Here is a 108792-nt window from a genome sequence, read left to right as displayed (position 1 = left end):
GTATCTCCGGAACCTTCAACTTCATGATCGTGTTCCAAGCAGAACACAACATCTTGATGCACCCCTTCCACCAATTAGGTGTAGCAGGTGTATTCGGCGGAAGCTTGTTCTCTGCAATGCACGGTTCTCTTGTAACAAGTTCACTAGTTCGTGAAACCACCGAAACCGAGTCACAAAACTACGGTTACAAATTCGGTCAAGAAGAAGAAACCTACAACATCGTTGCGGCTCACGGCTACTTCGGTCGTCTAATCTTCCAATACGCTTCTTTCAACAACAGCCGTTCACTGCACTTCTTCTTAGCAGCATGGCCTGTAATCGGCATCTGGTTCACCGCCTTGGGTGTAAGCACAATGGCGTTCAACTTGAACGGTTTCAACTTCAACCAATCAATTATTGATTCAAGCGGTCGCGTCATCAGCACTTGGGCTGATGTAATCAACCGGGCTAACCTGGGTATGGAAGTAATGCACGAGCGTAACGCTCACAACTTCCCCTTAGATTTAGCTGCTGGTGATGTTGCTCCTGTGGCGATGACCGCTCCTGCTATCAACGGTTAATTCTTAAGTTTAGCTAAATCAAAAAGCGCCCTCCCAATTTGGGAGAGCGCTTTTTAGTGTTAACAACAATATTACTAACAATCAAATGGTGATGATAACGGCTTTAAATCATCACTGCTCATGTCATGGCATAGGATGAAAAAGAAGATCAGGTAAAAAATAATTAAAAATCGCCCAGGTAGAGAAGGCAACTGATACAGAAACAACGGCAAGAACAGGAGCAAGGGAAAGGTACTTAACGAAATAGTCTTTCTGGTCGTTTGGTTTTTGCATATAGCACTCTCTAAAGAATTAATTAAAGAATTAAGTTGAACTAGCACGGCTAAACGATAACTTATTTGTATGTAGTATACAAATTGCCACAAAAACAGCTTTGTTAGCGTTGCCTTTGGGAACTCGTAGATAGAATTCTAAGTTCAAGTTATTCTTTCAATTTCAATAATAATCAGTGAGATTTCACTATACCTCTAACCAAAGACTGGATAAATATTAAATTAATTAGTAATATGAAATACAAAAAATATTTGTTGTTATTTCAATAATTTTTACTACATCAATTTACTATAAATAATTCATACACGCAAATATAGAAGCAATATTCTTATTACAAGGCTTATTACAGAAAAGCGATCGCCTTAGAAATTAAGCGGACAAATATAGGACTTACCCATGAGTTACGGAATAACGTAGACGCTTCGGCTTGCCGCAGGCTACCGCAAAGGCACAGAGGGCACGGAGAAATCAGAGTTTGAGGCATATTTTGCGTAAGTCCTAAAATATTTTTAGCAATCAATATCAATCTTCTGCCTGCAATAACCAAAAGCCGCTATAAGTCATCCCGGAATCATCGGGTTGAACTAATAAAAAATGCAATCCTCGGCAATGCTTTTTTCGTTGTTCAAATGCTTGGGCTGCTGTTGTAACTTCTGGATCTTCAAATGTGGCAACAATCCATCTGTCCACCAAGCCAGCTTCTAATATTAAGCCGTCTGGTGCGCCAGATATGTAATTCAAGCCTACCGGACGGGCTTGCTGTAACCACCGCGCTAGCCGCATCGATTGCCGTCCACCATAAATTACTACACCAGGGACGGGTACTGTTGATGCCAAACCCAAATTGATGGGTTTGAGATGTTCTGGGATGTGCAAAATGGGAATGGGGCGATCGCTAAATATCGTTTCCACATCACTAGCAGCTAAACTTGCAAAACGCCATTGTTCGCCCCAGAGGTTTTCTGGTAATGGTGCTGGAGGTGGTTTATCTAGCGTTGAGGGATACTGCTTTTCTTGTAACCACTGCTTCAGTGCCAAAGTGTGGCGGGTAGGTTCGACATTTATACTTAAATTGCGTCCCGCCGCCTCAATTAAACTTAGTGACTGAGGACGAAATACCTGGATCACATCTGGCAATTTTTCACCTGCGGCTAGCTCAAGTTGAGTAGTAACCCAACTCGAATTTGCTGCTGACTGGAGACAGCTAGCTTCATACTCAAAGCTACGAGTTGCGTCACAAATCAACAATTCCCATAAAATTTGTCCAGATGCATCTGGTAATGGACGACGATAAAAATCAACTTGCCAAGTTTTCATTATGTGGGGAGTGGGGATGAGGGAGCAGGGGAGGCAGGGGAGGCAGAGGAGGCAGGAGAGTGGAGTTCAAAGACTTGTTCACGAGTATCAAAGACTCATTCCTTATTCCCCATGCTCCATACTTAATTTAAAAAGCCTGAATCCATTCTTTAACAGAATACTCAGTCCAGATGCCATTTTTCCAATAGGGGTCATTTTCAATTAACTGGCGTACAGTGGCTTCGTCTTCGGCTTCGTAAATTCCAAAAACTTTTGTCACATCCTTGGTAGGGCCAATAGTAATTAGCACACCGGATTCTTTCTGTTTTGCTAATCCGTCTAAATGAGCTTGACGGTGGGGGGCGCGTTTTTCAAGAACGTCTTCGCAGTAAGTTCCCCAGAGTACATATTTAGGCATAGCTAATTAATTCCAAATAAAAAATGAATGGGGAGTGGGGAGATGAGGGAGAGGAATAAACAATGCCCTATACCCTATGCCCCATGCCCAATAACTAACTTCTTAGGTTTACGCCGAATTTTTCCACCAAAGCTTCACGCACTTTATTGTGTACTGGTTCGACTTCTGCCTCAGTAAGAGTACGATCGCTAGCGCGATAAATTAAGCGGAATGCTAAACTCCGTTGTCCTTCGGGGACATTTTCGCCGCGATATTCATCAAATAATTCCACAGATTCGAGCAAATCTTTACCCGCTTTGGTAATTACTTTTTCAATTTCGGAAACTGAGATTTTCACGGGTGCGAAAAAGGCGATGTCGCGATCGCTAGCTGGATAGGTAGAATAAGGACGGAATGTTGGAACCACAACTTCATCTTCTCCCAGAGAATCTAAAAGCACATCTAGATCCAATTGGAAAACATAAACGGAGTCTGGTAAACCTTTTTCTCGCCGCAATTGGGGATGGAGTTGTCCAAAAATACCCAGTCTGTTACCCCGAATCCACAGGGAAGCGGTGCGTCCTGGATGTAAGCGATTATCTCGGCAATCGGGTTGAAATTCTACCTGCAAGGCAAGTTGCCGAAATACACTTTCTAAAATGCCTTTGGCTTCAAACCAGGAGATGGGTTCTTCGCGTCCACTTTTTGACCATTTGCCAACAGAAATATCCCCTCCCACAATTCCAGCTAGGGTTTCTGTTTCTTGCAAACCGTCTTCTTCTTGCCAAAAAATTTGCCCGATTTCAAAGCCGTTCAAGGCACCATTACCCTGCTCTAAATTGTATTGAAAGGCATCAATTAACCCAGATATCAAATCGGTTCGCAGCGCTGAATATTCGACAAATAAGGGGTTTGACAGTACTATATTTCTGTCTTCTCCTGGTTTGACTAAAGAATAATGAATTAATTCTGTCAACCCTTCAGCCCGGAGGAAAGCTCGTAATTTGCGAATCAATTCCTCATCTAAAGGCAGATAGCCAGCTTCCGCTTTTTCTGGTAAGGTATCACAGAATTTGTTGTAGCCATAGAGCCGCGCGATTTCTTCAATTAAGTCAATTTCTCGCTCTAAGTCGCGGTAACGATAGGGTGGAACAGAAACTGACCATGTAGGTTGATGATTAGTATCTTTTTCTGAAGGAGTTAATCGACATCCCAATGCAGTCAGGATACGCTCAACATCTTGTTCTTGGAGTTCACCTGTATCCTCTCCCAAATCTATCGGCCCCAATATTTGATTAACGCGGTCTAAACGCAAGGCGATAGAGCGACTCCAGGTAGACGGGTCGGGGCGGGTGTCGGCAATTTCCTGCTGGACAAGAACTCCGCTAGCTAATTCGCTAATTAAGGATAAGGCGCGGCGATTAGCTATTTCCAACTCAGCTCGGTTAACTCCCCGTTCATATCTGCCAGAAGCCTCACTTCTTAACCCAACACTGCGGGAAGAACGGCGAATTGCTACGGAATCAAATAAAGCTGCTTCTAAAACTAGGCTTTGAGTCCCTTGATGGACTTCTGTTTCTTCCCCACCCATGACTCCCGCCAGTGCAACGGGTCTGTCGTTTGCGGTAATTAACAAATTTTGGGTTGATAGGGTACGAGTTTGACCATCGAGGGTTTTGAAGGATTCTCCAGTATTGGCGAAGCGAACGCCGATGGTTAAATTTCCGCTACTTGCAACTGATTGTAGGCGATCGCAATCAAAGGCATGTAGAGGTTGTCCCCATTCCAACAAAACGTAGTTAGTAATATCCACTACATTACTTATGGGACGTACCCCAGCAGCCCGCAAACGCTGTTGTAACCATTCGGGAGATGGAGCAATTGTTACCTGTTCAATTACCGTACCAATGTATGCAGGACAAGCTTGGGTATCGGCAATTTTTAAAGCTAAATTTCCGGCACTTTTGGTAATAGAGACTTCACCGGGTTCAGGAATGCTCAACTTTCCACCAGTTAAAGCTGCTACTTCCCGTGCTACGCCTACCATGCTCAGAGCATCAGCGCGATTGGCAGTTGCAGTTAAGTCTAAAATTACATCATCTAGACCCAACAAAGGACGCACATCGCTACCCAATGGTAAATTTTCCTGGGTAAAAATATGAATTCCGTCTACATCGGTGGGTAAACCGAGTTCCTTTAAAGAACAAATCATGCCCTGAGATGGGACACCACGCAATTTTGCAGGTTTAATTTTTAAATCAATGTTGGGTAAGTAAGTACCCGTAGTTGCTACAGGCACATAGATATCTGCCTTCACATTTGCAGCGCCACAGACAATATTTAAAGTCTCACCTGCACCAATATCCACTTGGCAAACACTTAATTTATCGGCGTTGGGATGGGGTTGACGCTCAAGCACTTTCCCTATAACCACGCCATTTGCCCAAGTGCGGCGGTCTTCAATCTCTTCAACCTCAAACCCCGCCATTGTCAGGGTTTCGGCTAACTCTTCTGGACTAAGTTTTATCTCTACTAGTTCGCGCAGCCAATTTAGAGAAATACGCATGGAGTGTGCTTGTTTTAGGAATCGTCTTTTGCTCTTATTTTAGGGTGCCTACTAGCGATCGATGGCTATTCGTCCCGCAAGGCGTACCCTTTCACTTGAACAATCCTACTACGTTAGACTGACAGAACAATCTTTGATGCTAATCTTTTCTTGGCGTTTTGGCTTGTGTAAATCTGAGAGATATGTTTGAGATTCGCTCTGTACCCAGCAATTAATTAAGGCGACATCATGACCAAAAGGCGATCGCCTTAATGATTTAGGCAATGATTCAGGCTGGACGATATGCAACCATTACATAAGCCTTGGTTGGCTCAGGCTAGCCGCATTATGTCAACCAAGGCTTTTATTCTCAATAAGCTTAAAAATAGCCACATTAACTAATAGCTGCTTATTGATATAGATTTAGCGTAGGCGTAGCCATCGCATTGAGAGTTGGAAAATAAATCAAACGAGAAATGCTGATTTTTTCGTTGGTTTTTAACACTGGTTGCGAACAAGAGTAATTTAGATGCCTTTGGACTAGCGATCGCAGAACTTGAATCTTTCAAACTCGATAAAACCTCACAATAATATTTTCTCACTCAATAGACTACAAAAATCAAACTTTGTTCTTTTTTTTAGTGTAATTGCATTGCATTTTATTGTAGAACTCCAAAAAGGTAAATTTGCCCTGTTTGAGCCGAAAAATAACTGCAAATACTTCTTACAAAGCCTTCACAGTAAGGATTACCGGGCAATTTTCTGAAATCTACCTGAACAATATCGAAAGAATAGACAATCGAATCTAAAGAATCGGCAATCTAATCTAAATTTTATTCATTTGAAATCTAAATCTGATTTTGTATAGTTTTGCTAAAGGTAGTAATTGCTGTTTTTATTAGTATTTCTTTATTGAAGATGAAAGTCAAAAAATACTTTCATTCACGTCGTTGATATTCCTTTTGATAGAGGAATTTCAGTTTAAGTAATAGGAGCTTAATTCTAATGGCAACTTCTGACAATAGCAATCAAACTGTTGGGTCACAAGGTACTAGCAACATATCTGGTAACGGAAATTTTTCTTTCAGTGATGGCAAATGGCAGTCCACCGATGGCAGCGGTGGTTCCGGTGGCAGTGGCTTCGGTGGCGGTGGCTTCGGTGGCGGTGGCTCCGGTGGCAGTGGCTTCGGTGGCGGTGGCTCCGGTGGCGCTGCTAGTGGTAGTAATACTTTCGCTTCCTTCATCGGTGGTGGCAACTCATCCACAACCAGTGAAGATGGAAAGTACAAGTATAATTACGAGCGACCACTTGACGAGCGGGCTTTAACTGATACCAATAATCCGTTCAATCAACTCGTCGGAGTCCTTGGCGGTGATCTTAGTGCATTAGGTGGTGGTAGCAACCCCTTTGCTGGTGGCGCATCTAGCGGTAACGCATCTGGCGGCGGTAGCAACCCCTATGCTGGTGGCGCATCTAGCGGTAACGCATCTGGCGGCGGTAGCAACCCCTATGCTGGTGGCGCATCTGGTGGTAACGCATCTGGCGGCGGTAACAACCCCTTTGCTGGTGGCGCATCTGGTGGTAACGCATCTGGCGGCGGTAGCAACCCCTTTGCTGGTGGCGCATCTAGCGGTAACGCATCTGGTGGCGGTAGCAACCCCTTTGCTGGTGGCGCATCTAGCGGTAACGCATCTGGTGGCGGTAGCAACCCCTTTGCTGGTGGCGCATCTGGTGGTAACGCATCTGGTGGTGGCGGTAACCTCCCTGGTAACTTACCATTTGGCAGCACTCCCCCCTCCAAGGAAAGTGGTAGCAACCTACCTGAAACTGGCAACGGTCAACCTGTACCTTATAAGAGTGACAACTGGATATCTGATATTCAAAAATTAGATGGTGCAAATGCTACCGGCAACAGTGGCCAAGGTAACGGTAACTGGCTATATGGTAGTAACAACACAAGCGACGGTAATGGTAACTGGAATTTTGGTAGTGATAACACAACCAAGGGTAACGGTAACTGGAACTACGGTGACGGCGGCAAAACCGAAGGTAATGGCAACTGGGGCTTTGGCAGCGATAACGCAACCAACGGTAACGGTAACTGGAACTTAGGCAATAACAACGACATCCTTGGTAATGCCAATACACTCCCTGGTAGTAACAATGACATCCTTGGTACTGGCAACACTGGCAGTGTAAATAACAGCAATCTCCTTGGAAACCGGATTGAAGCCAGTGGTGATAACAAAACACTCGTTGGTAATGAAGGCTGGAATTTCTCTGTTGGTGGCGAACTGATGTCGCTAGGTAGCACTACACCCAGCCAAGGTATAGGAACTGATGTCAGGAGTTTACTCAGCAGTTCTGACCTTGTAACATCCGCCATGTCAAATCCAGGCTACAACAACCCAAATTATGAGTTCTCTTCTACCACACCCTAAAACTTTGTAATAGACAGGAGCCATTTTTTGCATCGGTAAGCCTGTCTATTGTGGTATTGGCTTTTTTGCCAACTTAAGTTGATTACATTTTGAATACGATACTTCTTGGTTAAGCTTTGCAGTTGACATTGCTCTCATTGAGCGGCGCAAGAATCAACCTTCTAGCACTCCAAAAATTTCAATCTGTAATTAACCCACAAGTATTACTCTTTGAAATGTAGCACGTAAGGAAAAAATAATTAGCCGGAGATGAACACAGATACTCGTAGGGACACGGCAATGCCGTGTCTTTAATAATAGTTGGATGACTAGCAAGTTCAAGTAGCTCTTTTTAATTAAGTTTTCGTCAATTTTCAGATTAGTATTAATTTCCTCACTAGTTCAAAATTTTTAGGTTTTTTGGCTAATTTAAGTCAAATGCATAAAAATTATTTTCAGTAATTCGGCGCGAGTAAACGGTTTAATCAGATAGCCAGATGCCCCAACTAGTTTGGCTTTTACTTTGTCTACAATCCCTTTATTCCCAGTGACAAAGATGATAGGAGTCTTTTGAAATATGGAATTATTTCGTATAATCCGGCACAACTCATAACCGTCGATTCCTAGCATGTTTAAATCCAACAAAATTAAATCAGGTTTGTGTCTTATAATTGACAAAACGGCTTTTACTGGATCGTTAATAGTCACTACAGAAAAATTTTCATTTTCTAAAAAACGGCTAATTTCTTTGAGAATTGTGGGGCTATCATCTACAGAAACGATTTTATAAGCTTTTTGTGCCGTTACAGTAGCAGCCGCTACTATTTGGGAAGAAGGAATTATGCTATTTGATATTGTTGGTTCCTGAAAGTTTTCTTTTGGAGAAGGAGAAATCTGAGGTAATCGTTGGACAGGAACTATATTCTCTTCAGAAATATCTAGGTAAGGGTTGACGGTGGTATTTAGTTCTTTTTTGGTATCAACTAACTTGGGAATGAATTTAGAGATAAGCGATTGCTCTTCAAATATCTTTGGTAATTTATCATAAGGTGGATCAGCTTCATGCAAGATAATCGCACCCTTAAGTATGTAAGAGTATAAAGTGTGAGCCAGTTGTATTTCATCTTGATTCAAAATTACGGCTAGATGACACAGGCTAAAACCTTTCATCCAATTAGTTAAATCTGGCTGGAGTTTTGGTAAATCTTTTTCCTCAATTTTGCTGTTAATAAACAGATATGGACGTTGATATGGAGAAGAAATTTGAGGAACAAAAGCTTGCCATTTTTTTAATCTTACTTGGCAATGTTCTAGAATTTTTTCTACATCTAACCAGCAAAATATTGGCATTATATCAAGTGGTTCTGCTAATTCATAAGTACCTTCTTTGATTAGTAAAAATGATTCAATCACCTCTTGAACCAATTCTTGAATCAGCACTGCTGCTTGTGTAGAATGTAAATGTTGTTGACTAACAAGCCAGGATATAGCCTGATACTCAGGAGGGTGGCTTCTTAAATTACTGTCATCTTCAATTAACTGAGTGTGTGAATCAGGTTCAAACATTAGACGTAATTGAACACGAATCTCACTGGTAAGCAGTGGAATTTGGTGGCTGAGGCGACGCAAATGACGTTCTAGCCGGTCAAAGGGTTCCACTGAATGGGTAGCGTAGGTTATTCTTCCCTGTTCTAGGTAAATCGACCAACAAACTGAGTTACTCAATGCTTGTAAACAAGTACTGTCAGAGCAATTGGATAACTGTCTTAACAAACTTATTGGACGTAGTTTGGTGAATGCACCAGAATTATTCATATTTTTCAAGTTTTTTGCGGAATCAACAACCGAACATTTGTAAATTGAAAATATCAGCTATGAAATACTTTCTTCTTTGTAATATTTCTCTCCGTACAAAATATTCCTTTTAAAATATGTATATATGTTAAAACTAGTAAATTTTAGACATTTTTTGTTATATTTAGCACACTCTACTTCTTTTATCTATCTCAAAAAAAAGTAGGTGGGTATGAATAAACGTAAATATCTATCCTAGCTAGACTATCAGTAGATGTTAGTTACTTCTGGATTTTACTTACTACCAACAACTCTTGACTGAAGATCTTAATAATGATGTTTATTTATGCCCACTTACTGAAAGAGTTAAATTTAATTCCATGTTTCCGCAGCTACACTGCTATACTTCTAGAGCTAATGAGCTTAATTATGGTTAATTATCTTTATGTAAAAGAACGATTCTTCTACATAAAATCTTTAAAAAGTTATATAGGAAAGTTTACGTATTTATTGTACTGTAGGGTTAATGGATATAATTTTTGGGTAGATACATTACAACAGGGAATGCTGCGTTTTGATAAACTCTTTTTTGCTAAACTAAGCTGTTCTCAAGTTCTTCTTAAATATGTAGAGAACTTCATGAAAAAAATTTGTTTAATAAAAATTAGAGCATCTACCACTAGCTACTATATTCTGTAAGTCGCTTCGGCGATGGTAATTATATACTCTGAGAAAAGGGAAATAAAGCTTTGAACTTTAACATAACACAAAAAGTTATGGATGATACATTAAGACTTGATGAAGTAGTAGAATTTGCTGAGAACCCAGAACCACGTTGTCCTTGTGTACTGTTACTAGACACATCTGGCTCGATGCAAGGAGACCCGATTGAGGCTTTAAATCAGGGTTTACTAAGTTTAAAGGATGAATTAGTCAAAAATTCCTTAGCCGCAAGACGGGTGGAAGTGGCGATCGTAACATTTGATAGTAATATCAATGTAGTACAAGACTTTGTGACTGCGGATCAATTCAATCCACCGATTTTGACAGCTCAGGGATTGACTACGATGGGTGCAGGAATTCATAAAGCTTTAGACATAATTCAAGAGCGAAAATCTCAGTATCGTGCCAATGGGATTGCTTACTATCGTCCTTGGGTATTCATGATTACCGATGGAGAACCACAAGGCGAGTTAGAAAATGTCGTAGAGCAAGCATCCCAGCGCCTACAGGGAGATGAGGCTAATAAGCGGGTAGCATTTTTTACAGTAGGTGTAGAAAATGCGAATATGACTCGTTTAAATCAAATAGCTGTGCGTACCCCCCTGAAGCTTAAAGGATTAAATTTTATCGAGATGTTTGTTTGGCTGTCAACTAGTATGTCAGCTGTTTCTCATTCGCAGGTGGACGAACAGGTAGCATTACCGCCGATTGGTTGGGGGACTGTTTAATAAAAAAAATCGCAGCTTGATGTTTACACAGCTAGCTGCTGGAAAAAAAATCTATGAACATATCAAAACAGATTGCTCAATGGCGGATTGTGGCTGCGTCTGTATGTGGTACAAGTCACTTAAAAAACAATCAGTTATGCCAAGATGCTCATCACTGGCAGGTATTATCAGATAACGTTTTAGTGGCGGCCGCAGCAGATGGGGCGGGTTCTGCTAGCCTTGGGAAAGTGGGAGCGATGATTGCTGTAGAGACAGCAATAGAAAACATTTCAACCATTGGACTCACTCGGAAAAGTTTGACTGATGATGCATTGGTACGATCGCTCTTAAATGATGCCATATTAGCCGCCAAAAAAGCTGTGGATGATGAGGCAGCTAGTTGTGACAAACAGCCTCAAGATTTAGCCACTACCTTAATTGTGATGCTTGCCACACCAGAAGTTGTGGCTGTAATGCAAATAGGTGATGGTTTGGCAGTGGCAAAAGATAGCATGGGCAACCTCCTGGCACTTACCATACCTGATAGCGGCGAATACATCAACGAAACAACTTTTTTAACTTCTCCTACTGCCTTAGATACAGCGCAGATAAAAGTCTGGCGCACAGACATAGTAAATGTTGGCATCATCACCGACGGACTACAAATGCTGGCTTTGAATATGGTTGTTGGCGAACCTCACAAACCCTTCTTTTTTCCCCTGTTTGAATTTGTAGCTAATGCGGAGGATAAGACAGAAGCGAAGGAGCAGTTGGTAAAGTTTTTACGCTCAGAACGGATTACGCAACGCACTGATGATGATTTGACACTCATTATAGCTGCATTCAACAACTCATAAGCAAAAAATTTACAGGTTTCACATCTTACAATAACTCCGTTAGCGGTAATTTCATTATGCAGGTACTACGTTGTTCCCCTAGAAAAGAAATCCTCAGTCTCAATGTCAGTTTGGGACGTGGCGGTGAAGCTTGTGTTTATGCAGTGCCATCCGATAACAACTTGGTGGCAAAGATTTACCACAAGCCAACGACTGCTCATGCTGATAAACTCCAGGCGATGCTTGCTAACCCGCCAGAAAACCCTACGGCGAGTTTAGGGCATATCTCTATCGCTTGGCCAGAGGATTTATTACGGGCGGCAGATGGCAAAAATATCATCCTTGGCTTTTTGATGCCACGCATTCAGGGGATGCGTCCAATCATCGACTTTTACAACCCCAGAACCCGTCGCCAACACTGCCCCCTATTCAACTATCAGTACCTGCTCCGCACGGCTCGTAACTTGGCGGCAGCTTTTGCCGCTTTACACGCTAGTGGATATTGTATTGGTGATGTGAATGAGTCAAATATCCTCGTCAGTGACACAGCACTGGTGACTTTGATAGATACAGACTCCTTCCAAGTACTTGACCCAAGCAGCAATCTTCTTTATCGCTGCCCAGTTGGGAAACCAGAGTTTACCCCACCAGAACTACAGAATAAAACTTTTGCCCAGCACGATCGCGAAATTTCTCACGATTTATTTGGGTTAGCGGTGCTGGTATTTCAACTCTTAATGGAAGGCACGCACCCATTTTCGGGGATTTTTCAAGGCGCTATTGAGCCACCGCCTTACGAAGCCCGCATTGCATCGGGTCATTTTACTTACAGCCAAAAGCGCTACGTACCCTACCTTCCTACACCCATTGCACCCGCTTGGGAAATTCTTCATCCCAGCCTACAAGAACTATTTGTCCGTTGTTTTGAAGACGGTCACAACAACCCACAGCTGCGCCCCAGTGCCCAGGCTTGGCTATCGGCTATTGCTGAAGCCGAAGATTCCCTGATTACCTGCACGACAAATCCTCAGCATCGCTACAACAACCACATGCGTAGCTGTCCCTGGTGTGAACGTACTGTGCGATTAGGCGGACGCGACCCCTTCCCATCACATCGGGCTATAGAAGCTAGAGAACATCTCCAACCGCGAATCAAACGGAAAAAGCACTACACCCAGACACCGCATTTTCCACAGCGAACCATGTCACCGCACTCAGCTAATTATTGGCAACCAGTAATTACCCCAAGCGGTGCATCTTATAAACCTTCCAAGAAGTCAAAGTTGTACCCGATTATTTGTTGCTTGCTGGGTTTTGGTTTATTGGGATATGCGGATGTAATGATTAAATTTACTCAGCCGTTAGTTACCCAAAATGCTTACACTCAACAAACACTGAAGTCTCGCCAGACAAATAACAAACTCAGCTTCGCTGATTACTATCAGCAAGGTTATACTGCTTACAAAGACCGGGATTATGAAAAAGCAATTGCCAGCTTTACCGGAGCAATTGAACAAGAACCGACACATGCCAGAGCTATTGTAAATCGTGGCAATGCTCGCTATAACATGAAAGACTACGAAGGAGCAGTTGTAGATTATAGCCAAGCTCTCAAAATCAATCCCAATCAAACCAAAGCTCTTGTGAATCGGGGTAATGCCCGCTATATGCTCGCCGAATATAGCAACGATCCCGATCTAGAGTATAACCTAGCGATCGCAGACTATAATCGCGCCATTGGTCTCGATAGTAATGAAATTGAAGCTTATATCAGACGCGGGATTGTCCGCACCCAAATGGCTAAATATAGCGGTGAATCTCAACAAGCTTACAAAAGAGCGATCACAGATTTTACTCATGCCATAAAACTTAATGTATCCAAAGCAGAAGCTTACTTTCAACGCGGTGTTGTCTATTATCAAATTGCTCAATATAGCAGCAATTATGAGCAAGAATATAATCAAGCGATCGCTGACTTTAACCAAGCATTAGCTATCAGCCCCAAACTAGCAAAAGTGTATCTCAAACGAGGCATGGTTCGCTATGAACTAGCACAGTATGGCGGTAGTGAATCTAACAAAAATCAGGCGAAAGCTGTCGAGGATATACAGGCATCTGCCAAATTCTTCCTTGAGCAAGATGATATGGATAATTATCAGCAAGCACTCAGTAACATGTGTGTAGTCATAGAAAACAAATGTGACCCTTTATTCAACACTTCAAGTAATGTGGAAAAAACTAACTAAAAACAAGTAAGTTTTTTTACTGGCATATTATTGGTTTGAATTTCAGAAATCAAGCCTGATTAGGGTTAGCGTCCGCTAACCCTAGTTATTTATTGGGTAACATTTTTATTTAAAAGAGTAATTTATTTTCCTATTTCTAGATATTCATAGAGCTTTTATATAGAAAAGATTTTAATTTATATTTCCTTCATGATTTCACCGAAAATAACAGTTAGATTATTGACGTAGAAAAAGAAAAAAGAAAACAATTTTTCTCTATCTAAGTGCATCCTCTTCATGTCGATAAAGTCAAACAATTTTGGATTTTAGATTTTGGATTTTCGATTAAAAGAGTTTCTTGATACATGCCCCGCTATGAAAATAGGCAGAGCAAATCTACTCATAGGCTCGTGACATTCGAGCATTAATCCCAAATTGCAAATCCAGAATCTAAAATTGGCACGGTCAAATAATTATATCCCTACAAATCTCCGAGGTAATTGCATGAAAGCGGTGATTTTGGCTGGAGGACTTGGTACACGCCTCAGTGAAGAAACTAGTATCAGACCCAAGCCGATGGTTGAAATTGGTGGTAAGCCAATTCTCTGGCACATAATGAAAACTTACTCTGCTCACGGCATTAATGACTTCATTATTTGTTGCGGTTACAAAGGTTACATAATTAAGGAGTATTTTGCTAACTACTTCTTACACATGTCAGATGTTACCTTTGACATGCGATTTAACCAGATGAACGTGCATTCTGGTTATGCTGAACCCTGGCGTGTCACCTTAGTAAATACGGGTGATAATACAATGACAGGCGGACGCTTAAAGCGAATCAGTGAACATCTTGGTAATGAGACTTTTTGCTTTACTTATGGTGATGGTGTAAGTAATATTAATATCACTGAGCTAGTTAAATTTCATAAAGAACAAAAGACATTAGGAACACTTACAGCCGTTCAACCAGCCGGACGTTTCGGGGCTATTTCTTTAGGATATGAGCAAACTAAAATCACCAGCTTTCGAGAGAAACCTGAAGGTGATGGAGCTTGGATTAATGGCGGTTATTTTGTGTTAGAACCAGAAGTAATCAATTTGATTGCTGATGACTCTACCGTGTGGGAGCAAGAGCCATTAGAAAAGCTAGCTGATATGGAACAACTATCGGCTTTCAAACATGATGGTTTTTGGCAACCTATGGATACTTTACGCGATAAAAACTACCTAGAGGGGCTATGGAAAAGCACTCAAGCCCCTTGGAAGGTATGGTAGAAAGAGAGTTAGGAGTTAGGAGTTAGGAGTTATAAATTTTAACTCCCCATTCCCCACTCCCCACTCCCAATTTTATAAATTTACTGTAATTTGAAGTACAATAATCCAAATGTATGATTTTGCAATTATAGGTGGGGGAATAGTTGGGCTTTCTACAGCGCTGGCTTTAGGAGAACGCTATCCCAATGCTCGTATTTTAGTAGTAGAAAAAGAGAGTCAATGGGCATTTCACCAAACCGGCAATAATAGCGGTGTAATTCATTCTGGTATTTACTACAAGCCAGGGAGTTTCAAAGCTAAATTTTGTCGTGACGGTTCTCGCTCTATGGTAGAGTTTTGTCAAGAGCATGGAATTGAGCATGAAGTTTGTGGTAAGGTCATTGTTGCAACTGAAGAACAAGAGCTACCACGCTTAGAAAATCTCTACAAACGCGGCTTAGACAATGGCATAGAAGTTAAGAGAATTAGTCCCGAAGAAGTCAGGGAAGTTGAACCTCATGTAAAATGTGTAGGTGGACTTCGGGTATTCTCAACTGGTATTGTTAATTACAAGCAAGTTTGTTTGAAATATGCCCAGCTAATTCAACAGCAGGGCGGGGATTTACACCTGAATACAAAAGTTTTGAAAATCTCCCCAAGTGGAAAAAATCAGGTATTACAAACAAACAAGGGTAGCTTTGAAACCCGCTTTGTAATTAATTGTACTGGATTGCATAGCGATCGCACCGCCAAATTAGGTCAAGTTGAACCCCAAGCAAAAATTGTTCCATTCCGGGGAGAATATTACGAACTCACTCCAGAAAAACGTTATCTGGTCAAAACACTAATTTACCCAGTTCCCAATCCAGATTTTCCCTTCTTGGGTGTTCACTTTACCCGGATGATTGATGGTAGCGTCCATGCAGGGCCAAACGCGGTGCTGTCACTCAAGCGCGAAGGTTACAAAAAAACCGACTTTGACTTACGGGATTTTCTTGAAGTCATTACCTATCCTGGTTTTTGGAAATTGGCAGCAAAACACGCTGATGAAGGGATTCAAGAAATTATTCGTTCCTTTAGTAAAGCAGCCTTCACCAGAAGTTTGCAAAAACTAATTCCCGAAGTCCAAGCAGAAGATTTAGTTCCCACCCATGCAGGAGTTCGCGCTCAAGCCTTAATGAACGATGGCAAGCTTGTAGACGACTTTTTGATTGTTTCCGGTCAAAACTCCATTCATGTTTGCAATGCTCCTTCTCCTGCGGCCACATCTTCTCTAGAAATCGGTAAAGCGCTTGTGGCAGAAATTCCCCAACTTTCGCATCTAGATATTGCACTAACTGCATAGATAACATAGTTATTACTTCCGGGCTGCTGAATAAAAGGATGAATCTTGTATAGTGGGCATCTTTTCCAGCCTGGAAATACAAGAGACGGGTAAGATACCCATCCCACAAGAAAAAAGTGTAGTGCATCAATTAAGAACCGCTATAGAGTGCTGCTACCCAATGGGTTAGTCGGCAAACTATGTAATGACTGTTAGCCGATATATATAGCACTTCTGGGTTGAGTCCAATGACCTAACCCCCAACCCCTTCCCTACTGGCGTTGGGGAGCAAGATTCAAAGCCTCTCTCTTCTTATGAGAGGAGGTTTGGAGAGAGGTCAAATTGCATACAAACGAAAAATATAGCGGTTCTCTCTTGAATGCAACACCCTTTAGGGCAAATATTTGTGCGCCCCTAATTTAACTCATCAATACAAAGGCATTAACCACAATGAAAATATTAGTAACTGGAACAGAAGGCTATCTTGGTTCGTTATTACCCCCTCTGTTAATTGAACGAGGACATGAAGTTATCGGTCTAGATACCGGTTTCTATAAAGTTGGTTGGTTGTACAACGCTAATGGGGTGACACCCAAAACCCTCAACAAAGATATTCGCAACATCACCCCTGATGATTTGGAAGGTGTTGAAGCCATAGTCCACATGGCAGAACTATCCAACGACCCAGCCGGACAATTAGCACCTAATATTACCTACGAAATTAATCATATAGGTTCAGTTCGTCTAGCTAGCCTAGCTAAAGCTATGGGTGTGCGCCGTTTTGTATACATGTCTTCATGCAGCGTCTACGGTGTTGCTACCGCAGGTGATGTTACAGAAGAATCCTCAGTTAATCCCCAAACAGCCTACGCAGAATGCAAAACTCTCGTAGAAAGAGATGTCACACCACTGGCTGACGATGACTTCTCTCCCACCTTTATGCGGAATGCAACTGCCTTTGGTGCTTCTCCCAGAATGCGCTTTGATATTGTTTTAAACAACCTAGCAGGGTTGGCATGGACTAGCAAACAAATCAAAATGACCAGTGATGGCACACCCTGGCGACCATTAGTCCATGCACTGGATATTTGCAAAGCAATAGTCTGCGCTTTGGAAGCACCACGAGACATTGTACATAACCAAATCTTCAACGTGGGAGATACAGCAAATAATTATCGCGTCAAAGAAATCGCAGAAATTGTTGCTGATATTTTCCCAGATTGTAAATTGTCCTTTGGTAACAACGGTTCAGATAACCGCAGCTATCGAGTATCCTTCGAGAAAATCAACACAATCCTACCTGGATTTAAGTGTGATTGGAATGCTCGACTTGGCGCCCAGCAGTTATTTGATTTATTCAGTCAAATACACATGGCTGAAGATACTTTCTTGTTTAGAGGATTTACCCGCTTAAGGCAACTAGAGTATCTGATTCGTACTGAGCAAATTGACAAAGATTTTTTCTGGAATAAAAAGTAGTTAGATTAGCCTAGCAGTAGCGAACAAATAAACTAAGTTTCCGAATCAAATAGCATTGATTCGGACTTATCCCATCTATCAAATTATTTGCAATTAGTGAGTTAAATTTATGGCGATCGCAAAATGTCGTTTTAGTGGTCAACCCCTGTACCAAACCTTTATTGATCTGGGAATGTCACCTTTAGCCAATGCTTATTTGACAACAGAACAGCTAAATAATGCAGAGAAGTTTTATCCTCTCCACGCTTATGTTTCTGAAGACACTCTCTTAGTTCAATTAGAACAGTTTGAAACACCAGATCACATTTTCAGCGATTATGCTTATTTTTCTTCTTACTCTGTAAGTTGGCTAAAACATGCCAAGGCTTACACGGAGATGATGGTAGAAAAGTTTGGCTTTAATCGTCATAATCAAGTTATTGAAATTGCCAGTAACGACGGCTACCTCCTGCAATATTTTCGAGAAAAGGGAATCCCTGTTTTAGGAATAGAACCAGCAGCAAATATAGCTAAAGTTGCTGAAGACAAAGGCATTCCTAGTCTTAACAAGTTTTTTGGAGTTGAAACTGCCAAAGAACTAGTGATACAAGGAAAACTGGCTGACCTTTTGATAGGTAATAATGTTTTAGCTCATGTACCAGATTTAAATGATTTCATAGCTGGAATGAAACTCATCCTCAAACCCAATGGCATTTTGACGATGGAGTTTCCTCACATTTTGCAGCTTATTGAACAAAATCAGTTTGATACTATTTATCACGAGCATTTTTCTTATTTTTCATTCCTGACTATCGAAAAAATTTTTGCAGCGCACAACTTGCAACTTTTTGATGTAGAGGAATTACCAACTCATGGCGGTTCACTAAGAATTTATGCCAAACAGGACTACGCTGTTCATCTCAGCATTAGTCAACGAGTTAAAGATTTGAAAGCTAAAGAAATTGCCGCCGGGCTGCATCGCATGGAGACTTACATTACATTTGGAGAAAAAGTTAAAGAAACAAAGCACAAACTATTAAATTTTCTCTTGACAGCTAAAGCAGAAGGTAAATCAATCGCTGGTTATGGCGCACCAGCCAAAGGCAATACATTGTTCAATTACTGTGGGATTGGAAAAGATTTTATCGATTACACAGTAGATTGCAATCCTTACAAGCAGGGCTTATTTTTACCTGGAACTCATATTTCCATCTTTGCACCAGATAAAATCCGCGAAACCAAACCAGATTATCTCCTAATATTGCCTTGGAATCTCAAGGAAGAAATTATGGAACAAATGGCATTTATTGGCGAGTGGGGTGGACAGTTTGTAGTGCCAATTCCTGAAGTTAAAATTTATCAATCTCCTATTCGGGATAGGGTTTTAATAGGGTCTTAATGCCTGTTATTACTATATTTATCTGGCATCGCGATCATGGGCAATATTTAAGTGATTTCCAAGAGATAAATGCTTTGATGTATTTTGGAAATCGCTAAAGAGTAATTACAAGGTGTATCTACTATAAATTTTGCCGCCGAACCACAAAAAATTAGATTGGGAAGCAGCTTAATACCTTCTTAACTACAGATTAAACCTTAATATGAATAAACTGCTGACTATTGCCATTCCTACATTTAATCGTGCCCAGCTTCTAGATAAGCAACTTACTTGGTTAGCTCAAGCTATTAAAGGTTTTGAAGACGACTGTGAAATTTTAGTTTCTGATAATTGTTCAACAGACAATACTCAGGAAGTGATCGAAAAATGGCAAACAACACTTAGTAATATTACATTTAAATCGAATAAAAATTTCAAGAATTTAGGCGTAGTCAAAAATATTATGTATTGCCTAAATTCTACAACAACTAAATATGTTTGGACAATTGGTGATGATGACCCAATTCAAGATAGAGCTATTGTTTATGTGATTAGCAAACTCAAACAGCATGAAGATTTATCATTATTGTTTCTCAATTTTTCTGGACGGAACCAAATTACTGGTGAACCAGTTCACCCACCAACAATTGTTGGTAATCGCTGGTTTGATATAGATAGTGAAGATGGTGATGGTGATGGTAAAGCTATATTTGAACATTGTTTCTCAAAAAGTGTTGGCGCAGTAATTTTTCTGACTGCTACAGTCTACCGCACTGACCTAGTAAAACGCGCTCTCCAAAAATGGCAAGATGCTGAGAATAACTGGATATCTTTAGCATATCTAGCCGGATATTGTGCTGCTAATGGCAGAGTAATCGTCACTCAAGATACTTATTTAGAATGTATTGTTGGTGTGAGTTATTGGCAAAAGGAACCAAAATCTGCACTGCTAATGCAATACAAACACATACCCGAAGTGATTTTGAAATTAGAGAAAAGTGGATATTCTAAGCAGTTTTGTAGGCGGATGCTTTTGCAGAACGGTAAAGAAGTCAATTTGAAAGTTTTCTTGGGTGCTTTAAGAAGATGGCCGATGTCCGCTATCAAAATAGTAATTCCATTTTTGGCTTTAGTCAGCTTGTGTGCTTTTGATGTGATGGTTTCTAAAGAACTCGGTTTAGCAGAATCAAGTGAAATACCTACTCAACAAGTGCGGACTTATAAGCCGTAAGCTATTAAATTTCTAAGAAATATGTATCAAAAAAAGGAGAATTTACGCAATGTTTAGTGCTATAAAATGCAAAATAGCTACACTATCTTCTGACTTTGAATATTATCTAGCCCGTTGGAAGCATAGCAGAAATTTGCCAGCCTTAGAAGGAAGCGATCGCAATATTCTTAATGCTCTCAAAAAAGATGGCGTTTACGTCACAACACTGGCAGATTTAGGGCTAAACTCTAGCTCAGAACTGCTCAAAGCTGCTTACCATCAATTGTCTCAGATGGAAAATGCCAACAATGACCATCTAGAGCAAAAGTTACCACAAATTTCCACAGTTACAGGTTTACCAGAATTTTATGCTTGGGGAATCGAGAAAAGACTTCTCAATATTATCGAAAATTATATTGGTCTTCCTGTTGCTTTTCATGGTGTACATTTACGCAAAGATTTCCCTAGCAAACATCAGTTTGGGACACTGCTATGGCATAGCGATGCCGAAGACCGTCGCATTATCAAAATATTCATTTACTTAAATAATGTAGAAGAAAAAACTGGGCCTTTTGAATACATCCCCCGCTCTTTAACTTCTTTATTTAGTTGGAGTTATGTTCAACTTTACTACAAACTTTGGAAGTCAGGCTATATGGGTATCGATGATGAAGAAGTAAAATCAGTCATCCCGAAATCAGCTTGGAAATCCTGCCCAGGCCCAGCAGGTACTGTGATTATTGTAGATACGAAAAATGCTTTGCATCACGGCACAGTCCGCACAGAAGAACGGTCAGCGCTATTCTTTTGTTACACGGCCAACCCTCCTGAAAAGCCAGACCTCTGCACTCAATACTGGGATGATACTTATCCTAGAGCAGAATTACCTTCTGCATCTGATCTAGTTAAAGTATCAACTTAAAAACGTTCTCGCCAGAAGAATATCTAATTTAATTAACCAACATTCATCTCAAAGCAATCAAATGATTTTTACCGAAACTGCACTCAAAGACGCATTCATTATTGACTTAGAAGAAAAACCAGACCACCGTGGTTTTTTTGCTCGGTCTTTCTGCGCTCAAGAATTTGAAGCACACGGATTAAAGCCAACAGTTGCCCAATGTAACCTGTCTTTTAACTATAAAAAAGGCACTATCCGGGGAATGCATTATCAAATTCTGCCAGCAGCAGAAACGAAATTAATTCGCTGTACTAAAGGCGCTATCTATGACGTAATTATTGATATGCGTCCAGAATCTCCTAGCTTTTTATCACACATTGGTGTAGAGCTAACTCCAGAAAACCGCCGTGCTTTGTATGTTCCAGAAATGTTTGCTCATGGCTATCAAGCACTCACAAATGAGACTGAAGTTATATATCAAGTGGGCGAATTTTACACGCCAGGGTATGAAAGAGGTTTACGCTATGACGACCCATTCTTTGCCATTGATTGGCCTCTAGATGTGACTGAAATATCTGAGAAAGATTTAAATTGGCCTTTGTTGAGAATGATGACTGTTGGCGGTACAGCTTCCAGATAACTATAGATTTCTCTACGCCAGATGTTTTTTGTAGAACATACTGGCTGCTTTCTATAAGGTAATACAATAATTAATTAGGGTAGAAATAAATGCCAAATAATCTTCTATCTCGTGTCGGTAATACTATTTCTTTTGTGTCTAAAAAAGTCCAAGCTCGCATCAATTACGCTAAGACTTTACAGGTTGTTTCTCTAAACCCTAAACAGCCTTCCAAAGGAAATGTACTACTTTCTTATCGGATTGAACCATTTCTCTTAAAAGCTGGTCAGCCAATGCCTAATGACCATACTTGGTACTGGGAAGTTTGGCAAATAGCCCAAACTTTTCTAACTTTAGGCTATAACGTTGATGTTATCCAATTCCACAATGATAAATTCGTTCCTCAAAAAGACTACGCGTTTTTCATTGATATCCGTCATCGAATGGAAGCGCTTGCACCAAAACTCAATAAAGATTGCATCAAGATTTTCCACGTTGACATTGCGAATATGGTGTTTCGCAATGCAGCAGAATGCAACAGGCTTCTAGAACTACAACGGCGCAAAGGTATCACCTTAAAACCACAGCGATTTGAAGTTCCTAATTTAGGAATTGAATATGCTGATTGCGCGATTGTGTTGGGTAATGATTTCACAACTGATACATTCAAGTATGCCAACAAACCGATGTATCGTATCCCAATTTCTTCGCCTAGCGTTTATCCTTATCCCGACAAGAAAGATTTTGAAGCGGTAAGAAAACGTTTTCTGTGGTTTGGTGGTAGTGCTTTAGTCCTCAAAGGATTAGATTTAGTTTTAGATGCCTTTGCCCAAATGCCGGAATACCATTTAACAGTTTGTGGCCCGGTAAGTAATGACAAAGAATTTGAGCAAGCTTTCTATAAAGAACTGTACGAAACGCCTAACATCCATACTTATGGGTGGATTGATGTTAGTAGCTCTGAGTTTATAGAGGTGACAAATAACTGTTTAGGGCTTGTTTATCCTTCCGTTTCTGAAGGGCAGTCAGGAGCCGTAATCAGTTGCTTGCAAGCCGGGTTGATTCCGATTTTGAGCTACGAATCTGGTGTAGATGTTCACGATTTTGGCGTGATTTTTGATAATCTTTCCGTTGACGAAATTAAGGCGAAAGTTAGAAGTATTTCCAATTTGCCTGTAGAAGACCTAAAGCTGATGTCTCGTCAGGCTTGGGAATATGCAAGAGCAAATCATACCAAAGAAAAGTTTGCCCAAGTTTACAGAAATGTCGTGGAGCAAATTATCGAAAATCACAGCCAGAAAAAACAGACTGCTTCTATAGCATCTAGCAAAGAACCAGTTATTAGCCATAGCTAATCTTAATCCCCATGAAAGTGTACTTAATATTTAGCTTTAAAAAATTATTAAGTGCAAGTTTATAGAGAATTTGTATCACAACCAACAGTTCCAAAAAGGAGTTTAGTTCATGATTATTATCGATCGCGCCTTACAAACCCGTGCAGCAGCAGGAAATCCTATCAAGGTGGGAATGATTGGTGCTGGTTTTATGGGTCGAGGAATTGCCAACCAAATTGTCAATTCAGTGCCAGGAATGGAGTTAGTTGCTATCTCCAATCGCCAGATTGATGCAGCTAAACAAGCTTATTCGGAAGCAGGAATTGAAGATATTCAAGTTGTTGCAACTGTCAGCGAATTAGAAGATGCGATCGCAAACGGTAAATATGCAGTCACAGAAGACGCTAAGTTACTGTGTCGGGCCGAGGGCATCGATGCATTAATCGAAGTCACAGGTGCAGTGGAATTTGGCGCTCACATCGTTATGGAAGCGATCGCCTATTGCAAGCATGTGATTATGATGAATGCCGAACTCGACGGCACCATTGGCCCCATCCTCAAAGTCTATGCTGACAAAGCAGGTGTGATTCTCAGCGCCTGTGATGGCGATCAGCCAGGGGTGCAAATGAACCTCTACCGCTTTGTAAAAAGCATTGGTCTAACTCCGTTATTGTGCGGTAACATTAAAGGACTCCAAGACCCCTATCGCAATCCCACCACCCAGGAAGGATTTGCTAAACGTTGGGGTCAAAAGCCCCACATGGTGGCTAGCTTTGCCGATGGAACCAAAATTTCCTTTGAGCAAGCGATCGTTGCCAATGCCACAGGTATGAAAGTCGCCAAACGGGGAATGCTAGGATATGACTTCAACGGTTATGTCGATGAAATGGCCCATATATATGATGTTGAACAACTCAAAGAACTGGGCGGCATTGTCGATTATGTAGTTGGAGCAAAACCTGGCCCAGGCGTATATGTATTTGCCACTCACGACGACCCCAAGCAACAGCACTATCTCAACTTATATAAATTAGGCGAAGGCCCACTTTACAGCTTCTATACTCCTTACCACCTCTGTCATTTTGAAGTTCCCTTGTCTGTAGCGCGTGCTGTCCTATTTGGTGATGCGGTTATGTCTCCACTAGCAGGCCCGCTAGTAGATGTTGTCACCACTGCCAAAATCGACCTGAAAGCAGGAGAAACCTTAGATGGCATTGGTTACTACATGACCTACGGACAATGTGAAAATTCCCCCATCGTCCAACAGCAAAATCTCCTACCAATTGGTTTAGCTGAAGGATGTCGCCTCAAACGAGATATTTCTAAGGATCAAGTCCTCACTTATGAGGATGTAGAATTACCTGAAGGCAGACTCTGCGACCAACTAAGAACTGAGCAAAACACTTATTTCGCCTCAGAAAAAATCTTAGTAGCAGTTGGGTAATAGCTACAAATGAATCGGCTGTAGGGGCGTACAGCTAGTTGTACGCCCCTATATATTTATCGCCAGAATTTCGTGAAGAGGATAGGAGCTATACTGCGGGACACTAAAGTTGTTGATAATAACTTGCTAGGGAGCGTTGAAATAAACCTGATCGAAACTTTAGGTCAAATTCATGAAAATTGCTCTAGTCCATGATTATTTAACCCAGCGAGGTGGGGCAGAGCGTGTGTTTGAACTGCTTTGTAAGCGCTATCCCGAAGCAGATATTTTCACATCTCTGTACGATCCAGAAAAAACTATTGATCTAGGCGATCGCATAGTCAACACAACCTTTTTGCAAAAGATTCCTGGTGCAGTAAAATATTTTAGGTCAATGGCTCCTCTATATTTTCCTGCCTTTCGTGCCTTGGATCTGCAAGATTATGATTTAATTATTAGCAGTAGCACCAGCTTCGCCAAAGCAGTGCGAAAAAATCCCAATGCTCGCCACATTTGTTTTTGCCATAATGTCACCCGTTTCTTATGGGATACAGCAACCTATTTAAGAGAGTACGGAGACTATAGATATTTTGCTCCTTTAATCGAACAAATATTTCAAGTAATGAGAAAGGTAGACCTGAAATATGCACAGGAACCTGATCTTTACATTGCTAATTCTAGTGTTGTTGCCCGCCGTATTGAAAGTATTTATGGCAAAAAGGCAATGATGGTAAACTATCCAATTGATACTAGTAAATTTCTTTTTTCCGATATAAAAGAAGAATATTATCTGGCCTCAGCCCGGATGATCAGCTATAAGCGCCTTGATATAATAGTTGAAGCTTTTAATTGGCTGGGATGGCGCTTATTAATCTCAGGTGATGGGCCAGAACAAGCACGGTTAAAATCCAAAGCATTAAAAAATATTGAATTCTTGGGACACGTAAGCGATAAAACCCGCAAAGACTTGTTTTCCAAAGCCAAGTCTATTATTGTCGCAGCCTTAGAAGACTACGGATTAGTTCCAGTAGAGGCTAATGCTAGCGGCACACCAGTCATCGCTTATGGTGCAGGTGGAGTATTAGATACTCAAATACCAGGTGAAACAGGAGTCTTTTTCAAAAGGCAAACACCCGAATCTCTACAAATTGCATTGCTAGAAGCCAATGGCATTTCTTGGGATTACGATCGCATCCGTAATCATGCCGTTGCAAACTTTTCAGAGAATGCCTTCTTTGGGAAAGTTGAGCAAATTATTAACCAAGCTTGTGGCGTGGATCAAATATTCATTGGTCATTAGTTATTGTTTTTTGGTACATACCTGACTTTAAGAGTGGGCAAAAAAACTTTCTGATATCAGACTAATAATTCAAACCATGTTCTTTGTAGGCGTGGTATCTCAAGGAATAATGGCTCTAGCGTTGCGGTTTTATTTCGTAATCCTTTCCCACTATAAGATTACCTATTTATTTTTCTATCTGCTCCTGGGTAGTTTGTTAAACAAATAGGTATTCTTCGGAGAATCTCTTAGCGTAAGTCTTGAAGACAAGGATAATAAAAGTGGTTCAAACTAGTCTAAATCCTCATATAGCTCCAGCTTCGGAAACTGAACCAAGCTACGGACAATTGTTTGCCGTATTTGTGCGAAGATTTCCTTGGTTCCTAGCAGTATTAATTACTTCTATTGCTATTGCAGGCATGGTAACTTTTAAAACCAAGCCAACTTATAAAAGTTCTATGCAACTGCTAGTAGAACCTAACTATCAAGGTAAAAAAGAAGGTGCGGGGATAGACAATCAGTTTACTGACTCTGATGTTGTGATAGATACTGCGACTCAGCTTAACTTGATGCAGAGTTCGGGACTTATCCAAAAAGCAGTTGATAAACTTCAGTCTGATTATCCAGATATAAGTGCAGGTGAAATTAAAACTTCTTTGGTCTTAACTCAATTAAGGAGCAAAGAAGATAATGTCGCTACTAAAATATTTCAAGTTGAATACACTGCTGGAGATCCAGAAAAAACACAAAAAGTTCTGGATGCAATTCGACAAGTTTATGTGGAATATAACAAACAACAACAGAATTCGCGGTTACAAAAAGGTCTGCAAATTATCAGGGAACAGTTAAGTAAAGCCAGTGAAGAAGTAAACGCGGCTGAGACAAATTTACAAAGGTTCCGCAGAAATCAGAACTTAATTGATCCAGAGTCACAGGCTAAAGCGATTGAGACAGCTTTAAATAATATTGCCCAAGAAAGACAGACAACTCGTGCCCAGTATGGCGAAGCATTAGCACGCCAAAAATCTTTAGAAGAACAACTTAACCGTTCTCCTCAAAATGCTCTAGTTGCTTCTCGTCTGAGTCAATCTACTCGCTATCAAGGCTTACTAAACGAAATCCAAAAAAGCGAACTGGCACTAGCACAAGAACGCTTACGTTTTACAGATAAAACTCCGAGTGTGCAGAAGCTCAAAGAACAGCTTCAGAGTCAGAAGGAATTATTGCAACAAGAAGTAGGAAGAACTTTAGGCGGAAAATCTGCTGGTGCATTCACGAATGGAGACTCTCTTCTCGAAAAAGGGCAACTCGGTCAAATTGATCTCAGCCTTGCTGGTCAGCTAGTGGAAACACAGACAAATATAGTTGCTTTAACTGCTCGCGATCAAACTTTGGCCCAGAAAGAAAACGAGCTACGTTTTGAAATCAAACGCTTCCCGCCTCTTTTAGCTTATTACAATCGGATGCTACCGCAGTTGCAATTTAGCCGTGAAAGGTTAGAGCAGCTTTTAAGAGCAGAACAGCAATTGCGGCAAGAACTTTCCAAGGGTGGATTTAATTGGGAAGTTGTGGAAGAACCTCAAAAAGGCGGACAATTAGGCCCCAATCTTCAACAGAACTTGCTGTTAGGTGCTGTGGTTGGGTTTATGTTAGGTGGCATTACTGCCTTTATTCGAGAATCGGCTGATGATGCAGTTCACACCACTGCTGAGTTAGAGAAGCAAATGGCCATGCCGTTGTTGGGAACAACTCCCAAATTACCGCCAGCCAAACCCAGAGAATCAATGATCAAGTTACCCTTTGGTAAGCCAGAAGTTCTCGCCCCCTGGACAATTCAGGTACTGCAATCTCCACCGCGTTGGGAATCGCTGGATCTGATTTACAAAAACATTGAACTTTTAAATACTGTTGCTAACTTAAAATCTTTGATGATTACCTCAGCTTTACCTGATGAGGGTAAATCAGCTTTGGCGTTAGGTTTGGCGATGAGTGCTGCCCGTTTACACAAAAGGGTACTGCTGATTGATGCCAATTTACGCGATCCCAGTCTGCATGAACAGTTGAATCTTCCTAATGAACAGGGGCTTTCAACTCTATTGGCTAGTGATGCAACCCTACCCAACCAGATTAGTCTTCAATACTCAGGTTCCGCCTACATCGATATTTTGACAGCTGGCCCCAGACCTGCTGACCCAGCTAATCTGTTGAGTTCCCCTCGGATGATGGAATTAATGGCAGCATTTGAGGAAAACTATGACTTGGTACTCATAGATGCTTCCCCAGTTCTCGGTTTAGTGGATGCTATGCTCACCGCATCATCTTGTCGTAGCGTGGTCATGGTGGCAAGTATTGGGATTGTGACGCGAAGTCAGCTTAATCAAGCTACAGCGATGCTGAGTAAGTTAAATCTGATTGGGGTTGTAGCTAATGGGGTATCAAACTCTAGTAGTAATTACGTACCTTATATCAAACAACAGCAATTAGCTCTGCGTCAAGCTGTAGAAAAATAGCTAGTACGGCGACGAAAGATCCCCGACTTTTCTAAGAGGTTGTTTGGAAAGTCGTTAAGTATACTAAAAACCCCGCTTCCATTCCTCTCCCCGAAAGGTCGAGAGGCTTTGAATTCCCCCTTCCCGCATCGGGAAGGGGGTCAGGGGGTTAGGTCTTTAATGATTTTGATGTTTCGCATAATACTTTTCAAGCATCCTCTAAGAAGTTAGGGATCTATTCATATTAAATGCAACACGTAGGATAGCACAGCTGTGCTATCCTACATTTTTTTGAACAAAATTTAATTTTATTGCAATCAGGAAAAAATCAGTATATTTATGCTAACTTTATGGGTTATCAAAGAAATCACTGGCTCTTTAAAGAGTAAATAAAGAATTTATTTAAGCGATCGCTATTTCTACATACTCTTATATTCTAGAGATTAAAGCACCTTCATAAAGGCTAGAAGACAACAGGGGACTGGTTTTGTTAAATATATCGATACAATCAACACCTCAGTGCAATTAAACGTCGATATAGATTCATGGGTAATTTACCTCTACACTTTTCTACTGTCAGTAGTTACCGGAAAATACTGATTCCTCATGAATATTGATAGTAACGTTGATTTGTTCACCTCTACACCAGCAGAATTCTGCACAATGTGTGCTTGGCTGAGTGGCAAATAGCGATAACATATTTTGCCCTCAATTATCTCCAACTTTTTGGAGTGACAACAATTCGGATTTGGGTCTTTGGCATTGATAGCCTTTGATAACGCCTCAGCAATTCACTCCTGTATAAACCCAAAGACATTATGACAACTTCAATAATTCCAACTCTAGAGAATTTATATGATGTAACCCAGGAACACCAAGATAATCGTGGGTACTGCACACTCCAGTGGCGACGGGGTAAGCTGTTGGTGAAGCCGCTTGGACAAGTGAAACAACCATATCTGCCTTCATTAAATAGTAAGCGATCGCTAGTAGAATGCTTACAACATTCTCCTGTAAGTTTGGTAAGCATAGATCCCAAACTGGGTGAGGCTTTGCTCAGGTTTTGGGCAGATGCATGTGAAGAAGCTCAAAAGCCAATATTCGTAGGCATATCTGCTAGCAATAAACTGCCTAAGCAACCCTTGAGACAAGTACAGCGACTAATTGATTGGATTGCTGCTTTGGTGTTGCTGCTATTAGTAAGTCCAGTCATGTTGGGATTGCTTGTGTTAATGCAGGTTTACTCGCCAGGGTCACTTTTTTGCCGTGAGTGGCGGGTTGGAGAACGGGGTAAGCTGTTTCGGGCAATGAGGTTTCGCACGCAAAACACCACAGCGCTAGGGCGTTGGATGGGTAAATACAGCCTTGATAATCTGCCCCAGTTATTTAACGTGCTACGGGGTGACATGAGTTTGACCGGATCTCGTTGTTGGACTTTAGAAGATGCAGTACAGCTAAATAAATTACCAGAAATTAAAGCTTCGTGGGAAGTAGAAGCACAGTCTCACCTGTTACATCTAGATAGCCAAACACTGTAATTTATCTGTGCGGTAACTGATGGTTTCATCTACCGCACTGAGGCTAAAGCACTATAGCGGTCTATCTACCTTGCCAAACTATTATTATAAAATCCATGCATTCCCAACTTCCTCAAAAACTTCGTAGTTTGCTTAAAGCTTCTAGCTTTTGGCAAGACAACTATTTGCTATTGCGAGAATTTAAACACTTTCGCAAGATTGTAATTTTAGCTTTGATATTCTCAATTCTGGCGGCAACTTTTGAAGGTGTAAGTATTGGTTTTTTACTTTCCTTTTTACAAAGCTTAACTAGTCCCAACGCTCAACCTGTCCAAACAGGAATAGAATGGTTTGATAATTTAGTATTGGGAGCTAATTCATCGGCAATTAATCGTCTGTACCGAGTATCTTTGCTGATTTTATTCAGTACTTGGTTACGTGTTGCCTTCAATTACTTTGGACAAGTTTATACTGAATTATCTCAACTGCATTTTGGCGATCGCTTACGTAAGCAAATTTTTGAACAGTTACAATCCTTATCGTTAAGTTACTTTGCCAAAACTCGTTCTGGTGAACTAATTAACACAATAACCACAGAAATTGAAAGGATAAGACAGGGTTTCAGTGGCGCAGCCTTTTTAATAACTAGGGGAATCACAACTCTTGTCTACTTAATATCAATGTTTTTGATATCATGGCAACTGACTGTGATTTCAGCATTACTATTTACACTTTTAGGTGTAGGTTTATCTAATCTGAATGCCAGAGTCAGAGAATCAAGTTTTGGCATGACAACTGCTAATGCTAATTTTACATCAACAGCCATAGAATTTATTAATGGCATTCGCACGGTTCATTCCTGTGGTACTCAAGAATTTGAGCGCCAACGTTATTACAAAGCTAGCGACAAGGTAGTAAGTACTACAACTAAAGTTGTATTCACTTGGACACTTGTAAAACCAATTGCCGAAGGGGTAGCTACTACGGTGTTGGTGGGAATGATTATTTTGGCATTCACTAGCCTGGTTAGTAATGGAACGCTACAAGTTGCTTCTTTGCTAACATTTTTCTTTGTGCTATTTCGCTTCATCCCCTTTGTTCAAGATATTAATGGCACGAGAGCATTTCTCAGTACTTTACATGGCTCGGCAGACAACATTAAAAATCTGCTAAAAAGTGATGATAAAAATTATTTTCAGGATGGAACACTTAAGTTTAAGGCTTTAGAAAGGGCAATAAATTTAGTATCTGTGGATTTTGGCTACGATGACAAAAATATAGTGTTGCATAATGTTACCCTAACCATTGAAAAGGGGAAAATGACTGCATTAGTTGGAGCCTCTGGCGCTGGTAAAACAACTCTTGCTGATTTAATTCCTCGCTTTTACACTGCTACCGAGGGAAATATCTATATCGATGAAATTGATATTCGGCTGTTTGAAATTAACTCTCTACGTCGTCAAATAGCTGTTGTCAGTCAAGATACTTTTATCTTCAATACTGATGTTTGGCAAAATATTGCTTACGGTACTCCCCAAGCCACTAATGAGCAAATTCAAGAAGCCGCTAAACTAGCGAATGCGCTGGAATTTATTTTAGAAATGCCCGAAGGTTTTAATACCCAATTGGGAGATCGGGGTGTTAGATTATCTGGAGGACAAAGACAGCGAATTGCTATCGCACGGGCGCTACTAAGGAACCCAGAAATTTTGATTTTGGATGAAGCAACTAGTGCTTTAGATTCTGTATCAGAGCGTTTGATTCAAGATTCATTAGAAAAGCTATCTGTGGGTAGAACAGTAATTGCGATCGCTCACCGTCTTTCTACTATTGCTAAAGCCGATAAAGTCGTAGTCTTGGAAGCAGGGCGGATAGTAGAACAGGGCAAATATCAAGAATTACTCGGACGTAAAGGCAAGCTTTGGGAATATCACCAGATGCAATACTATAACTCGTAATTCGTAATACTCGCCTCTGGGGAGAAGCAAGCTACGCAATTCGTAATTTGTAATTCACAAGCAAATTACGAATTCATTCTCCTAGCCAATTATTTATAATTTTAACCAGGAAAAATAAATGGTAAATCTAGGCTACCACACTGCTAAGATGCAGGGTAAATTTAATCGCTCCCTATATAAAGCAGCCCTTTCTCAGATTGTCAGCATTCCGATAAAACAAACTCGACAAGTTCCGGTAAGTGTCTATGCTTTTTCATGTGAACGTGATTTACCAGAACAAGTAGCAAGTATTCGCTCATTCATTCGTCATGTCGGCATTCCAGATATATTCGCTGTAGTTTCTGATGGCAGTTACACTGAGTCTAGTTGTAATTTACTCCACCGTGTCCATCCCTGCGTTAAGGTAATACCTTTACAAAACTTCCTGAGAACCGATTTACCTCAATGTGTTCATGATTATGCCCAACTGCATCCACTTGGCAAAAAGTTGTCGGCGTTAATGTCAATTCCGGTTAATGGAGCTACGATTTACACTGATTCAGATATTTTATTTTTCCCCGGCGGGATTGACTTAATTAATTTGAGTAAATCGGACGATAAATATTCTCTCTATCTACCTGATTGTTCTATATCGCTAGATGAGCGAATTATTTATAATGATTCTGAAAAGTCAAATCCAGTAAATGGTGGATTTATGTTCTTTAGGCATGAATTTGACTGGAGTTTTGCTATCGAACGTTTAGCAAATCTCCAAGAACCTCCTACTTATTTTACGGAACAAACAATTGTTCATTTGACAATGCATCACAATCATGGTAAGCCTATATGCTCAAAAAAATATGTTCTTAATGTAGAAGATCAGTTCATTTATCCAGATAAATCTGCAAGTAAAAAAATTGTTCTTAGACATTATGTGAGTGATATCAGACACAAGTTTTGGTTTAACGCTGGCATATAAGTTGATGAATTTAAGCCTCTATTTAGATGAGGAATACAAATTAGTAATAACGTAAAAAATGGTGGTTAATGCTTAACTCAATCAATAATGCCAAGCAAAATGATCAACTATTACACAGGGATATTTTTGAAGAAGACTTGATTTATCAATGCTCCAATTTTGATGTAGGTGAGGGTGGAGGTGTTGAAACTTATTTAGCTTCTCTGTTTGAACATCGACCACCTGAAGTTAGCGATCGCGTGATAAGATCGCTTAAGAATGTTGACCAAAGAAAGTTTAAGCTGCTGCACCTCCACAGCCCAGATTTGCTTTTGCAGCTTACAGGCGAGTGTCCTACGGTTTTTAGCGTTCATAATCACTCATTGTACTGTCCTAGCGGTACAAAGTATTTAGCTGGGCAGCGAACAATCTGCGATCGCAACTTCTCTTACTTAGGTTGTACCTGGGGTAAATTAGCAGATAAATGTGGTAGCCGTAGACCGTTAAAAAGTCTTAAAGAACTTCAAATTACTCATCAGTTATTAGAAGTCTTAAAAAAAGTAAAAATTACTTTTGTTGCTAATAGCGAATACGTGCGTCAAGAGTTGATTAAAAACGGTGTAAACTCTGAGCAAATTGTAACGATACATTGTGGTATCTCTATACCACAAATAACAATTGCACCCCTGAGTTTAGATATCCACCAAAATCATAGAATTTTGTTTGTTGGACGGATTGTTTCTGATAAAGGTCTGGAATGGTTGCTCAAAACCTTAATACATACAAATCCGCAAATTAAACTTGATATTGCAGGTGAAGGCTGGGAACGACCACGCTTAGAAAGGTTAGCAAATACACTCGGATTAAGTAATCGAATTACTTGGCATGGTTGGTGCGATCGCAACACATTAAATAATCTTTACGAACAGTGTTTTGCAGTCATCTTTCCTAGCGTTTGGCCTGAACCTGCCGGTCTTGTAACTCTAGAATCATATTCTCGTTATCGACCTGTAATTGGTAGTGCAGTCGGAGGAATTCCAGAATATTTGCGAGATGGAGAAACGGGTATTCTTGTTCCAGGTAATGATATCAAAAAACTGGCTGATGCTATTCATAATTTGTATGGAGATTATGAAAAAAGCCGATATATGGGCGAACAAGGTCATGCTTTATTAATGAAAGAATTTACAATGAATGCTCATGTAAATAATCTCCGAACAATTTATGCAAAAACAATAGCTGAATTTCCTTCTAGAGCGGAAAAAATATATAGCGTTTCTCAAGCGAAATAAGCTTAGTTTGGTATAAACATCAAATTGTCCATTTTTTACCTATTAAATATAAAGGAAAAAATATGTCATTGTCTCAAGAATCTCAACAGCCTTTAGTTAGCGTTATTATCCCCACCTATAATAGACCAAAGTATCTCAAGCAAGCGATCGCTAGCGCTGTTAAACAAACTTATCAAAATATCGAAATTATTGTTTCTGATAATTGTAGTCCAGAAAATCCTCAAGCACTTGTCGCATCTTTTGGTGATTCACGCATTAAATTTTGGCGACATCAGCAAAATGTGGGGATGATTGCTAATCAGCAGCATGGCTTCAAGATGGCGCGAGGTAAATATGTTGCTAGTCTTCATGATGATGATATGTGGAATGAAGATTTTTTAGCAAACCTAGTACCACCTCTAGAAGCAAATTCTGAGTTAATTCTCGCTTTTTGTGACCAATATATTATAGATGCAGATAGCATAATTAATGATGCTGGTACTGAAGAAAATACACGCGGTTACAAGCGAGACAAACTAGCAAAAGGAATTCATCAACCTTTTTACAAAATTGGATTGGTAGATAAAAGCATACCCACTGCTGCATCTTGTGTGATTCGTAATAATATTATCGATTGGGATAGTATGCCCTCAGAAGTTGGCGGAATGTGGGATTTATATTTAACTTATCTCTGTTGTATATCTGGTTACGGTGCTTACTATTATCCAGAAAGATTGACGCGATATCGTGCCCATGAGCAAACTGACACTATGCTCAGTGGTAGTCGAGATGTGCAAGCAAAAATCCGCAAAGCTAAAAGCGAAATGTTTTGTTATCAAGTCTTTATGCAAGACGCTCGTTTACAGCAATTTAAAACTTACTTTCAACAGAAATGGTTAGAAGCTAATACAACTTTGGGAATTGGTTTGCTACGAAGTGAACAGATAGCCGCAGCACGTCCTTATTTTTGGCAAACGTTGAATAAACAAAAATTTGATGTGCGAACTATAGCGGCACTAGGCCTCAGTTTTACTCCGCGTTTTTTCGGAGAAAAATTAATAGAAATTTCTAAATGATAGAGGAATAGTGTCTAAATTGTAGATTAAACTTCTTGCAAAAATCCTTGAATCACCCCTCCCCAACCCTCCCCTTCACAACGGGAGGGGGGAAGATTTCAAGTTTCCCCCCTTTATAAGGGGGGATTAAGGGGGGTCTATTCGATTTATGCAAGAGGTCTATTCTTTTAACGAACCGCAGAGACGCAGAGGACACAAAGGTAATAAAAATAAGTTTTTTACTTTGCGTCTTTGTTTTCGCTTATTTTACCAAGCAAGGTAGTATATGAAACTTTGTATTGTTACTCATAAAATCAAAAAAGGTGATGGTCAGGGGCGGGTAAATTACGAAGTAGCTCAAGAAGCAATTCGTCGTGGTCATGAATTGACATTATTGGCTAGTGAAGTCGCACCAGAACTAGAAGATAATAGTCAAGTTAATTGGATTAAAATTCCAGTCAAAGGCTATCCGACAGAATTTGTGCGGAATTTCATATTTGCCCAAAAAAGCGCAGATTGGTTACGTCAACATCGCTCTGAGATTGATTTAGTTAAAGTCAATGGAGCAATTAATCTGGCTGCGGCTGATGTGAATGCTGTACATTTTGTCCACAGTTCATGGTTGCGATCGCCTGTTCATATTTCCCGTAACCGCCGAGATTTGTATGGTTTCTATCAATGGCTATTTACAGCTTTTAATGCGCGTTGGGAAAAACAGGCTTTCCAAAAAGCGCAGGTTGTGGTGGCTGTATCCGAAAAGGTCGCCCAGGAATTAGTTAATATTGGTGTGCCGCGTTCTCGGATTCGCGTAATTATCAATGGCGTTGACTTAGAAGAGTTTGCTCCTGCTGAAAGCGTAGGCGTAGCCCAACCTAGGCATCGCCAAAAATTAGGTTTACCGGAGAATGTCACCCTAGCACTGTTCGCTGGAGATATCCGCACACCCAGAAAGAACTTAGATACAGTGCTGCACGCCTTGGCGAAAGTTCCCGATTTACATTTGGCAGTGGTGGGACACACTCAAGGTAGCCCTTTCCCAGAATTAGCAGCATCTTTAGGGTTAAGCGATCGCGTGCATTTTGTCGGATTTCGCCGTGATATCCCCCAAATTATGCAAGCAGTAGATTTATTTGTTTTTCCTTCCCGATACGAAGCTTGTAGCCTCGTATTGTTAGAAGCACTTTCTTCAGGACTGCCTGTAATTACTGCCACAGCCACCGGGGGCGGAGAGTTGGTGACACCAGAATGTGGCATCGTCTTATCCGACTCAGATGATATTGATGCTTTGGCTGTGGCGCTGATGTCTTTGGTGAGCAATCGCCCCTTGATGAAGCAAATGGGCAAAGCAGCTCGCTTTGTGGCAGAAAAACATAGCTGGACTACTATGGCACAAACTTATGTGGATCTATTCGAGGAGTTAAGCAAGAATGCGGAACACCGTTCTGATACCGACTTATCGCCGTCCACAAGACCTATCACGCTGCCTTTTGGCGCTACAGGAGCAAACTAAACCCGTCGATCAGGTGATAGTAGTTGTCCGTGACACGGATGCAGAAACTTGGCAATTTCTAGCGCAATTAAACACGCCCAATCTGCCATTGCATACTGTGAAAGTCACACAACCGGGTGTAGTAGCAGCCCTCAACGCCGGACTAGCAGCAGTGGAGGGTGATATTGTTTCCATTACTGATGATGATGCCGCACCCCACCCAGATTGGTTAGAGCGCATCGCCGCTTACTTTACCTGTGATAGTCGCCTCGGCGGACTGGGAGGGCGTGATTGGATATACCACGGCAGCAAATTAGAAGACGAATCCCGCCCAGTAGTGGGACAGTTGCAATGGTTTGGGCGAGTGATTGGCAACCATCACCTGGGAGTGGGAGAACCGCGTGAAGTCGATATTCTCAAGGGTGTAAACATGAGTTTTCGTACCCAAGCAATCGGACAATTACGCTTTGACGAGCGGATGCGCGGCACAGGAGCGCAGGTACATTTTGAAATGGCATTCACTCTGACATTAAAACGGGCTGGTTGGAAAATAATTTACGATCCTAATGTTGCTGTAGATCACTATCCGGCACAACGTTTTGATGAAGATCAGCGAAATAATTTTAATGAAATTGCCTTTATTAATTTAGTCCATAATGAAACCTTAGTTTTATTAGAGCATTTGCCATTTATCCGCCGGATTGTATTTTTATTCTGGGCAGTATTCGTGGGTACATGCGATAGCTTAGGTTTCGTCCAATGGCTGAGATTTTTACCTACACAAGGGCAGTTGGCAGGGAAAAAACTGCTGGCATCCTGGCGTGGACGTTGGCAGGGATATAAACAATTCAAAATGACGCTCTCTACGAGACGCTGCGCGTAGCTTGCTTCCACGAAGTGGTACGCTGACTCGCTAACGCTGCGTTAACAAAATTCAAAATGAATTTAATTTCTTCTTAGTTTTAGTTCGCAGTTAGAACCTGGGAATTAAGACGGGTGGACTGCTGTCTCCAGAAAGCCAGTAATCCAAAATCTAAAATCCAAAATCTAAAATTGAATGAATTCTAGACAGATACTTTTCAATAGTTTTTTGCAAGAAACCTATTCTCCCGAAGAGCGATCGCAACAGGGTTGGATGGCGATCGCAGGCTTTATATTACTGACTGTAGCTTGCTATTTTGCTGGTGCTACTGCCGCATTGCGCCTAATTTACCCAGTAACAGCTTTAGTAGTAGCCATATTTTTATACTTGCGGCATCCCATTCTCTACATCAGCTTTACCTGGTGGATCTGGTTTCTCACGCCTTTAGCTACCCGCCTGGTTGACTATCGGGTGGGCTGGGACGCTACCCGTCAGATGCTCATAGCACCATATTTGGTGGTGTTTGTCACCATCGCAACATTCTTACGACACTTTCCCCGCGCCTCGCGTCAAGGGGGCTTGCCGTTTGTTTTGGCTTTTATCGGAGTCTTCTATGGCTTTCTAATCGGTCTTATTTATAACCCACCGATCCCAGTAGCACGCGGGCTGTTAGATTGGCTCAGTCCGATTATCTTCGCTTTTCACTTATTTATAAACTGGCGAGATTATCCCAGTTATCGCCAGAACTTTCAGCGAACATTCCTTTGGTGTGTGTTGATTTTAGGAGCTTATGGCGTATATCAATTCGTCGTGGCTCCTGAATGGGATAGGTACTGGCTCATCCAATCAAAACTATTCATGAGTTCTGGAAACCCTGTACCTTTCGGAATGCGCGTCTGGAGTACATTGCACTCAGTCGGCCCTTTTGGTTCCGTTATGCAAGCTGGGTTGCTGTTGTTATTTACCAGTTCAGGAAACTTAATTTTTCCTGCTTCAGCCGTTGGTTACTTGTCCTTCCTGTTGACACAAGCACGTACTAATTGGGGAGGCTGGTTATTAGGAATAATTATGATTGTGGGTTCAGTCAAAACCCGGATTCAAATGCGCTTAATCATCATAATTGTGGTAATGGCAATTTGTGTTGTGCCATTGACAACCATCGAGCCAATTGCTGGGGTTGTAGCAGCCCGTTTACAAACTTTTTCTAATCTTGAAGAAGATAACAGTTTTAAAGATAGATCGGGAAGTTATGACAAAAATCTTGGTTTAGCCCTTTCTAATGGTCTAGGTAATGGATTAGGAAATATTTGGAAAGTTAATGAAAAAACTGGCCAAATCGAAGTGGTGGTAATTGATAGTGGCATTTTAGATATGTTTTTCACCCTTGGTTGGTTTGGAGCCATCTTTTATATGGGTGGATTAATTTTTTTAATTATTAGTGTCAGCACCTATGGTGAAGGTCGTTTCGATAGTTTTATCAGTGCTGCCCGCGCTATTGGTATCAGTTCTTCTGCACAGCTAATTATCGGTAGCGGCATGTTAAGTGTGGCAGGGATGATTCTTTGGGGATTTTTAGCTATGGCTATGGCAGGGCATAAGTATTATCAACATCAAAAAATTATGAATAAATACGAAAATATTTGACTGGATGTAAATTATTTTTTGTCGTTAGTTAAAAAACAAAATCTTACAACTTAAATAGGACTGATATATTATGAAAGCAATTATTGTAATGCCACTGGCCGAGCAACGAGGTGGCGGTGAAATGATGCTTTGGGATTTAGTGCAGCAGGGACGTAACGCTGGTGTCGAGTGGCTGGTGATCTTTTTAGAAGACGGCCCGATGGTTGAACAAGTAAAGTCCCTTGGCATTGATGCACGAGTTGTGGAAAGTGGACGTTTGCGCCAAATCCACCGTTTTATTGCTGCCGTTTTTCGGATAGCTGCGATCGCCCGCCGCGAACGTGCAGATATAATTGTCAATTGGATGTGGATTACGCATATATCTGGAGGTTTGGCGGCGATGCTGGCAGGGTTACCTGCTGTATGGTATCAGCTAGAAGTGCCTAGCGATAAAACTTGGTTGGTGCGAATCGCAACTTTAATCCCAGCCCGTGCAATTATCACTCTCTCCCAAGATGGTAAGCAAGCACAGGCAGAGATTTGGCCTCACAGACCAACACCCTTAGTTTATCCTGGTGTCGCATTAGACCGATTTGAGCCTAATGCTTTGCCGTCTCCAGAAGAAGCACGGCGAAAACTGGGCTTACCTTTACACGGGCCATTGATTGGAATCGTTGGGCGATTGCAACGATGGAAGGGAATGCACGTATTGGTGCAAGCAATGCCAAAAATTTTACAGAAGTATCCCGATGCTCATTGTGTAGTGGTTGGCGGTAAGCACGATTTAGAACCAGATTATGAGGACTTCTTAAAAGCAGAAATCGCTGCATTAGGCTTGAAAGAGCAAGTAATTATGGCTGGGCTACAGCGTAATATCCCGGAGTGGGTGCAGGCGATGGATGTATTTGTTCATGCATCAGATAAAGAGCCGTTTGGGATTGTGATTATTGAGGCGATGGCGTTGGGTAAACCTGTGATTGCTGGCGATGCAGGCGGCCCGACGGAGATTATTACCGATGGCATGAATGGATTATTAACACCTTACGGTGATGCAGAGAAATTAGCGATCGCAATTCTCCGTTATCTTGACGAGCAAGTATTTGCCCAGAGTGCCGGAGTCGCTGCCAGACAACGCGCCCTCGATTTCTCAACGCAGAATTATGCTCAAAATTTTATTAGTGTACTTCGTTCTGCTAAAGCTTGATCCTCAATACTGGCAAGGGGAGAAGAGAAGCTGTTCTTGAGAGAAGAATTAATTACTGAACAATAACCCTCTTGGCTCCCCCTGCCCCCTGCTCCCTGCTCCCCTGCCATCAAAGCGATAGGATCTTTTTTTAATTGGAAGCCCTTTTATCCTTGCTCTTTGATTACTTGAGCTACTAGCAACGCTAATGCTGCTGTACCAGCGATCGCACCCCACTGAAGAACCGGATTTTTTTCTAGCCAGTCGGAAACACTAGGTATAACTAAGTGACCATAATCACCGTTAACTCTGTCGTCTTCAGCAACAGGTTCGTAAAAATTATTTGATGCATCTTCAGATTTCGGCTCGGAACTATGCTGTAACTTGAAGCCAATAAGCAGTAACAGTGAATCTACTAATGGTGGTGAGATGCGCTGTACCAAATCTAAAACTTTAGCTACATCCCCAACTAAGTAGTCACGAGTTGGATGTTCGGCTACATAGAGGATAGCATCAGCTACAAGTTTAGGTTCGTAGTAAGGTGGTACCCCGGCAGGCTTTACGCCTAATTTTGTCCGGCCATTGTTCCAGAAGGGACTGTTGATCACTGCTGGCTTTACACTTGTGACGCTGATAGGCCATTTTTCATGTTGCAACTCAACGCGCATCGCTTCAATAAAACCTTCGACCCCATGCTTGGCTGCCGAGTAAGCACTTTGGTAGGGGAGCGATCGCGTACCTTCAACTGAAGAGACATGGATCAATGCCCCCCGTCCCTCACGCTTCAGATGGGGTAGGGCCGCCATTGCACCATACACCTGTCCCATCAGATCGACATCAATAACATGCTTAAACTCTTCTGGTGTTGTATTGTCGAAAGTGGCAAAGATGCCGATGGCGGGGACATGTACCCATGTATCGAGTCGCCCGTAGACTTCCACAGTTTTATCTGCGATCGCCTTAACTTGGTCAAATACTTGTACATCGGCCACAATATAAGTTGCCTCGCCGCCAAAGCTGCGAATCTCTTCCACTAAAGACTTTAGCTTCGACTCACCACGAGCGGAGACTACCACTTTTGCCCCGCGTCTAGCAAACTCAAGGGCTGTGATCCGTCCGATACCACTGGAGGCTCCAACTACGGAAACGACCTGTTGATTGATTGGCTTTAATTGCATTAGTGTTACTCCTTAAAAGGGATTGGGGATTGGGGATTGGGGATTGGGTACTGGGGATTGGGAATTAAAATTCATTCCTAGAGTCCCTAGTTCCCAGTCCCCATTCACAAATGACAAGCAAGAAACTGGTTCAACGCGTCGCTAAATAATTCGGGACGCTCGACTTGGGGTAAGTGGCCAGAATTGGGTATCAAAGCTAGGTGTCCTTGCTTTAAACGGCTGACTGCATCTTGAGCTTGGTAATTTGGCAAAACTAAGTCATTAATACCCCATACAACCAGGGTCGGCATCTCTACCTTTGGTAGGTAGTCGAGTACTATTTGCTTCTGTCCTAATACATATACTTGAGAACGCAGTATGGATAAATTGGCTTCTAAAAAGCCAGGAAGCAGCCCCATTCGCTCTTGTTCTGCTAGCCATGCGTTGGGAACTTGCAAGGGATTAGCAAAAAGTAACGCCGCCCGTGACCAAGCCCTTTGCTTTGCGCCCAAAGGTGTTTTGCTCCAGGCGATCGCTAATTCTCCGTACAAGGGTAAAGTCAAATTTGCTAGAAATGGGTTGACCACTTGGCTAAATCCCATACTGTCTACCAGTACTAATGCTGGTACCCGTTCGGGATTTGACAGCGCAAACCGCAGAGCAATCAAACCACCTAAAGAATTGCCTACTAATACTGCTCGTTGAATTTCTAAAGCGTTGAGAAAATCGGCTAAGAATTCTGTCAAAAATTCCAGCGAATATTCACGCTTGGGTTTAGCACTATCCCCGGAACCTGGGAAATCTACGGCTATAACACGATGTTTAGTTCCTAGAGCAGGTATTACCCAAGACCAATCAACAGCGCTATCACCCACTCCATGTAGCAGCACTAACGGTGGATCATCATTACCCCCTGCCAAGTAGCGAATATTAAGTCCACTTACATCTATTTGCCGCTTTTCAAACCCCATGTTCACAGTTACTCCTACTATTTTAAATTTGTCATTTATTAAGGACTGAGATTTTAATTCCTAATCCAATACCCCATGCCCTACTCATGTATAATGAGCGCCGTTGACTCGGACAACTGTACCAGTGACGTAGCTGCTAGCTATTGGCGAGAGCAGAAATGCTACTGCCCAAGCAACCTCCTCTGGTTTCCCAAAGCGAGACAGGGGAATCTCAGACAAAATCCGTTGCTTGACTTTATCTGAAATCGGGGTGAGCATATCAGTCTCAATAAATCCCGGTGACACAGTATTAGCCCGCACTCCGTAACGCGCTGCTTCTAGAGCCAGAGATTTTATCAAGCCAATGGTTCCTGCCTTGGATGCTGCATAGTTTGTCTGACCGATATTTCCGCGATCGCCAGAAATTGAAGTGATACAGACAACAGAGCCAGAACGCCGTTCGTACATCTTGGGAATAACGGGTTTTAAGGTGTTGTAGACTCCTTTCAAGTTAGTGTCGATTACTGCATCCCAGTCTGCCGTTGTCAGTTTTGGGAAAAAATTGTCTCGCGTAATTCCAGCATTAGCCACAACCCCGTAAATTGGGCCAAGTTTCTCTTCAACCTTTTCTGTCACTGCCTCCATAGCTGCTTTATCGGTGACATCAGCTGAGATTGCCAAACTCCCAATCTGCGGATTGTAATCGCTGCGGTAGGTGTAAGCTACTTTAGCTCCCAACTCCAAAAGCAGATTGACGATCGCAGCTCCGATTCCCCGATTACCGCCAGTTACCAAAACCACTTGATCTTCCAATCCCAAAGATGTCATGAGTCAAACCAATTCAAAATTTCACAACGCGGACGCTATCTCAGCCTCTCCAGTGCGATCGCAGTACCCCCACCAGTGCCGTGACAAACTGCTGCTAATCCAAACTGCCCATTTTGCTGCTGCAAAGCGTTGAGCAGTGTTACTAAGATTCGCGCTCCTGAAGCCCCAATGGGATGTCCTAAAGCGATCGCCCCGCCATAGACATTTAATTTTTCATAAGGAACGCCCAACTCCCGATTGAACAAGACATTGCTTATAGCAAATGCTTCGTTGTTTTCAAACAAATCAAAATCGTAAATTTTCATTTTGAGTTTGTCTAAAAGCTTGTTCACTGCCAAGATGGGAACTTCAGGGAACCGCCAAGATTCTCCTCCTGTCCATACTCCACCAATCAACCGTGCTATAGGATTGAGTTGGTAGCGTTCTACTGCTGTTTTACTTGCCAAAACTAGAGCTGCCGCTCCATCGGATATTTGACTGCTGTTACCAGCCGTGAACACGCCATCTGATCTGAAAGTAGGCTTCAGTCCAGCAAGAGTTTTTAAAGTAGTTTCGGGGCGAATTCCTTCATCTTGATCTACAACTTGTAAACCTTTCTTACCTGCAATCTCAATTGGTACAATCTCTTGTTTAAATAAGCCTTGCTCAGTCGCTTGGGCTGCTCTAGCTTGCGAAAAGAAAGCTACTTCGTCCAACTCCTCCCGCGTAATTTGGTAAGCAGTTGCCAGTTGTTCTGCTTGCTCTCCCATCGTTTCGCCACTGATGGGATCGGTGAGTCCGTCTTGGAGTAAAACATCGGTGAGTTGTTCTGGTGAACCTAATAAGGATTTGTATCCCCATCTAGCTCGTTGCGATAACAAAAACCCGGTTTGGGACATAGATTCCATGCCTCCAGCAAGTACCATTTGGGCATCACCAGAACGAATCGCACTAACACCGTTAATAGCACTCATCATTCCCGATGAACACACCATATTTACTGCATATCCGTTCACCTTCTGCGGAATTCCAGTTTTGAAAGCTGCTTGACGAGGTAATGACTGTCCATGTCCGGCGCTAAGTACATTACCAAAAATATACAAGTCTAAAGCTTCTCCTGATACTCCCGCTCGTTCTAAGGCTGCACGCATGGCGATCGCACCTAAGTCTACTGGAGACAAATCTGCTAAGACACCTCCAAACCTACCAAGCGGTGTGCGTACTGCTGAGACAATATAAGCTTCTTCCATACTTATCATCACGTTGGTGAATTCAAAATGAAAATAATGAAATAAATATGATATGAATTTTTAAGCAAATTCCTATTTACGGATTTTTTGAAAAATTGCTTTTAATTGAATTAGTTATTTTGCAAAAATTAGTGCATTTAGAAAACAAAATTAATTTACTTAACAATAATTTACAATAACTTTTTTACTAAAAAATCAATCTTTAGAAGTAAATACTAGTATAGTCGTCTACCTAAAGAAAGGACATTATATTGAATAATTTTGTGTTCTAGAGTACAGAATTTTTGAAAAAATCAATATTTTATTCTCGCGTCTTTAGCCAATCGGCAATCGTTGGCGGTAGGTCTTTTTGAACTTTGCTGCTCACATACATACCAATATGTCCAACTGGAAACGATCGCACTGTATAGTCAACACTGCCAACATATTTCTCAAGAGCTAAGGATGATGCTGGTAAAACTAGATGATCCTGTTCGGCATAAATGTTTAAAATTGGGATGCGGATATTTTTCAAATCCACTCGCTTGTTGCCAATCTCAATCTGACCTTTAATTAACTTGTTTTCTTGATAGAAGTCCTTAATGAACTGTCGAAAAGTCTCTCCAGCTTGATCTGGACTGTCAAAAATCCACTTTTCCATGCGGAGAAAGTTGATCAGCTTGTCCTCATACTCAACAATCTCTAGAATATCAATATACTTTTTGACACCCAACTGAAAAGGCTTCAGCATTACGAAGACAAAGTTGAGAAAGTTGCCAGGAATGTTACCTAAAGTGTCAACCAGGAGATCGACATCTAATCCTTGTGTCCCTAAACTGCTTCCACTCCAAACATTGAGAAGTCCTTCATTGATGTGAAAATCAACTGGCGTAACCATAGTAATTAGGTTTTTTACCTTTTCTGGGTAAAGGGAACTGTAGCAAAGACTGAAGGTTCCCCCCTGACAAATTCCCAATAAGTTAATCTGCTCTAAGTTGTGGCGGGAGCGGATGACATCTACACAGTTATTGATATACCCATTGATGTATTTATCAATAGTGAGCCAGCGATCGTCTTGATCAGGATATCCCCAGTCAATCAAGTAAACGTCTAGACCAAGTTTGAGTAAATTGGCAACAAGCGATCGCCCCTCCTGTAAATCTACAATGTAGGGACGGTTAACTAACGCATAAACAATTAGGATCGGAATATTAAACAAGTTTTCCGCCTGTGATTGGAAGTGATACAGTACTACCTTGTCTTCCCGGTAGACTTCTTGCTTAGGCGTCACTCCAATGTCAATCTCTTGTTCGCGCAGGCGGTTGAAGGTATCTATGCCATTAACTAGCTTTTCGATTAGTTCGATAGACTCGTGCATCGTTTTTTGATAACATTTTGGATGAGAAAAAGGAAAGTTCAAACCTCAGAAAAATATGGCAGTACTTTTACCCAAATAAGGGTTTTTCAGAAACTAAAAGCACTACCATATATTTTGCTGAGGATCGTGTTATATGTGAAATTCTTCAATGTCATCAAAAAAACAAAAATTTCCTGTTTAAATAAATAGGGTTAGAACCGAATAAGCCCGTAATAAGCACTTGCAGCCGCTATGATAATTGTTATAACTCCCAGTGATATGCTAAGTAGAAATTGGGCAGAGGTTTTTTTGTTGAGAGCTTCTTTGCTTCCACCTTCGAGTGTTGTCCGTTCGGTATTGTTAGAATTGGTTACGTTATCAGTGTTCATGTTCTTATCTTATTTAATTACTTATTACAATTTCGCCTCTAATCCCAAAAACCACATCTAGCTTTAGGACTAACAAAAAAGGTAGAAATAACTAAATGAAATTAAACCTTGGTTTCATCCACTTGATTACAAATCGGCACCTCAAGCTTCTTACGAACTCCTTCTAGCATCTGTTGTTGTTCAAGCCAATAGCTCATGCCTACCTTCAAGAATTTCCCTTGAATTGCCTGGGCATCTTCTGAACGGAATTTCTGTGCAAATTCTCGGTCAAATATATTACTCCAGACTTCCAGAAACTGTCGCCAATCCTCAATTGTTTCACCCTTGGTTTCGTAAGAGGCTAACTCCTGCGTCAGTTCCGAAAATGCCTTTATCCAAATATCTGCCAGCACTAACTGATAGTCAAAGCTAGCTTGGGATAGCTGAATTAAGGCATCAAATGTTTTCAGCAGTTGGTTAATTTCACAGGTTTGCTGCTGTGTACCCATTAGGTTTACTCCGTTATTTTTCCTAAGATAATCCGCACAATAACCGCTATAAGAATTCGTTAAAAATTCTGGATTAAATGCACAGATATAGCAACACCTGTGAAAAACATTTTTGTTATGAACAAAATGCTAATTTCCCTCACCATTTGAAGCCTGCGCGGAATCATAAACGCCCCAATATTCAATACCCCGATCGAGTAATATTGGTTCAAGGCGATGAATTTCTTCTTTTGAGCCTTCTAGTATGAGCAAATAATAACTCTGCTGGAGGCGATCGCTATAAACTCTGGCTCTCTCTTCAGGTATGCCTAAATCGCCTAATGCCTTCAGTAAATTCTGATTTGCTGCGGCTCCCACAGCAACGCCTCCCACGCTGCTCACTAATGCTACACCTACAGAACCGGCTGCTAGCACGGCTCCTAAACCGGGAAGTGCCAGACTGCTCAAACCAACTAACACGCTACCCCAAGTACTTGCTGTCAGCGCCTCTCTTACTGCTCCGGTTGTATTGACATCTTGATCGCCAATGCGATCGCTTATCTGGGTTTCACCTACGCGATCGCCCTGATCCGCATCTTTAGCAATGACAGAAACTTTCTCCATAGGAAAGTTTGCAGTTTTCAATTCATTAATTGCTTGCTCTATTCCTTGAGAATTAGCAAATACTCCTAATGCACGTATTGTATCTTTAGTTATCATATTTTCTCCTTCCCAATTGTATTAGTGCGTCCATTTATAACCTTGGTATTAGACTTTACATTACCAGTAGGTTAAGTACTAAGAGGCTACTAAGTTGTTCTTTATTGATTTCCCCCAAGGGGGGATAAATATAAGCGAAGATTTAGCGAACCAAGTGGAGTACGTCACGTACTAAGCTATAGCCAGCTAAATCCCAAAGTACGTAAGAAATAAAGCCAATCATCGCTAAACGCCCATTCCACAATTCTTGTTGGGGATTCCACCCAATAATCCATGCATTGCGATCAACGCCATTATAGGCTTTAGCTTCAGTAGATAATTCAATTGTTTTATTAGTTTCAGTTGCCATTGCAAATATTCTTTAATAACTCTCCTACACCCACATCTTAGTTACTATTACGGTTGCAGTTCTCTGTCTATTGGGGAATCTGAAAGCGCCACAGGAAGTATCTGTAAGCATTTTATTGACTTTTGATAGTTTCGACTAAGGAGCATCAAGAACTTGCCTAAAAACCTTACAAAATCTCATCTGTAGCCGTTTAGCGACTTCAGACTCAACTTTCAAATGAAGCAATATCCTGATGCTATTTACTTTTTTTTACAAACAGCTTCTTAGTCTGATTCACTCCTCAAGACAGATGCGAAAGCAGATTTAATTGAACCTCCCGCTTCCTTGATTTTCTGGGCGATAGGTTGTTCATTATGCAAAAACACACGCGCACAGTTGCGTCCTGGTAAACCGGAAATTGAACCACCCGGATGAGTTCCAGCACCAGTAAGATACAAGTTATCAATTGGTGTTTTGTAGTTAGCTAATTCCGGCAACGGACGGAAGCAAAGCATCTGTTCTAAGGTCATATCAATATGGTAATAATTACCTTTGTAAGTCCCTAGCCGTTCTCCCAACTCAGCCGGACTTTCTACATGACGGGCGATGATTGAATGTTGCAGATTAGGTGAATACTGCGCGAGTTTATTAATCACCTTGTCTGCAACTTTGTTTTTCAGTTCATCCGTCCAACCCGTACCTTTTAAACCTGTACCGTCTGCACCAGCAATTTGATAAGGTGCAAAAAACTCTATCCATAATGTGTGTTTACCCTCCGGTGCCATCGATGGGTCAAGTCCGGTAGGCATCACCACATACATCGAGGGATCTTCATCAGGAATTTTGCCCAGAGTAATCAGACTATGAGCTTGTTCTACATGATTCACGGAATCAGCAATCAGAATAGAACCCATCAGATAATTATCTTGGTGGTTGTGGTGTACGAAACGCAACGGTTCAGATAAAGCACAATCGATTTTGAGGATGGTTTCATTGTTGTTGATGATGCGGCGGTCTAACCTTTCGCGCAAGTTGCCATCGGCATTATCGACATCGTTACTATCCATTAATTGCAAGAATAAGCGTTTGGCATCAATACTTGAAATTACACCTTTATTCGCACGATATTCTTTGCCACCAGCAACCCGCACACCCACAGCTTTACCATTATCTACCAATACTTTCTCTACCCTTTGGTCGGTGAGAATCGTACCACCTTGACTTTTTACCAGCTTCACCAAAGCTTCTACAAGTCCACCACTACCACCACGCGGTCTTGCCATACCGGGATTATGACGCAACATCATCATCATCGCCCCAAAGGACATAGCTTTTTGTGAGGGAGGGGAACTCAGTTCGGCTGAGAGTCTAGCCAGAGGTGCTTTGACAAACTCAGAATCGAAATACTCGTTAATATTATCTGTGGCACTGCTGAGTAGGGTACGGAGTAAATCAAGGGTTGTGTTAGAGCCACCTAGAAGGGAAAATAGGTCTTGCAGACTATTGAGATTGTAATTACCAGCAATATCAACAATTGATTTAGGGGGTGCATTGAAGAAAGGAGCAATCCCTGTGATAAAGCGCTGCCAAAAATCGGCATATTCAGCGTATTTTTCAGCATCCCGCTGACTGTAACGGGCAATTTCCGCACAAGTCTTTTCCACTGATTTGTGAGCTAAGAAATACTTTCCATCTGGATGGGGGCAAAAGGCAACTGGATCGCAGCTAAGATATTCCAAGCCGTACTTATGCAGTTCTAACTCTTGGATAACTGGCCCTAAGAAAATAAACAGATGGTTAATCGCGCAAGGACTAAATTTAAAACCAGGTGCTTCATCAGGGATAAGTTCTTCAGTTGTAGAACCGCCGCCGGGGAGCGATCGCCCTTCTAATAACAGGACGCTGTAACCAGCTTTTAGCAGGTAGCCAGCACAAACTAAACCATTATGACCAGCGCCAATAATTACAACGTCATACGATTCCATGAGTGCAACGTGTGGAGTAAAGTATATTCCCTGATATTAGAAAGTGCTGAAAATATCTAAATCTTTCGTGGGTTATAGAATATTTATATATCTAGTGGTAGTGTTTTTATCACCAATAAGTAAATTTATTTTTAACCCACTTTGTTGTAAGCAACCAAGAAACACTATAAATAAATAAATCCAGATTTTATATTATTTATAGCTAGTATCACTTTTTACCTACATTTTGGTAGTCATTTCTTCTAGTTCTTTGAGGTGCTGTGCGTTCACAAGCCATTTAGCTTCATAGTTAGATTTATCTGAACCATATTGACTCTGTTGCTCTTTTAGTGTTGCAATTTCATGATTAATTATTGGTAATGCTTTCCCTTGGGTAATTACTTTTTTTAGCAACTCAAATCGTGATATTTCATTAATTTGATGCAAGAGTTGCGAGATACAACGACTAATAATAACTTCATTGCCAAAAGCAAGAATGCTATGAGATTCATCATGTTGAGATAATAATTCCTCGCTTATATCCAACAAAGCTTCTACAACTGAAGGGATGTAATTCACAGGAATTTCTTCAGGGGAATTTTCTAGCTGTTCTATAAACACCCTGGCTTGCGTTGTGCCGTTTGGAAGTTTTTGTTTAGCAAGTTCTATCAAATAATTTCTAAATTTCTCTGTATTTTCAGCCAAACCAAGGATAATTTTTATCTGAATATTAGATAATTCACCTACTGATAACGACAGACGAAAGTAAATAGGAAATATTTCTAAACTACACACACGTAGCTGTTCGCGCCATTCCAACTCTTGCTTTTCATCTAGATAAGTATTACCCAAAATGAATTTTAACTTAGGAAAAAGGTGCATTAGCAGGTTTTTAACAGGCTGCTTGTCCTCATCTCGTAGTTGAGCAATCCAGGTACTCAGAAGATTTTTGAGTTCGTCTATTGAAAGGTTTACGTCTCCTAGAAAAATATGAGGATTTTGATGGATTATACTATATATCTTTGGGCAAAAGACTCGCAAAGACTCAATAGCAATAAAATCAACAGCGTTTACTTCATCCTTTACTACTGGATACGTGACTGTTAAAGCGTTAATCAGACGAGTAATATCGCGGATGTTAGTAATAAAGTGTTCTATTCCTTGAAAGTAAATATCACCCCAGCGAGTTTGGCTGATTTGGTGTTTTGGTGTTTGATAAAATATGTTATCAAGTTTTTCAAAAAGCAGCCTGCGAAGTGAGGTTTTATCAGGAATAGGTAGCTCAAAACTAACTTGAATAATTTTTTCTAAGTATGCTTCTTCAGATATTTCTTTAGTATCTGCAACTGTTCTCATTACAACTTCTTTATCAAAAACCAGAAGATAGACAACATTAGTAAAATTTCGCATTGCTTTAAAAATACGAAATAACTGCTTGATATCTTCCGCAGCCAACCGATCAATATCGTCAATTGTTACAACTATTCGCCGTTGCTGCTGTACTAAGGTATCTTCTACTTCTTCTTTTAATTCGGCAGCGTCCTTGTTCTTCTCGTCCAATAATGCTGCTAATGCCTTGCCAGTTTGAGCATAAGGTAGAGGAATGTCTGAAATAATGGCGGCAAAATCAGCTAATCTCTCCTTCAAACCTTTTGATACGGATGACTCTTTGCTTAAAACGTTTTGTAATTGCTCAAAAAAGCGCCTTGTGATATTTTCGTGTCCAGAGAATAACCAGGGATTAAAAGGAACGATAATTGGTTTCTCTTCCTCTGGCTTTTGCTGAAGATAGTGAACTACAAAGTTTAATAATGTAGATTTGCCAGAGTTCCAAGAACCGTAAACTGCAATAACGAAACCTTCAGGAAAGGTCATTTTACAAATACTGTCCGCTAGATACTTGGCAAAGTTCGCATGTCCTAGTATGTCTTTTTCTGGATCAACTAAGGAGCTATCTGCCGATATATCGTTAATTTCCGTCTGTGCCATAAAAAAGTTTTTTACTGAAGTTGCGATCGCCTGCGGCGGGGCATAGCCCATCGTTGCACATTCCGTAAGATGAGCAATCATACCTCACGATAGAAATTTCCAGCGAATAATTTCCTCATGGCTTATGCAATTGGTTACATATTAGGTATTTAGCATCGGTGGAATTAGCAGTTTGAGTAGACAAACAGCGTCGGAGTGGTAATCCTATCTCCATGTCATCTAGTAAAATTACTTAAAGAAGTTCAACTTAAACCCCAATCCTAACTATTGGTATATAAATTCAGTTTTATTTATGTCTATGTGTACTAGTGCCAGCTAAATTTTAAGACTCTTCTGCAAAAGTATTAATTCTTAAGAGTGAATTTGGCAAATATAGATTATTTTCTTGTCACAAAATACTAATTACCTGCTAAAAATATTTATATAAGGAAGTTTTAAGCGAAATCTGTATACATACAATTAAACTTATGTCAACCAATTGGCTTTTTTGATTAGAAGCCCAAGAGGTTGTTTGAAACGCCCTCTTGTCGGTATCAAAAGTTATAGATCCCCCTAAATCTCCCTTAAAAAGGGGGGCTTTGATTCCGGTTTCCCCGTTTTTTAGGGGGGTTAGGGGGGATCAAAAGTGCCTAAAATCACAGTGAAAAACTTTTCAAACATCCTCTAAGCGTAGCTATATGATGCCTGTTTTTTCTGCAAAAGCAACCTATAATCAATACTTACTATGAACTAGGGCATGTTTTTAAACCCTTAGATCCCCCCAACCCGGGATAAATTGGGGGCTTTAATAGACTCTGATGAAGCCTTTTTAAGGAGAGTGCGTGTTACCTTGCGGTTTCCCCAGCAAGTGGCGTAGATTTACGGGCATCTAAAAATTTAGGAGGCAAAGAAGTAATTTGAAAACACACTCTAGTCTTTTGCCCAGGCAAGGGATTGCAATGCGTTAAAGCTTATTTGATGAAATATTATATAAGTTTTGCTACTTATGGCTAATAGTAGCTATAAGAATTTAAATGTTTAAATATTGATTAGATAATATGGTTCAGTCCCAAGAAGATGACATTTCAGCAGAGGCTAGTTCTCTTCCCCCTGTCCCCATTCAAGAAATCTCTGAGGATAGGGCATTAACGGAGACGGTACTTTTTCCAACTCCGAAACTGTTTTTGAAAATTTCTAAGCTAGAAATTCGCAAAAGCCTTATAGCATTAACTTATGAGAGTGTCTTTGCTACGATTTTTTATAGTGTCATCGGCGGTGCCTTGCTCAGTAATTTCTTGCTAGAGTTGGGTGCTGGGCCAGTACAAATTGGTCTGCTGGCCGCTATACCTCAGATGGTGAATCTGCTGCAACCACTGGGAGCGTATTTGGTGAACCGAACTACCAGCTTTCGCTGGTATTTCTTGTGTATTTTCATCCCATCGCGGTTGGTGTGGTTCATTCTTTTGCCAGCGATTGTGTTAGTTACTTCATCTCATTTGGCTGGATACCAAGTAGTGCAGTTGACTTTGGCAATTCTCTTGGTAGGTAATATCATTGAAGCTTTCGGTCGTGCGCCTTGGCTTGGGTGGTCTGCTGTGTTAGTACCTCAACGGTTGCGGGGGCGATATTTCGGTTTTCGCAATAGTCTTGTCGGCTTGACTAACCTTGTTGGTGTGCCGTTGCTAGGTTTAGCAGTATCGGTTTGGCCTGGTGGAACACTTGAAGGCTATGGTGCAGTCTTGATTTTAGGAATTTTGCTGGGATTGATCAGTCAAATGTGTCAGTTCTGGATGACCGATGTCAACCCGCAGCTTTTACTAGCCACGGGTTCAGACACATCCCAACCGCAGTCTGAAGGAATAGATTTTAGCTTTCTCAAAGATGCTAATTTTTGCAAGTTTGTACTTTACTTGAGTATTTGGTGCTTTGCTGTTAACATCAGCGCTCCCTTCTTTAACCTCTATATGCTAGATAACCTGGATATAGATATTAGTGTGGTAACGATTTATCACGGTTTAGGAACTGGTGCGAACATGCTTATGCTGCTTTTGTGGGGGAAACTGGCCGACCGAATTGGGAATCGTCCACTACTGCTATTAGTGGGAGTCTTGGTAGCGGTGACACCTCTGTTGTGGCTAGGAGTTGGAAGCGATCAAATTTCTTTTTGGATCTGGTTACCCTTGTTGCATATACTAGCTGGCGCGACGTGGGCGGCAATTGATTTGTGTACCAACAATATGATGATGGGAATATCACCCGTGCGTCATCAATCTACTTACTTTGCGATCGTAGGTGCAGTTGCTGGTATAACTGGAGCAATGGGTATCAGTGTTGGTAGCTTTCTAGCAACTCTGCCTGGTGCTGCGGGTTTGCTAGGGCTGTTTGTTCTCTCAGGCTTATTACGAATGGCTGCACTTGTGTTTTTGGCTTTTGTTCAAGAGCAGCGCTCAGTACCAGTGAGTCAGCTAATGCGAGTCCTGTTTCCCATCAGGCCGTCGCCTAATCTGATTGAAGTTAAGGAATAAGTTTTTAACTATTAATAGGGGCAGGGTTTGCCTTTTCTTGCCTGCCTCTAATATTAAGTTCAGACCAATACTTATTTCAACAACATCCCAGCAAAATATACAATTTCTGAGCATCACGAATAGCATGTCCATTGGGGTCGTTATTGAAGTACACATAAACGTTAATTCCCTGTCTAAGAAATGAACGGATACGCTCGGCCCATGTAGATAACTCTTCATCGCTGTAGCCAACATTCCATTGCCCACTGTGCATACGGATATATGTCCAAGGAGTAGTTAAACACACATCAAGAGGAACCGTTGGGCTTACAGGTAGGCAAAGGGCTACACCTGCACTTTCTAGTAGTTTGTAAACTTGGGGAACTAACCAGCTTGTGTGGCGGAATTCAACCGTAAATCTTTGTTTTGGGTAAGTTTGAAGTAATTCCAAAAATGGCTGAAGACGCTCAAGATTAATGTGCCAGGTATGAGGAAATTGGAATAAAATAGGGCCAAGCTTTTCTTGCAATCCAGATGCACGTTCCATCAGACGAGATAGCGGTTCTATCGGGTCTTTTAACTTCTTCATGTGGGTAAGATAGCGGCTACCTTTGACGGCAAAAACAAAATTAGATGGTGTTTGTTCGTGCCAATTTTCAAACACAGACCGTTCTGGCAAACGATAAAAAGAAAAATTAATTTCTACAGTGGCAAAATGTTGAGCATAAAATGAGAGTTGCTGCTCACTAGGTAAATGTGGCGGATAGAAAATATCCATCCAATGTTTATAAACCCAACCACTAGTACCGATTTGCAACTCACTCATTTAGCTGCTTTTTCTCCTTATTACATTATTAAATATTAAATGAAGTCAAAAAATAATATTTTATACCAATTTTCTGTGAAGCTGGACATTATTTTGACCCCTCCCAACCTCCCCTTGGGGAGGTGCCGCAGGCGGTGGGGTTCTTTCTATGCCTCTTCATAATGGCACTATACTTAATTACTATAAAATTTACACCTATAAAATGAATTTATATTTCATCAACTTAGCTTAACGCCTTTGCCAATGTAGCAGACAGAAGTATCATTATTAATTTTAATTTCAAATAATTCTGTTTTCTCACCTTTGCTTTGATTATTTAAGCCCTTAAGCAGAACATTTTTTAATGTTTTAAAGTTAGTACCACCCGTCAAGTCAAATCCTTTAATTTCAAAATCTCCAAAGCCAGCCATTTCCATTACTTCTTCGATTTCCTGGGGTTTGATAAACTTCTTCCAGTCGTGAAGTCCAGATGGTAGATGCTTTAAAGTATCTTCTAAAAGCCAGAGCATTATAAATTTAGATTTAAAACTTCTATTAATTGTGTCGAACAAAAAGAATCCATCTTTTTTTAAAACCCTATAAGCTTCAAAAATAACTTTTTCCCAATCGTCAACATGCTCTAAAACGTCAAAGCACAAAACAACATTAAAGCTATTTTCTTGATAAGGAAGATTTTCAGCTATGCCACGTTGATAATCAATCTTTAAATTATTTATTTTAGCATGTTCTTGGGCGGTTTTAATTGAATTCCAGGATAAATCTATTCCAGAGACATCAGCGTTTAGATTGGCTACATATTCACAAGCTAATCCTCCTCCACAGCCAATATCTAAAACTCTCAGTCCTTTCCAATCGGGCACATAATTGGAAAAAAACTCGAATCTTGACTTGTTAAGATGGTTAGACAAATATAAAGTTTCGTCTTCCTTCCACCATTTGTCTGCATTCAAATCGTAGTATTCTAAGTTATTTCTCTTCATTTTTTTTATCAACTGTATAAATACGAAGTTAATTACTTTAAAGGATATGTGATATCCAATATTTCCTGAACTCCCTAACCCCCTTAAAAAAAAGGAGAATAAGAGTCTCAAAATTTCCCTTAAAAAGGGAAATTTTAAGCGTGATGTATATAAAAAATTTTGGCATTCTTTTAAGACTTAGGCAAAAAACACCAGATTTTATGATAAATAGGGCTGTCTAACGTCAGATATCAACAGTGGTGCTGTTTAAGAGAGCCATTGTAATCCCTTATCCTGTAATTTCTGCTCGATATGCTGCATTTCCTGGATAGTTTCTCCAGTAACGATCGCATAAAGTTCGGTGTATATTTTTCCGTATTTGACTTTCTCTAAAGCCGACAGGATGATCAAGTCCTTGCGATCTAGTTCTGGTTTTAAGCTGACTAAAATTGAATCCAACGTTCCTTCCATACGGTAGTCACTGGAATATTTAGCTACTTCCTTTCCCAGTCCTAGTAGAGTATTACGTTGCAAGCACAACGGAGTCGAACCGTTGACTCGAAAATTAGCGTCGATCGTATAAAACTGTCCGTCTTGATCTTCCAGCACGTCGAAGCCAATTACGCCAAAATAACCCTGTTTGTGAGCATACTGGCCAAGGTTGGCAATCATCTCAAAGAACTTGCTCATGTCAGTATTGCGGTAGTCAATCAGTCCTCCTAAATAGTTGCCTTCTGGAGTAACGAGTTGGCCAGTAGTGCCGATGAGGGTTATCTCTCCTGCCTTGTTGATATAGAACTGTACGCAGTAATTCTGCACCTCATTCTTGACGAACTCCGAGACAATAATCTGATCGAGCAACTTAATATTGAGATATTTCTTAATTTCTTCAAGGCAGTAGTTCAAATCGCTGGGACTTTTGATGATGTAAGTGCCTTCTCCTGAGAGTCCGTGGGAGGTTTTAATTAAATATGGAAATTGTGGTAATTGAATGTCTTCGAGATTGACTTGGTGCAGATTATAGCTCTCGTATTTTGGACATTGCACCCCCAATTCGGCTAGGGTTACTTTGCTGAGTAAGCGGTAATGAGTGTCTGGATCAACAGCGTGTTTTTCAGGTTTGAGGTGATCAAAGGGGAATAAACTAGTGAGTTTGTCAAAGCGTTCGCTGTGGCTGAGATCATCCAGATAAGTCGAGCAATCCATCATTTCAATATTGGAGTGGCTGAAGCCTAAATGCTCTTGCCAGTAGCCAATTAGCGGCTTTGGCGGCTGAATAATCACAATTCCAGGAATGCGATCGCCTAATACAGCCAGATTTTTCCAAGGTTCTTTCTGACAAATCTTGTCAAAGGAGGTTTTGGTGGCTTCACTACTGCCATCTTGAAGAAAATATTTGTTCCGGTTGGGGTAAGCAGCCCAACTGCCAGTTGCAGGGTAATTTAAAATAAACCCATAAGATGCATCTGTGATATCTTGAGCAAACAGATCAGAAAGAGTACTCCCTTGAAAATAATGAAAGTCGTATTTTGACATTTACTCCTCCGAGAAACCGCATCCCTTAGTGGATGCGGTTGTTTATATTAAATAAGTTTCCTGGATTTCTAAGTAACACCAACTTGAAAAAACAAAGCTGTAATTTAGCTTTATTAATTACCCATTACCTTAGAGGATGTTTGAAAAGTCTAATTTATTACTCACCGGGCGACTAGAAGTCGCGGCTATACAGACAAAACCCACCTCCGTGGGTTAAAAACCCTTGATTTTGCATTAGTCCACGGAGGTGGACTTTGCTTGTATAGTAGCGAACTCTATTCGCCCAATACTTTTCAAACATCCTCTTGCGTAGCCCATTAGGAATTGGTATGAGTTATTTCTTGGTGAAGACAGCCACCTTGTCTTGTCCTTCGGTCATATAAGCACAAGCCATGTGTGATGAGTTATACGCCCAGCCAACGCGTCCTTGACGGTCTATGAGGATGCACCCAGCTTCACCTTTAACCTTAGAAATCAAAGCGTCAATTGCCATCTGTGCTGCTTCGTCTGGGTGTCTGTCTCCACTCAAGAAATCAATCGCAGTTTTAGCCAAAACCACGGGAATAATCGACTCGCCATCACCTGTTGTTGAGCAACCGCCGATTTTATTATCAGCGTACAAGCCACAGCCAACAAGGGCAGTGTCACCGACGCGACCTTGTTGCTGCTTCGTAGTACCACCAGTTGAAGTGCCAGCAGCTAGGATGCCGCTAGCATCCAAAGCCACACAACCTACAGTGTTGGGGCGATCAATAACTTTTTGATCCTCCTTCCACTCCTGCCACTGTTCATCAGCTATCAAGTCATCTTTTTTACACATTTCGGCTCCGGAGTCTATGGCAAAGCGTTCTGCGCCTCGCGCCACTAGTAGCCTGGGTTTGTCATCCATAACCTTCCGTGCTACTGAGATAGGATGGCGTATACCCTGAACTGCTGCAACTCCTCCCCAACTTAATGAGCCTTCCATGATCGCCGCGTCTAACTCCACCTCTCCATCGCTGTTGAGAGTTGCCCCAAGACCGGCGTTAAATGTCTGGTCAGTTTCCAGAACTCGAATAGCTGCTTCAACAGCTTCTGCGGCGCTACCTCCACTGATTAGCACAGCCCAACCAGCTTCTACTGCTGCTGTACAGCCTGCATTGTTGGCTGCAACTTTATCGTCTGTGATCGTTTTTGCTCCACCGTGAACAATGATGGTCGGTATCATATAATTTCCTTCAGTTAGTATGAATTTTGTGGGACTGCGTTCTGCGCTTCGGGCATCGCTTTAACTCTTTCGTCGATTAGTTGCAGCGATCGCATTTTTAAAGTCTCTAAACCCAAGCGCTGGCTTGCTGATATAAACACAGCTTCGGGATAATCTTGTTGAACTCTAGCCAAGGTTTCGCTATCTACTTGGTCAACTTTATTAAAAGCAATCAAAGTTTTTTCTGGAATCTCAGGCATTTCTTCGAGTATTTCCAGCACACTTGCAATATGACTTTCCCAAGCTGGATGGGACAAATCCACAACATGAATCATGGCCGAAGCCTCAACTACTTCTTCCAATGTGGCGCGAAACGCATCCACGAGTGCTGGCGGGAGTTCGTGAATAAACCCTACAGTATCTGTGAGCAGAATCGACCTGTGTTGTTGTGTTTCTGGTTCTGTAATTACTACCTTGCGGGTTGTTGGATCGAGGGTAGCAAATAGTTGATCTGCGGTGTAAACTTCTGCATTAGTTAACATATTTAACAAAGTAGATTTACCAGCATTGGTATACCCAACTAATGCCAGAACTGGAATTTCTTGCTGTTGTCGTTGTTGTCTAATGCGGGCGCGATGTGCTTGTAATTGATTTACTTCTTCCTGTAGTTGACCAATTCGCCGTTTAATTGTGCGCCGTTCCGTCTCTAGTTTTGTTTCACCAGGGCCTCGCGTACCAATCCCCGCACCTAATCGAGACATCTCCTGACCGCGACCGCGCAGCCGAGGTAACATATATTCGAGTTGCGCCAGTTCTACTTGTAACTTACCTTCTTGAGTGCGAGCGCGTTGAGCGAAAATATCTAGAATTACTTCTGTGCGGTCTACAACTCGGATGCCAATTTCCTGTTCTAAGTTGCGGGCTTGAGATGCAGAAATATCTCGGTCAAAAACGATTAGATTTGCTCTTAGTTTTTGAGCCAAAAGGGTGATTTCTTCAATTTTTCCCTTACCGACGACTGTTTGGGGATGGATGCGATCGCGCTTTTGCCGCATTGTATCCAGTACAATACCCTTAGCGCTTTCCACCAAACGCACTAGTTCTGCCAGCCCATCTTCAAACCGTTGAACAGATACATCTTCTGTCTGCACTCCCACTAGCAGCACCCTGTCTTGGTCAGAGACAACTTCTTGAGATAGGAATATTCCATCCCCAGCATCAGCAATTTCTTTCTCCCATTCGTGGACTAGATCATCAAATTCTTGTTCGGTTAAGTCATTCAAACTTAGAGGAGGTGAAATTACCCAAGGACTCTCCGGATCGGGGAAAAGGTAAGTTAGAAAAGCTTCTTTTACTTCGCTATCAGTTGCGATTAATATTACAAGAGCATCTAAGCGCTGACGCGTCATTGCAATTAACGATGCTTCATCAGGTGGTTGTGATTTCAATTGAGTAGCAACACAACGAATTCCGCTCAAGCGTTCGGCACTACGGCGGGGTAATTCTTCAGCCGGGATTTGAGTTTGATTTGGTGTTCCTACAGCAATTCGGATAATTTGCCCACGCCGATTGATATAACAACAAATCGGGTGATGAATTTCTTTACTAATTGTGACTAAGGCTTGGGCAAATTCCGGCGTAATTAATCTATCTGCTGGTTGATTTTCCTCGTAAAGCCGTTGTAATTGTTTTATTTGGCTAGCTTTTATCCCTTGACTATTGCCATAAATTTTTTGCATAAATTAACAGTTAATAATTTGCTTTTTAGCTATCTATCTTATATTTTGCCTTCTGAAATTTTAATTAACTCTATCAAACGAAATAAGCAAATTAGTTTATTTTTAATCTTAAAATAACGTTACTAATTCTTGTTCATATTTCATATATAGAAGTGATCAAGCAATGATCATGAAGGTGTAGATGTGTAAATACCACTTTGGTTTAAATATTTAACCTATTTTTTCTGCCTGCTAGTGCGATCGCACTTCTAAAATATTCTCGTAAATAGCTATAATTTGTTAAAATTGCCTTTACTCTTGCTGTATATCTACCTCAGGCGCGATTCGATTGAAAACAAGGAGTTCTGGTATCATTTTTCTGAGCTTTTGCGTAAGAGACTCAATCGTAGAAGCTTCTGTTACCAATCCTGGCACGTTTTCACTAGTTGCTACCCAAACTTCTGCATCTGTATCCCAAAATGCATAAACCTTCAATCTGTTTTGTGTCATGATCGAGCCCTAGGGACTAATTTCCGAGGGTAATTCAAGTTTAAAACAATTAAATAGCTTCTTGGGTGAAGTATAGCGGTTCGCATTCATATGTAGTACAATATTACATCACCAGGTGTAGAGGGCAGCGCCCATACGTGTCAACAAAAGCCTAGAAATAGCTTAACTTTTAGCTTCCTCACCCGCCTCGAACTAAAGTTCTTTGGCTTTTAGCTAAAGTCTACTCAAGTAGACTAAAGATTTTTGGTTATATTTAGTCATCTTCAGATGACTTTCGCTATTAGCAAGGAACTTCAGTTCCTTGCGAGACATGACTTTTACGTTAAGTTGACACCAATGGGCAGTGGCGTGCCCCTACGGGTGTACCTCACGTAAACAATAACCGCTATATCATATCATCCCAATATTAAGTGAAACGTTGTCAATTATCGAATAATTCTTTTGGAATAATTACTGGATTTTTAGACTTTAAGATTCTCTCAGAACCTCCAAGACTAAGATTACGTTCAGTTTTTATTATTCTCAGATCAGCCATTTTATGGTGATAGCGTTTGAATTTATCTTTAATTTAAATATCTAAAAAGGTAGTTTGAAATTGAGCATCTTGGGACAGAGAAAGCATTTCGGACTTAATCTCGATTTCATTGGCAGCAAGAAAGGTATTTACAATAACTTGGAATGTTAAAGGCTTTTTGTGATCGAGATGGCTTTCGTAGATAACAACTTTTTCGCCTGTAATATCACATTTGACTTTGCCAGTCTCATCAGCAAATTTATCAAAAAATTGTTCTTTAGTCTTTTTGAGGTCGCCCTGAACTGCATTTCGACAAGCCTCAAAGAATTCTTGATATACTGACTTTCCTCTTGCAGCTATAGCTGTTAGGTAGGAGAACTCAGTCTTACTGCCATCTTCACGCTCTATCCAGAAACAACTTGTAGACATATCGGTTCTATCTTTATAAAAGCGCTTTACACCACATCCAATCTTTTTGTCAGCTTCAGGATGACGTTCAATGAGGGCGAGAAGCATTTCATAATCATCAGTATCAACCGTCTGAGCATTACGATACCTTTCAAGCATTTGCTTAAAGTATTCTTTGGCGTTCTTCTGAAATTTGAACTCTTTGCCATTTAGAACAATGGGCTGTCTTGCCATTAGCTTTTCCTATAGATGTTACCCAATACGTAACTGATAATTGCGCTTATATTCCACAAGTTATGTTATATATGTCATTACACAATTTTTAGAATATATCTTGATAATACCCGCAAGGTTTCAGAATGACATCTTGAATCAGCTACTCACAATAAATTTCTGAATATTAATCTTCACAACTTAACAATAAAACTATCCCGCAAATGAAAGTCAGCCTCCGCGCCTTGATGAGTTAACGCCCAGTAAGTCACCTCACCATTTCTATATTTAATAACAGTAGTAATGCTAACTTCAATAGCTTGTTCTGCCGAGATGATTTTACCCAAATCGACATCCAACACAAGTGCTAAAGCGTCGGCTTGATTGTGAACATTAAACGATAGGTTTTCAAACGCTGTTTCCTCTTGCATTCCTTGACGGTATCCATCAAAGCGATAGACATTCCAATGTCCGGCGGGGGAGAGGTTAAATTCCCAATACCGTTGAGAATCTTTGACACCAAGAAAGAACTCGAAGCAGGTGTCTTGCCAAAGTTCATGCTTGCGTGATGGTGTATTTGATGGTGGGACGATTGCAATTTCTTTTAAATCGCCCTCAAGCATATAGCGGATGGCAAGTTTATTACCATTTCTGGCAATATTACCTGCAATTTTAAAATTAGGCAGGGATGTTGTAGAAGGAAAGGGTTGCAAGGAAAATGTCTGGTCGTTCATTTCATGTCTTTAATAATATTGCAAATCTGCGTTTCTTGTGATTCAATACTTTCGGTAAGCTTAAACTGGACGATCGCTCTGGCAAGATTATGTTCTGGGTGCTTAACTCTAAAATAGACATTCCCTACTAAATAATCAGCAAAAAATCTCAATCCTAGTTCAAAGGCGATGAGGCGAATTGCATCGTATATATATGCATAGTCATCCTCACTAAGAAATGCCTTTGCTACCGAGAGATAACCTTGTAAGATTCCCTGACACAGGTCGGTATCGAAATAAACACTGTCCCAATTCTCAGTTTCTTCTCCGGCCGGATTGCAACCCGATCGCAGGCAATCACCAATATCGTAATGTACCAGACCGGGTTTAACAGTGTCGAGGTCTATGACGCTGACGGCTTGCTGGGTAGCAGTGTCAAACATCACGTTATTGATTTTTGGATCGCCGTGCATCAGGCGCAAGGGTAGCTTGCCTTCAACTTTGGCATTTTCTAGGATATGTGCAAAGGTTTGGCGATCGCTAACAAACTGTAAGCAATAATTAACTTCCGAAGATTGACGCACACTAGTTTTCGCCAACACTTCCTCGTAATGCTGGAGATAAAGTGGTGTAATATGGAATCCTTGAAGGGTATCGGCGAGTTTTTCTGGTGGCAAATCGCTAATCAAATTGTGGAACATCCCCAAGGCATAACCGATTTCTTTCGCTTGTGAGCGATCGCGCATCGTATCGAAAGACTGGGAGGCTTCAATAAAGCTAATCGCCCGCCAAAAAGAGCCGTCTGCATCCCTCCAGTGGTCTTGAGCATCCTTAGTTAATAGTACGCGTGGTACTTCCCAGCGACGATTCAGAGGTGTATACTGTAACCGTTTACGAACATGCTCAGTGAAGGTACGCATATTTTGCATAATCAGTTGTGGCTGCCGAAATACCTGCGTGTTGATGCGTTGCAGGACGAAATATTGTTCTTCTGAAGAATCTAGATTTACTAAGAAGGTGTCATTGATATTACCACTTCCAAAAGCTTTAAGGCCTTTAACCTTCCCTAGCCCAGCGAATTGATCTGCGATCGCAACCAGATTCTCTGCGGCTTGTGTATTGAATTCTTTTGTCATGTTTTTGACCTGTACTACTCCTCATATACATTGCATAAAGGCAATAGGGGATATCGTAGCGCAAGTGTCAAAATAATTTGTAATTAAAAAGGGTTTGTTTCCTGATGCTGCAAAAACCTCTACCTAACCCACTGCTCGGTCTTTTCGTTTTGGGATTGGTTCTGCAACCGATGCCTATTCATTCCCAAACTGTAACATATTCATTGAATGCACATTTATTCAAGCTGTCCTTGGTAATAAGTCAAGTTAGACCAGGTGGCAGTTGTGAAGCAAACGACAACTTAAGTTTATTTGCTGATACTTTCATTAGTACGTGCTGCAAAGCATCAATTAGACGGGAGTTTCCCAGCCAGTATTTAAACTCCTATTTAGAAGACATCAAAAATGATAAATCAGCCCCCGCTAAAAGGGCTTGGAAGTTATTGAATGATGGTAGATTCAAGAAGTAGTCTTGAAGGAAATTGTATGAAACCCGAAAGTGCAGATAAAACGGAATCTTTCTACATTGCGGTAATTCTTTATGAATCATCCTCTGATGCACCGAATTATCAACCATTGTACCAAGAATGCTTTGTTTTGCTCAAATCTAATTCTTTAGAAAAAGCCAAAGAAAAGGCTATAAGTTATGCAAAAAGAGAAGAAGGAAGCTATAAAAATGAGGATGGAGAAACTATTATCTGGTCTTTAAAAAAAGTAATAGATGTGAATTCAGTATTAGATGATGGCTTTGAATCGGCTAGTGATGGTGTTGACTTATACGCTAGACATTTTCGTAATTATGAGGCTTATCACTCATTTGAACCATTTTTATCTCAACAGGAATTATGACTAGGAGAATTATTCTTGAATTATGAATTTTGAAAAATGCTGTATGCTAGCACAGGGAGCGACACCGAATAGCCCATCGGAGATATTGCTCTCGTCGGCCCTGTGCTAATTCAACAGTTAGGAAATTTCGTCACTATCAACCCACTCATCATAGGATGAGTCATAACCAATGTAATGAACAAAGTATTGCTGATTTTGGATTTGCTCAATTGTTGCAGAATACCAAGCCTCTTGGTCATCATCCCAACATTTTACCTTTTGACCCACTGCATATCCATTGTCATCAGAGGAGCGAAGATCGCGAGTCCGAATGTCATCTTCGCCCACCCACTCGTTATGAGATGAACCGTAACCAAGGTAATAAATAAAGAATTGGTCATCTTGGATTTTCTCAATTGTTCCCTGATACCAATCTTCTTCCTCATTATCCCAGACTTCTACTGTTTTGCTAAGTTCATACTGATTTTTATCTGACTTAACAACAGATGAAACATCTTGGATAGGCTTTTGTTCCTCTTGTTTAATTTCCTCTTTTACTAAAGTATAGGCTTGCAAAATCAAGCTGCGAGCGACAGTTTGAATTCCCGTATGTTCGTAGTAATTGGTAGTTTGATCTAGGAATGCTGCTACCAAATCTAAATTATCATCAGCAATTTGAATAAAATTACCCAAATGACTAGAAATTGATTGCGGGGTTATGCCTGTTTTGGATACTAAGTTATTCATCCAACCTTGCACAGAGTTGAAACCTTGACTGATAAAACCAACTTTATCAGAGGGGTTACTACCTGGTAGAAAGTTATTGATAGCTAAGAAAACCGGATTTTGAGTTATTGCGCTAGTATCAGTACCACTAATAACTCCGTGAATTTTGTCCAAAAAATCGGGGCCTAGTGGTAGAATTCCATCTAGACAAACTAGAGCTACCATCCGCATTAGGGATGCATTTTGATAATTATTAGCGAGAGAATTAGCAAACTCTTGGGGATTAGGTTGAGGAATGCCATTTAGTTTGCAAAAGGCGATGATTTCAACGGTGATTTTCAGTAGTAAGTCAATGGATTGAGTTACGTCAGCTTTCGGAGTAATTTTGCCTAAAAAAGAGAGAAAGCCGATTTTTTCACTAACTTTATTCGCTAAAGCCGCCGTTGCCATAGCTGTGTCTGCCTTATCAATTGTTTGATAAAGGTTGATTGCGAACTGGTAGCCTTGTTGAGGATCTTCGTATAAAACAACAGCGCGATCGCGGATTTTTTGAATTACCTTAGCATCGCTAACTCCAGTAATGCTGCGAATATTATTCTCAAATCCCGTCAAATTGCTCCACTCACCTGGTACTACATAATCAAGAGCTTTTAAAACTTTGACAGTGATATTGTCAGTTGGTAATTCGTCAACCAACTGAATAATTGATTTATCCATCAGCCGATCCTCAAAACTCAAAATATTTTTACAACACAGTTCAAATAAACCTACAACAAGCAATACCAGTTGCTACCCTATGGAAAGTCTTTCTCTGGCCAATGCTGTACGAATTACTGAATCGTATTAATAGAATTCCCTGATCTGACTAAAAAATAACAACAGGCGATCGCGCAGATCATGCGCCGATGGTTTGAGGAACTCATGGCTCTGAAACGTCAAAAAGTCCTGAACGAGCCAGAGGTGTTTGCAACCTATTCTGCGATCGCTCAAGAGGCGCGAGGAGTAGTTCAAGCTCACATTGCTGAACTGATAAGCCAAGTCGCTGCGATCGTCGAGAGCGGTATTTCCAGTAACGAGTTTAGGGTATCTATTTATCCAAAATTTAAAATCTAAAATTCGGTCAAGCTGTATTGCTTATTTTCCCGTCTCCAGTTGCTCCCGTTGCTTACCATACTCCCGCAGCTGCTTCAACAGGTCTTCTTGGGATGAGTTAGAGAGAGACGGACTGGGGGTTGGGGTTGGTTCAGGGTTGATGTTAGTACTTCCAAAATTAGCAGGTGGGGGATTAATTACGTAGACGGGTAGGGACTTATCATTAGACATCGCCTCTTGAGTTGGTGCTGGGGTAGGAATTAGATTATTTGGTTTGCTCACAACAGTTTTTACCGAATCTAGAGTAGTAGCAACTTGCACCTGTTGCTGCATCTGTTGTGTAGAAGATACCAAACTACTTAGACCATTCACCAATTGCCGCAAATTTTGTCGGAAAGTAGGATCACCTGTCAACTCATCCAAATCAGATGTAATTTTTTGGCTATTTTCAAAGGTTACTCGTGCTGAATCTAAAGTTTGTTGTAGCAGCACCGCATTCTTTGGATCATTTAAAGTTTTTGAAGCATCACGTAAATTAGCTGAGGCTTGCGCTGCATTTGCTGAAAGAGTTTCTAAATTGTTGATTAATTGTCCTTGAGTGAATCGATTTACAGTTGGTGATAGGCTACTGACTGTAACACGCAGTTGGTTGCTGGTTTCGGTGATATTGTTCAAAGCGCCAAGCAGCGAAGAACGATTTGTTGTCAATAAATTATCCAGATTGTTCAGCAAACGATTTGCTTGAGTTGCAGTTGCACCGAATTTATTTATTGTTTGACTCGATGATGCACTAAGTTGGTTTGTCGCTCGTTGCACTGAATTAGCAGTGGCTGAAAAGGTATTAAGTTGTTGTCGCAAGCTTTTGGTCAAACCTTGTAAATCTTGACTTAGCCCAGTAAAACTGGTTGCTGCGCCTGTGGTAGTTTCTAGAACCCTATTGACATTTCTATAAAATTTTGGGTCAGTGTATGCAGAGGCTAGCTCACTTGAACTGCGAATTAGTTCATCAACACTGATGCCAATCTGACCTTTTAACCGAGAGCCATTACAAATTATCAGGGTGGGATCACAATTTTTATCTAGGGGTTTAGCAATCACAACCCCAGTAGGTAAGGTTGCTTTTGGTGTGATGTCGATGATACTTTCGCTAATTAATCCGCTTTGATTAGCTTCTACGACTACATTCCGGGGGAGAGTTAGGTTAGTTTGGGCAATTTCAATTTCTACATCAACGGCATTTGGCCCTGGCCGAACCTGGGAAATAGTTCCTACTTTAACGCCTCGATAGCGAACTGTTGCTCCCTTTTGCATTCCGCCAGCGTTAGCAAATTCCACAATAACTTTGTATGACTGCCCAGCAGGAGTGAATCTATTTAACCACAGAAAGAGTAACCCAAATACCCCTAATCCTAGCAGGAGTAACAATCCCACAGAGCCTTCTCTAAATGTTCGCCCAGACGCGTTGGCAAAGCTTCTCGAAGAGAAGAGGCTTGTCATAAGACCTCGCATTTTTTTTCTCCACCCAATAATTAGTTATGAGTTAGCAGTTGAGAGTTAGGAGTTGAATTTAGTCGCTCCTGATTCTTAACTCCTCACTTTCTAACCGACGACTTGAATCGGCCCTTGCACACTTCCACTAAGAAATTGTTTGATTAAAGGATTTTCTGTGTTGTATGTTTCACTAACTGTACCCTGCCACTGCACTCTACCTTCATAGAGAAATATAAGTCTATCAGCTGTACGGCGCATAGTACTGTCTTGGTGGGTAACAACAGCATAAGTACTACAAACTCCATTTAAACATTGCAAATAGCGGATTAAATCTTCGATTACTGTTGAGGCAATGGGATCAAGTCCGGCTGTTGGTTCATCGTATAGTAGAACATCTGGCCCTTCTGTGGGATCATCAGGATTAGACATAATCGCACGGGCAAAACTTACCCGTTTTCGCATTCCCCCCGAAAGTTCGGCTGGGTAGAGATTTCTTATTTCTGGCAAACCTACCATGTCTAATTTTTCTTTTACCAAATCTTGGATGCGCGATCGCGGTAGCTTTGAATTTTGATAAAGTAAAAATCCCACATTCTCCTCCACCGTCAGCGAATCAAATAGCGCCGCCTGCTGAAACACCATGCCAATGCCAACCTGCTGGCTACCATCCTCAATCAAACCGTCTCGCCGCACTCCTTGCACATAAATTTCTCCTTCATCAGGACTAAGTAACCCCGCTATTACCCGTAAAATTGTTGATTTACCAGTCCCTGATGGGCCAATAATCCCTAGTGCTTCTCCCCGGTAAATGGTCAAGTCTACATTATCTAGAACTTTATGGCTACCAAAGGACTTAGAAACACCTTTCAGTTCAATCAATGGTTCAGTCATTAGTTATTAGTCATTAGTCATTGGTCATTGGTCATTTGTCATTGGTCATTAGCAAAGGACAAAGGACAAATAGCCCAATAGTGATGTCATAGTAATTAGTCGGGCATTGTATGGTACATTATAAGTATATGATTAGCATTTTAATTAGCAAAATTTATTTTTTAGCATAATACTTAGTTAATTGCAATTTTTAACGTCTCACAATCCCCTCAACGCAAGCCTCACAAAGACACCATAGTAATTTAACGTATCAGTAACGGAGAACTAAGACTCCGGTTTTTTATGGACATTAGCAAAGTTATACAATAATATAAACCACTTAGTATAAATATGCTGATTGTTGTTATAAATACTCAGATTAAAGCTACAACAACAAAAAATAATTAACAGGTAGACGCAAGAGATAGCAATTATATTTAAGTTGTGAAAATCAAAAGATTCACATTCACAAATTTTTAAATAAGTAAGTTGGAAATTTTTGTTCACGAATGATTCAGTAGGGTTATTTCATTTTAGATATAGACCGTTCAAAACTAAAGTTACTCTCTTTTAGCTAGCTAAAGTCAGTTTTAACAGACTTTAACCTTTTCACATTCGTTTTTAGACAACTTTCACTATTAGACTCAGAATTCATTCTGAGGCGGGATAGATACGAATTAAATAGCCCTACCATTTTAAGTTCTTGTAATTGGCAGAATTATTAGATATAGCAGTTACCGCATAGGTAAAGTACAGAAAAAATAATTAACCACAGATGAACACACATACTCGTAGGGAGAGGACAATGCCGTGTATCTAACCAATACCTATTCAAATAAAAATTGTTATAATTTGAGAGGTTAATAGCATTCCTGTGAATTTTGGAGTTGCCAAATATCAAAATTATTTACTAACATTATAAGAATTACTGATAAAAATTTAATTAGACATTATGAGTAGCCAATTAGAACAGTTTGCAAGTGATAATTCCTCAGGGATTTGTCCAGAAGCCCTGGAATATATGATTAGGGCAAATCAAGGTAGTGTTCCAGCCTATGGAAATGATGAATGGACTCAAAAAGCCACAGATTATTTTCGGGAACTCTTTGAAATTGATTGTGAAGTATTTTTTACCTTTAATGGTACAGCTGCAAATTCTTTATCTTTAGCAGCCCTTTGTCAGTCATATCATAGCGTCATTTGTCATGAAACATCTCACATAGAAACAGATGAATGTGGCGCACCTGAATTTGCATCTAATGGCTCGAAATTGTTACTTGCTCAAGGTAAAAACGGCAAGTTAACATCAGAGGCTATAGAGGCAGTTGTCACTAAACGTACTGACATTCATTATCCCAAGCCTAAAGTTATTAGCATCACCCAATCAACTGAATTAGGGACTTTATATCCTATTGAAGAACTTCTGAAAATTAAAGAAGTTGCGAAAAAGTATAACTTAAAAATCCACATGGATGGCGCTCGTTTTGCAAATGCAGTTGCCGCTATGAATAAAAGCCCTGCTGAAATTACTTGGAAAAGTGGAGTGGATGTGTTGTGCTTTTGTGGTACAAAGAATGGAATGGCATTAGGTGAAGCCATTCTGTTCTTTAACAAAGAGTTAGCAGAAGATTTTGATTACCGATGCAAGCAAGCAGGTCAGCTAGCCTCGAAAATGCGCTTTATCTCTGCTCCCTGGTTGGGTTTATTAGAAACTGGTGCTTGGCTAAAAAATGCCAGACATGCTAATCAATGTGCTGAATACTTAGAAAATCAACTATTAAATATAGAAAATGTTGACTTGATGTTTCCTAGAGAAGCCAACGCCGTCTTTGTTAAACTACCTGAGCACGTTATTCATGCCTTAAAAGCAAAGAACTGGGAGTTTTATACATTTATTGGTGTGGGAGGAATACGTTTTATGTGTTCTTGGAATACGACTCAAGCAAGGATTGATGAATTGATAGATGATATTAAGAACGCAACAATTTCCACAACTAAATATTAAAAATTTAAATCAATGAAATAAGTACAACATTTAGGTTGCTATAGGACTAATGTTTGATTTCTGAAAAAGCTCAGTACAGATCGAAAAGCCTTATTCCCTACTCCCTACTCCCCACTCCCCGCCCACGTAGATAATTTCAAAAATCGAATACGATTCCTATAGTGTATTTAACTTACAGAAGACTATCGACTTGATAAACGCTTTGTAATCTTCAATTAAGTTTGCCAAGCGTGAAGCAAGAAATGGACTTGGGAAGTAGGAGTGCTAGTCTGTGAGAGAACGCAAGTACTAGCGTTAGTCCCGCAGACATGGAAAAAGCGCTGGCTGCTGCTTCAAAATATGGTCTTGAGATTATCCCGCCACCTGCTACATCTTCGCAGGTATAGGCTAAGATAACTACAAGCGATCGCAGTCTGACACTAAACAAAAGTTTGACTTATTAGAATATTTTCTCTCACATCTGCCTCAAGTGTCTACTAGAAACCAAAATAAGAGATAAAGTTTGAGGTTATGTTTTCATAGGTGATTCTAATGATTTTGACGTTTATATTGGTTATCTGCGACTAAAATTGAAAGACAATAAGGAAAAGCGTGTATTCATACACTCTGTGGTGTAGGTTATGCACTAGGGGAGTAATAGTGATGACTTGGTGATTTCGGCAAAAAGGAACATATTAAAGACAAAAGAGGATCATGAATAAAAAATGGGCTGTTAAACGACTGACAGTAAATCTCACAACCGAGGAAATGAATAAACTTCAATCCTACTGTGCTTCGACAGGAAGACCAGCAACAGATGTAATTAGAGAATTGCTCCGAACTCTTGAGGTTGACAATGCTGAAAACTCTAAGATGGAAACAGCAGACTCAACAAAAACAGTTGGCAGTGGGTCAAAATCACAGTAACTATTGACTCAATATCCCGCTAAATCTCACAAACCTGTTATCCTCATTTCCTGACAGATAGGACTAAAGGATGAGCATATTTTGGTATAATTTTTGCTGTTCCATCTAGATGTCAGTAAAAGTACTCCCACCAACCATTCTGGTGTGGAGGTGATTCTTAATTGCAAAACAAGTCAGGGGGTTAAATGCCCCCTCTTGTCATACTCATTTAAAGACTTAGAGACTTTGACATAAACAATATCCTACAAGGTTGTTGGAAATCCTTTAGAGGTTATTAAAATAGCGATCGCCTTGCACTGGTGAGCGCTATCATTGAGTCTTTGCAAGACACGCCAATTTCTGAGCCGGAGCGCTTTAGCGCGATTAGACGGATGCGAGGCTTGCTAAAAACAGACCAGCAACTTTTAAAATTGAACTAGGTCTATCACAAGAATGTGAACAGTTCTGCTATGAAAACCCTGGCTAAATGGTCTGTAGACGACTATCACCGCATGGTTGAGGCGGGCATTCTGCGTGGTCGTCATCTGGAATTGCTAGCAGGCGAAATTGTTGAGATGAGTCCAGAAACCCCAATTCACTACACCACAGCAAAACGAAGTGTAAAATACTTAGAAGAATTGCTATCAGGTAAAGCTGATGTCCGCTTCAATGGGCCCGTTACACTATCCGACTCGGAACCCGAACCTGATATTGCAATTGTTCGACTTCCAGAATCATCCTACAACGATGGCCATCCTGCTCCTAAAGATATCTTCTGGATTGTAGAAGTTGCCAACACAAGTTTAAACAAGGACTTGGAGATCAAGGCTGCGATTTATGCGACGGCTGAAATTCAAGAATATTGGGTTTTAAGTTTATCTGCTAAACAGATGATTGTGTTCAGAAACCCTCAAAATGGTAAGTATATTGAAGAATATATTATTAAGCAAGGAACAGTTACACCATTAGCGTTTGCGGATGTTTCAATATCCGTTCAAAGATTTTTGCCATAGGGTAGCGTTGCTGAATCGAGTGATGAATAAATTTATATAGGTATAGTTCTTCCGATATGGAACGCCTGTTTTTTTACTATCTGAGAATCTTAGCTGTAACTTGCGGTGTTCTGATAGCCCTTTTGGTTGACTTCTGGCTCCTGACTCCTGCCCAAACTGTGAGCGGTTTTCCTACCTTTTTATACAGCAAGCTTTCTAAAATCACGCCATTATTATTGGCGGTGAGAGTTTTATTTGGCTGACGCAGAGACTCATAAAAACCGTTATACCAGCCATCTTTAGATTTAAGGTTAGCTTGGACGAAATCAAATAGCTGGCTAGTATAAGTAGTATTGTAAAGGACATGCCAGCCGATCGCAGCTTTGGCACTGAGAAACCGCAAATCGTTGTGTTTTTCTCTGGTATCTGCGATGGTTGCCCAAGGTTCTCCGTTGACAAACAAGCTGCTGTAAACAAAGTATGGGGGGCGATCTAAGTTATCTTCGGTGACAGCAGTTAATTGTTTTGTCGCTTCATAACGCGCTGCTTGAGCAGCTAAAATGCGATCAGCGTATACTTTAGGCAAAGCTTGAAATCCAGTTTCGATGCCATCTAAAATATAGGGTTCGCTAAGAACGTAGTTATTGGCTCCAGAGTTTTTAAAGTCACGGCGATCGTAAGGAACTCCCTGTCCGTAAAGATCAACAAAGGCAGTATGGGATTGATAATCCAATGCTTGTGTAACATCCAAGCCCCAAAGCTTTAAACCGTAGGCAGCATAATTCTCATAGCCCAAGCGACCTTCTTGGTTGTACTGTTCTTTGCCTTTGATAACGGCAGTACCGTACATTTGTCCATTTTTGGTCAGACGCTTGACTTGCCAACTTTGCCAAATTGCTTCTGTTTCTAGGCGCATTTCTGGATACTTTGCCCCAACAATCTTCAGCCAGATTGCCATCCGCCCTAAATCTATGGCTGACCAACCAATTTCTTCGCGTTTTTCTAGTTGACCATAATTAACGGGTACGAGGGTTTTTGCATTGTAGACTTTGTTGGGTAGCTCCCCTTTGTATAAAGGTATAGATGCCAGTGTTTTCAACATTTTGCTCATTTTGGCATCAAATTCAGCCGCAGGCACGATATTGAGTTCTCTAGCACTTACTAAAGCTGCGATCGCTGCTGTCTGATCCCACATACTGACAGAGGCAAAGCCATCAACGGAATTGACTAAGCCAGTTTCATCGTTCCAGTTGCGCTGGAAGTATGACCAAGCCTGACGGGCAGTTGTCGTTTCCTCTAGGGTCAGTTTTCCAACGCTAGGAGCAATGTATGGAATTATTGATACAGTTAGTTGGTTCTTAGGAATGGGCTGACCTGGTAAAACTACGGATTTCGCATCAAGACTAGCAACTATTTCAGGTTCTTTAGCACCAGCAACAGGGCGTTGGGATTTCTCCAGTTGTACCGATTGTCGTGCAGCAGTTTGGGATGTTGATATTTCAGGTTTTTCTATAGAAGTTTTGGGAACTTGCTTAGACCAAAGATTTAAAATTGCGATCGCTATTAGCCCGGTAACTATTCCTCCGACAGAAGCTAGTATGGACAAACTCTTAGATGGCGGTTGAAAATCAGAACTCATACTGATTAAAGCCTTATCTTGTAGGTTAGCGTTGCTTGCGTATTACCAAATACATTCTTCCCAATTTTTAAATCTAACTAACACTCAGAAGTTCACCTGACTACTACAATAAAATAGTCACGCACCCAATCTCTGGAGTTCTAGCAGTGGGATTATTTGATGATTTGAGTCGGTTTCTAGAAAACCGTTTAGAAGAATTCTTACGTAACAATCCACATTTGGAGTTAGAGGCGCTGCTAGAACAGCTGCGTGAGCAAGAAGAAGGCACATTAAAGCTGATCGCAGATTTACAAGTACAAGAGAAGCGATCGCAAGAAGAAATTCTGTCCACTGCTCAAGAAATTCAGCGTTGGCATATCCGTATTCAAAAAGCCAAAAACGCCGACAGAGAAGATTTGGCAAGTGCGGCTGGTGAACGAGAAGCAGCCCTGTTGCGCGAAGGAAATCAGCGCTGGGGACACATGCAAGGGCTGAAAGAACGCATTAACCAATCTCAGGAACTACTGCGAAAAATTCAGCAACGGCGACAGGAAGTGCAAGCTAAAGCAGCCGAAGCACAGACAGCCCGTGCTAAAGCGCAAACCCAGCAGCGTTTTGAAACTAGCGGCTGGTCGAATAAAACTAGTAGTTATTCTAGTGGCTTTGATGACTTAGAAGAGAAGTTCCGTAGCTGGGAGACTCAGGATGAGTTAGAACAAATGAAGCGGAATTTAGGAAAATAATCGTAAATATACAGTCATTAGTCATTAGTCCAAGAGATATCATGCCCACCCAACAGCTTGCTCACAGCATTATTTGGGGTAAGGTATGTACCAAAAACTCTTTATCAAACGAGAAATGCTGATTTTGCCGTTAATTCTTAACTTTAGGGACTTCCAGTAAAACCTGCGGCGCATTCCCCGAACGTAGGGGCGCACAGTGCGCTCCTACAAACGTATAAATTAATTTGGGATAATTTATTTTTTGGGCGTTGCTGAATCATGGGACTTCCAAAGATTGAAAAAGCCAGAAGGCAGTGACAAGATTAGTAATGCTATGACAACTAACTTAAACTTGCCTGAACTTATCAGAGTAAAGTTCATCAGAGACTTCTTTGAGTTTTGGTTCAACTACTGTTAAGTGTTGCTCCAAAATAGCCAAATTGCGAATATTAGACTTATAGAAAGCATCAAATAAATCACCCACTAAAGGCACAGTACCAACGACTGCTTCTAAACCAACATTAAAAATCATTTTGGCTAAATCTTGACGTGGGATGCCAAAACGGGTAGCTAAAAATATGATGTAAGCTGAAAATGCTGTACTGATTAAATCACCAGCACCTGGAACCAAACCAATAATTGGGTCTATTCCAATGCGAAAACCTGTTAGAGGGATGCGTATAGATGTATCCATCAGACGACTGAGTTTGCGGATGCGATTGAGAGTAGCAAGGCGTTTAGCAGCGTCCATAATTTCTGATATTTACATTACTCTTAATTTGCACCATTTCTAATTATTTGTCCTGTACCGTCAGAAAGAAAAGGTAGTGGACTACCCACACTGATGCTGATTGCTCCCGAACAATTTGCTCAAGCCCCAAGTCTGACCAAGCTTGATTTTGTGCAGCTTCATTAATAATTTGTATTAGTACAATTATCAAGCAAGTAAATTCTGGAAATTGTATTTAATTTACTAATCAGGATTTATTTTTCTGATAAGGTTTAGTAAAGCCAAGTTTTACATCTTCTTTGTAGTACTACTAGCACATCGTAAGAATACTTAAGTTTTTGATTAGCCATCAAGGAGGAAAAAATATCAAGAATTTTACGGTATTCAAAGATGACGTGTAATAAAATACACTTTTTTATGCCTATTTTGTGTTGTTGCCACAGTATTTCCCAAATCTTTTCTATGAGAACTGAGGCAGAGAGAATAATATGTTTTTAGACATTTTAGCTAGCCTACAACGGTTATTTGTCGGTTACATTCCAGCCGTTGTCTTGGGTAGCTTTATTGGATATTTCATAGGTCTAAATAGCATGATTTATCAGCTATTTAGGCTAATATTCCAAATACCACATAGTATCCCGCCTATAGCTTTGCTACCTCTTAGCCTAATAGCGTTTCAAGAGAGTGAATCGGCTGCTATTATAGTAGTTTTTTTGGGAACTCTCTGGACGATGATTATTAATACGGCAATAGGAATGCGGCATTTTCATAGGCAGAATAATAACTTTCGAGTAGCTATATTTCATCTATTTCACGCCTTGAAAGTTAGTATTTGGGTAGCCTGGTTTATAGTTATTGCTACAGAAATGCTAATCGGCCCAAGAGGACTTGGCTTTACCCTCTGGGATGCTTATAAAGCTGGCAATGCTGATTACATAATCCAGGAGATCCTCTACATCGGTATCATTGGCTTTTTGCTGGATCAATTACTAGATTTCGCAGCCTATATTCTCTCGCAAATGGTTTCAGATGGGAAAAAATCTTCCTAAATTTTATCTAGGCTTGCGGATTGCACCCTGCCAGCTAATAGTTTGCTTCGCAGAACGTATTCCCAAAGAACGAGTTGCTACGACTTCAATATCAACGTTGACACCAGGACGTAAAGCTTCATCAGGAATTTTGAGTTTACCCAAAGCTAGAGTAAAACGGTTGTAGTCACGAGTCACAAGTTCGTTAGGAATATCCCCTTCATATTCCAATACGGTTCAGTTAAGGATAATTGTAGGTTGGGTTTCACTTCGTTCAACCCAACAAATGCCCGAAAATGTTGGGTTTCGTTCCTCAACCCAACCTACGCAAATTTATTTTTCTGGCTTAACTGAACCGTATTGCTTCATATTCAGTTTTGTAGCCAGAAAAACTGTGCACGCAGGGTAAGAGAAAGAAATAAGTGTATTTAGAGCTATAACGGTCGTAAAAAATACTAAAGTTTTCTCTTCACTCCCCCTGCTCCCTCTGCTCCCCCTGCCTCCCCTGCTCTTTTCACCATGATCTCACTTTTTCGCGTTGCTCCCAAGCGTAGCTTTGGCGGGCTGGGGTTCTTCGGGTTAGCAATCAAGCTGACATGATATGATTTACGTCAACGTAGCACACACCTAGCTTAATAGCCGATCAACCTGCTGTTGGATCGTCATTAACCTTAATAATCAGCTTGCCAAAATTATCACCTCGAAGTAAACCGATGAATGCACGAGGAGCGTTCTCTAAACCAACAACTACATCTTCTTTATACTTAAGTTGACCAGACTGTAACCATCCAGAAACATCACGCAAAAAATCATTAAATCGATGTTGATAATCGCTAACTAAGAAACCTTTGATTAAAGCCCGTTTGATTAGTAGCGGCATTAAATTAGGCCCTGATGGAGTAGATGTAGCGTTATACTCCGAAATCAAACCTACTAATGGAATTCTCGCTCCAAGGTTGATCTGCTGCAACACAGCTTCTAGAATTACACCTGCTGTATTGTCATAGTAAACATCAATGCCATTAGGAGCAGCTTCTTTGAGCGCTGAATCAAGTTCTTGAGTTTTGCGGTTAATGCCAACATTAAAACCTAATTCCTTAACTATATAATCTCGCTTATCGTCACTCCCGACAATTCCCACGACTCGCGCACCTTTAATTTTGGCAATTTGACCTACTACTGCACCGACTGCACCAGAAGCGGCTGAAACCACAACAGTTTCACCTTCTTTTGGTTGACCAATATCAAGTAGAGCAGCATAAGCAGTGAGACCTGGCATACCCAATACACCTAGACTATACGATAAAGGTGCTTGAGTAGGATCAAGTTTACGCAGTGTCTCACCCTTAGATACAGCATAAGTTTGCCAACCGTTATTGCTAAGAACAAAATCCCCAACTTGAAATTGAGGATGATTTGATTTAATTACTTGGCTGACTGTACCACCCACAATAACTGAATCCAACTCTACTGATGCAGCATAAGACTCGCCTGCACTAATTCGACCACGCATGTAAGGGTCGAGAGATAGATAAATGGTGCAGCTAAGAATTTCGCCTTCACCCGGTTCGGGAATTGGTGTTTCTACTAAAGCAAAATCACTCTCCTTTGGTTCGCCAACTGGACGACTTTTAAGGATAATTTGTTTGTTAATTAAATCAGACATAAGTTATTTTCCTCTGAATTAATCTGACTATTTATTTATATATAGATGTGTGTACCCACTCCAAAAATACTTCTACCTTTGGTGTGAGATTTACAAAGAAGTATAGGATTGCTATTTTATTTTTCAAAAAAAATATATACAACTCGAAAATGCTGATTTATTATTTCCCAGTACGCGATTAATCACGTTTCTACCTGCATACACACAATCAGTTAAAAAACTAACTTTAATTGCTATAGTATCACTTTATCAGATTAATTGAACAGTTAATTATTGAAAAAAAAGTTTGCTAATTTTCCACTAACTCCGTAAGATGCTGTAAATATAATCATCCCATAGTTTACCGTCTAACTCGTGATGTTCTCTTAAAATTCCATCTCTATGAAAACTGAGCTTTTCAAGTAGTTTAACTGAGCCAATATTGAAAGCAGTAGTCTGACAATATAATTTATTGAGTTCTGTTGTTGTAAACAGGTAATCGATAGCATTAATCAACATTTTCGTTCCTAAACCCTGTTTTCGCCATTTTGGATTGATGGTATATCCAAATTCTGCCGAACGATTTCGTGGGTTAATATCAAAATATCTGAATCTTCCTACAGGTTCTTCTAATCCATCTATGAGGAAAGCAAAAACTGTTGCTTTATCACTTATGGTAATTCTTTGTCCATCAATAATAGGACGGCATGTTTTTGTCTCTAAGCGGTCAAATTTACCCCAATTATTAAAGGTTCTTTGGTGTTCAGCAGTTGCACGTTCAATCCACATAATTAATTCGCCTACGTAGACTAGTACCGCAAAGCGGAAGTCAAAAGTCAAAATGAATATAACGTAAGAGTTTCGTTTTTCGTTGATTTGGAATGGGTGGTTTATTTACGCCGTGCTGTACTACCAGAAAATCAAGCTTTTTTAGAGGCACGCCAGAAACTTTAAAGCAGGGTAATAACTGGCGTACAACTTCTAATTATCTTGGTATTTAAGACAACGTTACTGAATGTCTTTCTAATAGCAACTCCTCTGTTTGTAGCTGGACAAAAGTACTCTTGACGAATTCTGCGATTTCTATACGATTCCCACCGGGATCGCGCAGGAAAAACCTTATACATCCTGGAATTGGTCGTTGATCGGGAATAATTTCTACCCCATGTCCTTTTAGGTGTTGCTCAAAGGCGTTCAAGTTATCGACTTGAAAACAATAATGTCGTCTAGATGCTTGGTTATTGGTGTTTTTCTCTGTACTAATGTGCAACTCAATATCTCCCAACTTGTACCAGGCTCCTGAATCGTTTTTGATTACCTCTGGTCTGGAAATTTCAGTCAATCCCAAAACTTTACTATAGAAAAACAGCATTGCATCCTCAACTTCTAAAGGATAGGTTACTTGAATATGATGAACTGCTGTGAGCTTCATAAATTTTCTCCTAGTTTGGGTTAAATTTGGCAATGCTACAATTATTTATGTGACAAGCTTTCCCATACTGATGCGTTCTTCGACGAGATAGCCAAGGTTTCTATAAAACTCAACTACTTCTGCGTTAGAGACACGAACTTGGAGATTGATTTTGAGGCATCCCATCCCTATCAATACCCTCTCTGCGTGCCGCACTAGCTTGCTACCAATACCCTGGCGTTGATAGTCAGGACTGATCGCAACTGTGTATAGCCAACCGCGATGCCCGTCATATCCAGCAATGATAGTGCCTACAATTGCAGAGTTAATCTCCGTAACGAAAAACAACTCAGGCTGTACAGCAAGCTTCTGACTGATGACCAATTTTGGGCTGCTGTGCGATGGGTTATTAGGAAACACCTCATCCCACAGAGCGCTGACTGATTCAGCATCAGATTCTTGATATGGTCTTATATTCATCTACATCTCTAAATCAAAGGACTTGCCTTTGCCCATTGTTTATGAAATACTACTTTTAAACTACGGTAAATCGGTAAAGTTTAAGTAATATTGTACAAAACTTACCATAAAACATTTCGTCCTGAAAGCAATTACAGGCTAATCCCTAAGATGACAAACACAGAAATTCGTACCGCTCAAGTTAAAGTCCCTAACGGTGATTTGCAAATTGATGCTTACTTAGCGGAACCAGCACAAAAAGGAACATTCCCAGCTGTTATCGTGATTCAGGAAATCTTTGGCGTCAATATTCACATTCGGGAAGTTGCTGAGAAATTTGCCATCATAGGTTATGTTGCGATCGCACCGACTTTATTTCAACGCACCGCTCCCGGTTTCGAGGGTGGATACACCCCTGAAGATGTCCAGCAAGGAAGAGGGTATAAGGAGCAGACAACAGCAGATGAAATATTGAGTGATATTAAAGCTGCGATCGCCTATCTAAGAACCTTACCAAATGTGCAAGGAGATGCGATTGGCTCTATTGGTTTCTGTTTTGGTGGTCACGTCGTTTACCTAGCTGCCACGTTACCAGATATTAAAGTTACAGCTTCCTTCTATGGTGGCGGTATTCCTAATTCAACTCCCGGCGGTGGAGAACCAACGATCACCCGTACTGCTGATATTAAAGGCCCCATTTACGCATTCTTTGGTCTTGAAGATAAAGGAATCCCCTTGGAGCAAACAGAGCAGATCGAGGCGGAACTGAAGAAACATCATATTCCTCATGCTATCTTCCGCTATCCTGGTGCAGAACACGGCTTTTTCTGCAACCATCGCGCTAGTTACAATCCCGAAGCTGCTGCTGATGCTTGGAAAAACGTTCAAGAACTTTTCCAAAAGAACCTTCAGTTTCAAAAAGTTTAAGTCTTTGGATTAGGAGCAATACGCTCGCTGTAGGGGCATACAACTGTACGCTCCCATGACTGAATATCTGCACATATTAGTCAAATAGTCAATCAAAAGCAAATAAAAATAACGTATCACGTTCATGATTACCATCTTCAAACAGCCACGAGTTAACATTTTCCAACGTTTTTCACTATTTCTATTACCTGGATTATTAACAATCTCAACAACCTTAATTAGTTGCTCAGTTCAAACCGCAAACTCAGAAAATCAAACTACTGGGTTCAAAACTAAAGTTGTCCGAATGGGATATCAAAGTTCTGGGGATATTTTCAGACTTAAAGGATTGATAGAAAAACGTTTACAGCCTTTAGGTGTTTCCGTCGAATGGGCGCAATTTGCCGCAGGGCCACAATTGATGGAAGCAATGAATGTAGGTAGGGTTGATATTGGTTCTGTAGGTGAAACTCCCCCGATATTTGCCCAAGCGGCTGGGACATCTTTAGTTTATGTTGCTAGTAATAAACCCAGCACTGGTAAAGGAAGTGGGATTATAGTCCAAAATAATTCACCAATTCGCACCTTAGCCGACCTCAAAGGTAAAAAAGTAGTTTTTCAAAAGGGTTCTGCTTCCCATTACTTACTAATAAAAGCTTTGGAAGAGGTTGGTTTGAAATATAGTGATGTTCAAGCCATCAGTCTCCCACCTTCAGAAGCCCGTGATGCTTTTATTCAAGGAAAAATTGATGCCTGGGTAACTTGGGACCCTTATTTAGCTGTGGCCCAAAAAAAGGCAAATGCTCGTGTTTTAAGAGATGCTAGTGGCATTTCTACTCAGGGTGGATATTACATGGCGGCACGAAAGTTTGCCACAGAAAATCCGAAATTAGTGCGATTAGTTCTTGAAGAGATAGATCACACAGGCCAATGGGCTGATAAAAACCGATCAGAAGTTGTAAAACTTACTATTCCTCACCTCAAAATTGATGAAAATATTTTAACAACAATGGTTGAAAGGCGAACTTATGGCTTAAGACCAATTACGCCAGAAATCATGGAAAATCAACAGAAGATAGCTGATTTGTTTGCCAAAGAAAAAGTTATTCCTAAACCAATTAGTATCAAGGAAGCGATGCTGACTAGCGAGCAATATGCAGCCATTACACCAGAAACTATCAGTCAGAAATAGTGCCAGGAGATAGGAACATGGAACTTTTTTGGTATTTGCCTACACAGGGAGATGAGCGCTATTTAGGTACTACAATTGGGAGGCGACCAGCCACTTATCCCTATATGCAGCAAATAGCTCAAGCTGTTGATAAATTGGGCTATGGCGGGATGTTGATTGGTACTGGACAAAAACAGGATACCTGGATTGTAGCTACTTCGTTAATTTCAGTTACGGAACGCTTGCGGTTTCTCGTAGCTTTCCGTCCAGCAATTATGTCGCCTTCCTTGGCAGTTAGAATGGCTGCTACTTTTGACCAGATTTCTAATGGTAGAATTATTCTAAATGTTGTCACTGGTGGCGATACAAAAGAACTTGCTAAAGATGGGATTTTCTTAGATCACGATCAGCGTTATGAACTCACAGATGAGTTTTTGACAATTTGGCGATCGCTCATGCAAGGTGAAGAAGTAAACTATAGTGGTCGTCATCTGAAAGTTCAAGGGGCAAAACTCCAATTTCCTCCCGTACAAAAACCTTATCCTACCTTATATTTTGGTGGTTCTTCAGATGCTGCACTCCAAGTTGCTGCCAAACATATTGATGTGTATTTAACTTGGGGTGAACCACCAGATCAAGTTGCTCAAAAGATTGCAAAGGTACGCCGATTAGCAGCAGAACAAGGCAGAACAGTCCGCTTTGGAATTCGGATGCACGTTATAGTACGTGAAACTACGCAAAAAGCTTGGGATGCAGCGAATGAACTGATTCAGTATGTGGATGATGAAACCATAGCAGCTACACATCGGCGGTTTGCTCAATCTGAATCAGAAGGACAACGCCGCATGGCCCAACTGCATAAGGGTAATCGCCAAAACTTAGAAATTAGCCCCAATTTATGGGCAGGTGTTGGTTTAGTGCGTGGGGGTGCTGGTACTGCCTTAGTTGGAGATCCACAGACAGTTGCAGCGCGAATGCTGGAATATACCGATTTAGGAATTGATACCTTCGTTTTCTCAGGGTATCCCCATCTCGAAGAAGCCTATCGAGTCGCTGAATTGCTGTTTCCTCGCTTACCACTGCAAACTCCTGCGTTGGCTACGCCCGCCGCAGGCATTGCATTACCGCAGCAGGTTGCAAGTACATTCAGTGAATTTGTTACCAAAACAGATCTACTCAAACCACAGCCTGTGTAAGTAATTCGTAACAAGAAGTAGTTGAGTATTTTTTTATATGGTCAAATTTTGAACCCTGCGCGAAAATCTCGGTTTACCTCGTCCGGTAAATCAGTTTAGCAAAGTTGCTACTCGTGAAGCTGCGATCGCCTAACTTTTTATCAAGCAAGTTTTGCTGCAAAAAGGCTCAAGCATTCCTGCCTGAGCCACAACTAAATTTAACTTATAGATTAGCTTTAAGAGCTATATCTCTAAATCTTAGTAACGATTGCCGAAACTATTGTTTCCGCGATTACCACCAAAGGAACCTCTGTCTTCTCTGGGTTTAGCCTTGTTCACTTTGAGGTCACGTCCCATCCACTCAGCACCATCAAGAGCATCAATGGCAGCTGTTTCTTCAGCATCTGTGCCCATTTCCACAAAACCAAAGCCCCGCATACGACCTGTCTCACGGTCGGTCGGTAGCTGAACCCGCTTTACAGAACCATATTCTGCAAACACTCCATTCAAACCTTCTTCTGTAACTTCGTAAGAAAGATTGCCTACATAAACTGACATAAATTGTCTCCCAAATCATAGATGTGTAGAGTTTTAGATTTCGGAGAAAAGTCTGTGAATACCAAAAGGAAAAAGCCTGTCAATAATAAAAACAAACGCGGTCGCCGAATTAATTCTCACCTTTAATTATTACATAGCAGATAAATATTTAGTTAGAATTGATAAAATTGTTACAAAAAGTAATGTAAAATTCATTATTAAGTAAGCATACATAATTAAATGTAAAAAATAGCCCCATATTTTTCGTTTCTTCGTCACAGGTTACCAATCAACCTGCTTCTACATCTGCCAGCTTGAGAATTAGCGTATCGTTCAAATTGAAAATGATATTTTCTTGATCTTCTAATTTGCTCATGTCTGCAAATATGTTAAAGTGCCTGTGGATATGGTGGTAAAACCTTGTGATAAAGAATGTAGAGACGTAGCACTGCTACTTCTCTACAAGGGTTCTGGGTAAAGCATATTTAATTTCTAGAGATGTCTAATGTCAATATCTTTTTTGGGCAGAAAATTAATCAAGCAAACTCAACATACTCAATAATGGTTCCATCAGGATGCATCGCTCGCATATTGACTCCAGTGGGAACTTTGTTAGGTTCCGCCAGAATTACTGCACCCTGCTGAATAAGTGCTTCTCGAAAATCATTGAGTGAGTCAACGAGAAATGTTGCATGTGTACTCTTGAATGAAGAGAGTGCTTCTGCCGAACCAGCAATTAAAAGAATAGAACCCACACCGGCGAGTTCCAACTCAGCTTCGGAATATTGAAACCACAACCAACATTTTTCTGTAAAAAGGCTTTCATAGAAAGCGATCGCCTCATCCAAGTCTATCGGACTAAGGTAGACTCTGGTTAGTACTTTAAGAATTTGCATTGCAAACGGTCTGTTAGGCAGCTAGTGGATTTTATTTTTTTACTTCGGCAACCATAGTTAACTAAGATTGATCAATAATTTATGTTCAATTTTAAAAAGGTCTTCAACTCTCTGTTCACCTAGCTCTAGATAACGTTGTTTGCTGTCAATCAAAATACATTTCATTTCTACTCCTTTAGTCCGATAAAAGTCATCTGTATAGCTATCACTAATATAGATACATGATGAAGCATCAGTACTTGGTACAACTTTGCGTAAAACCGTGGCGAATTGAGCATTAAAACTGAAAGGCAAAGCTTGGCACACAGAGAAGTCGGAGTTAAGCAAAAACCAGAGCGGAGGTTTCCTCCAATCTGGATTTTTCAAGACAGGCTTCATTAGGGACTTCCAAATAAAGGTAAGTTTTCTCTGGGGTTAGGGAGGATCAAACTTTAAGCCAAGCGTATTAAGATATGAACTTCTCCTGTGGTTGCCACTACGCAAACAGTAAAAACGCAGAGTCTTTATCATAAAATCGTGATGATACTGAACCAGTAGCGTATAATATGTATTTAAAATCAATACGAATTACTGTCTTCTCTACAAGACGCACCACAAACGTAGCGTGGCGTAGCCCATTAGAAATTACCAATTATTTAAACCTTTGCTCCATGTGCATAGATAAAATAGTTATCTGTCACGTTCGCCTCAGCATGAAAACCTACTTGCTTTAGCTTATCTTGAAGTTCATCAGGCTGATAAAAAACTTTGACAATCTGAAATTCTTGACCATCATTTAACTTTCGGCTTTTATATATGTTTCCGTCGTCTTTAAGAATATGATTCTTAGCCGTTGATGTCGGTTCAAAGCGAGAGTCAATTATAAATACTTGTCCACCAAGGCAAACAGATTGATAGACTTTTGTCAAAAATGAATTGAGTAATTTTGGCGGCACATGAGAGAGCCAAAAGGCAAAGAAAACTAAATTATATTCAGTGTCAGGTTCCCATGTAAATAAATCTATGAGGTGATATTCAACACTCAGTGAATTTAACTTCGAGCGATTAATTGTAATCACTTCTTCAGAGGCATCGATCGCAGTAATTTTTTTCCCGATATTTAAAAGCTCCTGCGTCCAGATACCTGTTCCACATGCTAACTCTAAAATATCATCTACCACGCCAATTTGGTGTAATGTATTTTTGATAACAGCTACTTCATTAAACCAGCGTTGGTTGTTTTGGGCACCGCGATCGTAGCGTCCTTTCCTATAGAACCACTCATCATATTCGTTGGCTCTAGCGCGATAGTACTCAATCTGTTGTTCAAGAATATTATCTGTCATCGCGTGCTTTCTAATTTCGTTGAGTTTAGATTTGACGTTGCTATGACTTTTAAGGGAAATTTTGTATTCAGCGAATAAACTTGCATTTCAGCTTTTATTATGTGATATTTTTTATCATTCTATATTAGTACGGTAAATCTATAAAGTTGCCGTTGTTTTACCGGAGTTTTGCTGTAGTCTGATATTAATTTCCCCTTTCAAGCAGAGTAATGATGTTGACTAAGTTCTTTCCAACCCGACTGTTGAGTATGGCTTTTGCCTTCCTCCAAATGTTCCAACAACGAAGAATCCGCACTTTTTCCCTATTGTTTGCAGTGGGACTTAGCTTAACTCTGGCTATCTCTGCTTGTTCTTCAAGCGCAAGCAACAACTCTGGCACACCGCAGGCAACCCAAGCCCCCAGTCCAGCAGCTAGCAGTATCACAGTTCGCATAGGCTACCAGAAAGCGTCAACTGTTCTCTACGCGCTGAAGGCAAGGGGGGAATTAGAGAAAGCTTTCGCAGCTTCAGGAACTTCCGTTACTTGGTCAGAATTTCCAGCTGGCCCCCCACTCTTAGAAGCATTGAATGCAGGCAGTATTGATTTTGGCTATACCGGAGAATCACCACCTATATTTGCTCAAGCTGGGGGTATTCCTTTGGTTTATGTTGCCTACGATCCTTGGAGTCCCAAAGCTGAAGCTATTCTGGTGCCCAAGGATTCACCTATTAAAAGTGTGGCTGAACTCAAGGGTAAAAAAGTGGCTTTTGCCAAAGGTTCTAATGCTAACTACCTATTAGTGAAAGCGTTGGAAAAGGCAGGGGTACAGTACAGTGACATTCAACGAATAACTCTCACTCCCGCCGATGCTCGTGCTGTATTTGAGCAAAAAAACGTTGATGCTTGGGCAATTTGGGACCCGTACTTAGCCGCAGCAGAAGCAGCAACAGGCGCACGTACCTTAGTAGACGCGACGGGATTAGCTCCCAATCGTGGTTATTATCTAGCTGCAAAATCTTTTGTTGATGCCAAGCCAGATGCCTTGAAAATAGTTCTCGATCAGGTGAAGAAAGTTAGTGACTGGGCAAAAAATAATCCTACTGAAATTGCTAAATTTCTTTCTCCAGCTTTGGGTATAGATGCTCCTGTGTTGGAAATCGCAGAAAAGCGGCGTGAGTATGATGTACTTCCGCTCACAGATGAAGTGATTACGAAACAACAAGAGGTTGCAGATACCTTCTACAAGATTAAATTGATTCCGAAAGAAATCAAAATTAAGGAAATTGTTTGGCAAGGCAAAGTGAATAATTCGTAATTGGTAATTTTTGAATTACGGATTAGCCCATTTATTATTTGCCAATAACACAGTTTTTGGTGGACAGGTAATATGACGAATCTCAGCGTTAACCTTAACAAAGTCGCTTTACTCAGGAATGCTCGAAATTTTGGTAGACCGAGTGTGATTGAAGCGGCTTTGACCTGTATTAAAGCTGGCGCACACGGAATCACAGTTCATCCACGCCCAGACCAGCGACATATTAAGCCCGAAGATGTCGATGCCTTGGGGTAAGTTTGCCCCAGCTTGGGAGAATGAGCAAATAGTATTTGGTGCTGCGCGACCTGGATACACTAACAATAAGGTTCAGGATTGGATAGAATTCATGAAGCGTCAAGATATCAAGCGAGTTTGCTGCCTTCTTCCTAATCAACAGCTAGCTTCTTACTCTAATCTTCTGGACACCTACAAACAGGAATTTGGTAATCAACTAGTGTGTTGGGCACCAATTGCAGATTTCCATCTATGTGATTTAGAAACCCTCACACAGCAAATACTTCCTTTCTTAATAGAAGCAGATAAAGAAAATGAGAAAGTCGTTGTCCATTGCTCTGGTGGAATTGGACGTACTGGACATGTGTTAGCTGCATGGCTAGTTAGTGGTCGAGGATTATCAAATCAAGCTGCAATAAATGCTGTAAAAAGAACAGGTAGAAATCCTTATGAAGCTGCGATCGCTGCTGTGTTTAGAGGTAGAAATCCCTTGGCAGTTGTAAAAGAACTTGACATGCTTCTGAATGATTGCCGTATCGCAGTGAATACAACATTTTGATGCTATCATCCTGTTTAATCAGTCTATTGACGAGGTAAATTCTATGGCAATGGTTCTAGATAAAGTAGTTCCTTTTGGCAGGTCAATGGATGAATATATAAAAATATTCAATTTAACAAATGCAGATTTAAATAAAAGAATCATTGGGATTGGGGATGGCCCGGCAAGCTTTAATGCAGAACTGACACGTCAGGGTAAAAATGTAGTCTCTGTTGATCCACTATACCAATTTTCTAGTGATGAAATATTGAAAAGATTTAATGAAGTAGTAGATAATATCATTAACCAAGTTAAGGCTACATCGAATGATTGGGTATGGAGCTATCATAAATCTCCAGATGATTTGCGACACAATCGAGTGAAAGTTATTCAAGAATTTCTGTCTGATTATGAAACTGGCAAAAAGACCAACAGGTATGCAGTCGGTGAATTACCAAAATTGGTTTATGATAATCAAGAGTTTGATATAGCTCTTTGTTCACATTTATTATTTTTATATTCAGATCATCTCGATTACGATTTTCACTTAAATTCAGTAGGTGAGATGCTGCGTATTGCTAAAGAAGTCAGAATATTTCCCCTCGTAACTTTAATGTGGAAACATTCACAACATTTAGATGAAATAGTAAAATATTACACTTCAAAAGGTTACAAGGTAGATATTGAAAAGGTTGAGTATGAACTACAACCTGGTGGAAATAAAATGTTGAAGATAACCAAGGATATTATATAATTCGTATTCATAGACAATTAATACAACCATTACCGTGGAATCTGATAACCATCCGGTGTATAGATTATTAGGTATATCATTCTGCAAACATTTCAGCTAAGGTATCTAAAACTGCTTTTTGTTCATCAGAGTCAATCTGACCTAGCTTTTTGACTAATCGAGTTTTGTCAACTGTACGAATTTGATCTAGAACGATTTGCCCATTCTTACCCTGAAACTGACAAGCAACACGAGTTGGGTAAGACTGTCCTTTAGTTGTCATTGGAGCAACAATAACCGTGGCAATATATTTATTCATCTCATCTGGTGAAATTACTACACAAGGTCTTGTCTTCTGAATCTCACTGCCAATCGTTGGGTCGAGGTTAACCAAAAACACATCAAATCGATTGACTACCACTCCCACTCTTGATGCTCCCACTCTGTAGTTACGCCATCATCAAGCAGTGCATCGTCGTGTTGCTTCGCCATTCTTGCAAATGCTTCATCCCACCCCTTACGCGATTTAGAGGCTGCACGGATAATTAGGTGACAATCTTGAATTTCGATTTCCACCTCTTCACCAATACCACTTTGTTCCAGCAGAAGTTTAGGAATGCGGATACCTTGAGAATTCCCGATTTTAACAATACGGGTTCTAATTGCTGTCCCCATGAGGATACTTGTCCTTGATTGTAATTACATTGTGATTACTAATCAGGCTTTTGTCAAGAAGCGCTCAATTTTTCAATAATTTTTGATGTGATCGCTCACTACAACAATATACAATAAGCGATCACTAGATTCTATATATTGTCTAGTACGCGATCTTGCTGCCTCAAGTCATAAATTTGACGTATTGATTTCTTTATATGTTTTAAAGATACGATCAGCAAGTTGTTTAAATTGTTCTTCAGTACCTATATTAAGAGGAAACAACTTTAGACGTTCTATAATATCAAGCGCATTCCCTATAAAAGCTAATTTGATATAACAAAGATATATGAATACCAGGGTGTATTTGCGCTGTCAGTAAACATTCCTCTCCCTGTGCAAGTATCGGAGTCCTGGGTTTTGGCGGACTAGGACAAGCAGCCGCCAAGGTACTTACCCTGCTAATGATTTAAATAGTGACTGCAAATTTACCTGATTATCACTTGGCGATGCCCAAGCTGCTTAGAATAGTAGTGATAGAAAGGATTATAATTATGAGCATCGTCATTCCTAATGAAATATTAACTGCAACTCGGATGACTGAAGCCGAAATGAAGCAGGAAATTGCGGTGATGCTTTTTCAAAAAGAAAAGTTAACCCTTGCTCAAGCCAGTAGGTTTGCAGGGATAAACCGTATAGCATTTCAGCATCTACTCGCAAGTCGTCAAATTTCAGTGCATTATGGGGTCGAGGATTTTGACCAAGATATAGAAAACTTGCGGGCGATGGGTAGACTGTGATCATTGTCAGTGATACTTCACCCATTAATAACCTCGCCGCCATTAACCATCTTCATTTACTACAACAGCTTTATGGAACAGTCCTAATTCCTGAAGCTGTCTACCGAGAACTGACTGATCCCAACTTTCCAGTTGCAGGTGCAATTGAAGTCCAAACTTTTATCTGGATTCAAACTCGTCCAGTTCAAGATCGAACATTGGTTGAAGCACTCAGCAATGAACTGGATATTGGTGAAGCTGAAGCGATTGCTCTAGCGCTGGAAATGAAAGCAGATCAAGTTTTGATTGATGAACGTCGTGGTCGCATGGTTGCAGCTAGGCTAAATCTTGGTTACACAGGGATTTTAGGGATTTTGGTTGAAGCTAAAAGTCAAAAGCTGATTTCTGCTGTGAAACCTTTGTTAGATGCACTGATTAACCAAGCAGGATTTTGGGTGGCGGAACCTTTATACAAGAGGGTTTTGCAGCTTGTTGATGAAAATTAAATGCAGCATAGACTTTCTAACTCAGCAGCAGTAGGCATTCTGAAAATTTTTCACCTATTAACCATCCTAGCAAGTGTTTGCGGTTAATTTGTCAGTGATACTTTGCCCATCAATAACCTCGCCGCCACTCTACTGAGTTTCTTTTTACTCTGATTCAAATTTCCGTCAGAAGTCTATTGACTTCTAGTAAATCTATTGAGAAGCTAATAGTTAGATTTGCTAATTAATAGAAGTGCATCAAACTTGTGACAATACTGACGGGAAAAATAAATCGATCGCAACCTCAAGAAGAACCAAAACCGTTGATTTTGGAAACTCAGGGACTAACACGCCGTTTTGGTAAGTTCACGGCAGTTAATAACCTGAGCATATCTGTGCAACAGGGCGAAGTTTTTGGACTGCTTGGCCCCAATGGCGCAGGGAAAAGTACAGTTCTTAAGATGTTGACAACCTTACTGCCTATCAGTGCAGGGAAAGCAACCTTAGCTGGCTATGATGTGACTCGTGAATCTAATTCTGTAAGACGGGCTATCGGCTATGTACCCCAGGCACTCTCTGCTGATGGTAGTCTCACGGGTTACGAAAATCTCTTAATCTTCGCCAAGCTGTATGGAATACCTGCCAAAGGACGCGATCGCCGCATCTATGAAATTCTAGAATACATGAGTTTGCAAGATGCGGCGAAACGCTTGGTACGAAACTACTCTGGTGGGATGATCCGCAAGCTGGAAATCGGCATATCAGTTCTACATCAACCCCAAATTCTGTTTCTTGATGAGCCGACTGTTGGATTAGATCCCATCGCTCGAACTCAAGTATGGCAGCTTGTACTACAACTCTGTGCTGATTACGGCACAACTATATTTTTAACAACCCACTTTTTAGAAGAAGCGGATAGCTTATGTAACCGAGTAGCGATTATGCAGCAAGGTGAAGTTGTTACAACAGGTACACCAAGCGACTTAAAAGCTTCTTTAGATAACCCGAATGCAAGTTTGGATGATGTCTTTATTCACTATACAGGCGACCAGTTAACATCAGGAGTCAACTACCGTGACACAGCAAGAACCAGACGTACTGCTCAACGGTTGGGTTAAATCACCACCCACTGTCCGAGTAAATTTGATCTCTGCAATTAAAGAGCTAGTTACGAAAACCCTGGCGATCGCAGAATTGGAAATACGGAAACTCCGCCACGATCCCACTGATTTAATAGTTCGAGCTGTACAACCAGCTTTATGGCTCCTAATCTTTGGGCAAGTTTTCTCCCGCACTCGCGCGATTCCAACAGGAAACTTACCCTATTTGGACTTCATTTCTGCTGGCATCTTGGCTCAGAGTATTTTGTTTGTGGCAATTTTTAGTGGTGGGATGACGCTAATCTGGGAGCGAGATTTAGGCATCGTACATAAATTTCTAGCTAGTCCTACACCCCGTGTAGCGATGGTGTTGGGCAAAGGTTTAGCATGTGGGGTACGGTGCTTATCTCAGGTAATATTCATTTACGGATTGTCATTTTTATTAGGTGTCAAACTAAATCTTCATCCCTTAGCTATTCTCCAAGTACTACTGCTGGTCATGCTGGGGGCAGGTTCCTTTTGTATTTTCTCATTAATTATTGGCTGTTTGGTGAAAAGCCGAGAAAGGATGACGGGTATTGGACAATTGTTAACCATGCCGTTATTTTTTGCTAGCAATGCCATATATCCCATCTCGTTGATGCCCAACTGGTTAAAGTTCATTTCCCATTTAAATCCCTTGACTTATGAGGTTGACGGCTTACGTAGCACCATGCTGTTAAACGGCACTAGCATCTATGGCTTTGGTCTGGATTGTACAATTCTCTTATTCACATTAATCATTTTGGCCATTCTTGGTGGAAAACTTTATCCACGGGTGGCCATGTAACTAGGAGAACAACAAGCCCATGACCTTGGATAAACCTAATCAAGGTGCAACTTCCGAAGAATGTGCCGCTAGAGTAATGGAGACAGTTCCATTAGTGATGCAGTTTATCCGAGCGGATATGCGTGCCCATAGTGCCGCTTTTTTATCTATACCTCAGTTGCGATCGCTAGCATTTATCAACCGTAATCCTGGTGCTTCATTATCTGACTTAGCAGAGCATTTAGGTGTCACCTCTGCCACGGCATCAGCAACCATAGAACGCTTGGTACAACGCGACTTCGTGAAACGGATTGCTCATCCTCAAGAGCGGCGGCGGGTGCTGCTCAATTTAACTGAAGATGGAAAACACCATCTCAAGCAATCCCAAGATCAAACTCGCGCTCATATTACTGACTTGCTGAAAGATCTTTCAGAAGACCAAATTTCCAACATTGAAGAAGGCTTAACTCTACTAAAAAATGTCTTCGAGAAAACAGAACTCAAAGCCCCATAACTTTGAGGTTGCACAACACGATCCCTTTGCAGCCTTTAAGTTTCGAGACTATCGGCTATTTACCATTGGACGCGTGGTGCTGTTCGTGGGGTCGCAAATGCAAACTGTAGCAATTGGCTGGGAACTCTATGAGCGGACTAACTCAGCGATCGCTTTAGGTGGTGTAGGACTGGCGCAAGTCCTACCAATGATTATTCTCACCTTAATTGCCGGAGATGTAGCCGATCGTCGCGATCGCAAAGTGACCATGTTACTCTCGGTAATGCTGCTAGCTCTCTGCTCCCTAGCTTTAGCAGTACTTTCCTATACTCAGGGTGCAATCTTTCTAATTTACGCCTGCTTAGTATTTACAGGTGTCGCTAGAGCATTCCTCAAACCTGCCAGTGATGCTCTAATGTGGCAGTTGATACCTGTTAGTGCTTTTACGAATGCAGCCACCTGGAATAGTAGTAGCTTTCAGTTAGCCGCAGTTATCGGCCCAGCCTTCGGAGGATTTGGGATTGCGCTATTAGGAAGTGCTACAGGAGTTTATGTATTAGCAGCGATCGCTGCTTTACTGTGTTTTATTTTAACGCTGTCGATCAAAGAGCAAAAAAGTATTCGCTCAACCGAGCCAATCTCATTCAAAGCACTTGCAGCCGGTGCTAAGTTTGTTTGGCAGAATCAGTTGATTTTAGCAGCGATTACATTGGATATGTTTGCTGTATTGTTGGGTGGTGCGATCGCGCTCCTCCCGATCTTTGCCAAAGATATTTTACATGTGGGGCCAGTGGAATTGGGATATCTACAAGCAGCCCATTCCATCGGTGCTTTGACTATGGCTATCACCCTGGCGTATTTACCACCGTTACGCAAAGCAGGCCCAGCCTTATTGTGGTCAGTGGTTGGCTTTGGGGTTGTCACAATTATCTTTGGGCTTTCTCGTTCCTTTTGGCTGTCTATGTTGATGCTGATCCTTGGTGGCGCATTAGATAGTATTAGTGTTGTGATTCGCCATACATTAGTTCAAATCAGAACACCAGATCATTTGCGTGGTCGGGTTGCTGCTATTAATAGCGTGTTTATTAGTGCCTCGAATGAATTAGGGGGCTTTGAGTCCGGCTTGACTGCTGCTTTATTTGGCCCAGTGATTTCCGTTGTGGGTGGTGGAATTGGCACTATTGTAGTAGTGATTGCTACAGCAATGATTTGGCCGGGAATTCGGAAGTTAGGGGCTTTGCAGGAGTATTAAACCAATTCGCAATTCGCAATTACGTTTTGTGAGGGGGATTTAGACCCCGACTCAAAACGTTCTGCCTGTCTTGCTGGGGACTTAAACGACGATGGTTAGCAGCTTGTAATAACAGAGATTCGGCAAAAGCGATCGCGTCACTTGCAGATTTACCACCAGCTAACTGTGCTAGTTCTTCCCGGCGAGTATTTAAATTCTCCAAGGTAGTAACTCTGACAACGGTACGCTGTTCGGCGTTGTCATTGTTGGCTTTTTTACCTTTGCCTTGATTGATAGTTTGCTTATCTACCCGGAAATGGCGATCGGCCATTGCTGCAACTAAAGGCTGGTGGGTAACACATAATACTTGGTTGCGTTGACTTAGCTGGTGCAATTTTTCAGCGATCGCTTGGGCGACTCTTCCCGAAACCCCGACATCAATTTCATCAAAAACCATTGTCCCAGTCACATCAACCTGAGAAAAACAAGCTTTCAGCGCCAGTAAAAAGCGGCTCATTTCCCCGCCAGAGGCAACTTCTGTTAAAGGTTGCAGTGGTTCTCCAGGGTTGGAACTAAACATAAAGGTAATTTTATCTGCTCCCATAGCAGTTGGAGGAGCAGGCACTATCTCAACCAAAAATTTCACCTTTTCCATCGCTAGGGGCTTGAGTTCAGCTATCAAACGTGACTCTAAATTAGCAGCGGCCTTACTCCGTAGTTGAGTTAACTGATTACTTGCTTGGGTGAGTTTCTCAAAACACACCTTTTCTTGCTGTTCCAACTTTTCGATAGATTGTTCGCTGTCATTAAGTTGGGCTAATTCCCCTTGGATACGTTCGTAATAAGCGATCGCTTCTGTAAGTGTCGGCCCATACTTGCGGCAAATTTGCTTTAATTCCTGAACTCTTTCTTCTACCTCTTCCAATCGGTGCGGATCTGCTTCCAAGCCATCGCCATAAGCATTAATCTGCCTTCCCACTTCCATTACCGCAGCTTGCGCGTCCCGCACCAATTCTAATAGGGGTTGCAGTTGCGTATCATATTCCACCATGTCATTTAATATCGCCTCACTGTCTCCCAATAAATCACCTGCGGCGGGAGTTTCATTATCGTTTTGATACAAAGCCTGATAGACTTTGTAACTCATTTGTTGCAAATCGACGACATGATTTAGGCGTTCCCGTTCTTGTCCCAAATGTTCCAATTCATCAGGTTCGCTGAGGTTGGCTGTTCCCAATTCTTGCACTTGATAAGTGAGCAAGTCGAGTTGTTGCAACCGTTCTCGTTCTGATGTCCGGCGTTTTTCTAGTGCTAAATGCGCCTGTTGGTAAACACTGAAACTCGTGGCGACTTTATGACGCTGCTGCATCAGAGAGTCACCCCCATATAAATCCAACCAGTCGCGGACTTGGGCAGATTGTCCCACTTGTACAGTTTGACCTTGGGCTGTGATTTCCACCAAGCGATCGCGCATTCCTCCCATAATCTGCCGATTCACCAACACGCCATTCACCCGCGATCGACTGCGGATATTACTAGCAGTGGCTGTGATTTCTCGGCTAATGACTACGGAATTTTCATCAAGCAAATCTATTTCTTGTTCGGTTAACCAAGCGGCTAGGGGGGCGTTTGAGGTGAAAGTCGCTTCTACCATTGCCCGACTTGTCCCCGTGCGAATGACTCGACTAGAGACTTTACCGCCCAAAGCGGCATCAATGGCATCCAAGATAATCGATTTTCCAGCGCCGGTTTCACCTGTTAACACATTTAGTCCCGCGCCAAATTCCAATTCCAGTTGGTCAATTAGGGCAAAGTTTTCAATTCGCAGGCAAAGCAACATCAAGCCAAATTCTCCATGAGGGCAGATGCCGGATACTTCCAACTTACAGGATAATAAGTCTCATCTTTGAGCAACTAGCAATACCTAATACTATTGAACTAGTATGCCCGTTTAAGTGTAACAGACTACTGGGGATTGGGGATTGGGGATTGGGGATTGGGTACTGGGTACTAGAAAAAATTAGTTGAGCCTTAATCCTCTATATATAATCTAATCCCCAGTCCCTAATCCCCAGTACCCAATTTCTAAACGTATTGTTACAATACTTAATGTGATCGTTCTGACTGGTGGCCATTCTTCATGATTGTTAAGACACTTCCCCCTAGTTCCCGACCGATTCAGGAGGACAGTAGCAACGGCACAAATAGCCGAGGCGAACTGGACGTTATTGATATAGTGCCAGAAGATGGTACACCTAGCTTAGTTGTGCGCTCGCCAAGACTCTTAGCAGCCCAACAGTTGAGGACAACAGCCCAACCTGAGACGCTTTACGATCCTGTGGTCATAGCGGCGCATTACCAAAAGAGAAAAGTGCAAGTTATACGGCGGATTTTCGCCGTGTTGGGGCCGGCTCTATCGTTTGCTTTTGGGTTGTGGTCGGATAGTAAACGGGGAATTGTCGTCAAAAATGATCGCCGCCGAGCCACTCAGCTACGAGTATTGCTGACCAAATTAGGGCCTGCTTACATCAAAATTGGACAAGCTTTATCTACTAGACCGGATCTGGTTCCTCCCGCATATTTAGAAGAATTAACTAAACTACAAGACCAATTACCGCCTTTTCCTAACGAAATTGCTTACCAGTTTATTAAAGAAGAATTAGGCGCACCTCCAGAAGAGGTTTACGCCGAACTCTCGGCCCATCCAATTGCTGCGGCTTCATTGGGGCAAGTGTATAAAGGTAAGCTAAAAACTGGTGAAGAAGTTGCTGTTAAAGTTCAACGCCCCGACTTAAGAGAGGGGATTACTATTGACTTGTATATTTTGCGTAACCTCGCCACTTGGGTGCAGAAAAGGGTCAAACGGGTAAGAAGTGATTTAGTTGGGATTCTCGATGAATTAGGCGATCGCATTTTTGAAGAGATGGATTACATCCACGAAGGCGAAAATGCGGAGCGATTTTTCGAGTTATACGGTCACATGAAAGACGTATATGTACCGAAAATTTACTGGGAATATACCAATCGTCGCGTCTTGACGATGGAGTGGATTAACGGTACTAAATTAACCCAGACAGAAGAAATTAGCGCCCAAGGTATAGATGCTCGTTATCTAATTGAAGTGGGTGTGCAGTGTTCCCTGCGCCAGCTGCTAGAACATGGATTTTTCCATGCAGATCCCCACCCTGGTAATTTGTTAGCAACAACCGATGGCAAGTTAGCTTACCTCGACTTTGGGATGATGAGCGAGATTAAGCCACCACAGCGTTATGGTTTAATTGAAGCGATCGTCCACGTCGTCAACCGCGATTTTGAAGGATTAGCAAAAGATTACGTTAAATTAGATTTCTTATCACCAGAAACCGATTTAACACCAATTATCCCAGCTTTTGCGAGAGTCTTTGCTGATGCCGAAGGAGCCAGTGTTGCCGATCTTAATATTAAAAGCATCACTGATGAACTATCGGCTTTGATGTATGAGTATCCTTTCCGTGTACCGCCCTACTACGCCTTAATTATTCGCTCCCTGGTTACTCTAGAAGGTATTGCAATATATATAGATCCCAACTTTAAAGTCCTCAGCGAAGCTTATCCCTACGTTTCTAAACGCCTGTTAACCGATCCAGCACCGCAATTAAGAGCATCATTGCAAGATTTGCTCTTTAAAGATGGCAGATTTCGTTGGAACCGCTTAGAAAACTTGTTAAAAAATGCGCGTAATAGTCAAGACTACGACTTTAATTTAGTGCTGAATCAAGGGATAGAATTTCTGGCATCTGAACGCGGTGCTTTTATTCGTGACAAGCTAGTAGATGAATCTGTTAACGGACTCGATGCTTTAGGTAAAAATGTTTTGCATAACTTCACCTATTTGCTGCGGGAACGCGTTGGGTTGACAGCAGTTAATGAAACTCCGGCGGCGACAATTGAGCAACAACAAACCTTGGAGCATATCAAACGTATATTAGGTATTCTCCGAGAAACACGAGGCTTTGATCCAATGGAACTTGCGCCCAAAATTGCCCAGTTATTGGTAAATTCAGATGTACAGCGTTTGGGTCAACAAATTGCCAACCGCTTTACGCAAAAGGCTGTAGCCAGATTAATTCGGCAATTATTGGCATCTTAGTAAAAGTTATGAGTTGAAGAAGAATGCAGAATTTAGAATTCAGAATTCAGAAATATAGAATTAAATTCTGAATTCTGATTCCTGACTTCTGAATTCTTTTTTATTAAAAACTTTCTTTAACTTATAAATAATTCATTACTAGCAACTATGTAACCCAAGTCTTCCAGCTTTTTTAAGACCTTAGTTGCACTTTGGGTAACACTTTCTTGGTTAGTTTTGCATTCAACTTCCGGACGGAGTGGTATTTCATAAGGATCATCAATACCAGTGAAGTGCTTAATCTCCCCGGATCTTGCTTTTTTATATAACCCTTTTACGTCTCGCTGTTCACAAACTTCTAATGATGCATTGACGTAAACTTCAATGAAAGATGGAATACTTTGGCGCACTTGTTCCCGAATTTCACGGTATGGGGAAATGGCCGAAACCAATACAATTACATTATTTCTGCTAAGAAGATGAGCCACAAAACCAATGCGCCGAATATTCTCTTCTCGATCCTCTTTACTGAAACTCAATCCTTTGCATAGGTTTTGACGTACCGCATCGCCATCTAGAACTTCAACTCTGTATCCCTGTATCCGCAGTTCATTCTCCACGAATTTGCAGATAGTAGTTTTACCTGCACCACTTAGACCAGTGAACCATACTGTCACGCCATACCCTTGTTGTCTCATCTTACCTCCACCGTACACTTCAAATGGCAGACCAAAAAAATACTTTTTTGGGTAATTTTAGGTCAATAAATACACATTGGAGGGTGTTGTGGTTTTATGGACAATACAATTGCAAACTTTTAACTTTCCTCCTGGGGATGACCATTTTTCTCGCGTTTGAGGCTTTCTTCCAAGGCTTGAATTTGTTCACGACGAGCTTCCAATTCTAAAGAACGCCGCGCCAAGTCTTGGTTTTGCAACGTCAGGGATTGTCGCCAATGTTCTGCTCGTTCGGCTTCGTGCTGCAAAAATTCGGGGGTAATGCCTATAGTGAGATAGCTTTGTACCAGATGGAGTACCCAGTTGGTGGCATCTTCTAGTCTTTCAATGTCGCCTGTAGAGGAAAGTTCTACTAAAACAAGCAAGTTTTCACTCATAACTTTTCCCTTCCCTAGGAGAATGAAAGCCTCTTCTGGAATTATCGCCCACAAGTTATCAGCTTCTTGACGCGCCAACAAGCGTAACTGGTGCTGGTCTAAAAAATCGTTTTTACGCACCTGGGCTAGATATAGCATGAGGGTCGCTTCGCTCCAATTAAAAATTAAAAATTAAAAATTAAAAAAATTTAATAAAATAATAAGTCCCAGAATTGATATTTGGATCTTGTTAATTGGTAATGGGTAATTGGAATTATTAACACTCCCATTACCCATTACAGTTATCCTAGGCCACGCAGGCGATCGCTACGACAACCCCTTCAGACGCTCGCGCAAAATTTCAGCTTGCTTCTGTGCTTCTGCTAAGGCATCCCGCGCTCCCTGTACCACATCAGCTCTAGCTCTATCTACGAAACTAGGATTGTTTAATCTGGTACTCAGGGATTGAACTTCTGCTTCAGCTTTACTCAAGCTTTTTTCTAGCTTGGCACGTACAGCTTCAATATCTACCACACCGCTTAGAGGAATTAGCACTTGTATTGTACCAATTACACCTGCGATCGCATTTTCTGGTTCTTGTGATTGTTCTAATTCTCTCTGTGGGAAAAATCGGCTCCATAACCTAAGTCTTGCTTGAGCAGTGAGTAAATTTTGGCTAACAAACCAGGCTGTGTAAGCAAAACCAACTATTTCAAAGAAAGTTCCGACGATGGGAATGTCATTAATGGCATTTCCCGCAGCTAAACCCAATCTACCAAAGACAATAGCCACAATAATTAAGCCAATCGTCTTCAAACCCCTTTGAGGTTTTTTAACTGCAACAGTTTGCTTTTCTTGCTTGTCGGTAATAGTTAAAGTCTCAACCTTCGCCAAATCTTTAATGTAATCTTGTCCAGCAGTGAGAACTTCCCGCTCTTTCTGGCTTTCAGTTTGCAAATTTGCTGTCACTTTTACCCCAGGCTTAATATCCGCCTCAGCCCGCAAATTCCGAATTGTGCGGATAGTAGCAATCAGTAATTCAAACTGTTCTTCTAAAGCTGAATCAATCAAGTTCGCATCTATCTGGGGATAGATTTGTAATGGTAAAGTTTGCGGTGAATCTGTTGATTGTTGGGTGAGAGTTTGCCAAATTTCTTCGGTAATATGAGGCATGAAGGGATGAAGCAGTTTCATAATCCCTTCCAATATGTAGCCGAGGGTTTGCTGTGCTACCCGCCGCGATACTGGATCGGCATCTGCTTGCAATCTGGATTTCACCAGTTCAATATATTGATCGCAGAAATCACCCCAGATGAATTCGTAGAGTCCTTTTGCTGCTTCCCCTAAACCGTAATTATCGATGTAATTGATGGTTTGTTTGATAACTTGATGATACCGCGAGATAATCCAGCGATCGCTCAATTCTGTGGCTACTGGATTCCCCAATTGTTGCGGTGTTTGTCCATCCAAATTCATCATCACAAACCGGGCAGCATTCCACAACTTATTTGCAAAGTTGCGGGATGCCTCCACCGATGCCGATTCATCCTTTTTGCGATCGTATTCCAATCTGATATCTTGACCAGCGCCAGCTACTTCTCTAATTAAGGTATACCGCAGGGCATCAGTACCATATTTGTCAATTAACAACAATGGGTCAATGCCATTACCTTTGGTCTTTGACATCTTCTGACCTTTTTCATCCAGCACCAAACCATGAATGTAAACCGTTTGGAAAGGCATTTGCTGCGTAAAATGCCCAGCCATCATGGTCATTCTGGCTACCCAGAAAAAGATGATGTCAAAGCCTGTCACCAAAGTAGTAGTTGGGTAATAAGTTGCTAAATCTTGAGTTTGTTCCGGCCAGCCCAAAGTCGAAAACGGCCAGAGTCCAGAAGAAAACCAAGTATCTAGCACATCTGGGTCTTGTTCTAACTTGACATTTTCTCCAAATTGTGATTTAGCTTTTTCCCAAGCTTCAGTTTCCGATTTTGCCACGACAAAAGGCGTGTTATCGGTAATTTGTCCATCCGTTTCACTGATAGCGTACCAAGCCGGAATTTGGTGTCCCCACCATAATTGACGAGAGATACACCAATCTTTGAGTTTGACTAGCCAATCACGATAGACCTTTGTCCAGCGTTGGGGGACAAACTCTGGAGAAGTTTGCTGGTCGAGGAATTCGAGAGTGTTGTCAGCTAGAGGGCGAATTTTGACGAACCACTGAGTCGAGAGGAGTGGTTCAATAGGTACTTTACCGCGATCGCTGTAGGGAACGGTATGTTTATAATCTTCGATCTTCACCAAAAAGCCATCTGCTTCTAGGCGAGAAACCACATTTTTTCTAGCAACAAAGCGGTCTTGTCCTTGAAACTCCCCAGCGTTGACGTTGAGAGTGCCGTCTTTATTCATAATGTTAATCAACGGCAGATTGTGACGCTTACCCATGTCAAAATCGTTCGGGTCATGGGCAGGAGTTATCTTTACGCAACCTGTGCCGAAAGTCGGGTCAACGAATTCATCGCCAATAATGGGAATTTCTCGTTGTAGAATTGGCAGAGTTACAGTTTTACCAATGAGATGTTTGTAGCGATCGTCATTGGGATTAACTGCTACTGCTGTATCACCCAGCATAGTTTCTGGTCGAGTTGTCGCCACCTCTACAAAACCGGAACCATCGGTGAGGGGATAGCGGAAGTGCCAGAGATTTCCATTCACCTCTTGATTTTCAACTTCTACATCAGACACCGCCGACTGAGAAGCGGGACACCAGTTAACTAAATATTCACCACGATAAATTAAGCCTTCCTCGTAAAGGCGAGTAAATGCCTCCACAACAGCCTTAGATAAACCCTCATCCAGGGTAAACCTCTCCCGTGACCAGTCCACCGAGACACCCAAGCGTCGTAGCTGATTAAGAATCGTTCCCTCAGACTCCGCCTTCCATTGCCAAGCGCGTTCTAGGAATTCCTCGCGCCCCAACTCGTAGCGAGTCTTACCCTCTTTTTTGAGTTGCTTTTCCAGCATACTATGTACAGCGATGCTGGCGTGGTCAGTTCCGGGTAGCCACAGGGTATTACGTCCCTGCATCCGGTGGTAGCGCACGAGGGTATCAATCAACGCACTTTCAAAGGCGTGACCCATGTGCAAACTGCCAGTGACATTCGGCGGTGGAATGACGATGCAGTAGGGTTCGCCGCCTTTGTTGGGGTCAGCTTTGTAAACTTGGTTGTCTTCCCAGAATTGTTGCCACTTGGCTTCAGTGGAAAAGGGGTCGTAGAGACTGGGGAGATTGGGAATGGTTGCGGTCATGCTGGGCAAACTAACTATGGAAGGACTCTAATAAATTTTGCCACAGGGTTGGAGAGGGTTTGTTTAGCAATTCTCTAAATCGTAGATATATTCCTTAAAAAATCTATTTGGAAATGCGAAATCTATTTTTGACTCTTGTAGTTATCTTGCATAAATTCTGTAGCTGACATCTGTATATTCATCCAGAAAGACTCATGAAATTGAAACCAGGTTTATTTCAACTCATAGTGTTCGTTATGACTGTATCGCTACTTGCTTCTTGTGCGACAACCCCAGAAGCAAGACAGTCAGATTGCATCTCCACAACATCGCCGAACCCTAAACAACAACCCAATAACTGTTCACCCTCATCTAATAGTAGCGGCAGATCAAGTGGTTACTCTGGTGGGAGTAGCATTAGAGGATCAGGTTTTAGTAATTCATCGGAGGCCGGGACTTCCAGAGGTTCTGCCAAGGGCCGTAGTGGTTTTGGTAGTTTTGGTCGCGGTGGTCATGCGGGTGGATAAAAGAGTTATGAATATTTTCAACAGTCCTCAACGAAAGCGTCTATTTCAGTCGATGAAAATGGGTTGGTATAACTTTGCTCCTATTGAAGAAGGAACAGGTATACCTCTGACTGACCAAGAAACACCTTACGCTCTTTATTATTGCCATCAAGTTTTACCGCAGACGATACAAGAAATCCAGCAAGCGTCGGAATTAGTTGGTAGTGTTTTAACCCAAGTGTGGGAAATTATCCGCACTCTTGATGAGGATACACTACTTTACTATGGATTTCCGGAAGCTACTATCAAGTTAGTTAAATATGACTTCCTCGCACCATTTTGTATGCGTCTTGACTGGTGCTGGAATCAAGAAACGGGGATAAAAAAGGTAGTAGAAACTAATCCCCAAACTCCTAGTTTTTGGTTTGAGTGTACGGATGGCAATAATAAAGTCGCCAGGCATTTTGGATTGCAAGAACCAGATTTAGATGCTCAAAAAATATTAAAAATAACACTCAATCAGCATGTAAATAGAGCCGCATTAAATTTGGGTAAACCAATTACAGACTGTCGCGTAGCATTTACAGCTTTGAATAATGCCGAAGATTTAGGTACTATGCGCTGGTTAAGAAATTACTTGGAGTCCAAAAGTATCATTTTACCCTTAGAATATCTTGGCATCAAAGATGGCGAGTATCTATTTGACCAAAGAACAAAAAAACCAATAGATATACTTTTTATGTGGTATCCAGTGGAATGGCTAATTCATGATACTGATGAAAAAGGTGAAAGATTATGGCCGGCTCTAGAGCAACTAATTTTTGAGAATAAAATTGTGATTGTGAACTTTGGTTCTGCCTTTGCACTGCAACCAAAAAGTATATTTGCTCTAATTACAGATTTGGGATATGACTTTTTTTCTAGCAAAGATGCTGGGACACTCTGGGAATATTTTCCTAAAACATCACTGAGTGCAACAGCAATAGGTAATTCATACTTCGCCAAACCTATTTTAGGAAGAGAAGGTGAAGGAGGATTTGCAGTTAATTCAGGAAATATCTCTGTGCGTAGTAGTAATAATGACCCTTGGTATACACAACAGAATTATGTCTATCAAGAGTTATTAGAATTTCCTAAATTAGAAATTGATGGCAAGTCAATGACTCAAGTTTGGGGAGCTTGGCTATATAACGATGGTAATGACAAATTTATATCTGGAGGTTTAGGAATCCGCCTTTCTGAAGGGGAAATTACAGATAACTTATCCTATTGGTGTCCTATTGGATGCTAATTTTAATAACACCGATAATTAGAGGCAAATATGAAACCTCAAACTACCACCCCTTCGCCCTGGACATACATACCCACTCTCTACTTTGCCTCTGGTATACCTTACATTATCATCAATACAGTTTCCGTAATCTTTTACAAAAAGCTCGGAATAGATAATACTCAAATTGCCTTATGGACAAGTTTTCTCTATCTACCTTGGGTCATCAAAATGTTTTGGGGTCCAATTGTCGATATTTATTCTACCAAACGTCAATGGATACTTTATACCCAATTTGCGATGTTCGCTTGTTTGGGTTTGATAGCCTTCTCTTTGCAACTGCCAAATTTCTTTTTGATCTCCCTTGCGACATTAACAATAGGAGCATTTATCTCTGCGACTTATGACATCGCCACAGATGGCTTCTATCTGCTGGCTTTATCTCCAGAACAACAAGCCTTATTTGTTGGCATTCGCTCACTGTTTTATCGAATGGCTGTCATTTTTGGCTCTGGAATATTAGTAGTCTTAGCAGGCCAGCTTGAAGTGTCTCTGAACAATATTCCTTTAAGCTGGACTATAACTATTGGTTTCTCAGCTTTGATTTTATCAATTCTGTTTATTTTCCATCGCCTAATTTTACCTTTACCTGAATCAGATAAGCAACGAGAAATAGAAGCTAGGGAAAATATACCTTTTTGGTCAATCATTAGCTCATATTTTGCTCAAGATAAAATTATAAATATTTTAGCATTTATATTGCTTTACAGACTTGGGGAAGCAATGCTTGTGAAGATAGCCTCTTTATTTTTATTGGACAAACCAGAAGTAGGAGGTTTAGGTTTATCAACATCAGATGTCGGGCTAGTCTACGGGACATTTGGGGTAATATCCTTAATCTGTGGAGGCATTTTAGGAGGCTTGCTAATTTCTAGATATGGATTAAAAAAATGTTTATTCCCTATGGCTTTAGCTTTGAATTTACCTGATGTATTCTATGTGTATATGGCTTACACGAAGCCTTCACTAACATTAGTGTATCCCTTGGTTTCCTTGGAGCAATTTGGCTATGGTTTTGGATTTACAGCTTTTAGTGTTTATTTAATGTATATTTGCCAAGGCGAATATAAAACTTCTCATTTTGCCATATCTACTGGCATTATGGCTTTAGGAATGATGTTACCCGGATTAGTTAGTGGTTATCTGCAAAAAGCACTTGGCTATCCATTATTTTTTGTCTTGGTTTGTTTGTTAACCATTCCTGGGATGATTGCTCTATTTTTTATTCCTTTAAAAGAAGAACCGAAGCATCAAAATAATTAAGATTATTGCAATCCATGAGTTATGTTTTAGGAATAGATGGCGGCGGTAGCAAGACTGTTTGTGTCTTGATGGATGATTTGTATCTAGTGCTAGGTCGTGCTGAAGCAGGCCCATCTAATTATCAAAGTATAGGTATCGAAGCCACTTTACAATCTATTCAATCTGCAATTCACAATGCGGTTGAGGCCGCAATAATTACAAATACTCTAAAGATTGACGCGATATGTTTGGGTTTAGCAGGTGTAGGTCGTGCAACAGATATTGAAGTAGTAAAAGGTTTAGTTAAAGAGTTACAGCATAAAAAATTGCCTATTACTTGGGCATTACAACCCGCGAATATTGTAATTTGTAACGATGCTTTAATTGCTTTAGTTGGTGGAATTGGTCAGCCTGTAGGAATTGTGGTTGCAGCCGGTACTGGTTCGATAGTTTTCGGTCGAAATCATGAAGGACATACTAAGCGAGTCGGCGGCTGGGGGTATATTTTAGGAGATGAAGGTAGCGCTTATAAAATTGCGATCGCAGGCATGAATGCAGCATTAAAATCTTATGATGGGCGAGAGATTTCAACGAGTTTGCTAGAGAGTTTAAAACAGCATCTTGATTTAACAAATATAGAAGATTTAATAGAAGTAGTATATCGGCGACAATGGGGAGTTAAACAGATAGCTGCTTTAGCACCAGTTGTAGATTTTGCAGCCGCATCAGGTGATATAGTAGCGAATATTATAATTGACGATGCTGTAAAAGAGTTAGTAAAAGCTACATCTACAGTAATTGATGCGATTTTTAGTACTGACTCAGTTTTGGAAGTAGTCACAACAGGAAGTGTATGGCGCGGTAGATGCAATATCCATGAAAGATTTGCAGCATCAATCGTTAAGAAGTTTCCTAATGTAAACGTGATTTTTCCGAGGTATGAACCTGCTTATGGTGCTGGTTTATTAGCGTTGCAGACAACTCAAATTTGACGGGCTACTAAATAATAGAAGCTTTCAGTCTGCAAATATGCGCCCCAAGAAAGTTACTATTTCAGACCAAGCTGCGGTGGTAGCACTAGAATCATAACGATAACCATCGTCACGCATGAATGTATGTTCTGCTTCATACGAGAAAACTTGGTGAGGTATGTTAGCATTTTCAATTGCTTTTATTATGGTTTGGCGATCGCTATCTAGTATATGAGGGTCAAGAGTACCAAATACCATTAGCATCTCGCCTTTGATTTCACTTATTCTCTGGATTGTATCGGCTACCTCTTTACCCAGTTTACCACTGGGAATCCCAGTAGGGTAACAGCAGACACAAGCCCGAATTTCGTTTTGAAATGCTGCGCGGAAAGCTAAATGTCCACCAATACAAAAGCCGAGAGTGCCTATTTGATTTGGAGAAACCGCACTCTCTGTTTTCAGAAATTCAATCACAGCAAGGCAATCGGCATCATAATCAGCTACCGAGGTTCGACGCGCATCGTCATTACCCCGCATCCTTCCCAGATCATCTGGCTCAATTACTAAACCAACTGGCTCAATTCGGTGAAAAATTTCTGGGGCTGCTACTACATAGCCGTATCCTGCTAAATAGTTAGCTAGACGAATCATTGCATCACCTAACTGATAAATATCACTGTAGAAGACAATACCAGGGTATTTTCCTGCTGCTTTGGGAGCCGCTACATAAACACGCATTAAGCTGCCATCTACTCTTAATTCAACATTGCGCTTAGTGATTTGCACTTTTTTGTCTCCGTGTTACGCTTGCTGTCATTAGCTTCTACACTGTAGCGCCGCAGCATCCGGTTACTTTCAACCCACAATTTGCCGTTCTTTTCCCAGTGAAAGTTTGTTGCGATCGCCTTAATACACCCGTTACCTTAGCGACGGTAGGCTAGTTAGAACTCACACCAATAATTAATAAAGGGGACAGATGACATTCGCTTGTGGCGAATCACCTATCCCCGAATAGCTGCCCAGATCATGAACCTGGAATCTATAGTCCGGTATCTAATAATCACAGTATCGGCCGAGATATGTTGATTGTCACTGGGATAGATACTGATTTACGAAATACCTACGAAAAGATTGTTACGAGTCGTGATGCGTAAAACCCCCGAATAGAATTCGGGGGATATAAGCGAACAGGATAAATTTATTTATCCGTGATGCGGATCATTGATGTACTCCAGAACTTTCTGAGTGCTAACTTTTCCAGTGGTGTCAAACATATATGAATGTGTCCACAGACTAGGAAGCTTCATTAACTCTGGAAATTCTTGTCGCAAATATCTTGATGACCGACCTTTAAATGCTTTCACCACTTGAGATATTGAATGATGCGGGTCATATTCAATTAATAAATGAATATGGTCTGGTGCGATTTCTAGTGCTTTAATGAACCATTTATTGTCATTAGCAACAGATTGAAATATTTGAATACATCGGAGTTTAAGAGGCTCAT

General features: G+C 41.0%; 100 protein-coding genes and 2 pseudogenes. 53 read left to right on the top strand and 49 right to left on the bottom strand.

Translation table 11 applies throughout. The annotated features are described in order from the left end of the window. Positions 1-560 (top strand): annotated as a pseudogene (locus LC608_RS24135) (photosystem II q(b) protein); the annotation flags it as partial. Positions 561-683: 123 nt separating this feature from the next. On the opposite strand, the gene LC608_RS24130 reads toward LC608_RS24135, so the two are convergent. From LC608_RS24130 to LC608_RS24105, 6 genes are all read right to left on the bottom strand, one after another. Then, the gene (locus LC608_RS24130; protein ID WP_229555988.1) at positions 684-833 is read right to left on the bottom strand and encodes a PsaJ protein; all 150 of its coding nucleotides are present in this window, start codon (positions 831-833) and stop codon (positions 684-686) included. 343 nt (positions 834-1176) lie between these two features. Further along, positions 1177-1317 carry a hypothetical protein gene (locus tag LC608_RS24125; protein ID WP_229555987.1) on the bottom strand — a complete coding sequence of 47 codons (141 nt, stop codon included), beginning with the start codon at positions 1315-1317 and terminating at the stop codon, positions 1177-1179. A 38-nt stretch (positions 1318-1355) separates the two neighbouring features. Continuing rightward, positions 1356-2150 (bottom strand): Tab2/Atab2 family RNA-binding protein, encoded by a 795-nt coding sequence (locus LC608_RS24120; protein WP_229555986.1) that lies wholly within the window; start codon positions 2148-2150, stop codon positions 1356-1358. Positions 2151-2277: 127 nt separating this feature from the next. Then, positions 2278-2547 carry a YciI family protein gene (locus tag LC608_RS24115; RefSeq protein WP_100898250.1) on the bottom strand — a complete coding sequence of 90 codons (270 nt, stop codon included), beginning with the start codon at positions 2545-2547 and terminating at the stop codon, positions 2278-2280. 94 nt (positions 2548-2641) lie between these two features. Continuing rightward, positions 2642-5092, bottom strand: a complete 2451-nt coding sequence (pheT, locus tag LC608_RS24110) for a phenylalanine--tRNA ligase subunit beta (protein ID WP_229555985.1) — start codon at positions 5090-5092, stop codon at positions 2642-2644. Between the two features lie 108 nt (positions 5093-5200). Then, positions 5201-5356 carry a hypothetical protein gene (locus LC608_RS24105; RefSeq protein WP_229555984.1) on the bottom strand — a complete coding sequence of 52 codons (156 nt, stop codon included), beginning with the start codon at positions 5354-5356 and terminating at the stop codon, positions 5201-5203. A gap of 720 nt (positions 5357-6076) precedes the next feature. On the opposite strand from LC608_RS24105, the gene LC608_RS24100 reads away from it, so the two are divergent. Continuing rightward, positions 6077-7513 (top strand): hypothetical protein, encoded by a 1437-nt coding sequence (locus LC608_RS24100; protein ID WP_229555983.1) that lies wholly within the window; start codon positions 6077-6079, stop codon positions 7511-7513. 408 nt (positions 7514-7921) lie between these two features. Here the strand turns inward: LC608_RS24100 and LC608_RS24095 are convergent, their stop codons facing one another. Beyond that, on the bottom strand, positions 7922-9307 hold the full coding sequence (locus LC608_RS24095; protein WP_229555982.1) for a response regulator: 1386 nt from the start codon (positions 9305-9307) through the stop codon (positions 7922-7924). A 755-nt stretch (positions 9308-10062) separates the two neighbouring features. Here LC608_RS24095 and LC608_RS24090 point away from each other — a divergent pair. From LC608_RS24090 to LC608_RS23980, 23 genes are all read left to right on the top strand, one after another. Next, positions 10063-10737 carry a VWA domain-containing protein gene (locus LC608_RS24090; RefSeq protein ID WP_100898244.1) on the top strand — a complete coding sequence of 225 codons (675 nt, stop codon included), beginning with the start codon at positions 10063-10065 and terminating at the stop codon, positions 10735-10737. Positions 10738-10790: 53 nt separating this feature from the next. Continuing rightward, on the top strand, positions 10791-11573 hold the full coding sequence (locus LC608_RS24085; protein ID WP_229555981.1) for a PP2C family serine/threonine-protein phosphatase: 783 nt from the start codon (positions 10791-10793) through the stop codon (positions 11571-11573). Between the two features lie 56 nt (positions 11574-11629). Next, on the top strand, positions 11630-13798 hold the full coding sequence (locus LC608_RS24080) for a tetratricopeptide repeat protein (protein WP_229555980.1): 2169 nt from the start codon (positions 11630-11632) through the stop codon (positions 13796-13798). A gap of 483 nt (positions 13799-14281) precedes the next feature. Beyond that, the gene (gene rfbF, locus LC608_RS24075) at positions 14282-15055 is read left to right on the top strand and encodes a glucose-1-phosphate cytidylyltransferase (protein WP_229555979.1); all 774 of its coding nucleotides are present in this window, start codon (positions 14282-14284) and stop codon (positions 15053-15055) included. Positions 15056-15164: 109 nt separating this feature from the next. After that, a complete protein-coding gene (gene lhgO / locus LC608_RS24070; RefSeq protein WP_229555978.1) occupies positions 15165-16379 on the top strand; it encodes an L-2-hydroxyglutarate oxidase in 1215 nt (404 codons plus the stop codon). A gap of 429 nt (positions 16380-16808) precedes the next feature. Then, positions 16809-17837 carry an NAD(P)-dependent oxidoreductase gene (locus tag LC608_RS24065; RefSeq protein WP_229555977.1) on the top strand — a complete coding sequence of 343 codons (1029 nt, stop codon included), beginning with the start codon at positions 16809-16811 and terminating at the stop codon, positions 17835-17837. 109 nt (positions 17838-17946) lie between these two features. Further along, the gene (locus LC608_RS24060) at positions 17947-19215 is read left to right on the top strand and encodes a class I SAM-dependent methyltransferase (RefSeq protein WP_229555976.1); all 1269 of its coding nucleotides are present in this window, start codon (positions 17947-17949) and stop codon (positions 19213-19215) included. A 202-nt stretch (positions 19216-19417) separates the two neighbouring features. Then, positions 19418-20425: a glycosyltransferase family 2 protein gene (locus tag LC608_RS24055; protein ID WP_229555975.1), complete on the top strand. Its 1008-nt coding sequence runs from the start codon at positions 19418-19420 to the stop codon at positions 20423-20425. 49 nt (positions 20426-20474) lie between these two features. Beyond that, entirely contained in the window at positions 20475-21326 is an 852-nt protein-coding gene (locus tag LC608_RS24050) for a phytanoyl-CoA dioxygenase (protein WP_229555974.1), read from the top strand. 61 nt (positions 21327-21387) lie between these two features. Next, entirely contained in the window at positions 21388-21945 is a 558-nt protein-coding gene (gene rfbC, locus LC608_RS24045; protein ID WP_229555973.1) for a dTDP-4-dehydrorhamnose 3,5-epimerase, read from the top strand. An 89-nt stretch (positions 21946-22034) separates the two neighbouring features. After that, positions 22035-23279 (top strand): glycosyltransferase, encoded by a 1245-nt coding sequence (locus tag LC608_RS24040; RefSeq protein ID WP_229555972.1) that lies wholly within the window; start codon positions 22035-22037, stop codon positions 23277-23279. A gap of 109 nt (positions 23280-23388) precedes the next feature. Beyond that, entirely contained in the window at positions 23389-24702 is a 1314-nt protein-coding gene (locus tag LC608_RS24035) for an NAD(P)H-dependent oxidoreductase (protein ID WP_229555971.1), read from the top strand. A 172-nt stretch (positions 24703-24874) separates the two neighbouring features. After that, positions 24875-25981 (top strand): glycosyltransferase, encoded by a 1107-nt coding sequence (locus LC608_RS24030; protein ID WP_229555970.1) that lies wholly within the window; start codon positions 24875-24877, stop codon positions 25979-25981. Between the two features lie 260 nt (positions 25982-26241). Further along, the gene (locus tag LC608_RS24025) at positions 26242-28470 is read left to right on the top strand and encodes a polysaccharide biosynthesis tyrosine autokinase (protein ID WP_229555969.1); all 2229 of its coding nucleotides are present in this window, start codon (positions 26242-26244) and stop codon (positions 28468-28470) included. A gap of 797 nt (positions 28471-29267) precedes the next feature. After that, complete coding sequence (gene hepC, locus LC608_RS24020) at positions 29268-29987, top strand: heterocyst development glycosyltransferase HepC (protein WP_229555968.1); 720 nt, start codon at positions 29268-29270, stop codon at positions 29985-29987. A gap of 95 nt (positions 29988-30082) precedes the next feature. Continuing rightward, on the top strand, positions 30083-31924 hold the full coding sequence (gene hepA / locus LC608_RS24015) for a heterocyst formation ABC transporter subunit HepA (protein ID WP_229555967.1): 1842 nt from the start codon (positions 30083-30085) through the stop codon (positions 31922-31924). Between the two features lie 118 nt (positions 31925-32042). Beyond that, complete coding sequence (locus LC608_RS24010) at positions 32043-32882, top strand: hypothetical protein (protein ID WP_229555966.1); 840 nt, start codon at positions 32043-32045, stop codon at positions 32880-32882. A gap of 68 nt (positions 32883-32950) precedes the next feature. Further along, complete coding sequence (locus tag LC608_RS24005; protein ID WP_229555965.1) at positions 32951-34153, top strand: glycosyltransferase family 4 protein; 1203 nt, start codon at positions 32951-32953, stop codon at positions 34151-34153. A 62-nt stretch (positions 34154-34215) separates the two neighbouring features. Then, positions 34216-35208, top strand: coding sequence for a glycosyltransferase family 2 protein (locus tag LC608_RS24000; protein ID WP_229555964.1), 993 nt, complete (start codon positions 34216-34218; stop codon positions 35206-35208). 265 nt (positions 35209-35473) lie between these two features. Continuing rightward, positions 35474-36697, top strand: coding sequence for a glycosyltransferase family 4 protein (locus tag LC608_RS23995; protein WP_229555963.1), 1224 nt, complete (start codon positions 35474-35476; stop codon positions 36695-36697). Then, on the top strand, positions 36615-37559 hold the full coding sequence (locus tag LC608_RS23990) for a glycosyltransferase family 2 protein (protein WP_229555962.1): 945 nt from the start codon (positions 36615-36617) through the stop codon (positions 37557-37559). Before LC608_RS23995 ends, LC608_RS23990 begins: the two co-directional genes overlap by 83 nt. Positions 37560-37733: 174 nt before the next feature. Then, positions 37734-39182, top strand: a complete 1449-nt coding sequence (locus tag LC608_RS23985; RefSeq protein WP_229555961.1) for an O-antigen ligase domain-containing protein — start codon at positions 37734-37736, stop codon at positions 39180-39182. Positions 39183-39252: 70 nt separating this feature from the next. Continuing rightward, positions 39253-40365, top strand: coding sequence for a glycosyltransferase family 4 protein (locus LC608_RS23980; protein ID WP_229555960.1), 1113 nt, complete (start codon positions 39253-39255; stop codon positions 40363-40365). A 146-nt stretch (positions 40366-40511) separates the two neighbouring features. On the opposite strand, the gene LC608_RS23975 is transcribed toward LC608_RS23980, so the two are convergent. From LC608_RS23975 to LC608_RS23925, 11 genes are all read right to left on the bottom strand, one after another. Then, positions 40512-41522, bottom strand: a complete 1011-nt coding sequence (locus LC608_RS23975) for an SDR family oxidoreductase (protein WP_229555959.1) — start codon at positions 41520-41522, stop codon at positions 40512-40514. 104 nt (positions 41523-41626) lie between these two features. Next, complete coding sequence (locus tag LC608_RS23970) at positions 41627-42472, bottom strand: alpha/beta fold hydrolase (protein WP_229555958.1); 846 nt, start codon at positions 42470-42472, stop codon at positions 41627-41629. 84 nt (positions 42473-42556) lie between these two features. Then, positions 42557-43279 carry an SDR family oxidoreductase gene (locus LC608_RS23965; protein ID WP_229555957.1) on the bottom strand — a complete coding sequence of 241 codons (723 nt, stop codon included), beginning with the start codon at positions 43277-43279 and terminating at the stop codon, positions 42557-42559. 35 nt (positions 43280-43314) lie between these two features. Then, the gene (locus LC608_RS23960) at positions 43315-44508 is read right to left on the bottom strand and encodes a thiolase family protein (protein WP_229555956.1); all 1194 of its coding nucleotides are present in this window, start codon (positions 44506-44508) and stop codon (positions 43315-43317) included. Between the two features lie 301 nt (positions 44509-44809). Then, positions 44810-45865 (bottom strand): class III poly(R)-hydroxyalkanoic acid synthase subunit PhaC, encoded by a 1056-nt coding sequence (gene phaC, locus LC608_RS23955; protein WP_229555955.1) that lies wholly within the window; start codon positions 45863-45865, stop codon positions 44810-44812. Positions 45866-46056: 191 nt separating this feature from the next. After that, on the bottom strand, positions 46057-46233 hold the full coding sequence (locus LC608_RS23950) for a hypothetical protein (RefSeq protein ID WP_229555954.1): 177 nt from the start codon (positions 46231-46233) through the stop codon (positions 46057-46059). A 101-nt stretch (positions 46234-46334) separates the two neighbouring features. Next, complete coding sequence (locus LC608_RS23945) at positions 46335-46721, bottom strand: poly(R)-hydroxyalkanoic acid synthase subunit PhaE (RefSeq protein WP_229555953.1); 387 nt, start codon at positions 46719-46721, stop codon at positions 46335-46337. Between the two features lie 129 nt (positions 46722-46850). Beyond that, positions 46851-47420 (bottom strand): general stress protein, encoded by a 570-nt coding sequence (locus tag LC608_RS23940; RefSeq protein ID WP_229555952.1) that lies wholly within the window; start codon positions 47418-47420, stop codon positions 46851-46853. A gap of 142 nt (positions 47421-47562) precedes the next feature. Beyond that, a complete protein-coding gene (locus tag LC608_RS23935) occupies positions 47563-47769 on the bottom strand; it encodes a high light inducible protein (RefSeq protein ID WP_229555951.1) in 207 nt (68 codons plus the stop codon). A gap of 263 nt (positions 47770-48032) precedes the next feature. Beyond that, positions 48033-49733 (bottom strand): beta-carotene ketolase CrtO, encoded by a 1701-nt coding sequence (crtO, locus tag LC608_RS23930; RefSeq protein WP_229555950.1) that lies wholly within the window; start codon positions 49731-49733, stop codon positions 48033-48035. A gap of 219 nt (positions 49734-49952) precedes the next feature. After that, positions 49953-51782 (bottom strand): P-loop NTPase fold protein, encoded by a 1830-nt coding sequence (locus LC608_RS23925; RefSeq protein ID WP_229555949.1) that lies wholly within the window; start codon positions 51780-51782, stop codon positions 49953-49955. Between the two features lie 956 nt (positions 51783-52738). Between LC608_RS23925 and LC608_RS23920 the strand changes: the two genes are divergently transcribed. Then, positions 52739-54205, top strand: a complete 1467-nt coding sequence (locus LC608_RS23920) for an MFS transporter (protein ID WP_229555948.1) — start codon at positions 52739-52741, stop codon at positions 54203-54205. A 76-nt stretch (positions 54206-54281) separates the two neighbouring features. Here the strand turns inward: LC608_RS23920 and LC608_RS23915 are convergent, their stop codons facing one another. The 9 genes from LC608_RS23915 to LC608_RS23875 all read right to left on the bottom strand — a co-directional run bounded on the left by LC608_RS23915 (position 54282) and on the right by LC608_RS23875 (position 63903). Then, a complete protein-coding gene (locus tag LC608_RS23915; RefSeq protein WP_229555947.1) occupies positions 54282-55010 on the bottom strand; it encodes a DUF72 domain-containing protein in 729 nt (242 codons plus the stop codon). 218 nt (positions 55011-55228) lie between these two features. Further along, positions 55229-55990, bottom strand: a complete 762-nt coding sequence (ubiG, locus tag LC608_RS23910; protein WP_229555946.1) for a bifunctional 2-polyprenyl-6-hydroxyphenol methylase/3-demethylubiquinol 3-O-methyltransferase UbiG — start codon at positions 55988-55990, stop codon at positions 55229-55231. Positions 55991-56236: 246 nt separating this feature from the next. Further along, complete coding sequence (locus tag LC608_RS23905; RefSeq protein ID WP_229555945.1) at positions 56237-57505, bottom strand: carbamoylphosphate synthase large subunit; 1269 nt, start codon at positions 57503-57505, stop codon at positions 56237-56239. A 334-nt stretch (positions 57506-57839) separates the two neighbouring features. Then, entirely contained in the window at positions 57840-58712 is an 873-nt protein-coding gene (locus LC608_RS23900; RefSeq protein WP_229555944.1) for an isoaspartyl peptidase/L-asparaginase family protein, read from the bottom strand. A 14-nt stretch (positions 58713-58726) separates the two neighbouring features. Continuing rightward, positions 58727-60430 carry a GTPase HflX gene (gene hflX, locus LC608_RS23895; protein ID WP_229555943.1) on the bottom strand — a complete coding sequence of 568 codons (1704 nt, stop codon included), beginning with the start codon at positions 60428-60430 and terminating at the stop codon, positions 58727-58729. Positions 60431-60721: 291 nt separating this feature from the next. Further along, positions 60722-60919 (bottom strand): DUF1902 domain-containing protein, encoded by a 198-nt coding sequence (locus LC608_RS23890; protein ID WP_229555942.1) that lies wholly within the window; start codon positions 60917-60919, stop codon positions 60722-60724. 568 nt (positions 60920-61487) lie between these two features. Further along, positions 61488-62075: a DCL family protein gene (locus LC608_RS23885; RefSeq protein WP_229555941.1), complete on the bottom strand. Its 588-nt coding sequence runs from the start codon at positions 62073-62075 to the stop codon at positions 61488-61490. A 173-nt stretch (positions 62076-62248) separates the two neighbouring features. Beyond that, on the bottom strand, positions 62249-62788 hold the full coding sequence (locus tag LC608_RS23880; protein ID WP_229555940.1) for a DOMON-like domain-containing protein: 540 nt from the start codon (positions 62786-62788) through the stop codon (positions 62249-62251). Then, positions 62785-63903 (bottom strand): phosphotransferase enzyme family protein, encoded by a 1119-nt coding sequence (locus LC608_RS23875; RefSeq protein ID WP_229555939.1) that lies wholly within the window; start codon positions 63901-63903, stop codon positions 62785-62787. Before LC608_RS23875 ends, LC608_RS23880 begins: the two co-directional genes overlap by 4 nt. A gap of 104 nt (positions 63904-64007) precedes the next feature. On the opposite strand from LC608_RS23875, the gene LC608_RS23870 reads away from it, so the two are divergent. Both LC608_RS23870 and LC608_RS23865 read left to right on the top strand, forming a co-directional pair. Continuing rightward, a complete protein-coding gene (locus tag LC608_RS23870) occupies positions 64008-64352 on the top strand; it encodes a hypothetical protein (protein WP_229555938.1) in 345 nt (114 codons plus the stop codon). Positions 64353-64368: 16 nt separating this feature from the next. Next, positions 64369-64731 (top strand): DUF4288 domain-containing protein, encoded by a 363-nt coding sequence (locus LC608_RS23865; RefSeq protein ID WP_229555937.1) that lies wholly within the window; start codon positions 64369-64371, stop codon positions 64729-64731. A 117-nt stretch (positions 64732-64848) separates the two neighbouring features. Here LC608_RS23865 and LC608_RS23860 read toward each other — a convergent pair whose 3' ends face one another. Beyond that, positions 64849-66153, bottom strand: coding sequence for a Tudor-knot domain-containing protein (locus tag LC608_RS23860; protein WP_229555936.1), 1305 nt, complete (start codon positions 66151-66153; stop codon positions 64849-64851). Positions 66154-66333: 180 nt separating this feature from the next. Here LC608_RS23860 and LC608_RS23855 point away from each other — a divergent pair, with 180 nt between their 5' ends. After that, a complete protein-coding gene (locus LC608_RS23855; RefSeq protein WP_267871180.1) occupies positions 66334-66549 on the top strand; it encodes a hypothetical protein in 216 nt (71 codons plus the stop codon). Positions 66550-66570: 21 nt separating this feature from the next. Here LC608_RS23855 and LC608_RS23850 read toward each other — a convergent pair whose 3' ends face one another. After that, a complete protein-coding gene (locus LC608_RS23850) occupies positions 66571-68037 on the bottom strand; it encodes an MlaD family protein (protein WP_229555934.1) in 1467 nt (488 codons plus the stop codon). A 90-nt stretch (positions 68038-68127) separates the two neighbouring features. Then, entirely contained in the window at positions 68128-68910 is a 783-nt protein-coding gene (locus LC608_RS23845) for an ABC transporter ATP-binding protein (protein ID WP_229555933.1), read from the bottom strand. Positions 68911-69841: 931 nt separating this feature from the next. Here LC608_RS23845 and LC608_RS23840 point away from each other — a divergent pair. The 3 genes from LC608_RS23840 to LC608_RS23825 all read left to right on the top strand — a co-directional run bounded on the left by LC608_RS23840 (position 69842) and on the right by LC608_RS23825 (position 72792). Next, entirely contained in the window at positions 69842-70894 is a 1053-nt protein-coding gene (locus tag LC608_RS23840) for a low specificity L-threonine aldolase (protein ID WP_229555932.1), read from the top strand. A 693-nt stretch (positions 70895-71587) separates the two neighbouring features. Continuing rightward, complete coding sequence (locus LC608_RS23830; RefSeq protein WP_229555931.1) at positions 71588-71800, top strand: CopG family transcriptional regulator; 213 nt, start codon at positions 71588-71590, stop codon at positions 71798-71800. A gap of 449 nt (positions 71801-72249) precedes the next feature. Next, entirely contained in the window at positions 72250-72792 is a 543-nt protein-coding gene (locus LC608_RS23825; protein ID WP_229555930.1) for a Uma2 family endonuclease, read from the top strand. Between the two features lie 76 nt (positions 72793-72868). Here LC608_RS23825 and LC608_RS23820 read toward each other — a convergent pair whose 3' ends face one another. Next, on the bottom strand, positions 72869-74410 hold the full coding sequence (locus LC608_RS23820) for a DUF3131 domain-containing protein (RefSeq protein ID WP_229555929.1): 1542 nt from the start codon (positions 74408-74410) through the stop codon (positions 72869-72871). Positions 74411-74556: 146 nt separating this feature from the next. On the opposite strand from LC608_RS23820, the gene LC608_RS23815 reads away from it, so the two are divergent. Beyond that, positions 74557-75132, top strand: a complete 576-nt coding sequence (locus tag LC608_RS23815) for a TIGR04376 family protein (RefSeq protein WP_229555928.1) — start codon at positions 74557-74559, stop codon at positions 75130-75132. 325 nt (positions 75133-75457) lie between these two features. Here the strand turns inward: LC608_RS23815 and LC608_RS23810 are convergent, their stop codons facing one another. Beyond that, positions 75458-75862, bottom strand: a complete 405-nt coding sequence (locus tag LC608_RS23810; RefSeq protein ID WP_229555927.1) for a DUF4112 domain-containing protein — start codon at positions 75860-75862, stop codon at positions 75458-75460. A gap of 467 nt (positions 75863-76329) precedes the next feature. Here LC608_RS23810 and LC608_RS23805 point away from each other — a divergent pair, with 467 nt between their 5' ends. Further along, positions 76330-76890 (top strand): nitrate transporter, encoded by a 561-nt coding sequence (locus LC608_RS23805; protein ID WP_229555926.1) that lies wholly within the window; start codon positions 76330-76332, stop codon positions 76888-76890. Between the two features lie 3 nt (positions 76891-76893). On the opposite strand, the pseudogene LC608_RS23800 reads toward LC608_RS23805, so the two are convergent. The 5 genes and pseudogenes from LC608_RS23800 to LC608_RS23780 form a co-directional block, all read right to left on the bottom strand. After that, positions 76894-77094 (bottom strand): annotated as a pseudogene (locus LC608_RS23800) (collagen-like protein); the annotation flags it as partial. A 418-nt stretch (positions 77095-77512) separates the two neighbouring features. Continuing rightward, entirely contained in the window at positions 77513-78535 is a 1023-nt protein-coding gene (locus LC608_RS23795; protein ID WP_229555925.1) for an NADP-dependent oxidoreductase, read from the bottom strand. 300 nt (positions 78536-78835) lie between these two features. Next, positions 78836-79303, bottom strand: coding sequence for a GNAT family N-acetyltransferase (locus LC608_RS23790; RefSeq protein WP_229555924.1), 468 nt, complete (start codon positions 79301-79303; stop codon positions 78836-78838). Positions 79304-79511: 208 nt separating this feature from the next. Next, positions 79512-79946 carry a VOC family protein gene (locus LC608_RS23785; protein WP_229555923.1) on the bottom strand — a complete coding sequence of 145 codons (435 nt, stop codon included), beginning with the start codon at positions 79944-79946 and terminating at the stop codon, positions 79512-79514. Positions 79947-79991: 45 nt separating this feature from the next. Next, entirely contained in the window at positions 79992-80405 is a 414-nt protein-coding gene (locus LC608_RS23780) for a GNAT family acetyltransferase (RefSeq protein WP_229555922.1), read from the bottom strand. A gap of 150 nt (positions 80406-80555) precedes the next feature. Between LC608_RS23780 and LC608_RS23775 the strand changes: the two genes are divergently transcribed. The 3 genes from LC608_RS23775 to ssuD all read left to right on the top strand — a co-directional run bounded on the left by LC608_RS23775 (position 80556) and on the right by ssuD (position 83657). Beyond that, the gene (locus LC608_RS23775) at positions 80556-81311 is read left to right on the top strand and encodes a dienelactone hydrolase family protein (protein ID WP_229555921.1); all 756 of its coding nucleotides are present in this window, start codon (positions 80556-80558) and stop codon (positions 81309-81311) included. 124 nt (positions 81312-81435) lie between these two features. Next, the gene (locus LC608_RS23770; RefSeq protein ID WP_229555920.1) at positions 81436-82482 is read left to right on the top strand and encodes a sulfonate ABC transporter substrate-binding protein; all 1047 of its coding nucleotides are present in this window, start codon (positions 81436-81438) and stop codon (positions 82480-82482) included. 17 nt (positions 82483-82499) lie between these two features. Then, positions 82500-83657: an FMNH2-dependent alkanesulfonate monooxygenase gene (ssuD, locus tag LC608_RS23765; RefSeq protein ID WP_229555919.1), complete on the top strand. Its 1158-nt coding sequence runs from the start codon at positions 82500-82502 to the stop codon at positions 83655-83657. A 237-nt stretch (positions 83658-83894) separates the two neighbouring features. Here ssuD and LC608_RS23760 read toward each other — a convergent pair whose 3' ends face one another. The 4 genes from LC608_RS23760 to LC608_RS23745 all read right to left on the bottom strand — a co-directional run bounded on the left by LC608_RS23760 (position 83895) and on the right by LC608_RS23745 (position 86394). Then, on the bottom strand, positions 83895-84194 hold the full coding sequence (locus LC608_RS23760) for an RNA-binding protein (RefSeq protein ID WP_229555918.1): 300 nt from the start codon (positions 84192-84194) through the stop codon (positions 83895-83897). A 515-nt stretch (positions 84195-84709) separates the two neighbouring features. Next, positions 84710-85069 (bottom strand): VOC family protein, encoded by a 360-nt coding sequence (locus LC608_RS23755; RefSeq protein ID WP_229555917.1) that lies wholly within the window; start codon positions 85067-85069, stop codon positions 84710-84712. A gap of 57 nt (positions 85070-85126) precedes the next feature. Beyond that, the gene (locus LC608_RS23750; RefSeq protein WP_229555916.1) at positions 85127-85447 is read right to left on the bottom strand and encodes a hypothetical protein; all 321 of its coding nucleotides are present in this window, start codon (positions 85445-85447) and stop codon (positions 85127-85129) included. 257 nt (positions 85448-85704) lie between these two features. After that, positions 85705-86394, bottom strand: coding sequence for a class I SAM-dependent methyltransferase (locus LC608_RS23745; RefSeq protein ID WP_229555915.1), 690 nt, complete (start codon positions 86392-86394; stop codon positions 85705-85707). 212 nt (positions 86395-86606) lie between these two features. On the opposite strand from LC608_RS23745, the gene LC608_RS23740 reads away from it, so the two are divergent. From LC608_RS23740 to LC608_RS23725, 4 genes are all read left to right on the top strand, one after another. After that, on the top strand, positions 86607-87689 hold the full coding sequence (locus LC608_RS23740; protein WP_229555989.1) for a sulfonate ABC transporter substrate-binding protein: 1083 nt from the start codon (positions 86607-86609) through the stop codon (positions 87687-87689). 72 nt (positions 87690-87761) lie between these two features. Continuing rightward, complete coding sequence (locus LC608_RS23735) at positions 87762-87944, top strand: pyridoxine 5'-phosphate synthase (RefSeq protein ID WP_229555914.1); 183 nt, start codon at positions 87762-87764, stop codon at positions 87942-87944. Beyond that, positions 87925-88482: a dual specificity protein phosphatase family protein gene (locus LC608_RS23730; protein ID WP_229555913.1), complete on the top strand. Its 558-nt coding sequence runs from the start codon at positions 87925-87927 to the stop codon at positions 88480-88482. Before LC608_RS23735 ends, LC608_RS23730 begins: the two co-directional genes overlap by 20 nt. Positions 88483-88525: 43 nt before the next feature. Continuing rightward, positions 88526-89215: an SAM-dependent methyltransferase gene (locus tag LC608_RS23725; RefSeq protein ID WP_229555912.1), complete on the top strand. Its 690-nt coding sequence runs from the start codon at positions 88526-88528 to the stop codon at positions 89213-89215. Between the two features lie 76 nt (positions 89216-89291). On the opposite strand, the gene LC608_RS23720 is transcribed toward LC608_RS23725, so the two are convergent. Together LC608_RS23720 and LC608_RS23715 are read right to left on the bottom strand one after the other, a co-directional pair. Then, on the bottom strand, positions 89292-89636 hold the full coding sequence (locus LC608_RS23720) for a type II toxin-antitoxin system PemK/MazF family toxin (protein ID WP_229555911.1): 345 nt from the start codon (positions 89634-89636) through the stop codon (positions 89292-89294). Next, positions 89609-89869 (bottom strand): AbrB/MazE/SpoVT family DNA-binding domain-containing protein, encoded by a 261-nt coding sequence (locus LC608_RS23715; protein ID WP_229555910.1) that lies wholly within the window; start codon positions 89867-89869, stop codon positions 89609-89611. Before LC608_RS23715 ends, LC608_RS23720 begins: the two co-directional genes overlap by 28 nt. A gap of 533 nt (positions 89870-90402) precedes the next feature. Between LC608_RS23715 and LC608_RS23710 the strand changes: the two genes are divergently transcribed. From LC608_RS23710 to LC608_RS23685, 6 genes are all read left to right on the top strand, one after another. Then, positions 90403-90648, top strand: coding sequence for a UPF0175 family protein (locus LC608_RS23710; protein ID WP_229555909.1), 246 nt, complete (start codon positions 90403-90405; stop codon positions 90646-90648). After that, positions 90645-91133, top strand: a complete 489-nt coding sequence (locus tag LC608_RS23705; RefSeq protein WP_229555908.1) for a DUF3368 domain-containing protein — start codon at positions 90645-90647, stop codon at positions 91131-91133. The genes LC608_RS23710 and LC608_RS23705 overlap by 4 nt, the downstream gene beginning before the upstream one ends. Positions 91134-91378: 245 nt before the next feature. Beyond that, positions 91379-92230, top strand: coding sequence for an ABC transporter ATP-binding protein (locus LC608_RS23700; RefSeq protein ID WP_229555907.1), 852 nt, complete (start codon positions 91379-91381; stop codon positions 92228-92230). Further along, a complete protein-coding gene (locus tag LC608_RS23695) occupies positions 92187-93041 on the top strand; it encodes an ABC transporter permease (RefSeq protein ID WP_229555906.1) in 855 nt (284 codons plus the stop codon). The genes LC608_RS23700 and LC608_RS23695 overlap by 44 nt, the downstream gene beginning before the upstream one ends. A gap of 19 nt (positions 93042-93060) precedes the next feature. Continuing rightward, entirely contained in the window at positions 93061-93534 is a 474-nt protein-coding gene (locus LC608_RS23690; protein WP_229555905.1) for a MarR family winged helix-turn-helix transcriptional regulator, read from the top strand. Beyond that, the gene (locus LC608_RS23685) at positions 93500-94765 is read left to right on the top strand and encodes an MFS transporter (RefSeq protein WP_229555904.1); all 1266 of its coding nucleotides are present in this window, start codon (positions 93500-93502) and stop codon (positions 94763-94765) included. The genes LC608_RS23690 and LC608_RS23685 overlap by 35 nt, the downstream gene beginning before the upstream one ends. A gap of 19 nt (positions 94766-94784) precedes the next feature. Here the strand turns inward: LC608_RS23685 and recN are convergent, their stop codons facing one another. Next, entirely contained in the window at positions 94785-96584 is a 1800-nt protein-coding gene (recN, locus tag LC608_RS23680) for a DNA repair protein RecN (protein ID WP_229555903.1), read from the bottom strand. Positions 96585-96884: 300 nt separating this feature from the next. Between recN and LC608_RS23675 the strand changes: the two genes are divergently transcribed. Continuing rightward, positions 96885-98873 (top strand): AarF/ABC1/UbiB kinase family protein, encoded by a 1989-nt coding sequence (locus LC608_RS23675; RefSeq protein ID WP_229555902.1) that lies wholly within the window; start codon positions 96885-96887, stop codon positions 98871-98873. A 116-nt stretch (positions 98874-98989) separates the two neighbouring features. Here the strand turns inward: LC608_RS23675 and cysC are convergent, their stop codons facing one another. From cysC to LC608_RS23660, 3 genes are all read right to left on the bottom strand, one after another. Then, positions 98990-99550 (bottom strand): adenylyl-sulfate kinase, encoded by a 561-nt coding sequence (gene cysC / locus LC608_RS23670; RefSeq protein WP_229555901.1) that lies wholly within the window; start codon positions 99548-99550, stop codon positions 98990-98992. 119 nt (positions 99551-99669) lie between these two features. Then, on the bottom strand, positions 99670-100104 hold the full coding sequence (locus LC608_RS23665) for a hypothetical protein (protein ID WP_196525065.1): 435 nt from the start codon (positions 100102-100104) through the stop codon (positions 99670-99672). 168 nt (positions 100105-100272) lie between these two features. Further along, complete coding sequence (locus LC608_RS23660) at positions 100273-103257, bottom strand: valine--tRNA ligase (protein WP_229555900.1); 2985 nt, start codon at positions 103255-103257, stop codon at positions 100273-100275. A gap of 194 nt (positions 103258-103451) precedes the next feature. Between LC608_RS23660 and LC608_RS23655 the strand changes: the two genes are divergently transcribed. The 4 genes from LC608_RS23655 to LC608_RS23640 are packed head-to-tail and all read left to right on the top strand — an operon-like array spanning position 103452 to position 107306. Further along, positions 103452-103763, top strand: coding sequence for a hypothetical protein (locus LC608_RS23655; protein WP_229555899.1), 312 nt, complete (start codon positions 103452-103454; stop codon positions 103761-103763). Positions 103764-103770: 7 nt separating this feature from the next. Next, complete coding sequence (locus tag LC608_RS23650) at positions 103771-105033, top strand: glutathionylspermidine synthase family protein (RefSeq protein ID WP_229555898.1); 1263 nt, start codon at positions 103771-103773, stop codon at positions 105031-105033. A 30-nt stretch (positions 105034-105063) separates the two neighbouring features. Then, positions 105064-106335: an AmpG family muropeptide MFS transporter gene (locus LC608_RS23645; RefSeq protein ID WP_229555897.1), complete on the top strand. Its 1272-nt coding sequence runs from the start codon at positions 105064-105066 to the stop codon at positions 106333-106335. 14 nt (positions 106336-106349) lie between these two features. Beyond that, the gene (locus LC608_RS23640; protein ID WP_229555896.1) at positions 106350-107306 is read left to right on the top strand and encodes an N-acetylglucosamine kinase; all 957 of its coding nucleotides are present in this window, start codon (positions 106350-106352) and stop codon (positions 107304-107306) included. Positions 107307-107330: 24 nt separating this feature from the next. Here the strand turns inward: LC608_RS23640 and LC608_RS23635 are convergent, their stop codons facing one another. Beyond that, positions 107331-108071 (bottom strand): dienelactone hydrolase family protein, encoded by a 741-nt coding sequence (locus LC608_RS23635; protein WP_229555895.1) that lies wholly within the window; start codon positions 108069-108071, stop codon positions 107331-107333. A 203-nt stretch (positions 108072-108274) separates the two neighbouring features. Between LC608_RS23635 and LC608_RS23630 the strand changes: the two genes are divergently transcribed. Continuing rightward, positions 108275-108439, top strand: a complete 165-nt coding sequence (locus tag LC608_RS23630; protein ID WP_229555894.1) for a hypothetical protein — start codon at positions 108275-108277, stop codon at positions 108437-108439. A gap of 48 nt (positions 108440-108487) precedes the next feature. Here the strand turns inward: LC608_RS23630 and tnpA are convergent. Then, positions 108488-108792, bottom strand: a 305-nt coding sequence (tnpA, locus tag LC608_RS23625; RefSeq protein ID WP_229555893.1) for an IS200/IS605 family transposase, incomplete at its 5' end; no start/stop codon positions are given.

The organism is Nostoc sp. XA010 (genome assembly GCF_020829625.1).
Taxonomy (GTDB): domain Bacteria; phylum Cyanobacteriota; class Cyanobacteriia; order Cyanobacteriales; family Nostocaceae; genus Nostoc.
Note: the sequence above shows the minus strand (reverse complement) of the source record. Positions and strands in the feature narration are given on the sequence as shown.

Coding starts and splice junctions, on each gene's coding strand:
- LC608_RS24130 (WP_229555988.1), bottom strand. CDS start 833: ATGCAAAAACCAAACGACCAGAAAGACTATTTCGTTAAGTACCTTTCC.
- LC608_RS24125 (WP_229555987.1), bottom strand. CDS start 1,317: ATGCCTCAAACTCTGATTTCTCCGTGCCCTCTGTGCCTTTGCGGTAGC.
- LC608_RS24120 (WP_229555986.1), bottom strand. CDS start 2,150: ATGAAAACTTGGCAAGTTGATTTTTATCGTCGTCCATTACCAGATGCA.
- LC608_RS24115 (WP_100898250.1), bottom strand. CDS start 2,547: ATGCCTAAATATGTACTCTGGGGAACTTACTGCGAAGACGTTCTTGAA.
- pheT (WP_229555985.1), bottom strand. CDS start 5,092: ATGCGTATTTCTCTAAATTGGCTGCGCGAACTAGTAGAGATAAAACTT.
- LC608_RS24100 (WP_229555983.1), top strand. CDS start 6,077: ATGGCAACTTCTGACAATAGCAATCAAACTGTTGGGTCACAAGGTACT.
- LC608_RS24095 (WP_229555982.1), bottom strand. CDS start 9,307: ATGAATAATTCTGGTGCATTCACCAAACTACGTCCAATAAGTTTGTTA.
- LC608_RS24090 (WP_100898244.1), top strand. CDS start 10,063: ATGGATGATACATTAAGACTTGATGAAGTAGTAGAATTTGCTGAGAAC.
- LC608_RS24085 (WP_229555981.1), top strand. CDS start 10,791: ATGAACATATCAAAACAGATTGCTCAATGGCGGATTGTGGCTGCGTCT.
- LC608_RS24080 (WP_229555980.1), top strand. CDS start 11,630: ATGCAGGTACTACGTTGTTCCCCTAGAAAAGAAATCCTCAGTCTCAAT.
- rfbF (WP_229555979.1), top strand. CDS start 14,282: ATGAAAGCGGTGATTTTGGCTGGAGGACTTGGTACACGCCTCAGTGAA.
- lhgO (WP_229555978.1), top strand. CDS start 15,165: ATGTATGATTTTGCAATTATAGGTGGGGGAATAGTTGGGCTTTCTACA.
- LC608_RS24065 (WP_229555977.1), top strand. CDS start 16,809: ATGAAAATATTAGTAACTGGAACAGAAGGCTATCTTGGTTCGTTATTA.
- LC608_RS24060 (WP_229555976.1), top strand. CDS start 17,947: ATGGCGATCGCAAAATGTCGTTTTAGTGGTCAACCCCTGTACCAAACC.
- LC608_RS24055 (WP_229555975.1), top strand. CDS start 19,418: ATGAATAAACTGCTGACTATTGCCATTCCTACATTTAATCGTGCCCAG.
- LC608_RS24050 (WP_229555974.1), top strand. CDS start 20,475: ATGTTTAGTGCTATAAAATGCAAAATAGCTACACTATCTTCTGACTTT.
- rfbC (WP_229555973.1), top strand. CDS start 21,388: ATGATTTTTACCGAAACTGCACTCAAAGACGCATTCATTATTGACTTA.
- LC608_RS24040 (WP_229555972.1), top strand. CDS start 22,035: ATGCCAAATAATCTTCTATCTCGTGTCGGTAATACTATTTCTTTTGTG.
- LC608_RS24035 (WP_229555971.1), top strand. CDS start 23,389: ATGATTATTATCGATCGCGCCTTACAAACCCGTGCAGCAGCAGGAAAT.
- LC608_RS24030 (WP_229555970.1), top strand. CDS start 24,875: ATGAAAATTGCTCTAGTCCATGATTATTTAACCCAGCGAGGTGGGGCA.
- hepC (WP_229555968.1), top strand. CDS start 29,268: ATGACAACTTCAATAATTCCAACTCTAGAGAATTTATATGATGTAACC.
- hepA (WP_229555967.1), top strand. CDS start 30,083: ATGCATTCCCAACTTCCTCAAAAACTTCGTAGTTTGCTTAAAGCTTCT.
- LC608_RS24010 (WP_229555966.1), top strand. CDS start 32,043: ATGGTAAATCTAGGCTACCACACTGCTAAGATGCAGGGTAAATTTAAT.
- LC608_RS24005 (WP_229555965.1), top strand. CDS start 32,951: ATGCTTAACTCAATCAATAATGCCAAGCAAAATGATCAACTATTACAC.
- LC608_RS24000 (WP_229555964.1), top strand. CDS start 34,216: ATGTCATTGTCTCAAGAATCTCAACAGCCTTTAGTTAGCGTTATTATC.
- LC608_RS23995 (WP_229555963.1), top strand. CDS start 35,474: ATGAAACTTTGTATTGTTACTCATAAAATCAAAAAAGGTGATGGTCAG.
- LC608_RS23990 (WP_229555962.1), top strand. CDS start 36,615: ATGCGGAACACCGTTCTGATACCGACTTATCGCCGTCCACAAGACCTA.
- LC608_RS23985 (WP_229555961.1), top strand. CDS start 37,734: ATGAATTCTAGACAGATACTTTTCAATAGTTTTTTGCAAGAAACCTAT.
- LC608_RS23980 (WP_229555960.1), top strand. CDS start 39,253: ATGAAAGCAATTATTGTAATGCCACTGGCCGAGCAACGAGGTGGCGGT.
- LC608_RS23975 (WP_229555959.1), bottom strand. CDS start 41,522: ATGCAATTAAAGCCAATCAATCAACAGGTCGTTTCCGTAGTTGGAGCC.
- LC608_RS23970 (WP_229555958.1), bottom strand. CDS start 42,472: ATGGGGTTTGAAAAGCGGCAAATAGATGTAAGTGGACTTAATATTCGC.
- LC608_RS23965 (WP_229555957.1), bottom strand. CDS start 43,279: ATGACATCTTTGGGATTGGAAGATCAAGTGGTTTTGGTAACTGGCGGT.
- LC608_RS23960 (WP_229555956.1), bottom strand. CDS start 44,508: ATGGAAGAAGCTTATATTGTCTCAGCAGTACGCACACCGCTTGGTAGG.
- phaC (WP_229555955.1), bottom strand. CDS start 45,865: ATGCACGAGTCTATCGAACTAATCGAAAAGCTAGTTAATGGCATAGAT.
- LC608_RS23950 (WP_229555954.1), bottom strand. CDS start 46,233: ATGAACACTGATAACGTAACCAATTCTAACAATACCGAACGGACAACA.
- LC608_RS23945 (WP_229555953.1), bottom strand. CDS start 46,721: ATGGGTACACAGCAGCAAACCTGTGAAATTAACCAACTGCTGAAAACA.
- LC608_RS23940 (WP_229555952.1), bottom strand. CDS start 47,420: ATGATAACTAAAGATACAATACGTGCATTAGGAGTATTTGCTAATTCT.
- LC608_RS23935 (WP_229555951.1), bottom strand. CDS start 47,769: ATGGCAACTGAAACTAATAAAACAATTGAATTATCTACTGAAGCTAAA.
- crtO (WP_229555950.1), bottom strand. CDS start 49,733: ATGGAATCGTATGACGTTGTAATTATTGGCGCTGGTCATAATGGTTTA.
- LC608_RS23925 (WP_229555949.1), bottom strand. CDS start 51,782: ATGATTGCTCATCTTACGGAATGTGCAACGATGGGCTATGCCCCGCCG.
- LC608_RS23920 (WP_229555948.1), top strand. CDS start 52,739: ATGGTTCAGTCCCAAGAAGATGACATTTCAGCAGAGGCTAGTTCTCTT.
- LC608_RS23915 (WP_229555947.1), bottom strand. CDS start 55,010: ATGAGTGAGTTGCAAATCGGTACTAGTGGTTGGGTTTATAAACATTGG.
- ubiG (WP_229555946.1), bottom strand. CDS start 55,990: ATGAAGAGAAATAACTTAGAATACTACGATTTGAATGCAGACAAATGG.
- LC608_RS23905 (WP_229555945.1), bottom strand. CDS start 57,505: ATGTCAAAATACGACTTTCATTATTTTCAAGGGAGTACTCTTTCTGAT.
- LC608_RS23900 (WP_229555944.1), bottom strand. CDS start 58,712: ATGATACCGACCATCATTGTTCACGGTGGAGCAAAAACGATCACAGAC.
- hflX (WP_229555943.1), bottom strand. CDS start 60,430: ATGCAAAAAATTTATGGCAATAGTCAAGGGATAAAAGCTAGCCAAATA.
- LC608_RS23890 (WP_229555942.1), bottom strand. CDS start 60,919: ATGACACAAAACAGATTGAAGGTTTATGCATTTTGGGATACAGATGCA.
- LC608_RS23885 (WP_229555941.1), bottom strand. CDS start 62,075: ATGGCAAGACAGCCCATTGTTCTAAATGGCAAAGAGTTCAAATTTCAG.
- LC608_RS23880 (WP_229555940.1), bottom strand. CDS start 62,788: ATGAACGACCAGACATTTTCCTTGCAACCCTTTCCTTCTACAACATCC.
- LC608_RS23875 (WP_229555939.1), bottom strand. CDS start 63,903: ATGACAAAAGAATTCAATACACAAGCCGCAGAGAATCTGGTTGCGATC.
- LC608_RS23870 (WP_229555938.1), top strand. CDS start 64,008: ATGCTGCAAAAACCTCTACCTAACCCACTGCTCGGTCTTTTCGTTTTG.
- LC608_RS23865 (WP_229555937.1), top strand. CDS start 64,369: ATGAAACCCGAAAGTGCAGATAAAACGGAATCTTTCTACATTGCGGTA.
- LC608_RS23860 (WP_229555936.1), bottom strand. CDS start 66,153: ATGGATAAATCAATTATTCAGTTGGTTGACGAATTACCAACTGACAAT.
- LC608_RS23855 (WP_267871180.1), top strand. CDS start 66,334: ATGCGCCGATGGTTTGAGGAACTCATGGCTCTGAAACGTCAAAAAGTC.
- LC608_RS23850 (WP_229555934.1), bottom strand. CDS start 68,037: ATGCGAGGTCTTATGACAAGCCTCTTCTCTTCGAGAAGCTTTGCCAAC.
- LC608_RS23845 (WP_229555933.1), bottom strand. CDS start 68,910: ATGACTGAACCATTGATTGAACTGAAAGGTGTTTCTAAGTCCTTTGGT.
- LC608_RS23840 (WP_229555932.1), top strand. CDS start 69,842: ATGAGTAGCCAATTAGAACAGTTTGCAAGTGATAATTCCTCAGGGATT.
- LC608_RS23830 (WP_229555931.1), top strand. CDS start 71,588: ATGAATAAAAAATGGGCTGTTAAACGACTGACAGTAAATCTCACAACC.
- LC608_RS23825 (WP_229555930.1), top strand. CDS start 72,250: ATGAAAACCCTGGCTAAATGGTCTGTAGACGACTATCACCGCATGGTT.
- LC608_RS23820 (WP_229555929.1), bottom strand. CDS start 74,410: ATGAGTTCTGATTTTCAACCGCCATCTAAGAGTTTGTCCATACTAGCT.
- LC608_RS23810 (WP_229555927.1), bottom strand. CDS start 75,862: ATGGACGCTGCTAAACGCCTTGCTACTCTCAATCGCATCCGCAAACTC.
- LC608_RS23805 (WP_229555926.1), top strand. CDS start 76,330: ATGTTTTTAGACATTTTAGCTAGCCTACAACGGTTATTTGTCGGTTAC.
- LC608_RS23795 (WP_229555925.1), bottom strand. CDS start 78,535: ATGTCTGATTTAATTAACAAACAAATTATCCTTAAAAGTCGTCCAGTT.
- LC608_RS23790 (WP_229555924.1), bottom strand. CDS start 79,303: ATGTGGATTGAACGTGCAACTGCTGAACACCAAAGAACCTTTAATAAT.
- LC608_RS23785 (WP_229555923.1), bottom strand. CDS start 79,946: ATGAAGCTCACAGCAGTTCATCATATTCAAGTAACCTATCCTTTAGAA.
- LC608_RS23780 (WP_229555922.1), bottom strand. CDS start 80,405: ATGAATATAAGACCATATCAAGAATCTGATGCTGAATCAGTCAGCGCT.
- LC608_RS23775 (WP_229555921.1), top strand. CDS start 80,556: ATGACAAACACAGAAATTCGTACCGCTCAAGTTAAAGTCCCTAACGGT.
- LC608_RS23770 (WP_229555920.1), top strand. CDS start 81,436: ATGATTACCATCTTCAAACAGCCACGAGTTAACATTTTCCAACGTTTT.
- ssuD (WP_229555919.1), top strand. CDS start 82,500: ATGGAACTTTTTTGGTATTTGCCTACACAGGGAGATGAGCGCTATTTA.
- LC608_RS23760 (WP_229555918.1), bottom strand. CDS start 84,194: ATGTCAGTTTATGTAGGCAATCTTTCTTACGAAGTTACAGAAGAAGGT.
- LC608_RS23755 (WP_229555917.1), bottom strand. CDS start 85,069: ATGCAAATTCTTAAAGTACTAACCAGAGTCTACCTTAGTCCGATAGAC.
- LC608_RS23750 (WP_229555916.1), bottom strand. CDS start 85,447: ATGAAGCCTGTCTTGAAAAATCCAGATTGGAGGAAACCTCCGCTCTGG.
- LC608_RS23745 (WP_229555915.1), bottom strand. CDS start 86,394: ATGACAGATAATATTCTTGAACAACAGATTGAGTACTATCGCGCTAGA.
- LC608_RS23740 (WP_229555989.1), top strand. CDS start 86,607: ATGTTGACTAAGTTCTTTCCAACCCGACTGTTGAGTATGGCTTTTGCC.
- LC608_RS23735 (WP_229555914.1), top strand. CDS start 87,762: ATGACGAATCTCAGCGTTAACCTTAACAAAGTCGCTTTACTCAGGAAT.
- LC608_RS23730 (WP_229555913.1), top strand. CDS start 87,925: ATGTCGATGCCTTGGGGTAAGTTTGCCCCAGCTTGGGAGAATGAGCAA.
- LC608_RS23725 (WP_229555912.1), top strand. CDS start 88,526: ATGGCAATGGTTCTAGATAAAGTAGTTCCTTTTGGCAGGTCAATGGAT.
- LC608_RS23715 (WP_229555910.1), bottom strand. CDS start 89,869: ATGGGGACAGCAATTAGAACCCGTATTGTTAAAATCGGGAATTCTCAA.
- LC608_RS23710 (WP_229555909.1), top strand. CDS start 90,403: ATGAGCATCGTCATTCCTAATGAAATATTAACTGCAACTCGGATGACT.
- LC608_RS23690 (WP_229555905.1), top strand. CDS start 93,061: ATGACCTTGGATAAACCTAATCAAGGTGCAACTTCCGAAGAATGTGCC.
- LC608_RS23685 (WP_229555904.1), top strand. CDS start 93,500: ATGTCTTCGAGAAAACAGAACTCAAAGCCCCATAACTTTGAGGTTGCA.
- recN (WP_229555903.1), bottom strand. CDS start 96,584: ATGTTGCTTTGCCTGCGAATTGAAAACTTTGCCCTAATTGACCAACTG.
- LC608_RS23675 (WP_229555902.1), top strand. CDS start 96,885: ATGATTGTTAAGACACTTCCCCCTAGTTCCCGACCGATTCAGGAGGAC.
- cysC (WP_229555901.1), bottom strand. CDS start 99,550: ATGAGACAACAAGGGTATGGCGTGACAGTATGGTTCACTGGTCTAAGT.
- LC608_RS23665 (WP_196525065.1), bottom strand. CDS start 100,104: ATGCTATATCTAGCCCAGGTGCGTAAAAACGATTTTTTAGACCAGCAC.
- LC608_RS23660 (WP_229555900.1), bottom strand. CDS start 103,257: ATGACCGCAACCATTCCCAATCTCCCCAGTCTCTACGACCCCTTTTCC.
- LC608_RS23655 (WP_229555899.1), top strand. CDS start 103,452: ATGAAATTGAAACCAGGTTTATTTCAACTCATAGTGTTCGTTATGACT.
- LC608_RS23650 (WP_229555898.1), top strand. CDS start 103,771: ATGAATATTTTCAACAGTCCTCAACGAAAGCGTCTATTTCAGTCGATG.
- LC608_RS23645 (WP_229555897.1), top strand. CDS start 105,064: ATGAAACCTCAAACTACCACCCCTTCGCCCTGGACATACATACCCACT.
- LC608_RS23640 (WP_229555896.1), top strand. CDS start 106,350: ATGAGTTATGTTTTAGGAATAGATGGCGGCGGTAGCAAGACTGTTTGT.